103 protein-coding genes, 6 tRNA genes and 1 other RNA gene (1 of these 110 only partly in view) are annotated in these 113094 nt (G+C 64.9%); 39 read left to right on the plus strand and 71 right to left on the minus strand.

Annotated features, from left to right (window positions below; genetic code table 11):
* Positions 1-129: 129 nt before the first annotated feature.
* The 10 genes from POR01S_RS18745 to POR01S_RS18790 form a co-directional block, all read right to left on the minus strand.
* Positions 130-996: an ABC transporter permease gene (locus tag POR01S_RS18745; protein WP_027597761.1), complete on the minus strand. Its 867-nt coding sequence runs from the start codon at positions 994-996 to the stop codon at positions 130-132.
* A 15-nt stretch (positions 997-1011) separates the two neighbouring features.
* Positions 1012-1893: an ABC transporter ATP-binding protein gene (locus tag POR01S_RS18750; protein WP_042137625.1), complete on the minus strand. Its 882-nt coding sequence runs from the start codon at positions 1891-1893 to the stop codon at positions 1012-1014.
* A 14-nt stretch (positions 1894-1907) separates the two neighbouring features.
* Positions 1908-2789: a TauD/TfdA dioxygenase family protein gene (locus tag POR01S_RS18755; protein WP_042137627.1), complete on the minus strand. Its 882-nt coding sequence runs from the start codon at positions 2787-2789 to the stop codon at positions 1908-1910.
* A 26-nt stretch (positions 2790-2815) separates the two neighbouring features.
* Positions 2816-3826, minus strand: a complete 1011-nt coding sequence (locus POR01S_RS18760) for an ABC transporter substrate-binding protein (RefSeq protein ID WP_042137629.1) — start codon at positions 3824-3826, stop codon at positions 2816-2818.
* Positions 3827-3989: 163 nt separating this feature from the next.
* Entirely contained in the window at positions 3990-4673 is a 684-nt protein-coding gene (locus POR01S_RS18765) for a TerC family protein (protein WP_108582022.1), read from the minus strand.
* A gap of 162 nt (positions 4674-4835) precedes the next feature.
* Positions 4836-5573, minus strand: coding sequence for an ABC transporter substrate-binding protein (locus tag POR01S_RS18770; protein ID WP_042137633.1), 738 nt, complete (start codon positions 5571-5573; stop codon positions 4836-4838).
* A 118-nt stretch (positions 5574-5691) separates the two neighbouring features.
* Positions 5692-6408 carry an ABC transporter ATP-binding protein gene (locus tag POR01S_RS18775; RefSeq protein ID WP_042137635.1) on the minus strand — a complete coding sequence of 239 codons (717 nt, stop codon included), beginning with the start codon at positions 6406-6408 and terminating at the stop codon, positions 5692-5694.
* Positions 6408-7214, minus strand: a complete 807-nt coding sequence (locus POR01S_RS18780; RefSeq protein WP_037007561.1) for an ABC transporter permease — start codon at positions 7212-7214, stop codon at positions 6408-6410. Before POR01S_RS18780 ends, POR01S_RS18775 begins: the two co-directional genes overlap by 1 nt.
* 8 nt (positions 7215-7222) lie before the next feature.
* Positions 7223-8221: an aliphatic sulfonate ABC transporter substrate-binding protein gene (locus POR01S_RS18785; protein WP_027601184.1), complete on the minus strand. Its 999-nt coding sequence runs from the start codon at positions 8219-8221 to the stop codon at positions 7223-7225.
* A gap of 17 nt (positions 8222-8238) precedes the next feature.
* A complete protein-coding gene (locus POR01S_RS18790; RefSeq protein ID WP_042137637.1) occupies positions 8239-9222 on the minus strand; it encodes an aliphatic sulfonate ABC transporter substrate-binding protein in 984 nt (327 codons plus the stop codon).
* 259 nt (positions 9223-9481) lie between these two features.
* On the opposite strand from POR01S_RS18790, the gene POR01S_RS18795 reads away from it, so the two are divergent.
* Both POR01S_RS18795 and POR01S_RS18800 read left to right on the plus strand, forming a co-directional pair.
* The gene (locus POR01S_RS18795) at positions 9482-10849 is read left to right on the plus strand and encodes an LLM class flavin-dependent oxidoreductase (RefSeq protein WP_042137639.1); all 1368 of its coding nucleotides are present in this window, start codon (positions 9482-9484) and stop codon (positions 10847-10849) included.
* A 17-nt stretch (positions 10850-10866) separates the two neighbouring features.
* Complete coding sequence (locus tag POR01S_RS18800; RefSeq protein WP_042137641.1) at positions 10867-11652, plus strand: MetQ/NlpA family ABC transporter substrate-binding protein; 786 nt, start codon at positions 10867-10869, stop codon at positions 11650-11652.
* 40 nt (positions 11653-11692) lie between these two features.
* Here the strand turns inward: POR01S_RS18800 and POR01S_RS18805 are convergent, their stop codons facing one another.
* The 15 genes from POR01S_RS18805 to POR01S_RS18875 all read right to left on the minus strand — a co-directional run bounded on the left by POR01S_RS18805 (position 11693) and on the right by POR01S_RS18875 (position 26391).
* Complete coding sequence (locus POR01S_RS18805) at positions 11693-12295, minus strand: class I SAM-dependent methyltransferase (protein WP_042137643.1); 603 nt, start codon at positions 12293-12295, stop codon at positions 11693-11695.
* Positions 12296-12324: 29 nt separating this feature from the next.
* On the minus strand, positions 12325-13071 hold the full coding sequence (locus tag POR01S_RS18810; protein WP_042137645.1) for an ABC transporter ATP-binding protein: 747 nt from the start codon (positions 13069-13071) through the stop codon (positions 12325-12327).
* Between the two features lie 3 nt (positions 13072-13074).
* Positions 13075-14397 carry an ABC transporter substrate-binding protein gene (locus POR01S_RS18815; protein WP_042137648.1) on the minus strand — a complete coding sequence of 441 codons (1323 nt, stop codon included), beginning with the start codon at positions 14395-14397 and terminating at the stop codon, positions 13075-13077.
* Positions 14398-14456: 59 nt separating this feature from the next.
* Positions 14457-15503: a branched-chain amino acid ABC transporter permease gene (locus tag POR01S_RS18820; RefSeq protein ID WP_042137650.1), complete on the minus strand. Its 1047-nt coding sequence runs from the start codon at positions 15501-15503 to the stop codon at positions 14457-14459.
* 10 nt (positions 15504-15513) lie between these two features.
* Positions 15514-16395, minus strand: coding sequence for a branched-chain amino acid ABC transporter permease (locus POR01S_RS18825; protein ID WP_042137652.1), 882 nt, complete (start codon positions 16393-16395; stop codon positions 15514-15516).
* A gap of 170 nt (positions 16396-16565) precedes the next feature.
* A complete protein-coding gene (locus POR01S_RS18830; RefSeq protein WP_042137654.1) occupies positions 16566-17357 on the minus strand; it encodes an ABC transporter ATP-binding protein in 792 nt (263 codons plus the stop codon).
* A 3-nt stretch (positions 17358-17360) separates the two neighbouring features.
* The gene (sfnG, locus tag POR01S_RS18835) at positions 17361-18452 is read right to left on the minus strand and encodes a dimethylsulfone monooxygenase SfnG (protein WP_027601194.1); all 1092 of its coding nucleotides are present in this window, start codon (positions 18450-18452) and stop codon (positions 17361-17363) included.
* Positions 18453-18678: 226 nt separating this feature from the next.
* A complete protein-coding gene (locus tag POR01S_RS18840) occupies positions 18679-19863 on the minus strand; it encodes an ABC transporter substrate-binding protein (RefSeq protein WP_042137656.1) in 1185 nt (394 codons plus the stop codon).
* Complete coding sequence (locus POR01S_RS18845) at positions 19860-20849, minus strand: CobW family GTP-binding protein (RefSeq protein WP_027597743.1); 990 nt, start codon at positions 20847-20849, stop codon at positions 19860-19862. Before POR01S_RS18845 ends, POR01S_RS18840 begins: the two co-directional genes overlap by 4 nt.
* On the minus strand, positions 20846-21145 hold the full coding sequence (locus tag POR01S_RS18850) for a hypothetical protein (RefSeq protein ID WP_027597742.1): 300 nt from the start codon (positions 21143-21145) through the stop codon (positions 20846-20848). Before POR01S_RS18850 ends, POR01S_RS18845 begins: the two co-directional genes overlap by 4 nt.
* Positions 21146-21154: 9 nt before the next feature.
* Positions 21155-21904 (minus strand): SDR family NAD(P)-dependent oxidoreductase, encoded by a 750-nt coding sequence (locus tag POR01S_RS18855; protein WP_042137657.1) that lies wholly within the window; start codon positions 21902-21904, stop codon positions 21155-21157.
* 10 nt (positions 21905-21914) lie between these two features.
* On the minus strand, positions 21915-22685 hold the full coding sequence (locus tag POR01S_RS18860) for an SDR family NAD(P)-dependent oxidoreductase (protein WP_042137659.1): 771 nt from the start codon (positions 22683-22685) through the stop codon (positions 21915-21917).
* An 11-nt stretch (positions 22686-22696) separates the two neighbouring features.
* Positions 22697-24055 (minus strand): MFS transporter, encoded by a 1359-nt coding sequence (locus POR01S_RS18865; RefSeq protein ID WP_027601200.1) that lies wholly within the window; start codon positions 24053-24055, stop codon positions 22697-22699.
* A 25-nt stretch (positions 24056-24080) separates the two neighbouring features.
* On the minus strand, positions 24081-24962 hold the full coding sequence (locus POR01S_RS18870) for a polysaccharide deacetylase family protein (protein WP_027601201.1): 882 nt from the start codon (positions 24960-24962) through the stop codon (positions 24081-24083).
* A gap of 73 nt (positions 24963-25035) precedes the next feature.
* The gene (locus tag POR01S_RS18875) at positions 25036-26391 is read right to left on the minus strand and encodes an amidase (RefSeq protein WP_042137661.1); all 1356 of its coding nucleotides are present in this window, start codon (positions 26389-26391) and stop codon (positions 25036-25038) included.
* Positions 26392-26677: 286 nt separating this feature from the next.
* Between POR01S_RS18875 and POR01S_RS18880 the strand changes: the two genes are divergently transcribed.
* Positions 26678-27691, plus strand: coding sequence for a GntR family transcriptional regulator (locus POR01S_RS18880; RefSeq protein WP_042137663.1), 1014 nt, complete (start codon positions 26678-26680; stop codon positions 27689-27691).
* A 173-nt stretch (positions 27692-27864) separates the two neighbouring features.
* Here POR01S_RS18880 and POR01S_RS18885 read toward each other — a convergent pair whose 3' ends face one another.
* The 7 genes from POR01S_RS18885 to POR01S_RS18915 form a co-directional block, all read right to left on the minus strand.
* Positions 27865-28518, minus strand: a complete 654-nt coding sequence (locus POR01S_RS18885) for a methionine ABC transporter permease (RefSeq protein WP_027597735.1) — start codon at positions 28516-28518, stop codon at positions 27865-27867.
* A complete protein-coding gene (locus POR01S_RS18890; protein WP_042137666.1) occupies positions 28511-29605 on the minus strand; it encodes a methionine ABC transporter ATP-binding protein in 1095 nt (364 codons plus the stop codon). The genes POR01S_RS18885 and POR01S_RS18890 overlap by 8 nt, the downstream gene beginning before the upstream one ends.
* Entirely contained in the window at positions 29602-30444 is an 843-nt protein-coding gene (locus tag POR01S_RS18895; RefSeq protein WP_027597733.1) for a MetQ/NlpA family ABC transporter substrate-binding protein, read from the minus strand. The genes POR01S_RS18890 and POR01S_RS18895 overlap by 4 nt, the downstream gene beginning before the upstream one ends.
* 63 nt (positions 30445-30507) lie before the next feature.
* Complete coding sequence (locus POR01S_RS18900; RefSeq protein WP_042137668.1) at positions 30508-31536, minus strand: ABC transporter substrate-binding protein; 1029 nt, start codon at positions 31534-31536, stop codon at positions 30508-30510.
* Positions 31537-31793: 257 nt separating this feature from the next.
* Positions 31794-32759, minus strand: a complete 966-nt coding sequence (locus POR01S_RS18905) for an ABC transporter substrate-binding protein (protein WP_156045042.1) — start codon at positions 32757-32759, stop codon at positions 31794-31796.
* 5 nt (positions 32760-32764) lie between these two features.
* Positions 32765-33718 (minus strand): ABC transporter substrate-binding protein, encoded by a 954-nt coding sequence (locus POR01S_RS18910; RefSeq protein WP_042137672.1) that lies wholly within the window; start codon positions 33716-33718, stop codon positions 32765-32767.
* Entirely contained in the window at positions 33715-34494 is a 780-nt protein-coding gene (locus tag POR01S_RS18915) for a class II aldolase/adducin family protein (RefSeq protein WP_042137674.1), read from the minus strand. The genes POR01S_RS18910 and POR01S_RS18915 overlap by 4 nt, the downstream gene beginning before the upstream one ends.
* Positions 34495-34745: 251 nt before the next feature.
* Here POR01S_RS18915 and POR01S_RS18920 point away from each other — a divergent pair, with 251 nt between their 5' ends.
* Both POR01S_RS18920 and POR01S_RS18925 read left to right on the plus strand, forming a co-directional pair.
* Positions 34746-35348: a cysteine dioxygenase family protein gene (locus POR01S_RS18920; protein WP_042137675.1), complete on the plus strand. Its 603-nt coding sequence runs from the start codon at positions 34746-34748 to the stop codon at positions 35346-35348.
* Positions 35345-36913 carry a rhodanese-related sulfurtransferase gene (locus POR01S_RS18925; protein WP_042137677.1) on the plus strand — a complete coding sequence of 523 codons (1569 nt, stop codon included), beginning with the start codon at positions 35345-35347 and terminating at the stop codon, positions 36911-36913. Before POR01S_RS18920 ends, POR01S_RS18925 begins: the two co-directional genes overlap by 4 nt.
* Here the strand turns inward: POR01S_RS18925 and POR01S_RS18930 are convergent.
* Positions 36910-37557 carry an alpha/beta family hydrolase gene (locus POR01S_RS18930; protein WP_042137679.1) on the minus strand — a complete coding sequence of 216 codons (648 nt, stop codon included), beginning with the start codon at positions 37555-37557 and terminating at the stop codon, positions 36910-36912. The two genes, POR01S_RS18925 and POR01S_RS18930, sit on opposite strands and share 4 nt — an antisense overlap.
* Before the next feature lie 112 nt (positions 37558-37669).
* Here POR01S_RS18930 and hemN point away from each other — a divergent pair, with 112 nt between their 5' ends.
* Together hemN and fnr are read left to right on the plus strand one after the other, a co-directional pair.
* Positions 37670-39052, plus strand: coding sequence for an oxygen-independent coproporphyrinogen III oxidase (gene hemN / locus POR01S_RS18935; protein WP_027597725.1), 1383 nt, complete (start codon positions 37670-37672; stop codon positions 39050-39052).
* A 63-nt stretch (positions 39053-39115) separates the two neighbouring features.
* Positions 39116-39847 carry a fumarate/nitrate reduction transcriptional regulator Fnr gene (gene fnr, locus POR01S_RS18940; protein WP_007162251.1) on the plus strand — a complete coding sequence of 244 codons (732 nt, stop codon included), beginning with the start codon at positions 39116-39118 and terminating at the stop codon, positions 39845-39847.
* Between the two features lie 38 nt (positions 39848-39885).
* Here fnr and POR01S_RS18945 read toward each other — a convergent pair whose 3' ends face one another.
* The 7 genes from POR01S_RS18945 to POR01S_RS18975 all read right to left on the minus strand — a co-directional run bounded on the left by POR01S_RS18945 (position 39886) and on the right by POR01S_RS18975 (position 47422).
* On the minus strand, positions 39886-42303 hold the full coding sequence (locus POR01S_RS18945; protein WP_042137681.1) for a TonB-dependent siderophore receptor: 2418 nt from the start codon (positions 42301-42303) through the stop codon (positions 39886-39888).
* Between the two features lie 78 nt (positions 42304-42381).
* Positions 42382-43311 carry a DUF4880 domain-containing protein gene (locus POR01S_RS18950; protein ID WP_042137683.1) on the minus strand — a complete coding sequence of 310 codons (930 nt, stop codon included), beginning with the start codon at positions 43309-43311 and terminating at the stop codon, positions 42382-42384.
* Positions 43308-43817: a sigma-70 family RNA polymerase sigma factor gene (locus POR01S_RS18955; RefSeq protein WP_042137685.1), complete on the minus strand. Its 510-nt coding sequence runs from the start codon at positions 43815-43817 to the stop codon at positions 43308-43310. Before POR01S_RS18955 ends, POR01S_RS18950 begins: the two co-directional genes overlap by 4 nt.
* Before the next feature lie 104 nt (positions 43818-43921).
* Positions 43922-44521, minus strand: coding sequence for a recombination mediator RecR (gene recR, locus POR01S_RS18960; protein WP_007162247.1), 600 nt, complete (start codon positions 44519-44521; stop codon positions 43922-43924).
* A 62-nt stretch (positions 44522-44583) separates the two neighbouring features.
* Complete coding sequence (locus POR01S_RS18965; protein ID WP_007162246.1) at positions 44584-44910, minus strand: YbaB/EbfC family nucleoid-associated protein; 327 nt, start codon at positions 44908-44910, stop codon at positions 44584-44586.
* A gap of 33 nt (positions 44911-44943) precedes the next feature.
* Positions 44944-46962: a DNA polymerase III subunit gamma/tau gene (gene dnaX, locus POR01S_RS18970; protein WP_081875241.1), complete on the minus strand. Its 2019-nt coding sequence runs from the start codon at positions 46960-46962 to the stop codon at positions 44944-44946.
* Positions 46963-47140: 178 nt separating this feature from the next.
* Positions 47141-47422, minus strand: coding sequence for a hypothetical protein (locus POR01S_RS18975; protein ID WP_027597719.1), 282 nt, complete (start codon positions 47420-47422; stop codon positions 47141-47143).
* 398 nt (positions 47423-47820) lie between these two features.
* Between POR01S_RS18975 and POR01S_RS18980 the strand changes: the two genes are divergently transcribed.
* The 10 genes from POR01S_RS18980 to POR01S_RS19025 all read left to right on the plus strand — a co-directional run bounded on the left by POR01S_RS18980 (position 47821) and on the right by POR01S_RS19025 (position 57687).
* Positions 47821-49110, plus strand: coding sequence for a site-specific integrase (locus POR01S_RS18980; protein ID WP_042137689.1), 1290 nt, complete (start codon positions 47821-47823; stop codon positions 49108-49110).
* 270 nt (positions 49111-49380) lie between these two features.
* Positions 49381-49569, plus strand: a complete 189-nt coding sequence (locus POR01S_RS18985) for a hypothetical protein (RefSeq protein WP_042137691.1) — start codon at positions 49381-49383, stop codon at positions 49567-49569.
* 129 nt (positions 49570-49698) lie between these two features.
* The gene (locus POR01S_RS18990; protein ID WP_042137693.1) at positions 49699-50268 is read left to right on the plus strand and encodes a recombinase family protein; all 570 of its coding nucleotides are present in this window, start codon (positions 49699-49701) and stop codon (positions 50266-50268) included.
* 1022 nt (positions 50269-51290) lie between these two features.
* Positions 51291-51470, plus strand: coding sequence for a hypothetical protein (locus POR01S_RS23735; RefSeq protein ID WP_156045037.1), 180 nt, complete (start codon positions 51291-51293; stop codon positions 51468-51470).
* Positions 51467-51658, plus strand: a complete 192-nt coding sequence (locus POR01S_RS18995; protein WP_042137695.1) for a hypothetical protein — start codon at positions 51467-51469, stop codon at positions 51656-51658. The genes POR01S_RS23735 and POR01S_RS18995 overlap by 4 nt, the downstream gene beginning before the upstream one ends.
* Before the next feature lie 552 nt (positions 51659-52210).
* Positions 52211-53152, plus strand: coding sequence for a helix-turn-helix domain-containing protein (locus tag POR01S_RS23135; protein WP_156045038.1), 942 nt, complete (start codon positions 52211-52213; stop codon positions 53150-53152).
* 129 nt (positions 53153-53281) lie between these two features.
* Positions 53282-53809 carry a hypothetical protein gene (locus POR01S_RS19005; protein ID WP_042137697.1) on the plus strand — a complete coding sequence of 176 codons (528 nt, stop codon included), beginning with the start codon at positions 53282-53284 and terminating at the stop codon, positions 53807-53809.
* Entirely contained in the window at positions 53809-54234 is a 426-nt protein-coding gene (locus POR01S_RS19010) for a hypothetical protein (RefSeq protein WP_156045039.1), read from the plus strand. The genes POR01S_RS19005 and POR01S_RS19010 overlap by 1 nt, the downstream gene beginning before the upstream one ends.
* A gap of 463 nt (positions 54235-54697) precedes the next feature.
* Positions 54698-56557, plus strand: a complete 1860-nt coding sequence (locus POR01S_RS19020) for a tape measure protein (protein ID WP_156045040.1) — start codon at positions 54698-54700, stop codon at positions 56555-56557.
* Between the two features lie 791 nt (positions 56558-57348).
* Positions 57349-57687, plus strand: a complete 339-nt coding sequence (locus POR01S_RS19025; protein WP_156045041.1) for a hypothetical protein — start codon at positions 57349-57351, stop codon at positions 57685-57687.
* 245 nt (positions 57688-57932) lie between these two features.
* Here POR01S_RS19025 and POR01S_RS23515 read toward each other — a convergent pair whose 3' ends face one another.
* From POR01S_RS23515 to POR01S_RS19055, 7 genes are all read right to left on the minus strand, one after another.
* Entirely contained in the window at positions 57933-58262 is a 330-nt protein-coding gene (locus POR01S_RS23515) for a hypothetical protein (protein WP_081875242.1), read from the minus strand.
* 15 nt (positions 58263-58277) lie between these two features.
* Positions 58278-58886: a hypothetical protein gene (locus tag POR01S_RS23740; RefSeq protein ID WP_042137709.1), complete on the minus strand. Its 609-nt coding sequence runs from the start codon at positions 58884-58886 to the stop codon at positions 58278-58280.
* Positions 58887-59136: 250 nt separating this feature from the next.
* Positions 59137-59233: signal recognition particle sRNA small type (gene ffs / locus POR01S_RS23520), an RNA gene on the minus strand.
* An 88-nt stretch (positions 59234-59321) separates the two neighbouring features.
* On the minus strand, positions 59322-61088 hold the full coding sequence (locus POR01S_RS19040; protein WP_042137711.1) for an ABC transporter ATP-binding protein: 1767 nt from the start codon (positions 61086-61088) through the stop codon (positions 59322-59324).
* Positions 61085-62206, minus strand: coding sequence for a glycoside hydrolase family 1 protein (locus POR01S_RS19045; RefSeq protein ID WP_042137713.1), 1122 nt, complete (start codon positions 62204-62206; stop codon positions 61085-61087). The genes POR01S_RS19040 and POR01S_RS19045 overlap by 4 nt, the downstream gene beginning before the upstream one ends.
* Before the next feature lie 8 nt (positions 62207-62214).
* Positions 62215-63393 carry a UDP-galactopyranose mutase gene (gene glf / locus POR01S_RS19050; RefSeq protein WP_042137715.1) on the minus strand — a complete coding sequence of 393 codons (1179 nt, stop codon included), beginning with the start codon at positions 63391-63393 and terminating at the stop codon, positions 62215-62217.
* Positions 63384-64562 (minus strand): glycosyltransferase family 1 protein, encoded by a 1179-nt coding sequence (locus POR01S_RS19055; protein ID WP_042137716.1) that lies wholly within the window; start codon positions 64560-64562, stop codon positions 63384-63386. The genes glf and POR01S_RS19055 overlap by 10 nt, the downstream gene beginning before the upstream one ends.
* A 359-nt stretch (positions 64563-64921) precedes the next feature.
* Here POR01S_RS19055 and galE point away from each other — a divergent pair, with 359 nt between their 5' ends.
* On the plus strand, positions 64922-66010 hold the full coding sequence (gene galE / locus POR01S_RS19060; RefSeq protein ID WP_042137718.1) for a UDP-glucose 4-epimerase GalE: 1089 nt from the start codon (positions 64922-64924) through the stop codon (positions 66008-66010).
* 214 nt (positions 66011-66224) lie between these two features.
* On the opposite strand, the gene ligA is transcribed toward galE, so the two are convergent.
* From ligA to smc, 3 genes are all read right to left on the minus strand, one after another.
* On the minus strand, positions 66225-68609 hold the full coding sequence (gene ligA, locus POR01S_RS19065; protein ID WP_042137720.1) for an NAD-dependent DNA ligase LigA: 2385 nt from the start codon (positions 68607-68609) through the stop codon (positions 66225-66227).
* 116 nt (positions 68610-68725) lie between these two features.
* On the minus strand, positions 68726-69625 hold the full coding sequence (gene zipA / locus POR01S_RS19070; RefSeq protein WP_007162238.1) for a cell division protein ZipA: 900 nt from the start codon (positions 69623-69625) through the stop codon (positions 68726-68728).
* A gap of 205 nt (positions 69626-69830) precedes the next feature.
* Entirely contained in the window at positions 69831-73316 is a 3486-nt protein-coding gene (gene smc / locus POR01S_RS19075; RefSeq protein ID WP_042137721.1) for a chromosome segregation protein SMC, read from the minus strand.
* Positions 73317-73483: 167 nt separating this feature from the next.
* On the opposite strand from smc, the gene POR01S_RS19080 reads away from it, so the two are divergent.
* Positions 73484-74479: a sulfate ABC transporter substrate-binding protein gene (locus POR01S_RS19080; protein WP_042137723.1), complete on the plus strand. Its 996-nt coding sequence runs from the start codon at positions 73484-73486 to the stop codon at positions 74477-74479.
* 91 nt (positions 74480-74570) lie between these two features.
* On the opposite strand, the gene POR01S_RS19085 is transcribed toward POR01S_RS19080, so the two are convergent.
* From POR01S_RS19085 to POR01S_RS19110, 6 genes are all read right to left on the minus strand, one after another.
* Positions 74571-74646, minus strand: a tRNA-Gly gene (locus POR01S_RS19085).
* 4 nt (positions 74647-74650) lie between these two features.
* A tRNA-Glu gene (locus POR01S_RS19090) sits at positions 74651-74726 on the minus strand.
* Positions 74727-74790: 64 nt separating this feature from the next.
* A tRNA-Gly gene (locus POR01S_RS19095) sits at positions 74791-74866 on the minus strand.
* 4 nt (positions 74867-74870) lie between these two features.
* Positions 74871-74946 (minus strand) — tRNA-Glu (locus tag POR01S_RS19100).
* Between the two features lie 64 nt (positions 74947-75010).
* Positions 75011-75086, minus strand: a tRNA-Gly gene (locus tag POR01S_RS19105).
* 6 nt (positions 75087-75092) lie between these two features.
* Positions 75093-75168: transfer RNA gene (locus POR01S_RS19110), tRNA-Glu, on the minus strand.
* A 171-nt stretch (positions 75169-75339) separates the two neighbouring features.
* On the opposite strand from POR01S_RS19110, the gene POR01S_RS19115 reads away from it, so the two are divergent.
* Positions 75340-76107: a hypothetical protein gene (locus POR01S_RS19115; protein ID WP_231501052.1), complete on the plus strand. Its 768-nt coding sequence runs from the start codon at positions 75340-75342 to the stop codon at positions 76105-76107.
* Positions 76108-76131: 24 nt separating this feature from the next.
* Here POR01S_RS19115 and POR01S_RS19120 read toward each other — a convergent pair whose 3' ends face one another.
* The 4 genes from POR01S_RS19120 to msrB form a co-directional block, all read right to left on the minus strand.
* Entirely contained in the window at positions 76132-76620 is a 489-nt protein-coding gene (locus tag POR01S_RS19120; RefSeq protein ID WP_042137726.1) for a free L-methionine (R)-S-oxide reductase MsrC, read from the minus strand.
* On the minus strand, positions 76617-77504 hold the full coding sequence (locus tag POR01S_RS19125) for an ATP-binding protein (protein ID WP_007162233.1): 888 nt from the start codon (positions 77502-77504) through the stop codon (positions 76617-76619). The genes POR01S_RS19120 and POR01S_RS19125 overlap by 4 nt, the downstream gene beginning before the upstream one ends.
* Before the next feature lie 106 nt (positions 77505-77610).
* Positions 77611-78096: a glutathione peroxidase gene (locus POR01S_RS19130; protein WP_027601225.1), complete on the minus strand. Its 486-nt coding sequence runs from the start codon at positions 78094-78096 to the stop codon at positions 77611-77613.
* Positions 78093-78494, minus strand: a complete 402-nt coding sequence (msrB, locus tag POR01S_RS19135; protein ID WP_007162231.1) for a peptide-methionine (R)-S-oxide reductase MsrB — start codon at positions 78492-78494, stop codon at positions 78093-78095. Before msrB ends, POR01S_RS19130 begins: the two co-directional genes overlap by 4 nt.
* A gap of 155 nt (positions 78495-78649) precedes the next feature.
* Here msrB and POR01S_RS19140 point away from each other — a divergent pair, with 155 nt between their 5' ends.
* Positions 78650-79861 (plus strand): pyridoxal phosphate-dependent aminotransferase, encoded by a 1212-nt coding sequence (locus tag POR01S_RS19140; protein WP_027601227.1) that lies wholly within the window; start codon positions 78650-78652, stop codon positions 79859-79861.
* Positions 79862-80054: 193 nt separating this feature from the next.
* Positions 80055-80933, plus strand: coding sequence for a protease HtpX (htpX, locus tag POR01S_RS19145; RefSeq protein ID WP_042137729.1), 879 nt, complete (start codon positions 80055-80057; stop codon positions 80931-80933).
* A 39-nt stretch (positions 80934-80972) separates the two neighbouring features.
* Here the strand turns inward: htpX and POR01S_RS19150 are convergent, their stop codons facing one another.
* Entirely contained in the window at positions 80973-82148 is a 1176-nt protein-coding gene (locus POR01S_RS19150; protein WP_042137731.1) for a vWA domain-containing protein, read from the minus strand.
* Positions 82149-82155: 7 nt separating this feature from the next.
* Positions 82156-82989, minus strand: coding sequence for an AAA family ATPase (locus POR01S_RS19155; RefSeq protein WP_027597705.1), 834 nt, complete (start codon positions 82987-82989; stop codon positions 82156-82158).
* A 110-nt stretch (positions 82990-83099) separates the two neighbouring features.
* Here POR01S_RS19155 and cysK point away from each other — a divergent pair, with 110 nt between their 5' ends.
* A complete protein-coding gene (gene cysK, locus POR01S_RS19160) occupies positions 83100-84074 on the plus strand; it encodes a cysteine synthase A (protein ID WP_007162226.1) in 975 nt (324 codons plus the stop codon).
* A gap of 99 nt (positions 84075-84173) precedes the next feature.
* Here the strand turns inward: cysK and POR01S_RS19165 are convergent, their stop codons facing one another.
* From POR01S_RS19165 to tig, 5 genes are all read right to left on the minus strand, one after another.
* Positions 84174-86030, minus strand: a complete 1857-nt coding sequence (locus tag POR01S_RS19165; RefSeq protein WP_027597704.1) for a SurA N-terminal domain-containing protein — start codon at positions 86028-86030, stop codon at positions 84174-84176.
* Between the two features lie 174 nt (positions 86031-86204).
* Positions 86205-88601 (minus strand): endopeptidase La, encoded by a 2397-nt coding sequence (gene lon, locus POR01S_RS19170; protein ID WP_042137734.1) that lies wholly within the window; start codon positions 88599-88601, stop codon positions 86205-86207.
* A gap of 126 nt (positions 88602-88727) precedes the next feature.
* Positions 88728-90008, minus strand: coding sequence for an ATP-dependent Clp protease ATP-binding subunit ClpX (gene clpX / locus POR01S_RS19175; protein ID WP_007162223.1), 1281 nt, complete (start codon positions 90006-90008; stop codon positions 88728-88730).
* A gap of 110 nt (positions 90009-90118) precedes the next feature.
* A complete protein-coding gene (gene clpP / locus POR01S_RS19180; RefSeq protein ID WP_007162222.1) occupies positions 90119-90760 on the minus strand; it encodes an ATP-dependent Clp endopeptidase proteolytic subunit ClpP in 642 nt (213 codons plus the stop codon).
* A gap of 90 nt (positions 90761-90850) precedes the next feature.
* Complete coding sequence (gene tig / locus POR01S_RS19185) at positions 90851-92161, minus strand: trigger factor (protein WP_007162221.1); 1311 nt, start codon at positions 92159-92161, stop codon at positions 90851-90853.
* Positions 92162-92440: 279 nt separating this feature from the next.
* Here tig and POR01S_RS19190 point away from each other — a divergent pair, with 279 nt between their 5' ends.
* Both POR01S_RS19190 and POR01S_RS19195 read left to right on the plus strand, forming a co-directional pair.
* The gene (locus tag POR01S_RS19190; protein WP_042137736.1) at positions 92441-93748 is read left to right on the plus strand and encodes an Nramp family divalent metal transporter; all 1308 of its coding nucleotides are present in this window, start codon (positions 92441-92443) and stop codon (positions 93746-93748) included.
* Between the two features lie 55 nt (positions 93749-93803).
* Complete coding sequence (locus POR01S_RS19195) at positions 93804-94754, plus strand: 2-hydroxyacid dehydrogenase (RefSeq protein ID WP_042137738.1); 951 nt, start codon at positions 93804-93806, stop codon at positions 94752-94754.
* A 17-nt stretch (positions 94755-94771) separates the two neighbouring features.
* Here POR01S_RS19195 and POR01S_RS19200 read toward each other — a convergent pair whose 3' ends face one another.
* Positions 94772-95218: a hypothetical protein gene (locus POR01S_RS19200; RefSeq protein ID WP_169742432.1), complete on the minus strand. Its 447-nt coding sequence runs from the start codon at positions 95216-95218 to the stop codon at positions 94772-94774.
* A 98-nt stretch (positions 95219-95316) separates the two neighbouring features.
* A complete protein-coding gene (locus POR01S_RS19205) occupies positions 95317-96273 on the minus strand; it encodes a LysR family transcriptional regulator (RefSeq protein ID WP_042137740.1) in 957 nt (318 codons plus the stop codon).
* A gap of 208 nt (positions 96274-96481) precedes the next feature.
* Between POR01S_RS19205 and POR01S_RS19210 the strand changes: the two genes are divergently transcribed.
* The 7 genes from POR01S_RS19210 (at position 96482) to POR01S_RS19240 (ending at position 104489) form a co-directional block, all read left to right on the plus strand.
* Entirely contained in the window at positions 96482-98215 is a 1734-nt protein-coding gene (locus POR01S_RS19210) for an AMP-binding protein (protein WP_042137743.1), read from the plus strand.
* On the plus strand, positions 98212-99726 hold the full coding sequence (locus tag POR01S_RS19215; protein ID WP_042137744.1) for a CoA-acylating methylmalonate-semialdehyde dehydrogenase: 1515 nt from the start codon (positions 98212-98214) through the stop codon (positions 99724-99726). Before POR01S_RS19210 ends, POR01S_RS19215 begins: the two co-directional genes overlap by 4 nt.
* A gap of 13 nt (positions 99727-99739) precedes the next feature.
* Positions 99740-100636, plus strand: a complete 897-nt coding sequence (mmsB, locus tag POR01S_RS19220; protein ID WP_007162214.1) for a 3-hydroxyisobutyrate dehydrogenase — start codon at positions 99740-99742, stop codon at positions 100634-100636.
* A complete protein-coding gene (locus tag POR01S_RS19225; RefSeq protein WP_042137746.1) occupies positions 100633-101685 on the plus strand; it encodes an enoyl-CoA hydratase/isomerase family protein in 1053 nt (350 codons plus the stop codon). Before mmsB ends, POR01S_RS19225 begins: the two co-directional genes overlap by 4 nt.
* Positions 101686-101696: 11 nt before the next feature.
* Positions 101697-102848 (plus strand): acyl-CoA dehydrogenase family protein, encoded by a 1152-nt coding sequence (locus POR01S_RS19230; protein WP_042137748.1) that lies wholly within the window; start codon positions 101697-101699, stop codon positions 102846-102848.
* Between the two features lie 138 nt (positions 102849-102986).
* A complete protein-coding gene (locus POR01S_RS19235; RefSeq protein WP_007162211.1) occupies positions 102987-103787 on the plus strand; it encodes a universal stress protein in 801 nt (266 codons plus the stop codon).
* A 150-nt stretch (positions 103788-103937) separates the two neighbouring features.
* Complete coding sequence (locus tag POR01S_RS19240; protein WP_007162210.1) at positions 103938-104489, plus strand: ATP-dependent Clp protease proteolytic subunit; 552 nt, start codon at positions 103938-103940, stop codon at positions 104487-104489.
* A gap of 62 nt (positions 104490-104551) precedes the next feature.
* On the opposite strand, the gene POR01S_RS19245 is transcribed toward POR01S_RS19240, so the two are convergent.
* A complete protein-coding gene (locus tag POR01S_RS19245; RefSeq protein WP_042137751.1) occupies positions 104552-106318 on the minus strand; it encodes a glycoside hydrolase family 5 protein in 1767 nt (588 codons plus the stop codon).
* Between the two features lie 398 nt (positions 106319-106716).
* Here POR01S_RS19245 and POR01S_RS19250 point away from each other — a divergent pair, with 398 nt between their 5' ends.
* A complete protein-coding gene (locus POR01S_RS19250) occupies positions 106717-107124 on the plus strand; it encodes a response regulator (RefSeq protein ID WP_007162208.1) in 408 nt (135 codons plus the stop codon).
* Positions 107125-107189: 65 nt separating this feature from the next.
* Positions 107190-107402: a hypothetical protein gene (locus tag POR01S_RS19255; protein ID WP_042137752.1), complete on the plus strand. Its 213-nt coding sequence runs from the start codon at positions 107190-107192 to the stop codon at positions 107400-107402.
* A gap of 14 nt (positions 107403-107416) precedes the next feature.
* On the opposite strand, the gene POR01S_RS19260 is transcribed toward POR01S_RS19255, so the two are convergent.
* Complete coding sequence (locus POR01S_RS19260; RefSeq protein ID WP_027597697.1) at positions 107417-107878, minus strand: Lrp/AsnC family transcriptional regulator; 462 nt, start codon at positions 107876-107878, stop codon at positions 107417-107419.
* A 223-nt stretch (positions 107879-108101) separates the two neighbouring features.
* On the opposite strand from POR01S_RS19260, the gene POR01S_RS19265 reads away from it, so the two are divergent.
* The 5 genes in view from POR01S_RS19265 to POR01S_RS19285 are tightly spaced (at most 4 nt apart) and all read left to right on the plus strand, a layout consistent with a single transcriptional unit that may run on beyond the window.
* Positions 108102-109334 (plus strand): thiamine pyrophosphate-dependent enzyme, encoded by a 1233-nt coding sequence (locus POR01S_RS19265; RefSeq protein ID WP_042137754.1) that lies wholly within the window; start codon positions 108102-108104, stop codon positions 109332-109334.
* 4 nt (positions 109335-109338) lie between these two features.
* Positions 109339-110397, plus strand: coding sequence for an alpha-ketoacid dehydrogenase subunit beta (locus tag POR01S_RS19270; RefSeq protein ID WP_042137756.1), 1059 nt, complete (start codon positions 109339-109341; stop codon positions 110395-110397).
* Between the two features lies 1 nt (position 110398).
* Positions 110399-111685, plus strand: a complete 1287-nt coding sequence (locus tag POR01S_RS19275) for a dihydrolipoamide acetyltransferase family protein (RefSeq protein ID WP_042137758.1) — start codon at positions 110399-110401, stop codon at positions 111683-111685.
* Between the two features lie 2 nt (positions 111686-111687).
* Positions 111688-113070 carry a dihydrolipoyl dehydrogenase gene (lpdA, locus tag POR01S_RS19280; RefSeq protein ID WP_042137760.1) on the plus strand — a complete coding sequence of 461 codons (1383 nt, stop codon included), beginning with the start codon at positions 111688-111690 and terminating at the stop codon, positions 113068-113070.
* Positions 113067-113094: the start of an AraC family transcriptional regulator gene (locus tag POR01S_RS19285; RefSeq protein WP_042137762.1), read on the plus strand. 992 nt of this gene lie beyond the right edge of the window; 28 of the gene's 1020 nt are visible here — the first part of the coding sequence; its start codon is at positions 113067-113069; its stop codon lies beyond the right edge, outside the window. Before lpdA ends, POR01S_RS19285 begins: the two co-directional genes overlap by 4 nt.

Genomic DNA, 113094 nt, shown 5'->3' on the forward strand with positions numbered 1-113094 from the left:
TGCTGCTGATCCCGGGGCAAAGTCGGTGGCCTGTTGGGCTTCGACGATAAGGCCGTCTCAACCCAACCCATGGTGCTATTCCGTAGGTCGGGTTGAGCGCAGCGAAGCCCAACAAAAAGGCGCCAGACCCTACCGCTGCATGCCCCACTTCTTCACCGTCAGCCGTTCCAGGGTGGCGAAGACCAGGCCCTCCACCAGCAGGCCGATGATGATCACCGCGGCGAGGCCGGCGAAGACGCGGTCGGTGTAGAGCTCGTTGCGATTCTGGAAGATGTACCAGCCCAGGCCGCCCTTGCCGCTGGAGGCGCCGAACACCAGCTCGGCGGCGATCAGGGTGCGCCAGGCGAAGGCCCAGCCGATCTTCAGACCCGAGACGATGGCCGGGAGCGCCGCCGGGATGAGGATCAGCCCGACGTACCGCAGGCCCTTGAGACCGTAGTTGCGCCCGGCCATGCGCAGGGTGTCGGAGACGCCGAGAAAACCCGAATAGGTGTTGAGCGCCATGGGCCAGAGCACCGAATGCACCAGCACGAACACCAGGCTGTTCTCGCCGAGGCCGAACCAGAGCAACGCCAGGGGCAGCAGGGCGATGGCCGGCAGCGGATTGAACATCGAGGTCAGGGTGCCGAGCAGGTCGCGACCGAACTGGGTGGAGACGGCCAGGGCGCTCAGCGCCAGGGCCAGGACCACGCCCAGCAGATAGCCCTTGAGCAGGGTGCCGAGGGAGATGGCGACCTTGGCCGGCAACTCGCCGGTCGCCAGGCCATCCCAGAAGGCCGCGGCGGTCTGCAGGAAGCTGGGCAGCAGCAGGTCGTTGCCCTGCCAGCGGGCGGCCACTTCCCAGGCCAGCATCAGGATCGCCAGGATCACCAGCTTGCGCAGCCAGGCCTGGCTCCACAGGCGCGTCGCCAGGGGTAGCTCGACCGCCAGCGGCAAATCGTCGAGGGGCGCGAGGTCCCGTTGGTATTCGGCCCGCACCGGGGGCTGTCGAGTCATGGGTCTACCTCGAAACTAGTAGGAAATGCGGCCCTGGACGATGGCCTGCTGCAGGCGCAGGCGCTCGTCGGCGACCTCCGGTGGCAGGGTCTGGACGTCGTCGGGGAACAGCAGGTTGTGGATGCGCAGTGCGGTGCTCTGGAATTCGGCGCCGCCGAAGTCCTCGAGGCCGAACTGGTGGCAGTTGAGTTCCGCGCGGACCCTGCCCGGATGGGGCGACAGGAGCAGGATGCGATTACCCACCACCAGCGCCTCTTCGATGGAATGGGTGACGAACAGCAGGGTGAAGCGCACCTCGTCCCAGAGCGCCAGCAATTCTTCCTGCATCTTGCGCCGGGTCAGGGCATCCAGGGCGGCGAAGGGTTCGTCCATCAGCAGGATCTTGGGCTGCATGGCCAGGGCGCGCGCGATGGCCACCCGCTGCTTCATGCCGCCGGAAAGATGATGCGGATAGGCATCGACGAAGCGCGCCAGGCCGACCTTGTCCAGGTAGTGCAGCGCCCGCTCGCGCGCCTCGCCACGACTGGCCTGGCGACTGGCGAGCAGCGGGAACATGGTGTTCTCCAGCACCGTCTTCCACGGTGGCAGCTGATCGAATTCCTGGAACACCACGATGCGGTCCGGTCCCGGGCCCTTGATCGGCTGGCCATCCAGGCGGATCTCGCCATGCAGCGGCGGCAGAAAGCCCGCCACCGACTTGAGCAGACTGGACTTGCCGCAGCCGGACGGGCCGAGCAGGACGAAACGGTCGGCGCCATGCACCTCGAAGGACACCTGGTGGGTGGCCCGCACCCGACGCTCGCGGGTGCGGTATTCGAGGTCGAGATCCTGCACCTGCAGCAAGGGCTGGGTCTGCGCCAGGGTCAGGTGCGGGCGGGAAGCGAGAGGAGCGTTCATGGTCGTCTCCTCCCTCAGAAAGGCGCATCGCCCTGGATGGTGGTGCGATACAGCTTGCGCCTCATATGGTTGGGGCAGCCGGCCGCCAGGTGCAGCAGCGAGCGATTGTCCCAGAACACCAGATCATCGGGCTGCCACTGGTGGCGATAGAGGTGCTCGGGCTTGACGCTGTGGGCGTACAGCTCGGCCAGCAGCTCGCGACTCTCGTCTTCCGGCAGGCCGACGATATGGGTGGTGAAGCCCTCGCTGACGAACAGCGCCTTGCGGCCGTTCTCCGGATGGGTGCGCACCACCGGATGCACCACCGCCTTGACCTCGGCCAATTGCGCGGCGGTCAGGGTCGGCCGCCAGTTGCCCTCGAACTTGGGCTTGGCATAGGTGGCGGTGTAGGAATGCTCGGCCTGCAGACCGTCGAGCTGGCGCTTGAGCGCCTCCGGCAGGGTGTCGTAGGCCAGGTGCATGTTGGCGAAGATCGTATCGCCGCCCTCCTCCGGCAACTCCTGGGCATGCAGCATGGAACCCAGGCTCGGCAGCTCCTTGTAGGAGAGATCCGAGTGCCAGAACTTGCCGGCGTCGCCCAGGCCGATCGGCTGACCGTCTTCGACGATGTTGGAGACGATGAGGATCTCCGGGTGGCCGGCCAGGTGGAATTGCTTGAGCACATGGATCTGCAACTCGCCGAAGCGCCGACTGAAGGCGATCTGCTCCTCGGGGGTGATGCGCTGGTCGCGAAACACCACCACATGGTGGTCCAGGTGGGCGCGATGGACGCGGGCGAAGTCGTCGGCATTGAGCGGCCGGGCCAGATCGATGCCGAGGATCTCGGCACCCAGGTTGCCGAAGGGACGGATCTCGAAAGTCTGGCCGGCGGCCGGACGGGGGGATGCGAGAGTCATTGGAGTTTTCTCCTTGGTGGTCCAGCTCAGCTGCCGGGACGCTCGTGGGCTTCGGGGAAGAAGTAGTCCTGCCAGGAGGCAGCCTGGTGTTTCAGCACGCCCAGCTCATGCAGCTTCTGGGCGTAGACGAAGGTGCGCTGTGGTTCGACGGTGAAGTCGATCTCCGGGTCTTCGACGATGCGCTGCACCAGGGCCAGCGGCAGCTTGGAGTTCTCCACGCGGATATAGGCCTCGGCCGCGGCCGCCTTGTTGGCGCGGATGAAGGCCGCGGCTTCCACCAGGGCGTCGTAGAAGGCGCGGTAGGTCTTGGGATTCTCGTCGTGGAATTTCTCGGTGGTGTAGAGCACGTTGAAGGTGCCCGGTCCGCCGAGGACGTCGTAGCTGCTGAGGATGCGGTGGACCCGGGGATTCTCCAGCGCCTGGTACTGGAATGGCGGGCTGGAGAAGTGGGTGGTGATCTCCGCGCCGCCCGCCATCAGGGCGGCACTGGCATCGGGGTGCGGCAGACTCACGCTGATGGCATCGAATTTCCTGAACTGGGCGTCGCCGAAGACCTTGGCCGTTTCGATCTGCAGGGTGCGCGACTGGAAGCCCACGCCCGCCGCCGGCACGGCGATGCGGTCCTGGTCGGTCAGATCCTTGATCGACCTGACCTCGGCGCGATTGCTCAGCAGGTAGTTGGGCATGGCGCCCAGGGCGGCGATGGCCTTGACGTTCTGCCGTCCGCGGGTGCGATCCCAGACGGTCAGCATCGGCGGCACCCCGGCGGAGACCACGTCCAGCGAGCCGGCCAGCAGCGCCTCGTTCATGGCGGTGGCGCCGGAGATGCTGTTCCAGTCCACCTGGATGTCCAGGCCGGCGGCCTTGCCGTGCTTTTCGATCAACTGCCGATCGCGCACCACGTCGAGGATCAGATAGCCGATGCCGAATTGCTGGGCGATGCTGATCCTGCCCTCGGCGGCGGCACCGCCTGCGAAGCCCAGGGCACCCACCACCGCGGCGATCACCGCCAAGCCCTTCCCTACCCTGCTCATCATCCCGCTCCGTGCCGACTGGCCATCCGAAAGCGTTATAGGCTAATGAGCTGTTATAACTTTTGGTAAAGACGGAATTTGACTAACGATATGCAGTGACGGCGCAGCTCAGGTGCGCCGTCACTTGGGAGCTGCCATGGAGCGGGTCCAGGGCAGCTGGCGAAGCTCAAGCCGTGACGGCGCGCCGCGCCAGCAACTGACCCACCGCCAGCACGAAGACCGCGCCGACCGCCCCTGCCACATAGGGTACCCAGTGCACATCGGCAAAGCCCAGCCAGCCCTGCAGCAGTTCGTCGCTGGCGATCAGCTTGCCGGCGATCCAGCCCAGCAGCGCCGCGCCGGCCACCACCAGCCAGCGAAACCTTTCCATGAGCTTCAGGATGAGCTGGCTGCCGAAGATGATGATGGGAATGCTGATGAGCACCCCGGCGATGGCCAGGCCCAGGTGCCCCTGGGCGGCGCCCGCCACGGCGATGACGTTGTCCAGGCTCATCACCACGTCGGCCACCATGATGATCCAGATGGCCTGGCCCAGGGTGGTACCGGCCTTGACGTTGGCCTCGTCCTCTTCGGGCATCAGCAACTTGATGCCGATCCACAGCAGCAGCACGCCTCCGACCACCTTGAGCAGCGGCCAGCCCAGCACATAGCTGGCGACGAACAGCAGCAGGATGCGCAGGATCACGGCGCCGGCGACACCGCCGAGAATGGCCTTGCGTCGTTGCGCATCCGGCAGGCGCCGGCAGGCCAGGGCGATCACCACGGCGTTGTCGCCGCCGAGCAGGATATCGATGATGACGATCTGCAGGAGACCGGTGAGAAAGGCGGGATCGGACAGGGTGGCGAGCAAGATCGACCTCGAAGCTAAGGGTGCTGGGACAGGCATTGGGCAGCAGGAGCCGTCGATGATTTCATCGGGCCCCTGCCGCGGCGCCAAGAATAGCGCCCCAAGCTGTCATCCAGCCGACGAAACGGCGCCGCGGATCGATTCCGCCTGGCGCCGGGCGGCCCTTCAGCCGCCCGTCGAGGGCGCGCCGATCCGCACGTCGCCCTGCCCGCTGGCCGCCAGCGCGCGGGCTACCAGGCCGCTGCGCAGTTGCTCATCGAGAAAGTCCTGCGCGAAGGCCGCTGCGGCGGTGCGCCCCTTGGGTACGGCCATGGCCTGGCGGATCTCGGTGAAGCTGTCGGCCAGCACCCGATAGCCCGGATGAGCCGCGGCATAGGCTTCCAGGGGTTGGCGCACCCCGGCGGCGGCGTCCAGGCGCTGATCGACGAACCAGTCGATGGCCGCTGGCGAGGTGGGCGCTCGCACCAGCTCCGCCTGGGTCAGGGTGCGACTGAGATAGAGGTCATAGGCCGCGCCCTGCCCCACGGCGATGCGGCGCCCGGCCTGGTCCAGCTCGGCCACGCCCTGGGCCGGATCGTCCGCGCGCAGCAGGTAGGTGCCCTCGATGATGACATAGGGTTCGCTGAAGGCGATCTGCGCCGCGCGTACCGGTTCGATGGCGAGAAAAGCCAGGTCCCAGGCGTCTTCCTGCAGCGCGGCAAAGACCTTGCCGGCGGCGTCATGGGTCGTGAACTGCACCGGCACGCCCAGGCGCTCGGCCAGCGCCCGGGCCAAGGCCACCGAGACGCCGGCCGGCTCGCCATCGGCGCCGCGTTGTGCCAGCACCGGATTGCCGTAGTTGATCGCGGTGCGAAGAACGCCCTGGGGGGCCAGTTCGGCCAATACCGCTGCGGATGGGCTCATGGAAGCTCCTTGGAGGGGTCGACTGTCGGGGTGCGGCTGGGGCTCGCCGCGGCCATCCGATACTGCCCGCTCGCGAGCGATTGCGCACGCCTTCGTCGACCCTTCCGTGCTCGTTGCCTCACACCCTGAGCCGCTGCAATTCCCCATAGGCCTCGGCGGCCTGGGCCAGCAAGGCGGGGGCTCGCCTTTCACGCGGATGGGGCGCCGCCACGGCGAAGCGGCGCTGCACGCGGGAGGGCGCGCCGCCCAGGACCAGGACGCGGTCGCCCAGGTAGAAGGCCTCGTCCAGGTCGTGCGTCACCAGCAGCACGCCGATGTGATACCGGGCGACCAGGCGCAGCACCAGGTCCTGCAACTGCCAGCGGGTGAAGGCGTCCACCGCGCTGAACGGCTCGTCGAGCAACAGCAGCCGTGGGCGACCATAGAGTCCGCGGGCGATGGCGACCCGCTGGGCCATGCCGCCGGAGAGTTGCTTGGGCAGCAAGGCGCCCTGCCCCTCCAGCCCGACGTCACTGAGCAACTGCGCCGTCCAGGCACGATCGAAGCGCGCGCCGTCGGCGAAACCGACGTTGGCCGCCACGTCCAGCCAGGGCATCAGCCGCGGCTCCTGGAACACCACGCCGACGCCCTGGCTGGCCGCGGCCAGGTTCATGTGGCCACTGAAGGCGTCGTCCAGCCCGGCGGCGATGCGCAGCAGGGTGCTCTTGCCGCAGCCACTGGCACCCAGCAGGCTGACCACCTCGCCGGCGGCCAGGGTCAGGTCGACGCCTTCCAGCACCCGACGCCCGGCAAAGGCCTTGCCGATGCGTTCGAGAGACAGCAGGGGTTCGCTCATCACTGGCCACCCTGGTAGGTGTCGCGCCAGGCCAGCGCCCGGCGTTCCAGGCGCAGCAGCAGTTCGTCACTGAGCTTGCCGAGCACCGCCAGCACCAGGATGGCGGCGATGACCACGTCCGGTCGCGAGGTCTCCCGACCGTCGCTGAGCAGGTAGCCCAGGCCGGCGGTGGCGGCGATCAATTCGGCGGCCACCAGGAACATCCAGCTCATGCTCAGGGCTCCGCGCAGGCCGGTGAACAGACTGGGCAAGGCGGCCGGCAGCAGGATGCGGCGGATCAGCGCCGGGCGTGACAGGCGATAGAGGCGCCCCACTTCCACCAGGCGGCGATCGACGTCGCGGATGCCGCTGACCAGCGCCAGGTACAGTGGAAAGAAGGCACCCAGGGCGATCAGCACGATCTTGGGCGTTTCATCGATACCCAGCCAGAGCAGCAGCAGGGGCACCCAGGCCAGGCTGGGAATGGCGCGCAGCGCCTGGAACAGCGGATCGAGATAGGCCTCGGCGCGGCGCGACAGTCCGACCCAGGCGCCGATCAGCAGCGCCAGACCCGCGCCCAGGGCGAAGCCACTGGCGACCCGCGCCAGACTGGCCGCCAGGTGCCGCCACAACTCCCCTTCCCCCAGCAGCCACAGGGTCCGCAGCACCTCGCTCGGCGGTGGCATCTGGTAAGCCGGCAGCCAGCCCAGGCGCACCACCGCTTCCAACGTCACCACCAGCCCCAGGGGCAGCACGGCGCCGCGCCAGCGGCCACCCGCGCCGCGGGCGGGTCGGGCGGCCTGGACCAGCGGCGCGGCCTGGGTCAGTTCATCACTCACGGCGCGGTCGCCTTGGCCACGGCGGGTTCGGCCTTGATCACCGCCTGGGCCAGCGCGGGCTGGACCAGGGCATCGACCGCCGCGACAGCGTCCACGCCAGGGCGTACCAGACCTTCCTCAGCCAGCAGCGGCGCGGCGCCCTTGAGCGCGGCGACGAATTGCGGACCGGGCAGCGGCTGGCTGAAATCGGTACGGGCGAGCTGGCGCTGGGCGACTTCCAGCGGCAGGCCGGACGCCTTGGCCAGCAACTCGGCGGTCTCCTGGGGATGGGCCAGGGTCCAGTGGCGCGCGTCCTCATAGGCGCCCAGCACCGCCTTGACCAGCTCCGGCTGGGCCTTGGCGAAGGCCTCGGTGGTGCTCAGCACGCCATAGCTGTTGAAGTCGAGATTGCGATAGAGCAGGCGCGAGCCCGCCTGCAATTCGCTGGCGGCCATGTGCGGATCGAGCCCGGCCCAGGCATCCACCTGGCCGCGCTCCAGGGCGGCGCGACCGTCCGGGTGCTGGAGATGGACGATGTCCACGTCGCCTTTCTTCAAGCCTGCCTCGCGCAGGCTGCGCAGCAGGAACAGATAGGGATCGGTGCCCTTGGTCGCGGCGATCTTCTTGCCCTTGAGATCGGCCAGGGACTTGAGCGGCGAATCCTTGGGCACCACCAGCGCGGTCCATTCCGGGCGACTGGCGAGATAGAGGGTTTCGATCGGGGCGCCATTGGCGCGGCTGAGCAGCGCTGCGAGCCCCGCGGTGGAGGCGAAATCGGTGCTGCCGCTGTTGAGGTATTCCAGCGAGCGATTGCTGCCCTGGCTGAACACCCAGCGCACGGCGATGCCCTGCTCGCCAAGGCGCTTTTCCAGCAGGCCCTGCTCCTTGAGCACCAGGCTGGTGGGGGCGTAGTAGGCGTAGTCCAGGCGGACTTCCTTGGGCGGTGCGGCCTGCGCCAGCAGCGCGCTGCCGAGCAGGGCCAGGCCGGCGGCCCAGCGTAGCGTGGTCTTGTGCATCTCGAGTTCCTTGTCGACTAGCGGGAGGTCAGGGGGGCGCTGGGGGTCCAGAGGTCCACGGCGCTGGCGTCCACGGCGGTGGGTAGCAGCTTGGCCGCATGGAAGGCATCGGCGATGCGCTGCTGCTCGCCGAGGGCGGCGCGGCTGACCGGCTGGACATCGTAGGTGCGGCGGCGGTTGGCCAGCTCGACGGTAGCCTCGTCCAGGCGACCCCACTGCGGACCAAGAATCCGTGCCGCCTCGGCGGGGTGTTGCTTCACCCACTGCCCCGTGCGCTGCAGCTCGGCGAACACCAGGCCCAGCACCTCGGGATGGGCCTGGGCATAGGGCGTGGCGGCCAGGTAATAGCGCTGGTAGCTGGCCAGGCCCTCGCCCGAGGCGAGGATGCGAACGTGCTGCTGGCGCTGGGCGCTGGCGACGAAGGGCTCCCAGGTCACCCAGGCATCCACCCTGCCATTCTCCAGGGCGGCGCGACCGTCCGCCGGGGTGAGATAGGCCGGCTGGATATCGGCGAAGGTCAGCCCGGCCTTCTGCAGGGCGGCGATCAGCAGGTAGTGGCTACCGGCGGCCTTGGTCACGGCGACGCGCTTGCCCTTGAGATCGGCGAGGGTCTGCAGCGGCGAGCCCTCCGGGACCAGGATGGCCTGGGCCTGGGGCGATGGCGTTTCCCGGGCGAAATAGGTGAGCTTGGCACCCGCCGCCTGGGCGAACACCGGCACGGTGTCGGCGACGTCGGCGGAGAGATCCACATTGCCGACGTTGAGAGATTCCAGCAGCGGCAGGCCGCTGGAGAACTCATGCCAGCTGACGGTGATGCCCTTGGCTGCCAAATCCCGCTCCAGGGTGCCTTGCTCCTTGAGCAGCACCAGCAGGGTGGAGGATTTCTGGTAGCCGATACGCAGGCTGGTATCGGCCTGGGCGGCGCAGGCGAGGCCCAGCAGACCCAGGGCGAGCAGCCCGCGGCGGAGACCTGCGCGGAACGAATAGCGGATAGCGGCCATGAATGCCTCAGCGAGCGGCGAATGAATGGCCGCCACGATAAGGAATAAGCAAAGGTCAGATTAATACCGATTTGGAATTTGGTTAGAGGGGACTGCCCTACCAAGACAGCCCTAACGTTATTCCGAAAGGCTATTTAAAGCCTGGTCTATCTGAAAGCTAACGTATAACCACCGGACCACCGGATCTCTCCTTTCGCCTTGAACCCGAGGATCCCATGGCTGTGCTCCGGACTCTTCTCCCCATGGGGGCACCCACCCCATGACCGCTCCCGCCAAGCAGGTGCTGCTCAACGCCTTCAACATGAACACCGTGGGCCATATCAACCATGGCCTCTGGACCCATCCGCGTGACACCTCCAGCCGCTATCACACCCTCGGCTACTGGACCGAGCTGGCCCAGCTGCTGGAGCGCGGCCTGTTCGATGGGCTGTTCATCGCCGACATCCTGGGCGTCTACGACGTCTACGGCGGCAATGTCGACCTGACCCTGCGCGAATCCATCCAGCTGCCGGTCAACGACCCCTTCCTGCTGGTCTCGGCCATGGCCGCCAGCACCCGGCATCTGGGTTTCGGCCTCACCGCCAACCTCACCTACGAGCCGCCCTATCCCTTCGCCCGCCGCCTTTCCACCCTGGATCACCTGAGCGAAGGCCGCGTCGGTTGGAACATCGTCACCGGCTACCTGGACAGCGCCGCCCGCGCCATGGGCCTGGACAAACAGATCGCCCACGACCGCCGCTACGACCAGGCCGACGAATACCTGGAAGTGCTCTACAAGCTGCTCGAAGGCAGCTGGGCCGATGATGCGGTGGTCCGGGATCGTGTCCAGCGGATCTATGCCCGCCCCGAGCGGGTGCGCAAAGTCGCGCACCATGGCGAATTCTTCGATGTCGAGGGCTATCACCTCTGCGAGCCCTCGCGGCAACGCACCCCGGTGCTGTTCCAGGCCGGCTCCTCGGACCGCGGCCTGGCCTTTGCCGGGCGCCATGCCGAATGCGTGTTCATCTCCGGGCAGGACCAGGCCGCCACCCGCGCCCAGGTCGACCGAGTGCGGGGCGCGGCAGTGGCCGCCGGCCGCCGCGCGGATGACGTCAAGCTGTTCATGGGCCTCACGGTCATCGTCGCCCCCACCGCTGCCGAAGCCCGCGACAAGCACGCCGAATACCTGCACTACGCCAGCCCCGAGGCCGGGGTTGCCCACCATTCGGCCTCGGTGGGCATAGACCTCGCCGCCTATGGCCTCGACGAACCCATCCGCCCGCAACGGACCGAGGCCATCGAATCGGCGCTCAAGCGCCTGGTGGCCAAGGACGCCGGCTGGACCCGCCGCAAGCTGCTGGAGCAGCACGCCCTCGGTGGCCGCTACACCGCCCTGGTCGGCGATCCCGGGCAGGTGGCCGATGCCCTGCTCGGCTGGATCGACGAAACCGGGCTGGACGGCTTCAACCTGGCGCGCACCGTCACCCCCGAGTGCTACGGCGACTTCATCGATCTGGTGATCCCGGAGTTGCAGAGCCGGGGTCGCTACAAGACCGCCTATGCCGAGGGCAGCTTCAGACACAAGCTGTTCGGCCGCGGCGACCACCTCGACACCCGCCATTTCGGCAGCCATTTCCGCCAGGCCTGACCCTTCAAGGACGCCCCATGACCCGCCTCAAGCCCCTGCTCTTCGCCCTCGGCCTCTTCAGCACCGCAGCCCTGGCCGCGCCGCTCAAGATAGGCACCACCGCCGCCTTCGCCCCGCCGCTGGAGGTCGCGGTGCAGGAGGCCAAGGCCGCCGGGGTGGACGTGGAGATCGTCGAATTCAGCGACTGGATCGCCCCCAACACCAGCCTCGCCAACCACGACATCGACGCCAACTACTACCAGCACATCCCCTTCCTGGAAAACGCCAAGCGCACCGCCGGCTATGACCTGGTAGCGGTGGCGCCGGGGATCATCAACAACGTCGGGCTCTATTCGAAGAAGTACCGCACCCTGGCCGAGGTCCCCAAGGGCGCGCGGGTGGCCATCGCCAACGATGCCATCAATGGCGGCCGTGGCCTGTTGCTGCTGGAGAAGGCCGGCTTCATCACCCTCAAGCCCGGCGTCGGCTACCACGCCACCCTGGCGGACATCACCGGCAATCCGCGCGACATCCAGATCGTCGAACTGGAAGCCGTGCAGCTGGCCCGCTCGCTGGACGACGTCGACGTGGCCCAGGGCTATCCGCACTACCTGCGCCTGGCCAAGACCATCGACCCCAACCAGGCCCTGCTCTTCGATGGCCTCGACCACCCCGAGTACGTCATCCAGTTCGTCGCCCGCCCGGACAACAAGGACGATCCGCGCCTGGCCAAGCTGATTGATCTCTATCAGCACTCGCCCAAGGTCCGCGCCGCCCTGGACCAGGCCCACGGCACCCTCTACCAGCCGGGCTGGAAGGACTGACTGGCGCCCCATTCTGTTGGCGAGAACGGCACCTGGAGCGTCAGAGCTTCTCCACGACGAAGGCGCAGCGTCCACGGTTGCGCCCGCCGTCGGGCAGGTCCATGAATTCGTCGATGAGGATGCGCACGCCCTGCCCCAGCAGTAGGGCGCGCAGTTCCTCGGGCGGATGGGAGTCATAGAAGAACGGCTGGTCGAACATGGTATCGACGAAGGCATCCGCCGCCGAGCCGCCCGCCGTCAACATCAGCCGCCCCCCTTGCGGAAGCCCGGCGATCACCCGCGCCAGGAGCGTCGCGTGCCAGCGGCGCTCCAGATGGAACAGCGCATCCCACAGCAGCGCGCCCTGGTAGGGTTCGGCGCAGGCATAGGTTTCCAGCCGCGCCTCGATCCAGCGCTGCTTGGGAAATTCCCGCCGCGCATGGGCCAGCATGGCGGCCGCCTGATCGACCCCGAGCACGCGATGCCCCTGGGCGAGGATGGCGGCGGCGACCGGCGTGCCGGTGCCGCAGCCCAGATCGAGCAGGGTGGCGCCGGGTTCGAGCTTTTCCAGGAGCACCTTCAGGTAGCGACGCTCGTCGTCCCTGAGGCTGACGCGGGCCTGGCGAAAGCTGTCGGCGATGGCGTTGTAGGAGGTCTTGTTCATGGCGTGGGCTCCCTGGTCGTTCCGGGAGCTTAGCCCACCCCCAGGTAGGCCGCCTGCACCGTCTCGTGCGTCAGACCCATGCCGGGCACGCCGGACTGCACCACCCGCCCGCTTTCCAGCACGAAAGCCTGGTGGGCGTAGTCGAGGGCGATGGCGCTGTTCTGCTCGGCCATCAGCACGCTCAGGCCCTCCTCGCGGTTGAGCCGGGCGACGCTTGCGAAGATCTCCTCCACCAGCAGCGGCGCCAGGCCCATGGAGGGTTCGTCCAGCAGCAGCAGGCGGGGCCGCGCCATGAGTGCACGACCCAGGGCGATCATCTGCTGCTCGCCGCCCGAGGTCAGACCCGCCAGCTGCCGGCGCTTGCTGGCCAGGCGCGGAAACCAGGCATAGATGCGCTCCAGTTCCGCGCGCTGCGCAGCGCGCCCGAGGCGGCGGACGAAACCGCCGCTGAGCAGATTTTCCTCCACGCTGAGCCGCCCGAAACAGTGGCGCCCTTCCAGCACCTGGACCAGTCCGGCGCGGACCCGGGCATCGGCCGACAGGCCCGCGAGGTCCCGCCCTTCGTAGCGAATGGCGCCGCGGACCAGAGCGCCGCGGGCGGCGCCGAGCAGCCCGGAGAGGGCCTTGAGGGTGGTGCTCTTGCCGGCGCCATTGGCGCCCAGCAAGGCCACGATCTGGCCCTGGCCGACCTCCAGACTGACGCCATCGACGGCGAGGATGGCGCCGTCGTAACGGACTTCGATGGCCTCGACCGCCAACAAGGGGGTGGTCGTCATGGGTCAGCTCTCCTTGCTGCAATCACGGGGGGTTATGCCCTTTTCCTTGGCGTACTGCCGGGCCGAGGCCTCGATGATGGGCCGCAGGAAGGCGCGATCGGCCTGCACCCAGTCGCTCACCAGTTGCCACTGCTCGCCATCCCACTGCTGGATGCGGATGGCGCCGCCGCCTTCGTGGTCGGCGCAGGAGAGCTTGAGCGGCTGCACCAGTCCCTTGGCGCCCAGGGCCTGCAGGCGGGCGTCGTCCAGCTTCAGGTGTTCGAAGCCCCAGCGCACCTGCTCGCCGCTGAGGGGCTTGTCGCCATACTTGGCCTGGGCCAGGCGCAAGGCCTCGACATTGAGGATCCCGTTGACCACGCCGAGGTTGTAGTAGACGGTGCCGAAACGCTTGGGATCGGCCAGGTCGCTCTGCCCCTTGGCCACCACGTCGCGTTCGATGCCCTGCAGCACCGGGAAGGCGGTGCCCGAAGGGTGGGTGGTGATGGCCAGGAAGCCCTTGGCCGCCGCGCCAGCCGGACGCACGTCTTCCTCGGAGTTGCTCCAGATGTTGCCGATGATGTGGTCAACCGGGAAGCCGACTTTCTGCGCGGTCTTGATAGCCACCGGGTTCATCACCCCCCAGCCACGCAGGATCACCCAGTCGGGCTTGAGGCGGCGAATATTGAGCCACTGGGATTGCTGTTCGTTGCCCGGATGGGGCACTTCCAGCAGGGTCAGCTCGAAGCCGTAGCGATCCGCCAGCTTCTGCAGGACCTCGTTGGTTTCCTTGCCATAAGGCGAGCCGTGGTAGAGGGTGACGATCTTCTTGCCCTTGAGGCTGGCCTCGCCACCGCCCTGCTGGCCTATCCAGTTGAGGATGGCCGAGACCTCCGAATAGGGGTTGAGCTGCAGCGGGAAGACATAGGGAAAGACGCTGCCATCGGTGGAGTCGGTGCGACCGTGGTTGATGGTGATCAGCGGCAGGCGGTCGGCGGTGGACCTTTCCAGGGTGGCGTAGGCGATGCCCACCGACAGCGGGTTGGTGGCAGCGGCGGGCGCGCCGTCATGGCCGTTCTTCAGGCGCTCGTAGCACTCCACGCCCTTCTCGACGATGTACTCGGTCTCGCACTCGCTCCACACCAGCTTGACGCCATTCACCCCGCCATTGGCGTTGACGTATTTCATGTAGTCGATGAAGCCGCCGAAGAAGCCGGTGCCGCCCGCCGCATAGGGGCCAACCCGATAGCTCTGCAACGGGAAGTATTGCTCGCCCGCGGCCTGGGCCGGGCCGAAGCTGCTGAGGCCCAGGGCCAGGACGAGGCTGCCGAGCAGATGACGTTTGAACATGGAGACTTTCCTTGTGGGGCTGGAGCGCCGGCGGGCCTTCCCGCCGGCAGGGAGTGAAGTCAGCGGCGCTGCAGGCGTTGCCAGCCACGCGTGGCGAGTCGGGCCAAGCCCTCGGGTTCCTTGATCAGTACCAGGATGATCAGGGCGCCGAAGACCATCTTTTGCAGGTTCTCCAGCTGGCCCGCGGCGATGAAGTCGCCCGGCAGCCAGCCGGCCAGGTTGGAGAGCAGCAGCGGGAACAGCACGATGAAGGCCGCGCCATAGAGGCTGCCGGCCAGGCTGCCCAGGCCGCCGAGGATGACGATGAAGAGGATCTGGAAGGAGCGACTCAGGTCGAAGCCATGGGGCTCCACGGTGCCCAGGTAGGTAAAGGCCCAGAGCGCCCCGGCGATGCCGAGGTAGAAGCCGCTCAGGGCGAAGGCCAGCAGCTTGGCCCGCACCACCGACAGGCCCATCACCGCAGCGGCGGTTTCCCGGTCGCGCACCGCCATCCAGGTACGGCCGAGTTCGCCGTGCACCAGTCGCGCGGCGAAGGCGAACAGCACCAGGACCACTAGCAGGGTGGCCAGGTAGCGATCCAGCGGCCCGCCGAAATCCTGGCCCAGCAGCACCAGCGGCGGCGCACTGATCACCCCCGAGGCGCTGCCATGGGAAAACCAGTCGAAGCGGGTCAGGGCCCAGAGGACGAAGAACTGCGCCGCCAGGCTGGAGACGATCAGGTAGAAGCCACGGATCCTCAGGCTGGGCAGGCCGAACAGCAGGGACACCAGGGCCGCCAGCAGGCCGCCGGCGAACAGGCACAGCGGCAGGGGCCAGCCCATGCGTACCTGCAGGTTGTAGGTGGCGAAGGCGCCGACCGCCATGAAGGCGGCCGAACCCAGCGACAGCTGCCCGGCATAGCCGGTGAGCAGGTTCAGTCCTAGCCCGGCCAGGGCCAGTACCAGGAAGGGAATCAGCAGGGCATTGAACAGATAGTCGCTGCCGACCCAGGGCAGCACGCCAAAAGCCAGCATCAGGAAGGCGGCCAACGCCAGGCGCGCGGGTCGCACAGCGGGTGCACGGGAGGCCAGCGGACGCGCCGTCAGGGCGTCGAGGGAAGTGCTCATGGAAGGTCCTCTAGACGCGCTCGACCACGGGTTCGCCGAACAGGCCAACCGGTCGAATCAGCAGGAATACCAGGGCGAAGGCATAGGGAAACCAGTTCTCCAGACCACCGCCGATTAGAGGGCCGAGATAGACCTCGGCGAGTTTTTCGCTGGCGCCGATCAGCAGGCCGCCGACGATGGCCCCGGTGACCGAGGAGAAGCCGCCGATGATCAACACCGGCAGCGCCTTGAGCACGATCAGCGACAGCGAGAACTGCACCCCCAGCCGTGCGCCCCAGAGCATGCCCGCCACCAGGCCGACGCAACCGGCCACCGCCCAGACCAGCGCCCAGATGCGCGGCAGACGGATACCCACCGCCTGGGCCGCCAGGGGATCATCGGCCACGGCGCGCAGCGAGATGCCCAGGCGGGTGCGCTCGAACAGCAGCGACAGTCCGATCACCAGCACCGCCGCCACCGCCGCGGCAAACAGGTCGAAGCTCGACAGCAGCAGCTCGCCCAGCTCCAGCGGACGGTCCTCGATACCCAGGTCCAGGCCGTGCACCTGGGCGCCCCACAGCGCCTGGGCGGCGCCCTCGATGAAATAGGCCAGGCCCAGGGTGGCCATGAACAGCACCAGCGGCGAGCGATTCACCAGCGGCCGCAGCACCGTGCGCTCCACCACCACCGCCAGCAGGATCATGACGCCCAGCGTGACCAGCAGCGCCAGCCAGCCGGGCAGGCCGCGCTCCACCAGGCTGACGTAGGTCAGGGCGGCGAACAGCAGCATGGCGCCCTGGGCGAAATTGAAGACGCCCGAAGCGCGGTAGATGAGCACGAAGCCCAGCGCCACCAGGGCATACATCACCCCGGCGAGCAGGCCGCCGAGCAAGACTTCCAAGAAAAACGCCATGGTTTTCTCCCTGAGGCGTTCAGTGTCCTTAGAAGCTGTTTACGATCTCGCGAGCTAGAGCCAAACAAGGCGGAAAGGCCTGAGGAAGCGGAGTTTACGAGTGGTAAATGAGCATTCCGAAGGTCTTTCCAACGCCGGTTGGCCGACGCGCAGCAGATCGTCAACAACTTCTAGTGACGGGTCCCGAGATAGGCGGCGATCACCGCCGGGTCGTTGCGCACCGCGGCGGGTGCGCCATCGGCGATGAGCCGGCCGTAGTCCAGTACCACTACGTGATCCGCCAGCTGCATCACCACCTGGATGTCGTGCTCGATCAGCACCACGGTCACTCCGCGCTCGCGGTTGATGGCCCGGATGTAGCCGCTCAGCTCGCGCTTCTCCGCGGCGTTCATCCCGGCCATGGGTTCGTCCAGCAGCAGCAGCCGCGGCTCGGCCGCCAGTGCCCGGGCCAGCTCCACGCGCTTCTGCAGCCCATAGGGCAGGCTGCCCACCGGGACGTCGCGCCAGGGACCCAGGTGCAGGAAGTCCAGCGCCCACTCGGCCACCGCCCGCTGCACCCGCTCTTCGGCCGGCGCGCGGCCCAGGCCCAGCGTCTGTTCCAGCCAGGAGGCGCGCCGATGGCGGCCGCGCCCGGTGAGCACGTTGTCCAGCACGCTCATGCCCTTGAACAAGGCCAGGTTTTGGAAGGTACGCGCGACCCCGGCCCGCGCCGCCGCCTGCGGGCGGCGCAGCGCCGCGCTGCTGCCGGCCAATTGCACCCTGCCCCGCTGCGGTCGGTAGAGGCCGTTGATCACGTTGAGCAAGGAACTCTTGCCGGCGCCATTGGGCCCGATCAGGGCGCAGATCTCGCCTGCGCGAACCTGGAAGCCGACCTCGGCGAAGGCCGTGACCCCGCCAAAGGCCAGCGCCAGGTCGCTGACCTCCAGCAGCACCGGCGATGGCTTGGCCAGAGCCGCATCCATGGCCTAGGCCGCCGCCTGGGCCGCGGCCCGGGCTTCGAGTTCGCGCACCAGCGGCAGCACCCGCTTGCCGAAGTACTCCACCTCTTCCTGGAAGTGCAGGAAACCGGCCAGCACCAGGTCCACGCCCACCGCCTTGAGGGCGACGATGCGCTCGGCGATCTGCTCGGGGGTGCCGATCAGGTTGGTCTTGAAGCCGTCGTTGTACTGCACCAGATCCTCGAAGCTGGACTTGGCCCAGTTGCCCTCGCCCTCCGGACTGGCCGCGCCGGCATTGCGCGCCTCGTGGCCGAAGGCCTGGACCGCCTCCGGGTTGGCCTTGGCGATGATCTCGTCGAGCACCGCGCGGGCCTCGGCCTCGGTGTCCCGGGCGATGACGAAGGCGTTGACGCCGACCTTGATCGCGTGGCCGTTCGCCGCGGCCTTGGCGCGTAGGTCCTCGACCTGGGCGCGGATGCCCTCGGGGGTGTTGCCGTTGGTGAAGTACCAGTCGGAGACCCGTGCCGCCATGTCCCGCGCGGCCCGGGAGCTGCCGCCCTGGAAGATCTCCGGGTGCGGCTGCTGCAGCGGCTTGGGTTTCAGGGTGTAGTTGCGGAAGCGATAGAAGTCACCGGCGAAGCTGAAGTTGTCCTGGGTCCAGATGCCCTTGAGGGCGCGGATGAACTCCTCGGAACGCCGATAGCGCTCGTCGTGGTCGAGCCAGGGCTCGCCGATGCCATGGAATTCGCCCTTGAACCAGCCGGACACCAGGTTGATGGCGACGCGGCCATTGGTGAGCTGGTCGATGGTCGCCAGCTGCTTGGCCGCCAGCGCCGGATTCCAGGGGCCGGGCAGGATGGCGGCGATCACCTTGAGACGCTCGGTGGCGGCCAGTAGCGCATGGCTGAAGGCCACCGATTCATGCTGGTATTCGGCGCCGTAGCCGGCGGTGAAGCGGATCTGCGTCAGGGCGTAATCGAAGCCGGCCTGCTCGGCGAGCTGGGCCAGCTTGCGGTTGTAGTCGATGCCCCAGTGGGTGCGCTGCTCGATGGTGCTGACCACCAGGCCGCCGCTGACGTTGGGGACCCAATAGGCGAATTTGACGGGGTTCTGCGACATGCAAAGGCTCTCCGGGTTGGGCTCGCCGCGAGGGCGAGCGAAACAGTGACCCTGAGCCTTCAATCAAGAACCGAACCAAGTCTAAAAAGCGTTTTCAATCAATGAGTTGTGATAAAACGTAAGACGATTTCCGTTGTAGCGCCAAGGGCAGCTGTCCAGTCGCTGTTCCCTGGGCAACAGCGCAGCGAGGCGTCTGGCACGCCCTTCTCGCCTGGAAACCGTCGCCTCAGGCCGCCGTGGTGCGCAGGAATTCGCTCCAGCGCCGCACCAGGTAGTTGTGCTCGTCCATCACCGAATTCCACACGCCGATATGGCCCATGCGCTGGGCATAGGAACCCCCTTCGCGCCGCTGACCCACCTCGATCAGCGGCAGGCCGTCGCTGCCGGCGAGTTCTTCCCGGGCCGGCAGGCCGCCGTACCAGAAGTCCCATTCGGCGGCGCTGAGGTGATCCCGCGCCCGCACCGGATTGGCGATATAGAAGCCCTGGCGCGCCATCACCGCGCCGGGCCAGCCGGCCAGCCACCAGTTGAGGTAGGCATAGGCGGCGTCGCGCACCCGGCCCTCCGCGCAGCGCGACAGCGACAGACCGCCGAACCAGGCGCGATAGCCCTCGCGCGGGACCGCCACCCGGTAATCCACCCCCGCCCGGTGCAGCGCCATGAGCATGGGCGACCAGAGACTCTGGATGTCCACCCCGGCGGCCAGGGTCAGCTCGCCGGCGCTGCGGTCGTCGGACCAGAACGCCGCGAAGTGCCGATGACGCTGACGCTCCACCAGCACCTCGGCGAGGCGGTCGATTTCCTCCAGGCGCAGGTTGCCGATGTCGTCGAACCGGGCGAGGCCGGCGGCCTGGATCGCCAGAGCGGCGTCCAGCGCGCCGATGGCGGCGTCGCTCTGCAGGGCGCTGTGGCCGCACCAGCCTTCGTCGATCAGCCAGGCCCAGCTCTCCTGCTGACCCGCCAGGGCGGCAGGCAGGCTTTCCGGGCGATAGGCGAAGCTGTCGGCGTTGTGGGTCAGCGGCAGCATGCTGATGCGCTCGCTGGGCTGGCCGCCGAGGCTGCCGTCGTGCTGCACATAGAGGCGATCGCACGGCCGGCAGCCGGGCGCCAGGCGATCCGTGGCATGCAGCCGGCCGCGCTTGGGCAGGTCGTTGATCTCCTCCCAGAGCGCGATGCGGCGGATGTCGATGGGCTGGATCGCCCGCGCCGGCCAGACGAAGTCGACGTTGTGGAACCACTGGTCATAGAGGTCGTAGCTGCCCGGCTCCAGCACCGCGATGCGCTGGGCGGTCTGGACGTCGTGGATCTGGTAGACCAGGCGAATGCCCAGTTCCGCCTCCGCCCGCTGGCGGATGGGTTCGAGCAGGGTCACCGAGGTGCCCAGCACCCGCAGGGTCAGCGGCGTGCTCATGCGGCCCGTCCCAGGCCGCCCATGAAGGCGGCGAAGGAGCGTCTAAGCAGCGCGGTGTCCAGCTCGCGGACGATGAACACCAGCCGCGAGCGGCGTTCGCCCGCCGGCCAGGCCGGCAGGTGCACCGGCGGATGCAGGCTGTGCTGCACGCCGTGGATGACGATGGGTTGGCTGGCGTCGATCACATCGAGGATGCCCTTGACTCGCAGGATGCGTTGCCCGTGGCATCTTAGCAGCATCGACAGCCACACCCCGAAGGCCATCCAGTCCAGGGGACGGTCGAACTCCAGGCAGCAGACCTCGGCGCTGCCGTGGCGGCCTTCGGCGACCGCGGCGAACAGGCGCCAGCGACCGACCTCGGCCGCCGGATCGGCGGCGCGCAGGCCCTCGCCCAGCAACAGGTCATCGCCGCTGGCCACCGCCGCCGCCAGGGCGCGGGTGGCGGTGGGATTGAGCTGGGCCAGATGCCGATCCAGCCGCTCCAGCACGGCAGGCGCGACCCGGTCAGCCTTGCTCAGCAACAGCCGGTCGGCTGCGGTGACCTGGTTGAGCCACTCCGGGTGCAGCCCTTCCTGCAAGGCGGCGTGCTCGGCGTCCACCACGGTCACCAGCAAGCCCAAGTGGAAGCGTCCGCGCAACTGGGGATCGAGATTGAGGGTGGCCAGGATCGGCCCCGGATCGGCCAGGCCGGTGGTCTCCAGCAGTACCCGGCGAAAGGCCGGTATTTCGCCGCGACTGCGCCGCCCGTGCAGGGTCAGCAGCGCCGCCTTCAGATCGCCGCGCACCGAGCAGCAGACGCAGCCGCTGGGCAGCAGCACGGTGTCCGGGGCCACCTCTTCCACCAGCAGGTGGTCGATGCCGACCTCGCCGAATTCGTTGATCAGCAGCGCCGTCTCGCCCAGGGCCTCCTGGGCCAGCAAGCGGCGCAGCAGGGTGGTCTTGCCGCTGCCGAGAAAACCGGTGATGACATTGATGGCGAGGCTCAAGACACTCCCTCCAGCGGCGCCAGCACCCGCGGATCCAGGGGATCGAGCGGTCGTCCCAGCACCGCTTCGGCCTGGCGCCAGAGGTCGTCCAGCCCTTCGGCCAGGGCCTGGCGCCCGGTCGGTCCCTGGATCAGGTAGGAGGCGCCCTGGACGTCGCTCACCGTCAGCCGGAACGGCGCCACCACCCGGTTGATGGCGGCGACCCGGCGCAGGCGCTCGCGCCGCCGGGGCAGGTCGTCGCCCAGCGGATCGCTCCAGTGGAGATCCGGCCCGAGCAGGCCGCACAGTCCGCACATGGCTACCTCCTAGGGCATGACGTCGCCGGAATTGGGGCCCAGGGTCTGGCCGACGAAGAGGTTGCCCCCCGGATCGCTGGCCAGCAGCAGCGCCACCGGCGCCACCTCCTCCGCCCGGCCGAAGCGGCCCAGCGGCAATTCGCGGGCCTTGGCCGCCTTCCAGTCGGCGCTGATGCCGTCCACCAGTGGGGTCTCGATGGGTCCGGGGGCGATGGCGTTGACCAGCACGTTGTCGCGGCCCACTTCCAGCGCCAGCGACTTGGTGAAGCCGATCACCCCGGCCTTGGCCGCGGCATAGTGGCAGAGTTCGGCGCCGCCCTTGATGCCGAGCTGGGAAGCGACGTTGATGATGCGTCCCCAGCGCTGCGCCTGCATGAACGGCAGGGCGCGCTGGCTGGCGAGAAAGACACTGGTGAGGTCGACGCGCAGCATGTCGTTCCACTGCGCCAGGGTCAGGTCGACGCAGGGCGCCTGGGTCAGCATCCCGGCATTGTTGACCAGGATGTCGATGCCGCCATGGGCCGCCACGCAGGCGTCCACTCCGGCCCAGGCACCCTCCGGCTCGCCGACGTCGGCGACGGTCTCGGTCACCACGGCCCCCAGGGCGCGGCATTCCGCGGCCACCTGCGCCAGGCGCTCGCTGTCGCGGTCGGCCAGCACCAGGCGCGCCCCCGCAGCGGCATAGCTGCGGGCGATGGCGGCGCCGATGCCGCTGGCCGCGCCGGTCACCAGGGCGCAGCGGTCTGTCAGCTCGAACATCTTCTGCTCCTCAATCGGGCCAGCGGACAGTGAGACCGCCATCGACGATCAGACTCTGGCCGGTGATGTAGCTGGCCTCGGGGCTGGTCAGGAAACGCACCAGCGCCGCCACCTCCTCGGGTTTGCCGACCCGCCCCAGGGGAATGCTGCGGGCGGCCTTGGCCAGGCCCTCCGGGCCCAGGGAATTCTTGGCGTCCAGCGACTGGGGCGTCTCGATCAAACCGGGGATCACCGCGTTGCAGCGGATGCCCCGCGGCGCCAGTTCGACGGCCAGCGAGCGGCACAGCCCGGGCACCCCGGCCTTGGCCGCGGCGTAGTGGGCATGGTCCTGCCAGCCGTAGACGCCGCCGGCGATGGAGGAGATGGCCACCAGGGCCCCGCCCTCCCCCAGGTGCCGCGCGGCGGCGCGAAAGGTGCGCATGACCCCGGTGAGGTCGACGTCGAGCATTTCCTGCCAGCGCGCGTCGCTCATTTCCAGCAGCGGCGCGGCGCGCAGGAGACCGGCATTGGCCACGGCGTAGTCGAGGCGGCCGAAGTGCGCCAGGGCGGCATCGGCAAGCGCGTCCACCGAGGCGCTGTCGCGGACGTCCAGGGGTTCGAGCAGGCAGTCGCCCCCCGCTGCAATCACCTTCTGGCGAGTCTCTTCCGGGTCATGGGGATCGCCGGGATAGTAGCCACCGACCACCCGCACGCCCCGCTGGGCATAGGCCACGGCCAGGGCCTGGCCGATGCCGCTGGCGGCACCGGTGATCAGGGCGACGGGAGAGGTATGAGCTGTCATGGAGGCTCCTGTCATTTGAGACTGGTGGGTTCGACGTGGCGCGCGGCCCACATCACCAGGCCGGAGAGAAAGCACGGCAGCGCCCCGAACCAGAGCGCGGCGCTGTGCCACTGGCCACCGCTGCCGAGCACGCTGGTGATGCCGAGGCCGGCGAGGATGGCGCCGAGCGGCCCCATGGCGTGGACGATGGCGCCACCGGTGGCGCGGATGCTGGTGGGGAAGCTTTCGCCCATGAAGAACAACATGGCCGAATAGGGTCCGGTGAGAAAGAACAGTCCCAGGCTGTAGAGCGCCACCACCGGTACCAGCTGGCTGGGCGCCTGCAGCATGGCGAAGAAGGCCAGGCCGCCACACATCCAGCCGAGGGCCACGGTGTTGCGCCGACCGATGCGATCGCCCAGCCAGCCATGGAACAGGTAGCCGATGAAGCCGACGGCGTTGGACAGCACCAGGATCCACAGCGAATTCTCGAAGCTGAGCTTGTGCACGCTGACGATCACCGAGGTCCCCAGCACGCTGAACACCTGGATCGCCGACCAGTTGAGCAGGATGGCCAGGCTCAGCACCAGGGTCGGTCGCAGGGCCTGGCCCTTGAAGGCCATGGCCACGCCGGCCTTGGCGTGCTCTTCGTAGTCCACGCCGTATTCCCGCGCCAGGCTGCGGGCGTCCTGCTCCTGGCCTTCGCGGCGCAGGCGCTGGATCCGGGCATGCACCTGGAATTGCGGGCTTTCCTTAAGCTTGCGCGCCAGCACGGCGATGACGAAGGCCGGCACGGCGGCGAACACGAAGCAGCCCTGCCAGCCGATATGTGGCAGCAGCAAGGCGGTGAGGCCGGCCGCGATCAGCGCGCCGATCGGCCAGCCACTCTGCACCAGGCTGTAGATGAAGCCGCGGCGGCGGATCAGCCGCGGATCGTCCGAGGCGGCATAGACCTCGGTCAGGTAGGTGGCGTTGACCCCCTCCTCCGCATAGCCCAGGCCGGCCACCGAACGCACCAGCACCAGCGGCACCTTGCCCATGCCGGCGCACAGCGCGGTCAGTGCCGAGCACAGGGCCGTGCCGCCGATGGTGACGATGATGCCGCCGCGGCGACCGATCCGGTCCACCAGCGGGCCGATGGCGAAGGCGATGATGGCCCCGCCCAGGGCTACCCAGGTGGCGAGTTCGGCCTGCTCGGCTTCGCTCCAGTTGAAGTGCCCACCCATCACCGGCAGCAGGGTGCCGAACAGGATGAAGTCGTAGACGGCGAACACCCAGGCGAAGAAGGCGATCCAGGTGGCGTAGCGGACATCAGCGGAAGACAGCGGCTGCGGTTTCCAGGCAGCCGTGGGGGTTTCCGGGTGGAGCGAGCTGGCGGCAGGGAGGGTCATGGTCCTGTACCTGTGGGCTGGGCGCTTAGCGCTGGCGCGGCTGGCGCCGCAGGAAGTCGTCGGCGATCTCGTCCATGGTGGCGAAGCGCACCCCGGCGTGACCCTGGATATGCTCGATCAGGCGTTCGAGCATCAGCAGCACCTGCGGCCGCCCCGAGACATCGGGGTGGATGGTGATGGGGAAGACGGCGTAGTCCAGCTCGCGATAGACCCAGTCGAACTGGTCGCGCCACATCTCTTCCAGATGGCGCGGATTGACGAAGCCGTGGCTGTTGGGCGCCTTCTTGATGAACATCATCGGCGGCAGGTCGTCGAGGTACCAGTTGGCCGGAATCTCCACCAGATCGGTTTCCTGGCCGCGCACCAGCGGCTTCATCCAGCTCTCGGGCTGCTGGCTGTAGTCGATCTTGGTCCAGTTGTCGCCGACCCTCACGTAGTAGGGCGAGAAGTCGTTGTGCATCAGGCTGTGGTCGTACTTGATGCCCTTCTTCAGCAGCAGCTCGTTGGTCACCCTGCTGAATTCCCACCAGGGCGCGACATAGCCGGTGGGCCGCTTGCCGGCCAGGGCGGTGATCAGCTCGATGGATCGATCCAGCACCGCCTCCTCCTGCTCGGGGGTCATGGCGATGGGATTCTCGTGGCTGTAGCCATGGATGCCGATCTCGTGGCCCGCCGCGGCCACTGCCTGCATCTGCTCGGGGAAGGTCTCCACCGAATGGCCCGGAATGAACCAGGTGGTCTTGAGGCCGTAGCGCTCGAACAGCTTGAGCAGCCGGGGCGACCCCACCTCGCCGGCGAACAGGCCGCGGGAGATGTCATCGGGCGAATCCTCGCCGCCGTAGGAACCGAGCCAGCCCGCAACCGCGTCGACGTCGACGCCGATGGAAACGAAGATTTCTTTGGCCATCGTTGCACTCTCCAGTACCCGGAAGAAAGCCAGGTCGATGGCGGAGCCGGGCCCCCGCCACCGCCGCTTGAATTCAGGCGCTGACCAGGGCTTCCACGGCCGTGGCGGCATCGAGCAGGCGTTCGTCCGCGGCGGCCGGGGCCACCAGCAACAGCCCGGTGGGCAGGCCCTGGGCATCGCGACCGCTGGGTAGCGAGACACCCGGCGCGCCGAGCAGGCTGCCGGCCATGGTCAGGCGCAGCAGCTCCAGATTGGTGGCGGCGAAGAGGTCGGCGTCGGCGTCCAGAGGGGCCAGCGGCGGCGCCACCCGGCCGACCGTTGGCACCAGCAGCAGCGCCTCGGCGAATTCGGCGGCAAAGGCTGCCCGCAATCGGTCGCGGCGTTCATGCAGGACCGCCAGGTGACCGTCGGGCAAGGCCCGCGCTCGCTCCAGGCGCTGCCGCACCCGCGGATCCAGGCGTTCGGCCGCGGGACCGTCGAGCACTTCGCGGTGCAGGGCGAAGGCTTCCAGGGCCCCTGGCCAACCTTCTGCGGCGAGAACGTCCAGGGCCTCGGCAAAGACCGTGCGGGCGCGGCGCTCCACGTTCACTCCGCCGCGGGCCAGCCGCTCGGTAGCGGCCAGCAGATTGGCCCGCACCGCCGGCTCCACCCGGGCGTCGTCCAGCACGCTGAGGTCCAGCACCACCCGCAGTTCCGTTGGCGCCGGCAACGGGCGGGCAGCCGCGCCCGTCAGCAGGCGATCCAGGCACTGCACATCGCGCAGGCTGCGCGCCAGCGGACCCGGTACGTCATAGGACGCGGCCAGTGGAAAGATCCCGGTCGCCGGATAGCGCCCCAGGCTGGGCCGATACCCCACCAGTCCATTGAGGGCGGCCGGCAGGCGCACCGAACCGGCGGTGTCGGTACCGAACGCCAGGGGCACGATGTCGGCGGCGACGGCCACCGCCGAACCCGAGGAAGAGCCCCCCGGTATGCGCACCTCGCCCTGCGCCCGGGGATTGGCGGGCGTGCCGAAATGGGGATTCGACCCGACGCCGGAATAGGCGAATTCGCTGAGATTGACCTTGCCCAGACTGACCAGGCCGGCCTGGCTCAGGCGCTGCACCAGCACGGCATCGGTGGTGGCCGGTGGCGCCAGGCGGCGCAGTTCGGCGCCGCAGGTGGTGACCTCGCCCTGCAGGTCGAAGAGGTCCTTCCAGGCCAGCGGCACCCCATCCAGCGGCGACCGCGGCTGCCCGGCCTGCCAGCGCTCGCGCGCCGCCAGGGCTTCGGCGCGTCCGCGCTCGGCGGTCAGGGTGATGAATACGGCCGAGGATGCCTGGGCGCGCGCCAGTGCCGCCTCGAAGACCGCGACCGGATCGAGGGTGCCGGCGGCATAGGCCTCGCCAAGCGCGACGGCATCCAGGGACAGGGCGTGGGCGGGTTCCATCGGCGCTCCTTAAACGTACATTTTATAATTTGGTACGTTTAACAGAGCAGGCTTTGTGCCAGCTTGAAAAAACAGGACGCCGCAGACTCGAAACGCTGACCTCTAGCGGTCGCCTGGGCCTTTTCCCGGTATCACCCTATAAAATGTACTTAAATTAAATAGATCCATTTCTGTGCAGAACCGTAACGCCTGCCCCGTTACCGTGCGTGCACCTGGCCCAGCCGGTAACGCGCGAAAGGCCGTAGGCCTGTGCCACAATTCTCATCTCGTTTCCGGAAGGTCCCCGATGTCGGCAGCAGTCCCCGCCCCCCTCGATGACAGTCGTACCGCCGCGCGCTACGCGATGATCCGCAGTGCGCTGCGCGAAGCCATCCTGGCCGGTCGCGCGGCGCCAGGGCTGGTGCTGGTCGAGGCGCCGCTGGCGCAACTGTTCGGCACCAGCCGGGTGCCGGTGCGCCAGGCGCTGACGCTGTTGCAGGAGGAAGGCCTGATCCGCCGCTTCGAGGGGCGCGGCTATCTGATCGATCCGGCCGGCACCGCGGGCGAGCCGCAGCGCCAGCCACTGACCCGCCAATTGCTCGGGCTGGACAGCAGCGATGACCTGATCGATACGCGCTCCCTGGGCGAGCGCGTCGGCGACGAGATCGCCGCCTGTGTCAGCCACGCCCTGCTCTTTGGCCATTTCCGGCTGGACGAGCAACGGGCGGCCGACCACCTGGGCGTCAGCCGCGCCGTGGTGCGCGAAGCCCTGATGCGCCTGCGTGACCGCGGCCTGGTGGAAAAGGAACCCTATGGCCAGTGGCTGGCCGGTCCGCTCACCGCCCAGGCCATCCGCGACGACTACGAGATCCGCGCCCTGCTGGAACCCGAGGCGCTGTTACAGACCGCGCCGGGTCTGGCGCGTAGCGAGCTGCTGGCGATGCTGGAACGGCTGGAGCAACTGGCCGCCCACCCTGCCCCCACCTCCTGGGCGGCGGTGGAGCGCATCGAGGCGGATCTGCATGAGCGGTGCCTGGCCGGCCTGCGCAATCGCAAGCTGGCCCAGCTGATCGCCCACAGCCAGAGTCCACTGAACGTCTCGCGCATCTTCCACCAGTCGCTCGGCACGCCGCTGGACGAGGCGGTGCTGGTGGAGCATCGCCTGGTGCTGGAATCCCTGCTGGTAGGCAGTCCGGACTCGGCGGCCAGCCAGTTGCGCAATCACCTCCTGCGCGGCCGCGATCGCACCCTGCAGCGGCTCAAGGTGCTCTCGGTATTGCCCGACCCGGAATTGCCGGCCTACCTGGAGCGCCTCAGCTAGTGTGGTGTTTCAGACGTTATCTGCACAATTTTGGCGGCGCTTTTTAGGCCCCGGCGGCGTTCCCACTCCTCGCCATAGCCCTGCTATGACTCGTCGCGGCGCCTAGCCAGCTCGGAACGCCGAACCGCCAAAAATCACTCGCCAACTCTTGCGCGAACGTCTGAAACACCACACTAGCGTGCCCGCAGGTGCCGCACGTAGCGGTCGCCGATGAACTGGATGCCGCACACCAGCACCACCAGGATGACGATCACCACGGCCATCACCTGGGTGTCGTAGCGCTGGTAGCCATAGCGGATCGCCAGGTCGCCGAGACCCCCTGCGCCTATGGCACCGGCCATGGCCGAGGCGCCGATCATGGCCACCAGGGTCACGGTGAAGCCGCCGATGATGCCGGGTAGCGCCTCCGGCAGGAGCACGTTGAAGACGATGTGGCGCCGCTCGCAGCCCAGCGCCTGGGCCGCTTCTATCACCCCACCGCCGACCTCGCGCAGGCTGACCTCGGCGATCCGGGCAAAGAACGGCGTGGCGCTGAGGGTGATGGGTACCACCGCCGCCCAGACGCCGATGGTGGTCCCGGTGATCAGCCGCGTCAGCGGGATCAGGGCCACCAGCAGGATGATGAAGGGCGTGGCGCGAAAGGCGTTGATCAGGGTGCCCAGCACCCGGTTGAGGGTGGGCGCGGCAAAGATGGCGCCGCGCCCGGTGGTGACCAGCACCACTGCCAGGGCGATGCCGGCGAACCAGACGATGGCCGCCGACACGCTGACCATGGTCAGGGTATCGAGAAAGGCCTTCCACAGCGCCTTGAGCATGAAGTCAGACATAGCCCAGCACCTCCGCCCGGGCGAACAACCCGGTCTGGGTCAGGAAGCCTGCCAGCCGCCGCTCCGGCGCCGCGGTCGCCACCAGCAGGCGGCCCAGGGCATGGCCCTGGATACGGTCGATACCGCCATGCAGCAGTTCGACCGGTGCGCCGAGGGCCTGGCCCAGCGCCTGGAAGTCGGGCTCCACGCCCTGGCCGTCGTAGCTGAGTTCCAGCACCGCGCGGGCACCCGGTTGCCGGGTGGCACCGAGCCGCCTGGCCAGATCCGCCGGCAGCTGCGCCGCCAGGGGTGCCAGCAGCGCCCGGGTGGCTTCGGCCTGGGGCGCGCCGAACAGCTGCCACACCGGGCCCTGTTCGACGATGCGGCCGTGTTCCAGCACCACCACCCGGTCGCAGATCTGGCGGATCACCGCCATCTCGTGGGTGATGAGCACGATGGTCAGTCCCAGGCGGCGATTGATGTCCTGCAACAGCGCCAGGATCGACTGGGTGGTCTCCGGATCCAGCGCCGAGGTGGCCTCGTCGCAGAGCAGCAGCTCGGGCCTCAGCATCAGCGCGCGGGCGATGCCCACCCGCTGCTTCTGGCCCCCGGACAGCCGCGAGGGATAGACCTGTTCCTTGCCCTGCAACCCGACCAGCTCGAGCAGTTCCCGCGCCCGGGCTTCGATCTCGTCGCGGCGAAAGCCGGCGGCCTTCAGCGGCAAGGCCAGATTCTCCAGCACCGTCTGCGAGGCCAGCAGATTGAAGTGCTGGAAGATCATGCCGATGCGCCGCCGCAGCGCCACCAGGCGATCCCCCTTCAGGGTGCCGATGTCGACGCCGTCGACCAGGACCTGACCGGCGCTGACGTCTTCCAGGCGATTGAGGGTGCGAATCAGACTGGACTTGCCGGCGCCACTGCGACCGATGATGCCGAAGATCTCGCCACGGGCGATGCTGAGGTCGATGTCCGCCAGGGCGGTCACCGGCAGCGCGCCGCCGGTGTAGATCTTTTGCACGCCGCTCAGGCGTAGATGCTCGCGCGCGGGAGCGGCCTGGGGTTCGGCGGGCGGCGGCGCCGGTGCGGTTCTGAGTAGTGCATTGCTCATCGGGCGGCCTCCTGCCGGTTCAGCCAGGCCAGGCTGTACAGCTGCGGATTGCCATAGGCCTGGGCGATGGCCTCGCGCACCCGCGGATCGTTCTGGAACACCTGGATGAAGGTGCGGATCGCCGGGTCATCGGCCTTGTCCGGCTTGGTCACGAATCTCAGGGCATAGAGGTGACCGCTGGCCTCGTCGTCGCTGAACAGCAGGGCGCTGTTGGGATCCGTGGTGCCGGCGGCGAGGATGTGCGAGGGATAGCTTTGCGCCAGGGTCACGTCGTCCAGCACCCGCGCCAGTTGCGGACCGGGCAGTTCGATGAATTTCAGGTGGCGCGGATTGGCGACGATGTCCTGCAGGCTGGCCTTGGGCCCGGTACCGGGCTTGAGCTGGATCAGGCCGGCCCGGGCATAGAGGTGCAGCCCGCGGCCCTGGTTGACCGGATCGTCGGCCACCGCCACGGTGGCGCCGTCCGGCACCTCGGCGAAGCTCTTCACCCGTTTGGAATAGAGACCGACCTTGTTTTCCACGCCATAGGCGATGGGCACCAGGCCGTAGCCGTTCTGGGCGTTGGCGTTTTCCAGGAAGGGTTGATGCTGGAAGTAGTTGACGTCGATGTCGCCGTGGGCGAGCGCCAGATTCGGCGTGTTCCAGTCACTGAAGGCGACGATTTCCACCTCCACACCCCGCTCCCGCGCCACCTCGGCGGCGCGCTCCAGGGCGGCGTTCTGCGGACTGTCGTTGATGCCGAGGCGGATCTTCTGCGGCTCGGCGGCCTGGGCGGACAGCGCCAGGGTGGTGCTCGCCAGGAGCAGCCCGAGGCGCTGGAAAAGTGGAGGAATAGCCATGGGAGACCTCGAGATGTCGAGGGCTCGTCCGGTGGTCCGGTGGAACCCGTAAGGGAAAGGGGATCAGCTGCCCTTCTGGTCGGGCGTGTCGACGAAGAAATAGTCCTGCCAGCTGCCGGGCTGGTTGCGGATGGCCCCGATGCGGTACATGAATTCCGCCAGCTTCAGGGTGTTCTGCGGCGCCGTGTCGAAGTTGACCTCGGGGCTTTCGATGATCTGCTGGATCAGCGCCGGATCGAGGCGCGAATTCTCGACCTTCACATAGGTACGGGCGGCGGCGGCCTTGTCCTTCTCGATGATCTGTCCGGCCTCGACCAGCGCCTCGCGGAAGGCCTTGTAGGTCTTGGGATTGTCCCGGCGGAATTTCTCGGTGACGAACACCAGGTTGGGCGAGACGGCCCCACCCAGCACGTCATAGGAACTGAGCACCTTGTGCACCTTGCCGCTGGCCAGTTCCTGCTCCTGGAACGGCGGATTGGCGAAGTGGCTGTTGATCTCGGTACCACCGGAGATCACCGCCGCGGTGGCGTCCGGATGCGGCACCGCCACGGTCAGGGGATCCAGGCGATTCCAGTTCTTCTCGCCAAAGGCCTGGGCGGCGGCGTACTGCAGGAAGCGCGACTGCACCGAGACGTTGACCGCCGGCACGGCGATGCGGTCCTTGGCGGTGAAGTCGGCCAGGGTCTTCACCTGCGGATTGTTGGTGACCAGGTAGTTGGGAAAGGCCCCCAGGCTGGCCACGGCCTTGACGTTCTGCCGACCATGGGTGCGGTCCCAGAGCGTGAACAGCGGCCCGAGCCCGGCGGAGCCGACGTCCACCGCCCCCGACAGCACCGCCTCGTTGACGGCCGCGCCACCGGACAGCTTTATCCAGTCGACCTTGATGTCGACGCCCTCTTGCTTGCCGTGCTTTTCGATCAGGTGCTGGTCACGCAGCACATGCAGGATCACATAGGACACGCCGAATTGTTCGGAGATGCGCAGGGTGCCTTCGGCCTGGGCTGCCTGGGGTGCGGCGACCAGTCCGGTGAACAGGCTGGCGGCGAGCCCCAGGGTCAGGGGACGACGGGTGAAGAGAAGACGTGGGGGCATCGGGGTGCGCTCATCCTTGGTAGGGCTTATAGCCTACTCAAGCTGTTCAGAGTTTTTGAAATAAGGATGGGTTATATGAATAGGTCGAGGGGCAGTGTGGCTTTTCCCTCACCCCAACCCTCTCCCAAGGGAGAGGGGGTGCCCAAGGTGCGTAAGTTGGCGCTGGGCCCCTATGGAGGCCTGCTCCCACTACCTGGCACCCGGTCCGTAGGTTGGCGCTGAGCGGAGCGAAGCCCAACACCATCCTGCATCCCACCCTACTCCCGCGCGGCCTGCCGCGGCGCGTCCGGCTTGCTCACCCGGAATCCCTCGGCGAAGGTCGCCCGGGCCTCCAGGCGCTGCGGAATCAGGCCGCTGCGGTGGTAGAAGTCCGCCGCAGCCTGCTGGTCCGCCACCACCTGCGGGTCGATGGGCTCCCAGTGCAGCTGGCGGCGCTCGAATTGCAACCGGGCCACCGCCTCGGGAAAGCCGATGATCTGCGCCAGGGTCCTGGCATAGCCATCGAGGTGGGCGTAGCCCCAGCGTTGAGCAGCGGCCAGACGGTCGAGATAGTCCTGCAGCGCCGTGCGCCGGGCCGGATCGGCCAGGGCCGTGTCGGTGGCGGCCAGGAAGCTGTTGCCCGCCCAGAGTCCGCGACCACTGACCAGCACCCGGGCGCCGTCGACCTGCTCGGCCTGGGCGGTGTAGGGCTCCCAGGTCGCCCAGGCGTCCACCGAGCCATTGGCCAGGGCCATCTTGGCGTCCACCGGGCCGAGGAAGCGAAAGCTCACGTCCTGAGCGGTCAGGCCCACCGAGTCCAGCGCCTTGAGGGCGATGTAATGGCCGATGGAGCCACGCCCGGTGGCGATGCGCTTGCCCTTGAGATCGGCCGCCGTCCGCAGCGGCGAGTCGCGCGGCACGATCACCGCCGTGCCATAGGGATCGGACTTGTCCACGGCGATGGCCTTGACCGGCGCGCCAGCGGCCAGGGCGAACAGCAGCGGGCCATCGCCGATGATGCCGGCGTCCACCGCGCCGGCATTGAGCGCCTCGGCCAGGGGCGCGGCGGCGGGAAATTCCGCCCACTGGATGCGATAACCCGGCAGGTCGCGCAGGCCATCGGCGGCCTCCAGCTGGGCGCGCATGTTGCCCTTCTGGTCGGCGATACGCAGGGTCAGGGGCTCGGCGGCCAGGGCTGCGGTGGCGGCGAGCAGCAGCGGTAGCGCCAGCAGGGTACGGCGGATAAGGGTCATGGTTTGGCTTCCTGGGTAAAGACGGAGGCATCGGCCAGGGCGGCCACGTCGACCGGTTTGGGCAGCACCTGGAGTTCGCTGAACAGATCGGCCACCTGCTGCACCGCGGCGACGTCCGCCGGCTGCACCGGGCGCAGGCCACGGGAGGTGCGGGTGGAAATGGCTACCGCAGCGCCTTCCGGCAGCCGCGTCAGCTCGGCATAGACCCGCGCATAGTCCTGCGGATGGGCGACCGCCCAGGCCCGTGCCTGGGCCAGGCGCCCGGCGAAATCGGCGATGGCGGCGCGCTTGGCCGGGTCCTCCAGCGACGCCGGGGTGGCGGTGAGAAAGCCCAGGGCGGTGGTCAGCCCCTGGCCATCGCGCAGCAGCCGGGCGCCGTGTTGCTCGGCGATGCCGAGATAGGGATCGAAGGTCGCCCAGGCGTCGATCTGCCCGGCATTGAAGGCGGCACTGGCGTCGGTGGGCAGCACGAACTTGACCGTGACGTCCTCACGCTTGAGCCCGGCCTCTTCCAGGGCGGCATAGAGCAGGTGCTGGGAGATGCTGCCCTTGGCCGAGGACACCACCACGGTGCGCCCCTTGAGATCCTTGACCGAATGGATAGGTGAATCCTTCTGTACCAGCAGGCCGTTGGCCTGGGGGTAGCCGACATTGGTGGCGATGAGCTTGAGCGGCACGCCGCCGGACGCGGCCATCAGCACCGGCAGGTCACCGGCATAGGAGGTATCCACCGCGCCGACGCGCTGCGCCTCGAACAGTGGCGCGGCGCCCTGGAAGTTGGCCCAGCGATAGTTGTAGGGCGCGCCTTCGAGGGTGCCGGCGGCTTCCATCATGGCGCGCAGACCGCGGGCCTGGTCGCCCAGCACCAGGGTCACGCCGGAGAGATCCGGCGCCGCCTGGGCCTGCCCCAGCAGCAAGGCCAGGCCCAGCGTGGCGAGCAGTCGCTTCATTGCGCGTACTCCCGGCCTTCGTGACGCTCCAGTTGACGTACCGCCGCCTCCCAGTGACGGACATGGGCGCCGCGCGCCAGATTGCCGGGGATGAGGTCGCTGACCTTCTGCGCGACGGCGTCCGCAGCGATAACCAGCTCGGCGCCGCCGCTCTGGGCCGCCAGTTGCGCGGCGCAGGAGCGCTCCAGGTAATAGAGGTGCCAGAAGGCTTCTTCCAGACTTGCGCCCACGGTGAGCAGGCCGTGATTGCAGAGGATCATCGCCGGGTGCGCCCCGAGGTCGGCCACCAGCCGACTCTGCTCGTCCAGATCCAGGGCCACGCCCTCGTAGCCGTGATAGGCCAGGCGGCCAAAGAACCTCATGGCGTGTTGGGAAAGCATCAGCAGCCCGCCGCGCTGGGCGGAGACACCGATGCCCGCGGCCGTGTGGGTGTGCAGCACCGCATGGAGTTCCGGCTGGGCTCGGTGGATGGCGCTGTGGATCACGTAGCCGGCCGGGTTGATACCCAGTCCGGTGGGGTCGAGGACGATCTCGCCGTCGATGTCCACCTTCACCAGCGAAGAGGCGGTGATCTCGTCGAAGGTCTGGCCGAAGGGATTGATCAGGAAGTGCGCCTCCGGGCCCGGCACCCGCAGCGAGAAGTGGGTGTAGATATGGTCGGTCCAGCGTTCGCGGGCGGCCAGGCGATAGGCGGCGGCGAGTTTGACCCGCGCCTCCCATTCGGCGGCGGACACCTGGGCGCGGACGCTGGCGAGGGCATTGTGGAAGGCGGTCATGCAGCGGCTCCAGAAGCAGAAGAGGCGCCAGGGCGACGGGCGTTGCCCTGGTCTGCTTAGAACCTAACGTTGGGAGTTGCCGAGACGGAAATATCGATTGCGCATAACCTAATATGCACAGCACGGATAACCTATATTGCAAATTATGTGAATTATAGTTTTCAGCACAGAACCAATCGATCTAAGGTGCTGGGCGCCGGCCTTGCTTTAATGGCCGTCATCGCCCACCCGGCTTACTCGTGGAGCCCTCCATGACCCTTAGGCTCGACCGCCTGCGCCTGTTCCTGCATGACCTCGCCACCCTGGTCGACGAACACCCTGCCGAGCCGCAGCTGCTGCAGCGCGGCGCCGCCCTGCTCGGCGAACTGGTCCGCCATGACGACTGGCTGCCCGAGGACTGCGCCCTGCCCCGCCCCGAGCGCTATAGCCAGTACCTGCTCTATGCCGATGCCCGTCAGCGCTTCTCGGTGGTGAGCTTCGTCTGGGGGCCGGGCCAGGCCACGCCGGTGCATGACCACCGCACCTGGGGCCTGATCGGCATGCTGCGCGGCGCCGAGACCGCTCAGGGCTTCGCCCGCGATCCCGCCGGCCGCCTGCAGCCGGAAGGCGCTCCCGTGCGCCTGGAGCCGGGCCAGGTGGAAGCGGTCTCGCCGCGGGTGGGCGACATCCACCAGGTCAGCAACGCCTATGCCGACCGCACCTCCATCAGCATCCACGTCTATGGCGGCAACATCGGCGCCGTGCGCCGCGCCGTCTATGCCGCCGATGGCCAGGAAAAGCCCTTCATCTCCGGCTACACCAATCGCCAGCTGCCCAACCTGTGGGACCTGTCCCAGGAGACCGCCACACCATGACCGCCATCCGCACCGCCGAGGACATCCGCCAGGCGCTCTTCGCCGGCACCGAAGTCGCCCTGCTCGACGTCCGCGAGGAGGACCCCTTCGCTGCCGGCCACCCGCTGTGGGCTGCCAATCTGCCGCTGTCGCGCCTGGAACTGGAGGCCTGGTCGCGGCTGCCGCGGCGCGATGTGGCCATCACCCTCTATGACAATGGCGAAGGCCTGGCGGAACGCGCGGCCGAACGCCTGCACGCCCTGGGCTACACCGACGTGGCCCTGCTCGAGGGCGGCCTGGCGGGCTGGCGCGCCAGCGGCGGCGAGCTCTTCATCGACGTCAACGTGCCGAGCAAGGCCTTCGGCGAGCTGGTGGAAGCCCGGCGCCATACCCCCTCGCTGCCCGCCGAGGAGGTCCAGGCGCTGCTGGATCAGGACGCCGACCTGGTGATCCTCGATGCGCGCCGCTTCGAGGAATACCAGACCATGAGCATTCCCGGCGGGGTCAGCGTGCCGGGCGCCGAACTGGTGCTGCGGGTCGCCGAGCTGGCACCCGATCCGCGGACCCGGGTCATCGTCAACTGCGCCGGCCGGACCCGCAGCCTGATCGGCGCCCAGTCGCTGATCAACGCCGGCATTCCCAATCCGGTGGCCGCCCTGCGCAACGGCACCATCGGCTGGACGCTGGCCGGCCAGACCCTGGAGCACGGCCAGCAACGCCGCTTCGGTGCGGTGAGTCCGGCGACCCAAGCGATCGCCGCGACCCGCGCGCGTCAGGTCGCCGATCGCGCCGGTGTCGCCCGGCTGGCCTTCGGCGAACTGGCGGCCTGGCGCACCGAGGCGCGGCGGACGAACTACCTGATCGATGTGCGCACCCCCGAGGAATTCGCCACCGGCCACCTGCCCGGCGCCCGCTCGACGCCGGGTGGCCAGCTGGTCCAGGAGACCGATCACAGCGCCCCGGTACGCGGTGCCCGCCTGGCCCTGGTGGACGACGACGGCGTGCGCGCCAACATGAGCGCCTCCTGGCTGGCGCAGATGGGCTGGGAGGTGGCGGTGGTCGACGCCATCCCAGCCAACGCCCTGAGCGCCACCGGTCCCTGGCAGCCGCCCGCCCCCGTCCCCGGGCCGGTGGAGCGCATCTCGGTGACGCGCCTGCAGGAATTGCTGGCGGAGCCCGGCACCCTGGTGGTGGATGTCACCGCCAGCGCCAACTATGTCCAGAGACACATCCCGGGCGCCGCCTGGGTGCTGCGCGCCGATCTGCCGGCAGCGCTGCCACCGGCCGAGCGCTATGTCTTCACCTGCGGCAGTGGCCAACTGGCCGCCTTCGCCGCCGTCGATGTCCAGGCCGTTACAAACCGGCCGGTCCTGCTGCTGGAGGGCGGTACCGCGGCCTGGTTGGCTGCCGGTCTGCCGGTGGAAGGCGGCGAAACACGGCTGCTGTCGACCCGGCGCGATCGCTACCGGCGCCCCTATGAAGGCACCGATGCCCCGCGCGCGGCCATGCAGGCCTACCTGGACTGGGAATTCGGCCTGGTCGAGCAGTTGCGGCGCGATGGCACCAGTGGCTTCCGGGTGATCTAGCCGCTGCTCCGCACGAAGGCCGCCACCCAGGCCGCCGTTTCCACCAGCGCCTGGGTCTGGCTCAGGCCGCTGCTCTTGAGCGGCTTGAGATCGTGGTCGGCGGTGGCGATCCACTGCACCTCGAGCGTGGGCGCCAGGGCATAGCCGGCCACCTCCGTACGGGTGCCCAGGGCATCCCGCTCGCCCTGGACGATCAGCGTCGGCGTGGCCAGGGTCGCCAGATGCTCGGTACGCAGCCGCTCGGGCTTGCCGGCCGGATGGAAGGGATAGCCCAGGCACACGAGGCCCGTCGCGCCCAGTTCGTCGGCCAGCAGACTGGCCATCCGCCCGCCCATGGACTTGCCCGCCAGCCACAACGGACCGCTTTCTGCCGCGCGCCAGGTGGCGACCATGGCCCGCCAGTGCTCCAGCAGGACCGGCGCCGGATTCGGCGGGCGGCGCCGGCCTTCGGCGCGGGCCCGCGCCATGTAGGGAAAGTCGAATCTCAGGGTGCGGATGTCGCGCCGCGCCAGTGCCTCGGCCAGCTGCTCCATGAAGGAGCTGTCCATCCCCGCCCCCGCCCCATGGGCCAGCAACAGGGTCGCCAGCGGCGGACCCGCGGGTCGGCATTCGCGAAAGCTGTCGAGGTACAACTCGTCTGCCATGGGCTACTCCTCGTCCAAACGCCAAAGCTTAACCGGCTATCCATTGATCTGGATCAATAAAGCGCAGGCCGCGCCCCTCACACTGGGCACCTCGAAACCATTGGAGCCCGGCATGACAGCCGCTCTCGTCTGGGACGCCGACCTCATCGCCCGCTACGATCGCGCCGGCCCCCGCTACACCTCCTATCCCACGGCCGTGCAATTCCACGACGGCATCGGTCCCTTCGACCTGCTCGGCGCCCTGCGCCTGAGTCGCCAGGCCGGACGCCCGCTGTCGCTCTACCTGCACGTGCCCTTCTGCGCCAACATCTGCTACTACTGCGCCTGCAACAAGGTCATCACCAAGGACCGCAGCCGCAGCGTCGCCTACCTCCAGGCCCTGCGTCAGGAGATGGCCCTCACCAGCCGGCACCTGGACGGCGGGCAGCGGGTGGAGCAGCTGCACCTCGGCGGTGGCACCCCGACCTTTCTCAACCCCATGCAGCTGCGCGAGCTGATGGCCGACCTGCGCCGGCACTTCACCCTGGCCGACGGCGACCGGGGCGACTACTCCATCGAGATCGATCCGCGCGAAGCCGACTGGAGCACCATGGGGCTGCTCCGCGAGCTGGGTTTCAACCGCGTCAGCTTCGGCGTCCAGGACCTCGACCTGCAGGTGCAGCTGGCGATCAATCGCCTGCAGCCCTTCGACGACACCCGTACCCTGGTGGAGGCCGCCCGCGCCCTCGACTATCGCTCCATCAACCTGGACCTCATCTACGGCTTGCCGCGGCAGACCCCGGCCAGCTTCGCCCACACCGTGGAGCGGGTGCTGGAATTGCAGCCGCATCGCCTGTCGGTGTTCAACTACGCCCACCTGCCGCAGCGCTTTCCGCCGCAGCGGCGCATCGAAGCCAGCGAACTGCCGGACCCCGCGGCCAAGCTGGAGATGCTGCAGCGAACCGTGGAACAGCTGCTGGCCGCCGGCTATCGCTACATCGGCATGGATCACTTCGCCCTGCCCGACGACGACCTGGCCATCGCCCAGGAAGACGGCACCCTGCAGCGCAACTTCCAGGGCTACACCACCCACGGCCACTGCGACCTGCTGGGCCTCGGGGTCTCCGCCATCAGCCAGGTCGGAGAGGTGCTCTGCCAGAACACCCCCGATCTCGCCCGCTACCAGGACCGCCTGGGCCAGGGCGAACTGGCAGTGGCCCGCGGCCTGCGCCGTTCGCGGGACGACCGCATCCGCGGCGCGGTGATCGCCCAGCTGATCTGCCATTTCCAGCTGGATTTCGCCGCCATCGAGCGCAGCTGCGAGCTGGATTTCCGCCAGTACTTCGCCGACGCCTGGCCGCACCTCGAGGCCATGGCCGCCGACGGCCTGATCCGCCTCGATGCGCGCGGCCTGCAGGTGCTGGCGCCGGGCCGCCTGCTGATCCGCGCCCTGTGCATGCTGTTCGACCGCTATCTGCCGGGCCACGACAACCAGCGCTTTTCCCGGGTGATATGACCCATGCCTGCCACGACTGCTAAAGTTAGACTTTTGGAACCAGACGAGAAGCGATCTTCCCCCATGACCGAGCCCCTCAAGCTGCGCAACGCCCAGGCCCATTGCAAGGATTGCAGCCTCGCCTCGCTGTGCCTGCCGCTGTCGCTCGATCTGAAAGACCTGGACGCCCTCGACCAGATCGTCAAGCGCGGCCGGCCGCTGGCCAAGGGTGACCACCTGTTCCGCCAGGGCGATACCTTCGGCTCGGTCTACGCGGTGCGTTCCGGCGCCCTGCGCACCAGCAGCCTGAGCGATGCCGGCGAGGAGCAGATCACCGGTTTCCACCTGCCCAGCGAACTGGTCGGCCTGTCGGGCATGGACACCGAGCGCTATCCGGTCTCGGCCCGGGCGCTGGAGACCACCACCGTCTGCGAGATCCCCTTCGAGCGCCTGGACGAACTCTCCGAGCAGCTGCCGCAACTGCGCCGCCAGCTGCTGCGGGTGATGAGCCGGGAGATCCGCGATGACCAGCAGATGATGGTGCTCTTGTCGAAGAAGAGTGCCGACGAGCGCATCGCCACCTTCCTGGTCAATCTCTCCGCCCGCTTCCATGCCCGCGGCTTTTCCGCCCAGCAATTCCGCCTGAGCATGTCGCGCAACGAGATCGGCAACTTCCTCGGCCTGGCGGTGGAAACCGTGTCCCGGGTGTTCACCCGCTTCCAGCAGAGCGGGGTGCTGGCGGCCGAAGGCAAGGAGGTGCGCATCCTCGATTCCGCCCGCCTCTGCGCCCTGGCCGGCGGTCAGCTGGAGGGCTGAGGCCAGGGGTCCTGCCTGAGCGGCAGGACCCCGAGCCCCTAGAAGCTGTAGCTGACCGTCGCGGTCACGTTGCGCTCCTCGCCGAAGTAGCAGAAATCCAGGCTGTAGCAGGACGCCACGTAGTCCTTGCCCAGCACGTTGTTGGCATTGACCCGCGCCGTGAGTCCCGGCAGTCCCAGGCGGGTGAAGTCATAGGCGAGCATGGCGTCCACCAGGGTGTAGGCCGGTACCTTGCGCGTGTTGGCCTTGTCCGCCCAGCTGGTGCCCACGTAGCGGGCGCCGGCGCCGACGCTGAAGCCCGCCAGGGGCCCCGCCAGCTCGTATTGCCCCCACAGCGAGGCCTGGTGCCGCGGCGCCTGATTCGGCGTATTGCCCTGGGTGCCGTCCAGCGCCTGGGTGTACTCGATATCGGTGAAGGTGTAGCTGCCCAGCAGCTTGAGCCGCTCGGCCAGTTGCAGATGGCCCTCCAGCTCCAGGCCCCGGGAGCGGATCTCGCCCACCGAGGAATAGAAGTCTTCCTGGGGCAGCTTGGTCGCCACGTTTTCCTGGGTGATGTGGAACAGCGAGGCGGTGTAGAAGCTGGCGCTGCCCGGCGGCTGGTATTTCAGGCCCAGCTCCCACTGCTTGCCCTCGGTAGGCTCCAGCGGATTGCCCGCGGCATCGTTGTAGGCATTGGGATTGAAGGAGGTGGAATAGCTCAGGTAGGGCGCCAGGCCGTTGTCGAACAGATAGAGCGCCCCGGCGCGCCCGCTGGCCTGGCCGCGGCGCGCGCTGCTGCGGGTCCCCGCCTGGCGATCCTCGATGCCGATCTCCACCCAGTCCTGGCGCAGGCCGAGCGAAAAGCGCCAGCGATCCAGTTCGATCAGATCCTGCAGGTAAACACCGGTCTGCTCCAGTTCGCGGCGGTATTCGCTGCCCGGGTAGACGGTCACCTGGCCACCGTAGCTGGGCTCGAAGGCGTCCAGCGGATCCGCCGTGCCACTGGGCCAGTCGACGTGGGTCCAGCGGCGCTGGTAGTCCAGGCCGGCCAGCAAGGTATGGCGACTGCCCGCCCAGTCGAAGTCCGCCTGCACCAGGTTGTCCAGGGTATAGGCGTGCAGATTCTCGCGGCCGCCGGAGTAGTAGCGATTGAGCAGGTCGCTGCTGCCGACATAGCCGTAGCCATAGACCTGCTCCAGCTCGACCCGCGACTTGGCATAGCGGAAATTCTGCCGCGCGCTCCAGACGTCGTTGAATCTGTGCTCGAACTGATAGCCGACCATCTGCTGGGTCCGCTCGAACTTGTCGTGATCGGGCTCGCCGTCGAAGAAGTGGTTGCTGATGTAGCGGCCATTGCGGCGATAGAGGCTGCCTTCGGCGGGGACGCCACTGTGGTAGCCGCCATCCGGATCCTTTTGCAGATAGGCCTGCAGGGTCAGGGTGGTGTCGTCGCTCAGGTCGATGGCCAGACTGGGCGCCAGCGCATAGCGCTCTTCCTCCACGTGATCGAACTGGGTGTCGCTGTGCTGGGCCAGCCCCACCAGGCGATAGGCGATATGCCCCTCCTCGTCCAGCGGTCCGCCGAAATCGAAACCGGCGCCGCGCTGGCCGAGATTGCCCAGGGTGGCCTGGACCTGGTGGTAGGGCTGGTACAGCGGCTTCTTGCTGGTCAGGGCCACCAGGCCGCCCGGCAGGCTGCGGCCATAGAGCACCGAGGCCGGTCCCTTCACCACGTCGATGCGTTCGAGGAAATAGGGATCGACCTGCAGCGAGCTGAAGGTGCCGCTGTCGCCCATGGTCTTGAGGCCGTCGAGAAAGACGTTGTCGACGCTGTTGTCGGCGAAGCCGCGCATCACCACGTAGTCGTAGCGATTGGAGGCGCCGATCTGGCCGGTGAAGATCCCCGGGGTGTACCTCATGGCCTGCTGCACGGTCTTGGCGCCCTGGTCATCGATCTGTTCGCGGGTCACCACCGAGACCGACTGGGAGGTTTCCAGCAGTCCCTTGCTGGTCTTGGTGGCCACGTCGCTGTGGGTCGCCAGGTAGCCATCGGTCTCGCCCAGGGCATTGCCCAGGGCGAAGCCGGTCACCGTGGTCTCGCTGAGGGAGGTCACACCGCTCGCGGGTATGGCTTCTAGGCGATAGCTGTCATCCGCCAGGCGCACCGCCTGCAGGCCACTGCCCTGGAGGATCTGCTGGAAGCCCTCGGCCGGCGTGTAGCGACCCTGCAGGCCCGGACTGCGCCGACCTTCCAACCCCTGGGCGGGCGCCGACAGCAGTACACCGCTCTGGGCGGCGAAGGTGCTCACCACCGTGGCCAGACTGCCCGCCTCGATGCGGTATTCCTGCGCCAGGGGCACCGCCTGGGCCAGGCCCTGGGACGTGGCCAGGCCGGTGATGCCCAGTGGCATGGCCAAGGCGAAGACGCGCAGGGCGCGGCGCAACGGATGCAGGGTGAAACGGGTTTGGCGATGCATGAGGGGCCTCGAAGCGGAGATCGTTTCCCCCAAGCCCCGCGAGCGCGCCAAAGGGGAACCGCTCGCCGCAAATTTTTTTCAGGCGGGCACGATCTGCACCCACCAGGGCAGGCGTCGCTCCACCCGCACCGGCAGGCTGTCGGCCAGTGCGGCCAGGGCGCGGTCGGTGTCAGCCAGGGGATAGCTGCCCACCACCCGCAATTGCGCGACCGTGGCGGTGCAGGTCAGCAGGCCTGGGCGATAGCGCCCCAGCTCCGCCACCAGCGCCGCCAGCGACCAGTCGTCCACCACCAGCCGCCCCTGGCGCCAGAGTTGCCGCCCCGGATCGACCGGCCCCAGTGGCCGCACGGCAGTCGCGGTCATGAGGGCCCGGTGGCCCCGGGTCAGGACCTGAGCACGGGCCTGGAGTGGCGCCAGCTGCAGGGCGCCGGCATAGGCCGCGACCTCCAGCCCGTCGTCACGCAACCGCACTGCGCAGCAGCCCGGACCGGGTCTTACCTGGCCGAACGCCGTGTCCAGTCGCAGCGGCGCCGCCCCGTTACGGCCTTCCAGCAGCACCTCGCCGCGCAGCAGCCGCCAGCGGTCTGCGGCCTCCTGCGCCAACCGGCTGTCGGTGTTGAGCCAGACGCGCACCCCGGCGGTCAGGTCGAAGGCACGGATCTCGCCGACCGCCGTGCTCAGGGTGGCGCCCTCCCCCAACCGCCAGTCGTCCGGCCGCGCCCAGCCCAGGGCCAGTCCGCCCACCGCCAGACCCAGCACCTTGAGCGCCCGCCGCCGGCCCAGGGACTCGCGCCGCGCCAGGGCCAGGCGCCCGGACGGCGGCAGACCGGTGAAGCGCGCACTGATTTCCTCCACCCGCGCCCAGGCCACCGCGTGGCGGCTATCCGCCTGTAGCCAGCGCTCCCAGGCCCGCTCGGTGGCCGGATCCACCTCGTCGGCAGCCAGTTCGGCGAACCAGTCCGCCGCTTCCGCCAGAGGTCCGCCACCGCCAGGCGTCAGCGCACTCAAGACACCAGTTCCAGGCAGTGCAGCATGGCCTGGGCCATGTACTTCTTGACCATCCGCTCCGACACGCCCAGGCGCTCGGCGATGACGGCATAGGTGAGGCCATCCAGTTGCGCCAGCAGAAAGGCCTGGCGCACCCGAGCAGGCAGGCGGTCGAGCAGCGCATCGAGTTCGGTCAGGGTTTCCAGGATCAGCGCCTGGGCTTCCGGTGAGGGCTGCACGGCCTGCGGTCGGGCCGCGAGCGCGTCGAGATAGGCGCGCTCCACGGCCTGGCGCCGCCAGTGGTTGGCCAGTAGGCCCTGGGCGACGGTCGCGAGAAAGGCGCGGGGTTCGCGCAGGCGCTCCAGCTCCCCTTCCCGGGCCAGCAGCCGCACGAAGGTGTCCTGGGCCAGATCGGCCGCCTGCCCCAGGCAACCCAGCCGCCGCTGCAGCCGCTCGCGCAGCCAGCCGTGATGATCCTGGTAGAGGGTCCGGATGTGTCCATACCGGTCGGACTCGAGCGTCTGCATCACCATCCTCGGAAGCCGCTGATTTCCGATAATGATAATGCTTCTCGATCACAAGATACAGCCGTGTCGTGCGCCCGAGGTGCGCAGACGGCCAAGGTAGAGCGCTAGAGACTGATCGGCTTGCGCCCGGCGAAGGCGTGGGTCAGGGTGCCGCCATCGACCAGGTCCAGTTCGCCACCCAGGGGCACGCCATGGGCGATACGCGAGATGGTCAGGCCCTTGGGCGCCAGCAGCTGGGCGATGTAATAGGCGGTCGCCTCGCCTTCCACCGTGGGGTTGGTGGCGATGATCATTTCGGTGAAGCCGCCCTCGCTGACGCGCCGCTCGAGTTCGGGTACGCCGATGGCGTCCGGACCCAGGCCGTCGATGGGCGACAGGTGTCCCTTGAGCACGAAGTAGCGCCCGCGATAGCCGGTCTGTTCGACGGCGAAGACGTCCATGGGCCCCTCCACCACGCAGAGCAGGCTGTCGTCACGCCGGGTGTCGGCGCAGAAGCCGCAGATCTGGTCTTCGCTGAGGGTGCGGCAGCGCTGGCAGTAACCGACCCCTTCCATGGCGGCGCTGAGGGCAGAGGCCAGGCGCTGGCCACCCTGGCGTTCGCGCTCGAGCAGTTGCAGGGCCATGCGCTGGGCGGACTTCTGGCCGACACCGGGCAGGACCCGGAGCGCATCGATCAATTGGCGAATCAGGGGACTGAAGCTCATGGACTACCGTACTGGAAGGCGGGAGAGACGGGTGCCCGATGGACACCCGCAGCTGGAACAACCTAGAAAGGCATCTTGAAGCCGGGCGGGAGCTGCATCCCGGAGGTCATGCCGGACATCTTGTCCTGGCTGTTCTGCTCGATCTTGCGCACGGCGTCGTTCACCGCGGCGGCGATCAGGTCTTCGAGGATTTCCTTGTCTTCCTGCATCAGGCTGTCGTCCAGGCTGACGCGCTTGACGTCGTGTCGGCCGGTCATGACGACGCTGACCAGGCCGGCGCCGGATTGACCGGTCACTTCGGCGTTCGCCAGCTCTTCCTGCATCTTCTGCATCTTTTCCTGCATCTGCTGGGCCTGCTTCATCAGGCCGGCCATGCCACCTTTCATCATGTCTGCTACCTCGAACTATGAATGGAAAACCGGTCAGGCTTGGGTGTCGACCGGCTCGATGGTACCCGCGCGCACCGTGGCGGCGAACTGTTGCATCATCTGGCGGATCAACGGATCGTCCTGGATGGACTGCTCCGCCTGCCGCTGACGCTCCGCCCGGCGCCGGGCGGCGGCCTGGGCGGGCGTCTCCTGCTCGGGGGTCTGGATGGTGACCTCGAGCGTGATGGGACGTCCCTGCTGCTGGTTCAGCGCATCGTTAAGCCGGCGCTGCTGGTTGGCGTTGAACAGGGCGCTCTGCGCCGGATCCAGGTGCAGGTGCCAGCGATCGCCGTCCACCGCCACCAGGGTGCAGTTGGCCGCGATGCTGGCGGTCAACCCGCCCAGCTTGAGGTCGGGGAACAGGGTCTGCCAATCGGCTGCCAGACCGGTCGCCGGTTGCACCGCCGGCGCCGGCGCCGCGGTCACCGCTTCGGCAGCCGGCTCACCCAGGCTGTCGAGATAGTCGTCCAGCCCGACCTCGTAGTAATCCTCGGCCGGCGGCGGCTCTTCGTCACCGTCCAGATCGTCACCGGAGGTGTCCGCCGGCAATTCGGCGATCACCGTGGCCTCAGGGGTCGCCTCGACCTGGGGAGTCGGTAGCGCCCTGGGGGCGACCGGCGCACCAGCCGCTTCGACCGGAGTCTGAGCCGGAGTCGGAGTCGGAGCTGCAGCCGGAGCCGGAGCCGGAGCCGCCTTGACCGCCACGGGCGCAGGATCCTCCCAGGGGAGATCCACCGGCTCTTCTACAGGGGTGGTATTACTGGAGACAGGCGTTGCCGGCACCGTCGCAGGTGCTGCCTCGCGTGGCGACGGGCGCGCAGGCGCAGCCGCTGCCGGAACCGCCGCGGCCACCGGACGGGGGTTGGAGTCAGCCGTGGCCGGGCTGGCTCCCGTCGTCTTTAGTGCCGGTCGCTCGGCAACCACCGCACCGGCGGGCCGGAAGGCCAGCATGCGCAGCAGGACCATCTCGAAGCCGTGGCGCGGATCCGGTGCCAGCGGCAGATCGCGCCGCCCGACCAGACCCAGCTGATAGTAGTACTGGACATCTTCCGCCGGCAGCGTCTGCGCCAAACTCAGCACCCGCTCGCGATCACCCTGGCCATTGTCCACGGCATCGGGCAGCACCTGGGCGATGGCCACGCGGTGCAGCACATTGAGCAGCTCGGCCAGCACGCCGCCCCAGTCGGGGCCCTGCTCGGCCAGATGGCGAACCGCGTCCAGCACCGCGCGACCGTCACCGTCCAGCAAGGCCTGGAGTACATCGTAGACCTGGCCATGATCGAGGGTCCCGAGCATGGCGCGCACATCGGCGGCCAGTACCTTGCCCTCGCCAAAGGCGATCGCCTGGTCGGTCAGGCTCATGGCATCGCGCATGGAGCCATCGGCCGCACGACCCAGCAGCCAGAGGGCATCGTCCTCGAAGGGAATGCTTTCCGCGGCGAGCACCTGCTGCAGGTGGGAGACGACCCGCTCCGGCGGCATGTTCTTCAGCGAGAACTGCAGGCAGCGCGAGAGGATGGTGACCGGCAGCTTCTGCGGATCGGTGGTGGCGAGCAGGAACTTGACGTGGGGCGGTGGCTCTTCCAGCGTCTTGAGCAGGGCATTGAAGCTGTGGGTGGAAAGCATGTGCACCTCGTCGATGAGGTACACCTTGTAGCGACCGCGGGAGGGCGCGTACTGCACGTTCTCCAGCAGCTCGCGGGTGTCTTCCACCTTGGTACGGCTGGCGGCGTCCACTTCGATGAGATCGACGAAGCGGCCTTCGTCGATCTCGCGGCACACCGAGCAGCTGCCACAGGGCGTGGAGCTGATGCCGGTCTCGCAATTCAGGCACTTGGCCAGGATCCGCGCGATGGTGGTCTTGCCCACCCCGCGGGTACCGGTGAACAGATAGGCGTGGTGCAGCCGCTCGTTGTCCAGCGCATTGATCAGCGCCTTGAGCACATGGGTCTGGCCGACCATTTCGCGGAATGACCGCGGGCGCCATTTGCGCGCAAGAACCTGGTAACTCATCGAGACCTGATCAGGAGAAGACGTGGGGGGCGCCCATGCTAACGAAGAGGGGCCGCGAATGCATCCCGCGGCGTGGCATCGGGGCGACGCCGGGCGGGCTGTGGCTACCTCCCTAGATGGAGGCGGCCTGGCGGATTTTCAAGCGATTAGGAGGGAAAACGGCGGGTAAAAAGCCGCTTCAGGCACGCCGGCAGTGGTCCTCACCGTCGGCCAGGACCACGCTTGCGACATAGGCTGCCAGGGCATCCAGCTGGCTGCGCAGGCGGGTCACGGTGGCGTTCATCTTGAAGGGATTGATCGCCTCTTCGTTGGTCAGGTCGATCCTGATCAGCAGCAGGGGCTCGCTGGGGTGGTAGATCTGCGCGACCAGCGTCGTCTCGGTGTCGCGTCGGCAGTCGACACGATAGGGATGGAGGCCATTGCTCAGGGCGCGTCCTGCGCATTCGAGTCCGTTCTTCACAAGAGATCCTTGGACATCTGTCCAGTGGTGAGGGTACGGCGCGCATGATGGCACAGAGCCATGAACCAAAACAGTGCATTTCGTCACGAAAGCCCTGTGGCGTGGTCGCGGAGCGCTGGGAGACGAGGCGGAAAAAGAGGAGGGAAACGCGGAAGAGGAAAAGCGCGGGGCAGAAATGGAGGTGGCCCCGCCAGCCACACCCCGGCACACGACATCACCGCTGCGGCTGCTCCCTTCCGGGCCTGACCGGGTATTGTGCAAGCACACTGGTTGATCGCTGAACCGCTCTAGTCAGCAGGTTATGGGGAGTTTGGGGTTGTACCTCCTTTCGATGCTCAACACATGATTCTTGAGGTGGCGGCTTTGTCACACATCGGTGTCACACAGGCCTGTCACACATGTACGTTATTCGCAGAGGCTCGACCTACTACCTCAACGTCCGTATCGGCAATCAGCACTTACGAATCAGCCTAGGGATACAGGAGCGACGAGCAGCGATCTTCAAGGCCACGGCGATAGCTCAAAGGGTCGATGAGCATCGGTTTAAGCACCCACAAGCCACCTACAGCGAGCTACACGCACTATGCAGGACATTGGTGCTGACGGAGAGACTCGAACGTCTGCCCTCCTCGTCTCCTCGTGCTCAGACGGTTACTCCACTACCAGTTAGAGCAAACGGGCCGCTGCTGAGCAGGCTTGCTAAGGAGTACGTAGCTGAAGGAAAGCAAGGAGCCTGGAGGCAAGGACAGATAGCTGACGTTGAACGCACCATCCATGACTTCTTTGCCTTGATGGGTGATATGCAAGCGGAAGTTTTTGACCAGCAACAGGCTAGGACCCTAAAGGAGAGGTTATCCCGATGCCCTAGCTACTATGGTTTGCGTCCTGAGTTCAAAGGCAAGACGCTGCTGGAGATTGTGGAGTCAGGCCATCAGTACGAGACCATAACGCCAGTTACCATCAACAACCGGCTACGAAAGCTCACCTCATGGATGAACTGGTGCGTTTCGAACGGATACCTTGAGACAAACCCTCTAAGCGGAATGAAGGTGATGGAAGCGTCAGCTAAGGACGCACGCCTACCCTTTGATCAACAAGACACTACCACCCTCCTCAACCATGGCTCTCTAACAAAGGAGGCTAAGAAGAACCCCTGGAGGTACTGGCTACCTTTGCTGGCACGAGCTACGGGAGCACGGTTGGAGGAGTTATCTCAGCTCTACCTTGAAGACATTGTGCAAGAACAAGGCATTACCTGTATCAAGATCGATGACGCTAGGCCAGACCAGAAGCTCAAGAACCCTTCCAGCCGACGAATCATCCCGCTGCATCCTGACCTGCTGGACATGGGGCTACGTGACCACCTGGGGGATTTGAAGCAGGCAGGGCAGGAAAGGTTGTGGCCTGAGTTGAAGGCTGTCCGAGGCAAATACGGATACGCCGTATCAAAGTGGTTTGGCGTTTACAGGCATAAGCAAGGGATCACCGATCCTCGTAAGACCTTCCATAGCTTCAGGCACTCGTTCATCGATGACATGAGAGAGGCCGGGATTGCCGATAGCCTACTGAAGGACATGGTAGGTCATGGGGACACAGCAGTGACATTTGCGGTGTATGGAAAGCGACGTTTCATTGAGCAGATGCTTACAGCAGTGAGCCAGATAAAACTGACCATAAATCCATTATAAACGTCACATTATAACAAAAAGACACAAGGGCCACTCCGACACTCCCCAGCAACCATGCACCTTGTAGCACGTCTGTGGCCCGATTATTGTTCCCCTCCCCCTCCGTTTGCTAAGCACAGGCGTTGCTTTCTCTGCAAAAGATTTGCACGCTAATAGTTATTGATAGCCTGCATCTATCAAGCTTTACATTGTGATTACAATTTCCCTACGAACTAGATTTCAAACGACTGTCTGATTACGTGACCCTAACTGAGCCATCAGGAGAGACGTATGAAAGGCTATAAACCATGCGACGTCACCGTGAGCACCAGTCTGTTAGAGAAAGAGCTGTCGGCAAGGAAGGCACGGCTTGAGAGGGCGAAATCGGATCTACACCACCGCTTTGAGATTTACGCCAAGGAACAGGCATGCGTTGCGAGCCTGGAGAAGGCGTTGGCTAAGGCGCACGGCCTCTACTAGCAGCATCATCAATCGACCGTTAAACGATACCGCTCATCCGATAGGCCAACTGGTATCAACAAATAGGCCAAACGACTATTTGATACGCTGATAAAATGATCCCACCTTAATTGATACCGAGGGATCGAGATGAGCCGTACGTTCCTATATGCCCGCGTCTCCACTGCCGACCAAACCACTGACAATCAGCTACTCGAAGTAAAGCAAGCAGGTTTTGCTGTAGATGCTCGTAGGGTTGTCACTGAGACGGTGTCCGGCTCTATCCAGGCTAGTGAGCGTAAAGGCTTCCAGAAGCTTCTAGAGCGCATGGAGCACGGAGACACGCTGATCGTTACCAAGCTCGACCGACTGGGCCGTAACGCTATGGACGTACGCAGCACCATAGAGAAGCTGTCAGAGGAAGGGATCCGGGTTCACTGTCTAGCTCTGGGCGGAGTAGACCTCACAAGTGCAGCAGGCAAGATGACCATGCAGGTGCTATGTGCTGTAGCCGAGTTCGAACGTGACTTGCTCATCGAGCGTACCCATGCTGGCCTGGAACGAGCAAAGGCAGAGGGCAAGAAGCTGGGAAGGCCTGAAGCTGTGGACACTACTGAGAAGGTACAGAAGGCCAAGGTACGCGGATTGACTCAGAGCCAAGCAGCCAAAGAACTAGGCGTTGGCATCGCTACCATCAAGCGCCACTGGAACAAAGTCTGAACCTTCCACCGTTATCGCAATCATAGTAGGTATGAGTGCTCCAACTCTCATAGACCTTAGCCCCACCTTAGAGTGGGGTTTCTTTTGTCTGCTACTCAGCTACACCCTGCACCCGAACGTCTCACCAAGAGGCCCGTAGGTGGCGTAGCGTCGATATTTTAAACTCTTAAGGGAATCTATTGCTTAGGCCAGGGCTTTTGACTTAACGCTATTACTTTATCGACGATATTTCCCTTAGATGTGCATATCGCCTGTCAGATAACAAAAGGTCGATATTTCGGCAGAGGTGGTGAAACAACTAAAATAGCACTACCGTTCGTCGGATGGCTATGCGGAGATAAATGGTTCAAACCCTTGCTATTACTGGATTCTTATATAAATCATAGTTTAGCACTATGCAACTAACTATAGGCAAACCAAGAAATCCGGGGTATAATATTGTTATAGGGACAGAGAAAGTCAAAGCGAAAATAAAGTTTAGCACTATGCAATATATTAGTTGCAGAATAGCAACTTTGGCAGTATAATAGAGTGAAGGAAAAGCGATATATTTCAAGCTCTCTAATATATAGCTAAATGCTTACATTCAGTTAAGCTATATGCAGTATTCAAGATTGACCCTCCTGCCTTATACTTAAAGAATAGACAACACGAATAGAACATCCTTAATTGGGTGTTTTGCTGTGCCCGCCATCCTGATATCTGATACTCCTCCGCTCTGAACAAGAGCCTTGGCATCTACAGTGTCCTCTCCTGGGTGCCCTTTTATTAATACCCCTGTCGGATGACTCAATCGGCGGGATTCGTTCGTTCAAAATAAATAATTTCTCGCTTGAGGATTCAATAATGACAATAAAAACCACACGTCACTGCTTGTGGTGCAAAGCGACAATGGAGTGTTCTTCAGCAGGTAAGCTGATCTGTAGTAAGAGTTGCCACGGCAAGATGCACCGGCACCGGATCAAGCTGGGGATAACCAACAAGGAAATGATTAAACAACTAAAACAAGAGGAACGTACAAAATGAAAAATGAAACCTTTAGTGATCATCTCCGTAAACGTGGACTCAAGCGGTGTGGTATCTGGCTGAGTCCGGAAGACTGGAAGACGTTGAATGATTTGATGAAAGACTTCCATCAGCACCCAGGCGACTTAGTGTCTGACTTGATCAAAGAACATTCTAAGAAGCGAGGAAAGGCATGAAGACCTTAGCTCGAAAACATAACAAACAATCCCAGCTACAGATGAATGCTTCACTTACCAAGGGGCATGTGGACTACGTCCTGACCTTAGCACAAGAAAAGAAGATTTCATTTAGTCAGGCGCTGAACCTGATTATTGATGAGAGGCTGAATGCGGAGCTGTATGACCTGTTGAGTAGGGCTGAGTAGGCCCGTAGCTCTCGTAGATACTCCCCGTGGGTCTGGCAGACACTCGGGCGTAGGTCTCACAGACCCCGTAGTAATAATGATATAGAGATAATGAATATAAAAACAAAGAATAAAAGAAAAGAAAAATTAATTTTACGACTTAGACACTTAAAAGCTTAGCCCTTCTTAGCTTGGTCTTCGACCTGCGCACGAAGGCCTAATAGAGCAAGAGCAGAAAAACAATATTCTTTTTAATCTTATTATCTATCCGTGCTAATGCAGGCTTGTGTGCTTGCTGTGGTATTGGGGTTTTTAGTCCTTATACATTTGTTGTTTGGTGCAGAGATCGAAGATCGATAGAGAAATAGATTCCCCGAGTGTCTGCCAGACCCACGGGATTAACCAAAGAGGAAATAGAAATGGAAAATACAGTGCGTATAAGGCTTGGTGAGCAAGCCACTCAAAACCTGTTCGAGATTATGAAGCTTTTGAACAAAGACAGTGCTACCCATACAGCTAACATTATTATCAATCAATACCTAAATCAACTACGTGCTCAAGAGGGCCTAAAAAATGAAAACACAACTATTCGCTAAGTCAGAAAAAGAGCTATCCCCCTACTTTGCTGTTTACCGTGAGTTCCTGACTGCTACTGGCTGGAAAGGATGGGAACAAGTGAAGGTAAAGAATCCTGAAGGTAAGATGGTTGCTACCGGAGAAGTGAAGGAGGTTGTATATCCTTTCACGAGTGAAGAGAAAATGCTGTGGTCTTGGATGCTAGATCGGTATCAGTTCTTTAAGGCCAACAACAATGTCTGGTTCGACAACCAGGACGAGATCGCCGCCTACACTGGTTTCAGTGTCTCCACTGTCAAACGATTCATCAAGAAGCTAAGTGTATCTGGTGTGCTAGTCATCGCCACTAAGAACATGGGTGGGGCTCGCGTGAGCAACTCTTATGTGATCACTAAAGACCTACAGTTGGTGCAGCGTGAGAACGTCGCTCAGAAGCCCTCTATTAGCTCCGTAGTTGAACGATCAGAACAAACCAACACGAATGCTCAGACTGAGGTATACGTTGAATTTGAAGCCGCTGGAGAGGCTTGGGTAAATGAACCCCTACCGCCGGAAGATTATGAGGGCATTGAGTTTTCTGTCGAAAATGAATTCAGCAGTTATCAGGAGTGGGAAACAATCCCTTCTGAGGTAGTGCAACAGAAGCCAGTAAATGCTTGTCCGTTTGCCACTGCGCCCACTAAACGCTTTAAACCTAACGGATCAGTTAGCGAAGAGATGGAATTTTGGTGCAACAAGAACCAAGTGGTTATTACCAACGTAGATGGCCAAACCGTATTCAAACATAAGGCGAAGCGATTCGTTATTGAGGCCGGTGCATTCGTAGAATACAAAGCTACAACGTATAAATCATCAGCACCAAAGACCTTAGCTGAAGCTGCTGGGATGGAATGGATGCTGAACAAGCTGGATGAGAGCGAAGGAAGCATTCCGTTTTAACGTTTAACCTCCGCTCCACTTTTACGCTTTAACTAACTAATCATCAATAAATTCAGTCCTAATCAGACTAATGGCCTGAGGCTGCCTTATTGCCTCAATAACTTAAATTAATATATCGGAGTTAAAATTATGACCACTAACTACACTACCCGCGATCAGTTCAAAGCCGACTACAGCTTTCCTCTGAAGACAGAATCTTACAAGTTCAACTCTGCTGAGCTTAAGACTCTCGTTGATCGAGCTTACGACCTTTATTCCCAGCCCGGCTTGAACTACAACAAAATCTTCGTGAGTGCGGGACATTTCGAGTCGGCGATTAACGCAGTGATCGAACTATCAAAAGACGGGTTCACCTATCCTGAAAAGCGGAAGCCTCTTCACTCAGGTCCGAACTACGCCTTCTATCTTGAGAAACCGCTAACCCTCCAGAACGAGGATAAGGAATTCATTAAAGATATGGTAATGGCCAACTATATCGCGGCTGTAGAGCAAAATGAGAAGGCTTACAAAGTCCGGCTCAAACAACAGATGATCAATGAAGCTCAGGCTGCTGAGGCTAAGAAGCTGGCGGAAGCAGAAGCCAAGAAACAAGCCAAGTTTGAACAAGAAGCTGAAAAAGCTTTTCAACAAGTTCTCGAACAAGAAGGTATTCAATAATGCTTAAGTCAAAACTCTTTCCTAAAGACTCCGAACGTTCACGGGCCGACAAACTTCTCTCTAATAATCGTATCGAGCATTTGGTCCTTAAGACCAAACCAACCAAGGATCTTGAACTTAGGTCAAATCCTGAGACATTGGCCAAGACTAAAAAGCTGATGGAACAAGCCGAAATTACCAAAGCTAAGGCTATGTCCCCGATGGTTGATGCCTTTCTTGTTGCAGCAGATGGTCGCGTAACCACCACCAAAATCTCAATGGACGTTTCGACCATTCTTAAAAGTGTAGGTGTAACTCTGCTGCAAGCGGACGGCCTAACGATGTTGAGTTACAAGCTTGCTCAGCAATATGGGGGCGAAGCTGTCACCTTGGAGCAGATGCTCAAAGACAAAAACTTCAAAGCTGCCTATCAGGCTGCTAAGTAAATACCAAATTCGGGCAGGGAAGCCCTTTAGTCAAAGCGACTACAGAATCCCGCTATAAATGAAAGCACCATAACTCCCATCCCTGCAACTCCCGCTGTAAGTTCAAAGCCCCAATTTAGAGTCGAGCTTACCATTAGAGCAAGATAACTAGATGAGACGGCTACGATACACGAGTAAAACGCCATAGGCTTTAGCCGCTCTTCATATGAGAAACCCTGCATGTTTCCCAGATACGTGAAAAGTATCGCCAAGAATGTCAAAGGCGAACTGAAGGCGATAATCATGAAAACCGCCTTCCATCCGTCTAGCTCTTTAAATATATCCAAGAAAAAGTACATTGCATAAGATGTACCGGGCGCTATTTGGGCCATAACAAAAATCAAATAAAACGCAGCATCCGAAACTTTCGTATTCTTCAAGTCTTCAAAAAAACTCATTACCACCTCAAGACAGAGCATATTTTATGTCAGAAACAAAGATAGCGAGCTTTTACAGTGAGCTAAATATTAAAGTCAACAAGGCTCAGCTTCGTCAAGCAGAACAGGCATTCCAGCGTCTAGAAGCAATGATGCTTAAGCTTAAGGAGCAGTTTGGCAAAAGCCTCGTAGTGATGCCAAAGGTTCAGTTCAACAGCCTTCAATTTCAAAAGCAGATCCAGAAATCCTTGAACCAGGTTAGCCGGCTGACTGAGTTCAGAATGGAAAAATTTACCATCGACAATGTGAAGCTCAACCGGAGCCTTGCCTCTGCGATCAGGCGTGCTGAGTGGTCAGCACAGTCGCTGAAGATCAAGACGGTTATCGAACGTAGCCCCGTCAGTCAGGCAGTTCGCCAGGTGGCGCGTAGTGCTCACGCTGCTGGGATGCAGCCTGTTGAAGGTAATGGCGCTGCTGGCGGTGCTGTATTGGCCGCTGTCCCTCGATGGCTTGCCCCGGCTGCACTCGGCTATGGCGCCTATCGCGGAACCACTGCTCTATTCAACGCCAATGCTCAACAGCTCAGTAACCGCAATCTGATTGCCAACGTGGTAGGTACATCCCCTAGCGCCAAGATCAATCAGAAGCGTGCAGAGAACGCCAACGAGTACGTGTGGAACGAGAGCAATCGCCTAGGCCTACGTGCTACGGACCAGGTACAAGGCTACGCCTCTATGCTCGCTGGTGGTCACGCTGCCGGGCTGAAGTACGCCCAATCACAGGATGCCTGGACACAGCTCAACGAACACGCCGTGACTTTGCACCTCACCAATGAGCGTATGAAGGGCTTGAGCACTGCCGTAATTCAGATGATCAGCAAGGGCAAGGTCCAGTCTGAGGAGCTTTTCGGCCAAGCAGCAGAGCACGATCCCACCTTCCCCGCCCTGGTAGCTCAAGCCAACGCTGAGATCCGTAAAAGCGGGAAGACGGGCCAGGCTGCGATGATCCAGCTACGTGCTGACATGAAGGCAGGCATCGTAGGAACCGACGTTGTACTAAAGGCACTACAGATTGGCAGCAGGAACGCCCAGGCCGCCTTGGAGCGTAGCACCAGCACCTCTCAGGCTGAGCTGAACCGTACTCTGAACACCCGAGATCGGACGATTGACGAAGCCAGTCAGCAGGGCTTGGAAGAAGGTTTCCAGCGTGCTCTGAACGCGATTAACACCTTTGCTCAAGACCTACAACCAGCAGCCCTAAGCCTCGTCAAAAGCTTCGGTGAGGCTTACAAATCAACGTCTGAATTCGCTCTGTGGATGCGGGGAATCGCCAAAGGCAACATCACACCAGAGAAGGCTCTAGCGACGGTGAGGGAGAAGCTACCCGACGCTGCTAAGAACTATGCTGACTATCATCCTGGGATTCAAGGGATCAACTGGCTCTTTGAGAATCACCCTAGCCTGAAGTTTGCAAAGGACACATTCGAGAGTCTTTACGAGCGGATCAAAGGGCCAGAGTGGGGCGACGTCGGTAATCGGATTGTTCCTGACTTCCTGCCCTACCAGCAATCAAAGCTCAATTATCGGACGCCTTACAGTGAACTCCAGATGCCTGCAATGTTGCCTCCTGCAATGCCTCCTCAATTCGGTAGTAGTCCGCTTCAACATTACCAACAGAATAATGATGCAGTTCAACAACTGATGAATCAGAGCTACACCAATACCGACAGTCGCACCTACGACAATAGGATTGTCTTTGAGCCTGGGGCGTTTCAAATTGATGCAACGTCTATGGATATTAACCAGCTTGGTAGTGAACTTGAGAGCCGGATGATGGACGCCGCTCGTAGAGTTCAAGACAACTCTCTCTCTGATGCTCGAATCCAGTATCCATCTATCGGACGTTAACGCTCACCAATACACCACAGCCCCTTCACTGGGGCTTTTTAATATCTGAGACGTAAAAACAATGAATTATTTTATTTTACATCGAGGGTCAAACCTCGTTGCCGGTATTCTATCGGCTTCAATTCCCCCAGCACGCAGTAACGAATACAAGTTTGTCGCTGCATCAGACAAGACTCTAAGCGCTTATCTAAAGTGGGTACAGAAACACAAGGATGTCTGTCCAGACTTCGGAGAGTTGATTGCCAAATCAAACCATCTGAAAGACAAGCTAAACCCACAGGGCCATACCCTACTCCCTACTATTCCAAGAGAGGCACGAGAGGTCACGCCTACCAGCCGTGAGGCTGTTATCTGTAGCTGGCTCACCCTTCACCCTACTGCCACAGAGCACGATCTACACGAGCAATTCGGGTGTGGTGTGGTAGCCGCCAGGGCCTACTTAGACAAGTGGCTATAACGCCACAGAATGCGGCTTACAGGGCGTTAAAAGTGGTAGGTAATACTAAGGTACTGGGTAGCACTTTTTATACCTCTACAGCCCCTATAAACACTGTATTTAACACATCAAAATCATCATATCTGAGGTATCAAATGCGCGTATTCGCAAACTATTGCTTTAAAGGTCATCGTAGCTCAATCGAGCTTCCAGAAAAGCTTGTTCAACTCTTCAACCAGAAGCACCCTAATCAAAGTATCGGCCCATTTCTTACTAAACTGCTAAAGGCTGAGAAAGCTAACCGTATCGGCTCAAGCCTTGTCATTAGTCGTCTTGTGGAGGAGCTACTATGAGCATGGACAAGTTCAACAAGTTTATGGCAATCCCACAAGTGATTCTCTGCTGCTTGGTAATTGCGCAGCTTCATCAGAACCAGGGTATACGCTCCGAGATTCTTGGTCAGTTTGAAGAGCTACAGACCAAGACAAATCGTGCCATCTTCAGCCTACAGAGTCAGATTGAAACTAAGTTCAACTCTCTTCGTGAGATGCAGGACCAGAATCAGATTAACAATGAACGTGCGTTGCGGAATCTGAACGAGCGTGTGAAGAATCTTGAACAAAAGCCGGTGGTGATTTTCAACGGCCAGAACGGCTACCGCACCAGCGGACAGAACCAAATCAACAATCAATAGGAAAATAAGAATGTTAGACGATCTAAAGAATCAACTCGCTATCACCATCCGTGCCTTTCAAGACGAAGGTAAACCAGTACCTGACGAGCTATGGCAGCAAGGATGCCTCTTGTTCATGGCAGAACAGGCAGTAAAGGAGGGAGATGAGGAGAGGTTTCTATTCGCTCTAAATGAGCTTTGTGGCGGGGATATAGCTACAACGTTCACAGCTTAAGATGAGGGAGGCTCATCACCTCCCTTTAGCTTCACTTACGGACCAACCAACCCTTTAGAGTATAGAATGCTTTCCCACTCGGAGCGAGAAATGTTACCGCGTACTCATTCTCTTGGAAAACTTGTATCTTCATCCCTGAACTAACCCGGCACTTTCCATTCTCTATCATTCGGTTAGCGCCTGCGTTATCTCCATCCTGGGCGAACCCGCCAAACTCATCAAGGTTTCCTTGGCTGGTGCAGTAGATATAGTCTTTCTTCAGGAAAGCATTATATTCAACGTCCTTCCATTGGGCATTTGCTGCCGCTGAAATTACCAAACCAGCCACCGCAAGAATGCTTATTACAAATTTCTTTATCATTGCCGTATTCCCTTACTAAATATGATTCCAAGTTGCAGAAATGTAGGCGAATTCAGCATCCACCATACCCACATAACGGTCAATCCCTTTCTGGTCCAAGCTATTCACATGAAGCTTTGCTCGCCTTACGTCGAGAACAGCGACTTTTGTGTCGCACGAGGTCATAGGACCGACTGTCTTAGCCATCAGAGCGTTAACAATAGAGATATAGAGCTTACTCAGCTTCTCATCTTTGAAGTATAACTTTATTAGATGGGGCTCTCCATTAATCAGCACCCCAATCTCAGGGTTAACATGGACCTCAACGTCAAGATAGGTATACATAAAGGACGTTGTAGAATTCCAAATAGGATTAGCACCCTTGCACCAGCGCTGATAGCCTTTAAGCACCTTTGGATAGTTAGAAATCTTATTCTTATCAGTGAGCCCGTTAAGAAGAAGAGACAGCGATTCGCTACTTTTGCCTTCCTTGTGCATTTTCACGATTGCGGAACGAAGGGGTTTATAGAAATCAGTTTGAGGGGAATAAGGCTTTTTGTTCTTTATTTTCGAGATGTTATTTCTCTTGGGGTCACCTGACTTAGAGATAACATCAACGACTTCAGCAAGACTGAGGCGGGGCATAGCTTTACCATCCGTAGTGAGATATCCATCACATCGGCTAGGTTAGCAGGAGCTTGAGTCGTAGCATGACCATCCAGCGGGGACGAACGGCTGAATAGGAAGACTTTTTGCTTGGAGGGAGGTAGAGAAGATAGGATCAGCATCACGCACTCACCCTGTCACACAGGAGCGTGCTAAACGGCTGTCACACAAAGGAATCTAGAGCGGAGAATGTCTAAGTAAAACAATTACTTAGCAGAAATGGAGGTGGCCCCGCCAGCCACACCCCGGCACACGACATCACCGCTGCGGCTGCTCCCTTCCGGGCCTGACCGGGTTCACGGTTGATCGTTGCGGGGGGACCGACAGAGCCACCATAACGCCTCACCCTGAGGTGAGGTGCGTCATTCTACGCGGTTGGGGCGAAGTTGCAAGCCATACAAGGACTTAGGTTCGCTAGGGTGCTGCCTGCAGGTCCCAGAGCGCAGCGAAACTGCCCTCCCCCTCGCGCAGCCGCTGCGGCGGGCCGTCCTCGACGATGACGCCCTGCTCCAGCACCAGGATGCGGTCGAAGCCGGACAGGGTGGAGAGCCGATGGGCCACCGCCACCACGGTACGGCCTTCCATCAACTCCAGCAGGGCCCGCTGGATGACCGTCTCGGAATGGCTGTCCAGCGCCGAGGTGGCTTCGTCGAGGATGAGAATGGGCGCATCCTTGAGAAAGGCCCGGGCGATGCCCAGACGCTGGCGCTGACCACCGGAAAGCAGCACGCCGCGCTCGCCCACCGGAGTATCGTAGCCCAGCGGCAACTCGCGGATGAAGTCGTCGCAATAGGCGTGACGGGCCGCCGCCTCCACCTCGGCGTCGCTGGCTTCCGGCCGGCCATAGCGGATGTTCTCGCGAATGCTGCGATTGAACAGCGCGGTCTCCTTGGGCACCACGGCGATGCGCTGGCGCAGGCTGTCCTGACTGACCGTGCGAATGTCCTCGCCATCGATGCAGATCCTCCCCCGCTGGATATCGTCGAGGCGCTGCAACAGGCCGATCAGGGTCGATTTGCCGGCGCCCGACGGCCCCACCAGCCCGATCTTCTGGCCGGCCGGCACCTCCAGATCGAAACCCTGGAACACCTGCCGACCATCGGGATAGCGATAGTGCACGCCGGTAAAGCTCAGGGCGCCGCGCGCCTGGGTCAGGGGCCGTTCGACGTCGCTCTGGCCGTGGGGCTGGATAAGGATGCGCAGGGTCTCGCCGATGGCGCCCAGTTGCTGAGTGGTGTCCACCAGCGCCAGGGCCAGGTCACGGGAGCCGTGCAGGATGCGAAAGGTCAGGGCACTGACCATGACCACGTCGCCGGCGGTGATGCTGCCGCGGCTCCACAGTGCGATGGCCCAGGCCAGCATGCCGCCGGCCATCAGCGACAGGCAGGTGTCGTGGAGTACCCGGGCCTGCTCCAGATGCATCCAGCTGCTGCGCTGGGCACGCGCCTCTACGCCGATGGCCTGGGCCAGTCGCTGCACCTCGCGCTCCCGGGAGGAAAAGGCCTTGATGGTCCAGACGTTCTGCACCAGGTCCACCAGCTCGCCGCCGACATGGGCCGACTGAGCGGCGAAGCGCTGGTGCCGCGCCCGCCCGCGAATGCCGAAGGCGGTGATCACCAGCGCCACGATCAGCACGAAGGCCACCAGCGCCCCGGCCATGCGCAGGTCCACGGTGCAGAGCACCACCACCGCGCCGATGAAGTCGACGCAGGGCGGCATGATCTTCCAGGTCAGGCCGCCGTAGATGGCCCCCGCGGCCGCTCCGGTGGCGGAGATGCGATTGCCCAGGGCCCCGGCGAAATGCTGGGAGAAGTAGTGCATCGGATGGCCGGTGAGATAGCGGAACAGATCGACGCGCAGATCGGCGCAGCTGGCCACCACCGTGCGGCAACCCAGCCAGCCACCGCTACGCCAGAACAGGTTCTCCAGCACGATCAGCGAGATGAACAGCCAGAACGGCCCCCACACCGCCGCCCGGCGTGCCGGATCGGCCATGGCATCGACCAGCAGCTTCATGCCGTATTGCACTGCCACCGCACAGGTCGCCGCGCCGACCACCAGCAACAGCAGGCCGCCGAAGTGCCAGGGTCGCAGGCGGACATAGCGCCAGAGAAAGGCGCCGACCCGTTCCGGCAGGGGCCATTCGGCGCGCCGCCGCTCGCGTCGCCGAGCTGCGCTCATCGCCCCTCTCCGCCGGCCCAGAGCTGGCGTTGGCGCTGCAGGACCTCGGCCAGAGGCTCGTGCAGCGCCCGGCGCCCTGCCTCGTCGGCCACGCCGAACAGCCCCGTGGGACAGAGGCGGTCATCGTCCCAGCCGGGATAATCGAGTACCGGATACAGGCAGATGCCCTGCACCGGCACGCCCTGGCGCAGCGCCCGCCCGACCTGATCGGCCACGTGTTCCAGCCAGGCGGCGCGCGCCGGCCCCTCGGCCCCAGTCTCGGCGATCAGCAACGGCCGGCCATAGCGCTGGTGGACTTCGGCCAGCATGCCCTGCAAGGGTCGATAGGCCGGATCCTCCGCCGCCAGGGTGCCGCCGTCCAGATACCACTGGTTGTCGGAGTAGTAGTTCAGACCCAGGATGTCCAGGTAATCGGGGCGCCCGCCCAGCCCTGGCCACTGGCGCCCGCTGAGCAGGTCCCAGGCCTCGAACTGGGCCTGGCGATAGGCCTCCGCGGCCTCGCGCTGTTCGGGGCGGCGCGCGACCACATGAATCAGCGGATCGATGGCCAGGAAGCGCGCCGCGGGCAACTCGGCCCGAATCGCCTCGATGGCGGCGATGCTGGCGCGCACCAGTTGATGCTTGAGCTCCTGACCGCGGCCGCGGGCGCCGGGATTGAACAGACCCTGATCGCCGCCGGCCCAGGCCCAGTAGGAGATCTCGTTGATCGGCGCCAGGCACGGACGGGTCTCGCCCTCCTCCCGCAAAAGGCGGGCAAAGGCGGCGGCATAACGGGCGAAGGCATCGACGAAGGCCGGCCGCCAGATATCCAGGTGATCGGGCCAGCCATAGTGGCAGAGGTCCCAGATCACCTGGACGCCGGCCGCCCGCGCGGCTCGCACCTGCGGCAGGACACTCGACCAGTCATGGTGCCCGGCCTGGGCCTCCACCCGGTGCCAGCGGACGCCATCGCGCACGGTGCGCAGGCCCTGGGCGGCCACCGCGCCATAGTCTTCCGCGGCCCAGCGGTCATGGCCGGTGCTGGCGAGCAGATCCAGGCGTCGGCCATCGGCGCGTCTGTGGCTGGAGCATTCGAAGCCGGCCATGAAGAAACTCTGGAAGGGCGAGCCTTCGGCCATCACGTCTCTCATGGGGCCTGCCTTGCCAGGCTTTCGTGGTGTTCGGCGCTCTCCCCCGCCGCCGGCCCGAGCTCCGCCTCCTCGATGCGCTTGTAGGCGGCCAGCGCCTGGCCCACCACCTGGTCCATGTTGTAGTAGCGATAGGTCCCCAGACGGCCGATGAAGATGACCTTGGGGGTCGCCTCGGCCAGGTGCTGGTAGCGCCGGTACAGCTCGGCGTTTTCCGGGCGTGGAATCGGATAATAGGGCTCGCCGTCCGCGCTGGGATATTCGTAGGTCAGGCTGGTGCGCTCGTGGGTCTGGCCGGTGAGGTGCTTGTACTCGGTGATGCGGGTGTAGGGCACCGCTTCGCTGGGATAGTTGACCACCGCCACCGGCTGGAAGCGCGGCGTATCGCGCGTCTCGTGCTTGAAGGTCAGGGAACGATACGGCAGGCGGCCGAAGCGATAGTCGAAGAATTCGTCGATGGGTCCGCTGTAGACCAGGTGCTCATGGGGGATCAGTTCGCGGATCTCGCGGTAGTCGGTATTGACCATCACCTTGATGTTGGGGTGATCCAGCATCCGCTCGAACATCCGGCTGAAGCCATGCAGGGGCATCTGCTGGAAGGTGTCGCCGAAGTAGCGGTCGTCGGTGGTGGTCCGGGTCGGCACCCGCGCCGTCACCGAGCGGTCCAGTTGCGACGGATCCAGTCCCCACTGCTTGCGGGTATAGCCGCGAAAGAAGGTCTCGTAGAGTTCGCGCCCGACCTGGTTGATCACCACGTCCTCGGAGGTGCGGATGTCTTCGACCGGCTCGGCGCGGGCGGCGAGAAAGGCTTCGGCGCCCTGCTCGTCCAGCTCCAGGCCATAGAGGCGATTGAGGGTGGTCAGGTTGATCGGGATGGGCACCTGCTGACCCGCGACGTCGGCCAGGACCCGGTGCTCGTAGGGCCGCCACTCGGTGAAGCGCGAGAGGTAGTCGACGATGCGCTGGGAATTGGTGTGGAAGATGTGCGGACCATAGCGGTGCACCAGCACCCCGGCATCGTCATAGTGATCAAAGGCATTGCCGCCAATGTGCGGGCGCCGATCCACCACCAGCACGCGCTTGCCCAGCCCCGCGGCCAGCCGTTCCGCCAGCACGCTGCCGGCGAAACCGGCCCCCACGATCAGATAGTCGAAACGCTCAAGCGCCGTTACCGCCATTGGATCTTCTCCCGCATCAGGTCACAGGTGCTGTCCCAGGACATCCCGGTCAGCAGGGCATCGGCGCGCGCCAGAAAGGCTTCGCGCTGATCTTGACTGGCCAGGGCCGCCTCGCAGGCAGCGACAAAGGCCTCGGCGCCTTCGGCGATCCAGACCACGCCGCTGTCGCCGTAGGTGCGCACCACATCGGTGATGGGCGTCGACACCACCGGACAGCCGCCGGCCAGGTATTCGGGCGTCTTGGTTGGGCTGATGAAACGCGTCGCCTCGTTGAGGGCAAAGGGCATCAGGGCCACGTCCCAGCCCGCCAGATAGGCCGGCAACTCGTCATAGGTCTTGCCGCCCAGGTAATGCAGATTGGGCAGCTGCGGCAGGCTGGCCGGATCGATCTTGACCACCGGGCCCAGGATCACCCACTGCCACTGGGGACGCAGCCGCGCCACCGCGGCCAGCAGGTCGAGATCCAGGCGCTCGTCGATCACGCCATAGAAGCCCAGCCGCGGCCGCGCCAGAGCGGCCTGGTCTGCAGGCTCCGGCAGGGCCGCGCGAGCCTGACCGAAGTGCGCCACGTCCACGCTGCTGGGAAAGGGAAAGACCCGCGGATGGCGGTCACGCTTGGCCTCGTAGAGGCTGTAGCCCCCGGTAAACACCAGGTCGGCGCGCTGCAGCAATTCCCGCTCCCGCTGCAGCAGGGCCGGGGGCGCGCCGCGAAAGGCCGAGAGTTCGTCCATGCAGTCGTAGACCAGGGTCTGCGCCGGGATCTCGCCGGCATAGTCCAGCGCCATGGGCGTGAAATACCAGGCCACCGCCACCGGTTGCCGCAACTCCTGCAGATAGGTCTGCAGCAGTTCCTGCTGGGCGCAGGCTCGGGCTTCCGCGGACAGGCAGCGAGGCAGATGAGGCACCAGTACCCGCACGCCGTTCTCTTCCACACGCACCTCGAGGTGCGACCGGCCATCCGTGGCATCCAGCGGCTCTTCGCAATAGAGCACGTTGTAGTGCTCGGCGAAGCGCACCATCTCGTGCTGCGGACGCTGGTAGACGAAGCTCCAGCGCAAATGGGCCAGGCATAGCAGCAGCGGCCTGGCGGGATCCAGGGGGCGCTCCGCAACGCGCGCGGGCTGTTTGGTCTTGCCGATCGTTTCGGTATGGGGGCCGGCCCAACTCATGGTGTGCTCCTGTGAGATCGAACGCCTGGCCAAGGGCGGCAAAACAGCCGCGCCTCGGCCGGCGCCTTGGCAACTTGCAAAACGTCCAGAGACCGTCCCGAAGGTATCGGCAGTCTGACTGCGCGATATCGAGCAACGTTATCGACTTATCCAATTGGCAAGGGTTCATAACTTTATCGATGAACTTCCGCTTCGCTAGAACCAATATCCTCATTCAACTTCAGAACAACGTCTGCTCGATGAATTGGCACAACTAACGCTTCGCTCGAAAATAATTAAAGCGAAGCGTTAGTTGCACTCGAGTCTGCACGAAACAGTTATTTCGAATTAATGGCTACAGGCTTGGTGAGGACGGTTGCATGTTGATGATCACGGGCGGCGCAGGCTACATAGGTTCCCATACGACGCTGGAGCTGCTCCGTGCGGGCCACGAAGTGGTGATACTGGACAACCTGGTCAACAGCCGGGTGGAGGCCGTGCAGCGCCTTACCACGCTCGCCGGGCGGGCGCCTGTCTTCGTGCGCGGGGACGTCCGGGATCGCGCCCTCCTGGATCGGCTGTTTCTAGAGCTGCCGATCACCGGGGTCCTGCATTTCGCCGGACTCAAGGCGGTCGGCGAGAGCGTGCAGCACCCCCTGCGCTATTTCGACAACAACGTCGGCGGCACCCTGGTGCTCTGCCAGGCCATGGCCGCCGCCGGGGTGCACCAGCTGGTCTTCAGCTCTTCCGCCACCGTCTACGGTCACTGCATTCCACCCATCAGCGAAAGCTGCCCGACTGCCGAGCCGACCAACCCCTATGGCCAGTCGAAACTCATGGCCGAGCAGGTGCTGCGCGGGCTGGCCGGGGCCGATCCGCGCTGGTCCATCGCCGTGCTGCGCTACTTCAATCCCATCGGCGCCCATCCCTCCGGACTGATCGGCGAAGACCCCCAGGGCACGCCCAACAACCTGGTGCCCTATCTGCTGCAGGTGGCCAATGGTCGCCGGCCCTGGCTGGATGTCTACGGCGACAACTACCCGACGCCGGACGGCACCGGCGTGCGCGACTACATCCATGTCCAGGACCTGGCCCGCGGTCATCTGGCGGCGCTGAACGCCCTGGCCGAGCGCCCCGGGGTTTCGACTTGGAACCTGGGCACCGGACGCGGACATTCGGTCAAGGAGGTGGTGGCGACCCTGGAACAGCAACTGGGCCGCGACATCCCCTGTCACTTCGCCCCGCGACGCGCGGGCGACGTGGCCCAGTGCTGGGCCGATCCGGAAAAGGCTTGGCAGGAACTGGGTTGGCGCGCCGAACGCAGCCTCGCCACCATGCTAGAAGATGCCTGGCGCTGGCAGTCGCTCAATCCCCATGGCTATCGCCAGACGGCCAAGGCGGCTATCGCCGTGGAAGAAGTTCTCGAAAAAGAACAACGTGCGAGCGAACCCGCCACGCGTTCCGCTTGAACCTGGAAATTATTATGGCCGATAAATAAGGCTTCGCTTAAACCAAACGAAGCCTTATTTTTTCAGTTATTGCCTTGGCACTGCCTTAAAGCAGTTTTTAAACGAAGCGACAACTATGGGTACGTCTTTATTACCGCTTCGTTATAACCAACAACGCCTGCAGTTATTGGCAGAACGAGTGAAGATCAGACCCTTGCGGGCCTGATCCCTGGCGCTAGCGGACGCCTTGCGCCTCGAGGATCTGCAGGAAGGCATCCTCGTCCAGCACCTTGACCCCCAGTTCGTTCGCCTTGGTCAGCTTGGAACCCGCCCCTGGCCCTGCGACCACCACGGCGGTCTTGGCCGACACCGACCCCGACACCTTGGCGCCCAGGGCTTCCAGGCGCTCCTTGGCCTCGTCGCGACTCATGGCCTCCAGGGTTCCGGTAAGCACCCAGGTCTGGCCGGCGAACGGCAAACCCTGCACCGCCTGCCGGGTACTTTCCCAATGCATGCCGAAGGCCTTGAGCTGCGCCTCGATGGCCAGCGCCTGGGCAACGTGGTCCGCCTCGGCGAAGTACTCGCGCAGCCCCTGCTTGGCTCGCTCGTTGAGGCCGGACAGGGTCTTGAAGGTCAGCCAGTCCTGCGAGCCTTCGATCAGGGCCGCCAGGCTGGGAAAGGCCGCGGCCAGGGTCTTGGCCCCGGTCTTGCCCAGGTAGGGAATGTGCAACTGGTCGAGGAAATCGGCAAAGGCCGCGTAGCCGGAAAATTCGGCATGCACCTCCCCCTCGTCGGCCAGCTCGATGCCGTTGGCCAGCAGCGCCTCCAGCACGTCGCGGTTGTGCGCGGACTGGAAGAAGTTGTGAATCTCGAAGGCCACCTCGGGCCCGATGTCCGGCAGATAGACCAGCACCTCCGGCAGGGCCTCGCGGATTCGCTGCAGACTGCCCAGGGCGCGTGCCAGGCGCTTGGCGGTCTCCTCCCCCACCTCGGGGATGCCCAGGGCGAAGATGAAGCGCGCCAGCGCTGGCCGGCGGCTGGCCTCGATGGCGGCCAGCAGATTGCGACTGGACACCTCGGCGAAGCCTTCCAGCTCGACCACCTGCTCGTAGGTCAGGGTGTAGAGATCCGCCGGCGACTTCACCAGCGCGCGATCCACCAGTTGCTCGACGATACGATCGCCCAGGCCGTCGATGTCCATGGCCCGCCGCGAGGCGAAATGGATGATCGCCTGCTTGAGTTGCGCCTGGCAGGCCAGCCGGCCGACGCAGCGATAGACCGCGCCCTCGCTCACCGACTCCTTGCCCTTGCCGCGCTTGATCAGCTGGGTACGCTCCACCGCCGACCCGCACACCGGACAGTGGGTGGGGATCTCCACCGGGCGCGCATTCGCCGGCCGCCGTTCCGGCACCACCTGCATGATCTGCGGAATGACGTCCCCGGCGCGACGCACGATGACGCTGTCGCCGATCATCACGCCCAGCCGGGCGATCTCGTCCATGTTGTGCAGGGTGGCATTGGTCACGGTGACGCCGGCCACCTGTACCGGCTTGAGGCGGGCTACCGGGGTGATGGCACCGGTGCGCCCCACCTGGAATTCGACGTTGAGCAATTCGGTCAGCTCTTCGCGCGCCGGAAACTTGTGCGCCAGGGCCCAGCGCGGCTCGCGGGCGCGGAAACCCAGCTCGCCCTGCCAGTCCAGGCGGTTGACCTTGTAGACCACGCCGTCGATTTCGTAGGCCAGGGTATCGCGGCGCTGGCCGATGTCCTGGTAGTAGGCGCGGCAGCCTTCCGCGCCCTGTACCTTGCGCAACTCGCGACTGATGGGAATGCCCCAGTCACGCAGCCGCTGCAGGATGTCGTACTGGGTCTCCGGCAGTGTCCCGCCCTCGACCCGCCCGAAACCGTAGCAGCAGAACTCCAGCGGCCGCTGGGCGGTGATCCGCGAATCCAGCTGACGCAGGCTGCCAGCTGCGGCGTTGCGCGGATTGGCGAAGGTCTTGCCGCCGCTCTCCATGGCCCGGGCATTGAGCGCCTCGAAGCCGGCGCGGGACATGAACACTTCGCCGCGCACCTCCAGCACCGTCGGCCAGCCCTCGCCCTGCAGGCGCAGCGGGATGTTGCGGATGGTGCGCACATTGGCGGTGATGTCCTCCCCGGTGGTGCCGTCGCCGCGGGTGGCGCCGCGGGTCAGCACCCCTGCCTCGTACAGCAGGCTGACCGCCAGGCCATCGAGCTTGGGCTCGCAGGTGTACTCGACACCGGAATCCGGCCCGGCGAAGTCGGTCTCGCCGAACTCCTCGCGCAGGCGCTTGCCGACGCTGCGGTCGAAGTCCTGCAGATTCTCGTCGGCGAAGGCATTGCCCAGGCTGAGCATGGGCACCTCGTGGCGGATGGTGCCAAAGGCGGCCAGGGCCGAGCCGCTGACCCTCTGGGTGGGCGAGTCGGGCGTCACCAGCTCGGGATGCTCGGCCTCCAGCGTCTTGAGTTCGCCGAACAGCCGGTCGTACTCGGCATCGGGCACGCTCGGCTCGTCCAGCACATAGTAGCGGTAGTTGTGGGCGTCGATCTCGCTGCGCAGGGCGGCGATGCGGGTGACAGCATCTTGGGCGTCGGTCATGGCGGTCTCTCACTGTCGCCACCCCAGGGGGTGGCCCTGACGGCACCAGCGGCGCCGCGGCAAAACTTACAAACAAAAAGAGCAGCCGAGGCTGCTCTTGGTTCGCTCCGGCGCGATCAACGCTTGAGCATCAGGCTCTTGCGTTCGAAGTCGACGATGCGCTGGCGGTAGTGTTCGATGGTCTGGGCGGTCATCACGCTGCGCTGCTCGTCCTTCAGCTCGCCATTGAGCTCCGAGGACAGCTTGCGCGCCGCGGCGACCATGAGGTCGAAGGCCTGCTTGGGATGACGCGGACCGGGCAGACCCAGGAAGAAGCTCACCGCCGGGGTGTGGAAGTCGTCGATGGCATCCAGGTCGAAGGTGCCCGGACGCACGGCGTTGGCCATGGAGAACAGCACCTCGCCATTGCCCGACATGCTCTCGTGGCGATGGAAGATGTCCATGTCGCCGAATCGCAGCCCGCTTTCGAGGATGTTCTGCAGCAGTGCCGGACCGGAGAAGCCCTTTTCGTCGCGGGAGATGACATTGATCACCAGCACCTCGTCCACCGGCGCCATGGCAGCCTGACTGCTGCCGCTGCCGACGGGCTCGCTGACGGGCTCGCGCTCGGGCGCCTTGCTGCTCAGCGGCTTTTCCTTGCGCGGCTTGTCGCGACCCCGGGTCGCCACCTCGTCGGAATCGACGGCCAGGCCCGCCAGACCTTCATCGCCCGCGGACAGATCGAAGCTGTCGGCACTGGGTTCTTCACGCCGTTCTTCGCGACGCTTGCGCTGGGTGGAGCGTGGCGGTGTCGGCTCGCCCGGATCGTCCAGCGACGGCTCCTTGGGCTCTACCACCCGCGTCGGACCGACGATTTCCGGATCCTCGTCCTCGTGATCCGGATGATTGCTCAGCGACTGGTCAAGCTTGAACTTGAGCTTGCCCTTGCCGCTCATGCGACGCCAACCATCGAACAGAATACCGGCGATGACGATGACGCCGATGATGATCAGCCACTCGCGCAGACCCATATCCATGAAAAAGACATACCCCTGTGAAAATAATGGACCGACAGCCGTCGGGAAACTTTGGAAAGTCGACGCTTGCGAGGTCTTTCCAAAACCTCCGAAACCTACGCCAAGTCAGTGTTCTTCTTAGCTTTTTCCACTTACCGCTAGCGCGGCCATAAGCTAGCACGACTGCTGCCAACTTTACACCGCCAAGCCACGAGGCTGTGGGGTACTAGGCATCGACCATGGCCACCGCCTCTTCCACATCCACCGCCACCAGCCGCGAACAGCCCGGTTCGTGCATGGTCACACCCAGCAACTGATCGGCCATCTCCATGGCGATCTTGTTGTGCGTGATGTAAATGAATTGCACCTTCTCCGACATGCTCTTGACCAAGCGGGCATAACGGCCGACGTTGGCGTCATCGAGAGGAGCATCCACTTCATCGAGCATGCAGAACGGCGCCGGATTCAACTGGAAGATGGCAAATACCAGCGCCAGTGCCGTCAGGGCCTTTTCGCCGCCCGACAGCAAATGGATGGTGCTGTTCTTCTTGCCCGGCGGGCGCGCCATGATCGCAACCCCGGTATCGAGTAAATCTTCTCCAGTAAGTTCCAGGTAGGCGCTGCCGCCACCGAAAACTTTTGGGAACAGCGCCTGCAGGCCGTGATTGATCTGGTCGAAGGTGTCCTTGAAGCGATTGCGGGTTTCCCGATCGATCTTGCGGATGACGCTTTCCAGCGTCTCCAGCGCCTCCACCAGATCGGCGTTCTGGGCATCCAGATAGGTCTTGCGCTCGGCCTGCTGCTGATATTCGTCGATGGCCGCCAGGTTGATCGGTCCGAGTCGCGCGATCCGCGCCGCGACCGCTTCCAGCTGCTCTTCCCAGGCGACTTCGCTGGCCTCGGCGGGCAGGGTCGCGATCACCGTCGGCAGGTCGTAGCCATCGGCCGCCAGCTGCTCGGCGAAGCCGCTGCGCCGCGTCGCCAGCCCCTGCCATTCCAGGCGATGCTGCTCCAGCTGACCGCGCAGCAGGGTCCCCTGCTGCTCCGCCTGCAGACGCCGCCGCTCGAAATCGCGCAATTCCCGATCGGCGTCTTCCAGGGCCAGGCGCGCCGTGCGCATCTCCTCGTCCACCTGCAGGCGCCGCTCCAGCAACTCCTCCAGACGCAGCCGCACCTCGTCGAGGGGCTCGCCGCCCTCTTCCAGGTTGAGCGAGAGCTGCTCGCAACGCTCGCCGAGGCGCGCGGTCTGCAATTCCAGTCGTTCCAGGGCCTGGAGGGTCGACTGGCGCTGGGCTCTCAGGGTGGTCAGCCGCACCGTCAGCTGATGGAGTTGTTCTTGGGCCTGGCGCTGACGCTGCCGCGCCGAATCCACCGCCTGGCGATGCCGGTCGCGCTGCTCCTGCAGCTGCGCGCGCTGCTCGGTATCCACCGCCATGGCATCGAGAGCGTCCTGCAGCCGCAACCGGCATTCGCCCAACTCTTCCTGCTCACGCGCCACCTGTTGCTCGACATCCCTGAGCTCCGCCTCCAGCTGCCGGCGACGAATGCTCAACTGCTCGGCCCGCGCCTGCTGCGCGGACAGCTGGGCGCGGGATTCGGCCAGGCGCAGCTGCTCCTGCTGCTGGCGCCGCCGCGCCTCTTCGCGTTCGCTTTCCAACCGCTGCTGGGCAGCGCGACGGTCCTCCAGTCGCTCTTCCTGCATGGCGAGCGCCTCGCCGAGTTCCAGGCGGCGTGCCTGCAATTCCTCCAGTTCACGCCCACGCGCCAGCACACTGCCCTCGGCCGCCTGGGCGCGGCGCACGCGCAAGAAGTGCCGGGAGAGCCAGTAGCCTTCCGGGGTGATGAGACTCTGGCCCGGTGCGAGGGCCGCCCGGCGCGCCAGGGCCTCGTCGTAGCTGTGGGCGATCAGCACCTGACCCAGCCAGGGTGACAGGTCGCGCGGGGCCTGCACCTGCTCGAGCAGGCTGCCCGCGGCGACCGGCACCGCGCCGGGCAGTGCCAGATTCAGGGCGCCACTGGCGAAGCTGTCGAGACGCAGGGCCTCCAGATCATCCAGACAAACCGCCTGCAGGTCGCTGCCGAGGACGGTTTCCACCGCCAGCTCCCAGCCGGGAGTGACCTGGACCTCGTCCGCCAGCTGCGGCGCCGCGGCGAGCCCCTCGGCTTCGAGCCACTGAGCCGCGCCGGTATCGGGGGCCAGCGCCGCCTGCTGCAGGGCCTCCAGCGAGGCGATGCGGCCTTCCAGCCGCTGCAATTCGCCCTGACGCTGACTCTGCTCATTGGCCAGTCCCAGCAATTCTTCCCGCAGTCGCTGCAAGCCCTCGGCGACCTGCAATTCCTGCTCGGCCAGGCCTTCCAGCAGCAATTCGTCTTCGGCGATCTGCTCTTCCAGCATGACCAGCCGCTCGGAGGGACCATCCTCGCCCAGCAGGGTGCGCTCGTCGCGCAGCCGGCGCTGCCGCTCCATGCCCCGCTCCAGGCTCTGCTCTAGGGAGCGAATGCGCGCCTGCTGCACATCGGCCTCCCGTTGCGGCTCGACGCTGGCGGCGCTGAGCGTTTCCCAGCGTTGCTGCCAGTCCGCCAGCGCCAGCTCCGCCTCTTCCAGCGCGGCGCTGCCCTCCTCGCCCAGCTCCCGAGCCGCCTCTTCTTCCGGTTCGAGCATCGCCAGCTCTTCTTCGAAGGTGGCGAGCAGCACCCGGTCGTGCTCCAGGTGGGACTCGGCTTCGCTGAGGGCCTGTTCGGCTTCGCGCAGATCGTCCTGCAACTGGCGCTGACGCTGCTGACCATGCTGGATGGTCTGCTCCAGGCGGGCGATGTCACCCCCCAGGGAGTAGAAGCGCCCCTGCACCAGGTTGAAGGCTTCGCTCAGCTCATGATGACCGTCGCGCAGCCGCTCGATGCCGGCGTCCGCCTGGCGCTGCTCGGCGGTCAGGGCTTCGAGAGCGGTCTCCTGGTCGCGGATCACCTTTTCGCGCTGCTCGACACGGCCATCCAGCTCGCGCCAGCGCACCGCCTGCAATTGCGCCTTGAGCTGCCGCTCTTCCTGCTTGAACGCCTGGAAGCGTTCGGCCGATTGCGCCTGGCGGTGCAGCCGTTCCAACTGGCGCTCCAGCTCTTCGCGCAGGTCGGTCAGGCGGGCGAGATTCTCCTGGGTGCGGCGGATGCGATTCTCGGTCTCGCGCCGCCGCTCCTTGTACTTGGAGATGCCGGCGGCTTCCTCGATGTAGTGCCGCAGGTCCTCGGGCCGCGCCTCGATCAGCTTGGAGATCATTCCCTGCTCGATGATCGAATAGCTGCGCGGCCCCAGGCCGGTGCCGAGGAAGATGTCGGTGATGTCGCGCCGGCGGCACTTGGTGCCGTTGAGGAAATAGGTGTTCTGACCTTCGCGGGTCACCCGCCGGCGGATGGAGATTTCCGCGTAGCTGGCGTATTCGCCCACCAGGGTGTGGTCGGAGTTGTCGAAGATCAGTTCGATGGAGGCCTGGGACACCGGCTTGCGGCTGTTGGAGCCGTTGAAGATGACGTCGGTCATCGACTCGCCGCGCAGATTCTTGGCCGAGCTCTCGCCCATCACCCAGCGCACGGCGTCGATGATGTTCGACTTGCCGCAACCGTTGGGGCCGACCACCGCTGCCATGTTGCTCGGGAAATTCACCGTCGTCGGATCGACGAAGGATTTGAATCCCGCCAGCTTGATCGACCTCAACCGCATATCAGGAGCCCTTGTTCACCGCGCCGTGCCCAACCGCAGGCGAAAGGGCGAAAGTCTACCATTGGCGGCCCGCCTGCCGTTGCCGCGCATGAGCTTATTTCCAGGCGTTCTGCACGCCACCGGGGCGACAGGCTATAGTCCTGCACCCCCACTCGCAGGATGCCCCCATGAAGATCCTTCGCTTCACCCTGCTCGCCGCCGCCCTGGCGGCCAGCGCCAAGGTCCTGGCCGCGCCGCCGCTGCTCAACGTGTCCTATGACGTCATGCGCGACTTCTACAAGGACTACAACCCGGCCTTCCAGGCGCACTGGAAAGCCGAGCACGGCGACACCCCAGTGATCCAGATGTCCCATGGCGGCTCCAGCAAGCAGGCGCGTGCGGTCATCGACGGCCTGCAGGCCGACGTCATCACCATGAACCAGGCCACCGACATCCAGGCCCTGGCCGATCGCGGCCTGGTGCCCAAGGACTGGGAAACCCGCCTGCCCGATCGCAGCGCGCCCTTCACCTCGGCCACGGTGCTCATCGTCCGCCAGGGAAACCCCAAGGGCATCCATGACTGGTCCGATCTGCTCAAGGACGGCGTCCAGGTGATCGTGCCCAACCCCAAGACCTCCGGGAACGGTCGCTACACCTACCTCTCCGCCTGGACCTATGCGCTGCGCCAACCGGGCGGGGACGAACAGAAGGCCCGCACCTTCGTCGCCGACCTGTTCAAGCACGTGCCCATCCTGGACACCGGCGGTCGCGCCGCCACCACCACCTTCATGAAGAACCAGCAGGGCGATGTCCTGGTGACCTTCGAGAACGAAGCCGAGATGATCGCCCGGGAATTCGGTCGCGGCGGCTTCGAGGTGGTCTATCCGAGCATCTCGGTGCAGGCCGAGCCGCCGGTGAGCGTGGTCGACAGCGTCGTCGACAAGAAGAGCACCCGCGCCGAGGCCGAGGAATACCTCAAGTATCTCTGGTCCGACCAGGGCCAGAAGATCGCCGCGGACAACTTCCTGCGCCCGCGCAACGCCCAGATCCTGGCACAGTACGCCGATCGCTTTCCCAAGCTGGAACTGATCGATGCGCAGAAGGAATTCGGCCCCTGGAGCGGCATCCAGAAGACCCACTTCGCCGATGGCGGGGTCTTCGACCAGATCTATACGCCCCAGTGACAGGCTCGCGCCCGGCCAGGTGCCGGGCGTCCGGCGGGCATGAATGACGCGCACACAAAAACACCGCCCGGAGGCGGTGTCTTTGTTTATTTGGAGCGGGAAACGAGACTCGAACTCGCGACCCCGACCTTGGCAAGGTCGTGCTCTACCAACTGAGCTATTCCCGCAATGTGGCGTCCCCTAGGGGACTCGAACCCCTGTTACCGCCGTGAAAGGGCGGTGTCCTAGGCCACTAGACGAAGGGGACGAAACCTCTTTCCGCAAGGCCTTTCACCTTGCATCCCACTGTCATGAAACCGTGAGATTGTGTTTGGAGCGGGAAACGAGACTCGAACTCGCGACCCCGACCTTGGCAAGGTCGTGCTCTACCAACTGAGCTATTCCCGCAATATGGCGTCCCCTAGGGGACTCGAACCCCTGTTACCGCCGTGAAAGGGCGGTGTCCTAGGCCACTAGACGAAGGGGACGAAACCTCTTTCCGCAAGGCCTTTCACCTTGCATCCGCCTGCCCTGAGGCAACCGGACTGTATTTGGAGCGGGAAACGAGACTCGAACTCGCGACCCCGACCTTGGCAAGGTCGTGCTCTACCAACTGAGCTATTCCCGCAATTTTTGGCGTCCCCTAGGGGACTCGAACCCCTGTTACCGCCGTGAAAGGGCGGTGTCCTAGGCCACTAGACGAAGGGGACCAGGTAGAATCCCTGAGGACTCCGGCCTACCACTCGGCTGACGCTTGCCGCCGTTGGGAGTGCGCGCATTCTAGGGAGCCTTACCCTGGGCGTCAATAGCTGATTAAATACTTTTCAAATCAACGACTTCGCTCGTACGACAAACGGCGGGCAAGCACCATGGAGAAGGTCATGTCCTCAACGATGATTGCAGCGGTAGTGGGGCTTGGCATCCTCCTGTTGATCATGATCGCCTTCGTCAACCAGAAGCTCGAAGCGGGACGCCTGGAAAAGCAGCGCCTGGTCGCCGACCTCACCGACCGCATCAAGCGCTGTGCCCAACTGGGCGGCAGCCTGCCCGGGCAGCTGATGACCCCGGCGCTCAAGCAGCTGTTCCATCGCATCGAACTGGGGCTGATCGCCCGCCTCGCCGCCCTGCAGGCCCCTTCCGCCAGTCTCACCGCGCGCAAGACCGAACTGGAAGAAGTCCTGGCCAAGGGCGATGACATCGAAGTCGCCAACGCGGCCCGGCCGGTGCATACCGAGGCGCGGGTCAAGGAAGTCCGCGGCTACATGGAGATGCTCCATGCACTCGTCGCCCATGCCAACCAGATCGGCATTCTCGACGGCCAGGAGGCGCAGCGCTGGGTCGGCGAGATGCGCTATCTGCTCACGGCGACCTATGTGGAGTTCTTCCGCTACCAGGCCGAACAGCAGATCAAGAGCGAGCACTACATCCAGGCGCGTCAGTCCTACGAGCGGGCGATCATGCAAATTCGCAAGCAGCAGCAACCCGAGCGCTATACCGAGTTGCTAGCCCATCTGGAGGAGCAGATCGCCCAGGTGAAACGCCAGCAGAGCGAACTGGCCGAGCAGGCCAGCAGCAGCGCCAACGAGCTGTCGGACAGCGTGGATACGCTCAAGGACGACAGCTGGCGCAAGAAGAACGACTACGAGTGAGGGCTTCCCTGCCCTCCCCGTCGATCAGCAATCGGTCGCGGCCAGAAAGGCCTCTACCAGGGCTTCGATACCGGCCTGATCCGCGGCGCTGAAGCGCGCCGGATGCGGACTGTCCAGATCCAGCACGCCGATCAGGCGACCGCCCTGGACCAGCGGCACCACCAGTTCGCTGCGCGACGCGGCGTCACAGGCGATATGCCCGGGAAAGGCATGGACGTCCTCGACGCGCTGGGTACGCCACTCGCGGGCCGCCGCGCCGCACACGCCCTTGCTGAAGGGAATGCGCATGCAGGCCACCTTGCCCTGGAAGGGGCCGAGCAGCAGCTGGTCGTCACCCTCGACGAAATAGAAACCGGCCCAGTTCAGGTCCGGTACTTCCTGATAGATGAAGGCCGACAGCTGGGCGGCATTGGCCACCAGATTGCGCTCGCCGGCCAGCAGGGCTTCGACCTGGGCGGCCAGCATGGCATAGCCCTCGAGTCCGGCCCCTACGCCCGTCAGTTCTACGGTCATGCTTTCTCCAAGAGTTTAAGCCCGACCCACTGCCGGGCGAATTGATAGGCGCAGCGACCGTTGCGGTTGCCGCGACCGGACGCCCAGCGGATGGCCTCGCGATCCGCTTCTTCCGACCACTCCAGCTGCAGGCCGGACTTGCCGGCCAGGGCCGCGCACCAGTGGCGCACCACGGCCAGATAGTGATCCTGGGTAAAGGGATAGAAGGACAGCCAGAGGCCGAAACGATCCGACAGGGCGATCTTGTCTTCGGCCGCTTCGCTGGGGTGCAGTTCGCCGTCGACGTGCTCCCAGTTGGCATTGTCGCTCTGCCGCTCGGCCACCAGGTGGCGGCGGTTGGAGGTGGCATAGAGCACCACGTTGTCCGGCGCCTGCTCCAGGGAACCGTCCAGCACGCTCTTGAGCACCCGGTAGTCGTCGCTGCCGGAATCGAAGGAGAGGTCATCGCAGAACACCACGAAGCGCTGCGGCTGACCGGCGAGTTGCTCAACGGCGCGCGGCAGATCGGCGAGATCGTCGCGTTCGATTTCGATCAGCCGCAGACCCTCGCCGGCATATTCCGCCAGCAGCGCCCGGATCAGCGACGACTTGCCGGTGCCCCGGGCGCCCCACAGCAGCGTGTGATTGGCCGGCAGTCCGGCCACGAACTGACGGGTGTTGCGGGCGAGTTGATCGCGTTGGCGATCGATACCCAGCAGATCGGCCAGGCGCAGTTCCAGATTGACCTCGAGCGGCTGCAGATAGCCGCCATGGCCTTCCCGACGCCAGCGCGCCGCATAGCAGTGCTGCCAGTCCAGCGGTTCGCGACGATGGGGCAACAGGGGTTCGAGGCGCTCCAGCACCTGCCGGGCGTGGAGCAGAAAGTCTTCTAGGGAGGCATTCACGGGGATGATCCTTGACGACGAAAAGAGAAAGCGGGTCAGCCGCCCTTCAGGCCGGGCATTATCGTATGACTTTTACCATCCAGACAAAGCCCGGCTGGAGGGCCCCCTAGGAGGCCAGCGCCTGGCGGACATGCTTTTCCAGCTGAGACGGACGGGTGATGGGCGCGAAGCGCTGCACACGCCCCTGCGCCGGCGTGACGAGAAACTTGGTGAAGTTCCAGCGGATCGCGCCACCCAACAGCCCTGGCGCTCTCTTTTTCAGCGCGACGAACAGCGGATGGGCACCGTCACCATTGACGTCGAGCTTGGCCATCACCGGAAAGCTGACGTTGAAGCGGGTCAGGCAGAAGGTCTGGATCTCGGCATTGCTGCCCGGCTCCTGGCCGCCGAACTGATTGCAGGGAAAGACGATCACCCGCAGTCCTTCGGCCAGATAGCGCTGCTGCAGCGCCTCGAGGCCGTCGTACTGGCGGGTGAAGCCGCAACGGCTGGCGGTGTTGACCACCAGATAGGCCCGCGCCGGCCAGTCGGCCAGGCAGGCCCGCTGGCCATCGGCGGTCTCGAACGGCAGGCTGAGGAGGTCCCTGATCACGCGGAGGCCCTGGGTTGCAGCTGCAGCGCCACCGAGTTGATGCAGTAGCGCAGGCCGGTCGGCGGCGGACCGTCGGGGAAGACGTGGCCCAGATGGGCGTCGCAGCGGGCGCAGAGCACCTCGACGCGGTGCATGCCGTGGCTGAAGTCTTCCTTTTCCCGCACCGCCTCGCCATCGATGGGTGCGTAATAGCTGGGCCAGCCGCAGCCGGAATCGAACTTGGTGCTGGAGTCGAACAGCGCCAGCTCGCAGCAGGCGCAGTGATAGACGCCGGGCGTCTTGGTGTTGCAGTAGGCACCGGTATAGGGTCTTTCGGTGGCGGCCAGGCGACAGACGCGAAACTGATCGTCGGTCAGGCGCTCACGCCAGTCTTCCGGGCTACGCTGTACTTTTTCCATGATGACCTCTCTGGATGCCGGCGCATCTTTTGTAACAGGCGATGCGGCCGTATGATTCCCGCTCAGTCTGGCATCCGCCCCCGGATGCTGCCAAGCGCCGGTCGGCGTCCGTCCCCGCCGAGTCTTTCTCGCCCTTTTCCAGGATTCATTTCCCCATGCAGGTCTCCAAGTCGAACAAGCTCGCCAATGTCTGCTACGACATCCGCGGCCCGGTCCTCAAGCATGCCAAGCGCCTCGAAGAAGAAGGCCACCGCATCCTGAAGCTCAACATCGGCAATCCGGCGCCCTTCGGCTTCGAGGCGCCCGAGGAGATCCTGCAGGACGTCATCCGCAATCTGCCGACCGCCCAGGGCTACAGCGACTCCAAGGGCCTGTTCAGCGCGCGCAAGGCGGTGATGCAGTATTGCCAGCAGAAGCGCATCGAGGGTGTCGGCATCGAAGACATCTACCTGGGCAATGGCGTCTCCGAGCTGATCGTCATGGCCATGCAGGCGCTGCTCAACAACAACGACGAGGTGCTGATCCCGGCACCGGACTATCCGCTGTGGACCGCCGCGGTCAGCCTGGCCGGCGGAAAGCCGGTGCACTACCTGTGCGACGAACAGGCCGGCTGGTTCCCCGATCTGGCCGACATGGAAGCCAAGATCACCAGCAACACCAAGGCGCTGGTGCTGATCAATCCGAACAACCCCACCGGTGCGGTCTACTCCAAGGCGGTGCTGGAAGGCATCGTCGAGCTGGCGCGGCGGCACAACCTGGTGCTGTTCTCCGACGAGATCTACGACAAGATCCTCTACGACGAGGCCCAGCACATCTCCACCGCTTCCCTGGCGCCGGACGTGCTGTGCCTGACCTTCAACGGCCTGTCCAAGTCCTATCGCGTCGCCGGCTTCCGGTCGGGCTGGCTGATCGTCTCGGGGCCCAAGCACCGCGCCCACAGCTATATCGAAGGCCTCGACATCCTCGCCAACATGCGCCTGTGCGCCAACGTGCCGGCGCAGCACGCGATCCAGACCGCGCTGGGCGGCTACCAGAGCATCAACGACCTGGTCCTGCCGCCCGGGCGCCTGCTGGAACAGCGCAATCGCACCTGGGAGTTGCTCAACGACATCCCCGGGGTCAGCTGCGTGAAGCCGATGGGCGCGCTCTATGCCTTCCCGCGGATCGATCCCAAGGTCTGCCCCATCCACAACGACGAGAAATTCGTCCTCGACCTGCTGCTGTCGGAAAAGCTGCTGGTGGTCCAGGGCACCGCCTTCAACTGGCCCTGGCCCGACCACTTCCGTGTCGTCACCCTGCCCCGCGTCGATGACCTTGAGCAGGCGATCGGCCGCATCGGCAACTTCCTCGGCGGCTACGCCCAGTAGCGGCAAAGCATTTCCGGGTCTTTCACCGGTTGGCGCCCCCGGCGGCGTCAACCGGCGCTGGCACTCGCGCGCTGGCCGCCGCCAGCCCAATCGGCCGGCAGACGACACAGTTTGCAATAGTGGAAACGTTGAACGGACCGGGACGGAACCTTATATAGCCGGCAGATAAACCTGTGAGGAGCTGTACCCCACCATGATGCGCATTCTGTTGTTTCTGGCTACCAACCTGGCGGTGCTGATCGTTGCCAGCATCACCTTGAAGGTGCTTGGCGTGGATCGCTACACCGGTCAGAACTATGGCAGTCTGCTGGTGTTCTGTGCCGTGTTCGGTTTCGCCGGCTCGCTGGTCTCGCTGTTCATCTCCAAGTGGATGGCGAAGATGAGCACCCGCACCGAGGTCATCAGCCAGCCGCGTACCCGCCATGAGCAGTGGCTGCTGCAGACCGTCGAAGAGCTGTCCCGCGAAGCCGGCATCAAGACGCCCGAGGTCGGCATCTTCCCGGCCTACGAGGCCAACGCCTTCGCCACCGGCTGGAACCGCAACGACGCCCTCGTCGCGGTCAGCCAGGGCCTGCTCGAGCGTTTCTCGCCCGAAGAGGTGCGTGCGGTGCTGGCCCACGAGATCGGCCACGTCGCCAACGGCGACATGGTGACCCTGGCGCTGATCCAGGGCGTGGTGAACACCTTCGTGATGTTCTTCGCGCGGATCTTCGGCAACTTCGTCGACAAGGCCATCTTCAAGAACGAGGAAGGCCACGGTATCGCCTACTTCGTGACCACCATCGTCGCCGAACTGGTCCTGGGCATCCTGGCCAGCATCATCGTCATGTGGTTCTCGCGCAAACGCGAATTCCGCGCCGACGAAGCCGGTGCGCGCCTGGCCGGCCCCAATGCCATGATCGGCGCCCTGCAGCGCCTGCGTGCCGAACAGGGTATCCCGGTGCAGATGCCCGACACCCTGAACGCCTTCGGCATCAATGGCTCGCTGAAGAACGGCCTGGCCGGTCTGCTGATGAGCCACCCGCCGCTGGAAGACCGCATCGAAGCCCTGCGCCGCTACGGCCAGCGCTGAGTTCGAGCGATGAAAAAACCCGGCCAAGGCCGGGTTTTTTCATGGGCGGGTCAAGCTGCGGATGGCTTCGCCCAGGCCTTCGCCGGTCAGGGGGAACATGCGCTGCCCCATCAGCTCGCGCAACAGGCCGATGGAGGTGCTGAAATCCCAGCCATCGCGTGGATAGGGATTGAGCCAGGCAGCCCGCGGAAAGTGCTGGCACAGCCGCTGGATCCAGAGCGCGCCGGGCTCTTCGTTCCAGTGTTCGACGCTACCCCCCGGGTGGGTGAGCTCATAGGGCCCCATGCTGGCATCGCCGACGATCACCAGGCGGTAGTCCGCGCCATAGCGGCGCAGGAGCTCGCCGGTCGCCAGCCCCTCCTCGTGGCGCCGGGCATTGTCCCGCCAGACGCGTTCGTAGACGCAGTTGTGGAAGTAGTAGTACTCCAGGTGGCGGAACTCCAGGCGGCAGGCGCTGAACAGCTCGCTGCACAGCTGTACATGCAGGTCCATGGAGCCGCCGACATCGAGCAGCAGGAGCACCTTGGTCGCATTGTGCCGCTCCGGGCGATAGCGCACGTCCAGCAACCCGCCCTCGCGCGCCGTGGCCGCGATGGTCTCCTCCAGATCGAATTCCGCCGCCGCGCCCTGGCGAGCGAAGCGCCTGAGCCGGCGCAGGGCCAGTTGCAGGTTGCGGCGATCCAGGGGCGCGCGGTCATCCAGATTGCGGAAGTCGCGCTGCTCCCAGACCTTGGCCGCCCGCCCCTGGCGGGTACCGGCTTCGCCCACGCGCACACCGAAGGGATTGTAGCCACCGCTGCCGAAGGGACTGGTACCGCCCGTGCCGACCCATTTGTTGCCGCCGGCGTGCCGCTCGCGCTGTTCGGCGAGACGCTGCCGCAGGGTCTCGAGCAGCTCATCGAGGCCACCCAGGGCCTGCAACCGCTGGCGATCCTCCTCCGACAGCCGCCGCTGCAGCTCCAGCCGCAGCCAGTCCGGGGGAATCGCCTGCGCATCCGGCGCACGCTCCGACCTGGCCAGCTCGCCGGCATAGACCTGGTCGAAACGGTCGAAGAAGCGCTCGTCCTTGACCAGCACGGCGCGCGCCAGCAGATAAAAGGCCTCGGGATCGGCCACCGCCAGGCCGGCATCCAGGGCAGCGTGCAGATCCAGCAGTTCGCCCAGGGACACCGGGATGCCCGCGACCCTGAGTCGAGTGAAGAAATCGAGGAACATGCCGCGCTCAGCTCCGCCGCCGGCGCATGAAGGCCTGGCGTTCGAGCAACTGCAGATCCTGTTCGTTCTTTACCAGGGCACCTGCCAGGGGCGGCAGACCGCCCTCGCCGTGCAGCGCCCGCTGCGCCGCCTCATCGCCCAGCAACAGCGCCAGCCAGTCCACCAGCTCCGAGGTGGACGGCTTCTTCTTCAGCCCCGGCACGCTGCGCAGGTCGAGGAAGAGATCCAGCGCCTCCTTGACCAGGCGCCCCTGGAGATCGGGATAGTGCACCTGGACGATACGTTCGAGGGTGTCGCGCTCGGGAAAGCGGATGAAGTGAAAGAAGCAGCGGCGCAGAAAGGCGTCCGGCAGTTCCTTTTCGTTGTTGGAGGTGATGATGATGACGGGTCGCCGCTGGGCACGAATGGTCTCGCCGGTCTCGTAGACATGGAACTCCATGCGATCGAGTTCCAGCAGCAGGTCGTTGGGAAACTCGATGTCGGCCTTGTCGATCTCGTCGATCAGCAGCACCACCGGATCCTCGGCGGTGAAGGCGTCCCACAGCTTGCCCGGCTTGATGTAGTTCGCCACCTCCTGCACCCGGGGATCCCCCAGCTGGGAATCGCGCAGGCGACTCACAGCGTCGTACTCATAGAGCCCTTGCTGCGCCTTGGTGGTGGACTTGACGTGCCAGGTGATCAGCCGCGCCCCCTGGCTCTCAGCCACCTGCTCGGCCAGCAGCGTCTTGCCGGTGCCCGGCTCGCCCTTCACCAGCAGCGGACGCCCCAGCTGGATGGCGGCATTGACCGCCAGACTGAGTTCGGCCGTGGCCACATAACGCTCGGTACCCTGAAAGGCCATCACTGATCCTCGGCAGCTGTTTCGCCTGACGATAGCACGCCGCACCTGGGCTGGACGCCATCGGACGCAAGGCCTAGGCTGCGAGTTTTCCGCGCCGTACAGGATCCGCCATGAGCCGCATCTTCGCTGACAACGCCCAGTCCATCGGCAACACGCCGCTGGTCTACATCAATCGCCTCGGCCCCAAGGGCGTCACCCTGCTCGCCAAGATCGAGGGACGCAATCCGGGCTATTCGGTCAAATGCCGTATCGGTGCCAACCTGATCTGGGACGCCGAAGCCAAGGGGCTGCTCAAGCCCGGAATGAGCCTGGTGGAGCCCACCTCGGGTAATACCGGCATCGGCCTGGCCTATGTCGCCGCCGCCCGTGGCTACCGCCTGGTGCTGACCATGCCGGCCTCCATGAGCCTGGAGCGGCGCAAGGTGCTCAAGGCGCTGGGCGCGGAGCTGGTGCTGACCGAGCCGGCCAAGGGCATGAAGGGCGCCATCGAGAAGGCGCGGGAGATCGCCGAGAGCGAGCCCGATCGCTATTTCATGCCGCAGCAATTCGACAACCCGGCCAACCCGGCCATCCATGAAAAAACCACCGGCCCCGAGATCTGGAACGACACCGATGGCGCCATCGATGTGCTGGTGGCCGGCGTCGGTACCGGCGGTACCCTGACCGGCATCTCGCGCTTCATCAAGAACACCAAGGGCAAGCCGATCCTCTCGGTCGCCGTGGAGCCGGAAACCTCGCCGGTCATCAGCCAGACCCTGGCCGGTGCCGAGGTGAAGCCCAACCCGCACAAGATCCAGGGCATCGGCGCCGGTTTCGTACCCGGCAACCTGGACCTCGCCATGGTCGATCGCGTCGAGCAGGTGAGCGATGAGCAGGCCAAGTTGATGGCCCAGCGCCTGATGCGCGAGGAAGGCATTCTCTGTGGCATCTCCTGCGGCGCCGCCATGGCGGCCGCGGTCCGGCTGGCCGAGACGCCGGAGATGCAGGGCAAGACCATCGTGGTCATCCTGCCGGATTCCGGTGAGCGCTATCTGTCGACGATGCTCTTCGATGGCCTGTTCGACGAGCAGGAACTGGTTCAGTAACGCCCGCAGCCCCGCTCTCCCCTGAGGGCGCCACCGGAGAGGCCTGGACCGCGTTACCACCGCCCAAGAAAAAGCCCGGTTTCCCGGGCTTTTTTCGTATCAGAGATGCTTGATCTCGGCCTTGGCATCCAGGGCCCGACGGTAGGCCGCGAAATCGACCTGGCCGGCGCGCGAGGCGAGGTAGCGACGATACAACGCCTTATCCTCGGCACTCAGGGCTTCCTTGGGCACCCCGACACCCTGCAGCCGGATCAGGACGAAGTCACCGTTCTGCAGGCTGACACCGGCATAGGACGGCTTGTCGCCTTCCGGCTTGGCCATGCGGAAGGCCGCCTGCAACACCTGAGGATCGATACCCTCCTGGTTGCGGGTGGCGGCTTCGACGGTACGCCAGTCGCCCGCCACGGCCTTGCCGCCGTCGCGCAGGGTCTTGAGCTGCTGCTCACCCGTCTGCTTGGCCACGGCTGCGGCCTTTTCCTGGGTCAGGCGGGTCACGATCTCATTTCTGACCGCATCCAGAGGTTGCAGCTGCGGCGTACGGTGCTCCTTGTCACGAATCACCACCAGGGTCTCCGGATCCAGTTGCAGCGCGGTGCTGTTGGCCCCGTTGCGCAGGACGTCTTCGCTGAAGGCCGCCTCGATCACCTGGCGGTTGGCGGTCAACCCCTCGCCGCCTTCACGACCGAAGGGCGCGCTGGTCTTGACCTGCAGGCCCAGCTCCTGGGCCGGCTGGCCCAGGTCGGAGGACTCATAGGCGGAGCTTTCCAGCTTGCGGCCCGCTTCCACGAACAGGCGATCGGCATCTTCCGCCTTGAGCTGCTGTTCCAGACGCGGCCGGACGCTGGCCAGGGTGGGCACTTCCGGTGCCTGTACGCCCTGCAGCTTGATCAGGTGCCAGCCAAAGCTGGTGCGCACCGGAGCCGACACCTGCTGCGGTGCCAGCGCATAGAGCGCCTCTTCGAAGGCCGGATCATAGACGCCGCGACCGGCAAAGCCGAGGTCACCGCCATTGGCCGCCGAGCCCGGGTCCTGGGAGAACTCCTTGGCCAGCTTGGCGAAGTCCTCGCCCTTCTTCAGGCGTTCCTGGATCTGCTGGATCTTAGCCTTGGCCTGCTCGTCGTTCTGCTTGTCATTGACCTCGATGAGGATATGGGCGGCGTCACGCTGCTCCGACAGATTGGCGATCTCGGATTTGTAGGCGGCCTGCAGGCGGCTTTCGTCGACCTTGGCCTTGGCCAGGAAGGCATCCTTCTTCAGCTCGACGTACTCGATGACCACCTGCTCGGGGGTCATGAAGGCGTTCTTGTGGCTGTCGTAGTAGGCCTGGATCTCGTCCTGGGTCGGCGTGATGCCGGCCGGCGAGGCCTTGACGGTACGCAGGGCGAAGTCACGGGTCTGCCGTTCGAGGGCCGCAAAGGCCTCGATATCGGCATCGGTGACGAAGTTGCTGCCGACGATGCCGGCGCGCAGCTGACCGATCAGCATCTCGTCGCGCAGGAGATCGCGGAATTGCAGGCGGTTGTAGTTCATCTGTCGAACGGCCTGATCGAAGCGCTGCGGATCGAAACGCCCTTCGGTCTGGAATTCGGGGGTATTGAGGATCAGCTGATCCAGTGCCTGCTCGGAGAAGGCGAAGCGATCGGCCTTGGCGCTCTGCAGCAGCAGTTGCTTGTCGATCAGTGCCTTGAGCGCGGATTCGCGCAGCAGACGGTCATCCAAGGTGGACGGATCGAACCCCTGCCCCAGTTGCTGCTGCAGCTGGCGACGCTGCATTTCCACGGCCTGCGCCAGCTCCGTCTGCTTGATCTCGTCGCCATTGACCAGCGCGACGGCGCCCTGGTGACCCGTGGCGCGGATGATCGCTTCGAAGCCGGTCAGTGCCATCAGCAGGATGATGAATCCGATGATGACTTTGGCAATCCATCCCTGCGAACGGTCCCTGATGTTTTGTAGCATGTTCCCCCCACGAGCTGTGGCCGGACCGGCCATGGCGAAATCGTCGAATAGCAAATAGCGAAAAGGCGCATCTCGAGATGCGCCTTTTCGTCGATCAAGGACCTTGCATCCAGCAGGACGGCGGAACACCAGCAGCTTCAGCTGGGGGCCCGCCCATCAAGCCCAGGGGCGCCGTCAGTGGGTACTGACGCGCTCCTTGCCTTCCTGATCCCGCTTCTCGTCCTTGCTGACGAGCTCCGGACCATCGTCCGGAAGCGGCTCCGGCGTGTATTGCAGCGCAACCTCCAAGACCTCGTCAATCCATTTGACCGGCTTGATCTGCAAGTCGGCCTTGATGTTGTCCGGAATGTCCCGCAGATCCCGGACGTTTTCTTCCGGAATGATCACGGTACGGATGCCGCCGCGGTGGGCTGCGAGCAGCTTTTCCTTGAGGCCGCCGATGGCCAGCACCTGACCACGCAGGGTGATCTCGCCGGTCATGGCCACGTCGGCGCGTACCGGAATGCGGGTGGCCGCCGACACCAGCGCCGTGCACATGCCGATACCGGCACTCGGACCGTCCTTGGGCGTGGCGCCTTCGGGGACGTGGATATGGATGTCGTGCTTCTCGTGGAAGTCCCTGGGGATACCCAGGCTGCGACCACGGCTGCGGACCACGGTCAGGGCCGCGGTGATGGACTCGGCCATCACGTCGCCCAGCGAACCGGTCTTGATCATCTGACCCTTGCCGGGGACCACGGCGGACTCGATGGTCAGCAGTTCACCGCCCACCTGGGTCCAGGCCAGGCCGGTGACCTGACCGATCTGATCCTGCTGCTCGGCCAGACCGTAGCGGAACTTGCGGACGCCCAGCCAGTGCTCCAGGGTGTCCACGGTGACGCTGGCGGTACGCTCCTTGCTCAGGGCGTGCTGCTTGACCACCTTGCGGCAGACCTTGGCCACCTGACGCTCCAGACTGCGCACGCCCGCTTCACGGGTGTAGTAGCGGATGATGTCGCGCAGGGCGGCTTCATCGAATTCCACCTCGCCCTTCTTCAGGCCGTTAGCCTTGACCTGCTTGGGAATCAGGTAGCGGGTGGCGATGTTGACCTTCTCGTCTTCGGTGTAGCCGGGCAGCCGAATCACTTCCATGCGGTCCAGCAGCGGCGCCGGAATGTTCATGGAGTTGGCGGTGCAGACGAACATCACGTCGGAGAGGTCGTAGTCCACCTCGAGGTAATGGTCGTTGAAGGTGTGGTTCTGCTCCGGATCCAGGACCTCGAGCAATGCGGAGGCGGGATCGCCGCGCATGTCGTTGCCCATCTTGTCGATTTCGTCGAGCAGGAACAACGGGTTGCGCACCCCGACCTTGGTCATCTTCTGGATCAGACGACCCGGCATGGAGCCGATGTAGGTGCGGCGGTGACCACGGATCTCGGCTTCGTCACGCACGCCACCCAGGGCCATGCGCACGAACTTTCGACCGGTGGAGCGGGCGATGGACTCGGCCAGCGAGGTCTTGCCCACGCCGGGCGGACCGACCAGGCACAGCACCGGGCCCCGCACCTTCTTCACGCGCTTCTGCACGGCGAGGTATTCGAGAATGCGCTCTTTCACTTCCTCGAGACCGTAGTGGTCCTTGTCGAGGACTTCCTCGGCGCGGCCCAGGTCCAGACGGACCTTGCTCTCGGCCTGCCACGGCACGTTCACCAGCCAGTCGATGTAGGAGCGCACCACGGTGGCTTCGGCCGACATGGGCGACATCTGCTTGAGCTTGTTCAGCTCGGCATTGGCCTTGGCGAGGGCATCCTTGGGCAGACCGGCGGCCTCGATGCGACGCTTGAGGTCGTCGACCTCGTTGTGCCCTTCATCGATGTCGCCCAGTTCCTTCTGGATGGCCTTCATCTGTTCGTTGAGGTAGTACTCGCGCTGGCTGCGCTCCATCTGCTTCTTGACGCGGCCACGGATGCGCTTTTCCACCTGCAGCAGGTCGATTTCCGCATCCAGCAGGGCCAGCACGTGCTCGACGCGGGCGCCCAGCTCGGTGATCTCGAGGATCTCCTGCTTCTGCTCGATCTTCAGCGCCATGTGCGCGGCCATGGTATCGACCAGGCGGCTGGGGTCTTCGATGCTGTTGAGGGAAGACAGCACCTCGGCGGGGACCTTCTTGCCGAGTTGCACGTATTGCTCGAACTGGCTCATCAGGCTGCGCGAGAACACCTCGGATTCGCGATCCGGGGCTTCGCTGTCCTCGATCAGGGTGACCAGGGCACGGGCATAGGCCTGGTTCTCGACGAAGGACTCGATACGGCCACGCTGCTCGCCCTCGACCAGGACCTTGACGGTGCCGTCGGGCAACTTGAGCAGCTGGAGAACGGTGGCGACCGTACCCATGTGATACATGTCATCCGCGGCGGGATCGTCGTCGCCGGGATTCTTCTGCGCGACCAGCAGGATCTGCTTGTCGCCAGCCATGGCGGCCTCGAGGGCCTCGACGGACTTTTCCCTTCCGACGAACAATGGGATGACCATGTGGGGATAGACCACTACGTCACGTAGGGGCAGCAGGGGAAGTTCTATCGTCGTAGTCATGGGATACGGGTCTCGGCAAATAATCGGCCGCAGATGCGGTTAAGGCCTCGGTTTTCTCTAACATGAGGTTGGGCGCCGCAAAATACAACCGTCGCTGAAATGAAAAAGGGGCCGAAGCCCCTTTTGTCACGCGTCTGGCGCCGCCTTGGCGGGCTCGCTGTTCTCGTAGATGAGCAGCGGCTGGGAACTCCCGTCGATGACGCTCTCGTCGATGACCACCTTGCTGACTTCCTTCTGCGAAGGAATCTCGTACATGGTCTCGAGCAGGATGCCTTCGAGGATGGATCTCAGGCCCCGGGCACCGGTCTTGCGCTCCAGCGCCTTGCGGGCAACCGCCTTGAGCGCGTCGGGACGGAATTCCAGATCCACGTCTTCCATCTCGAACAGCTTGGCGTACTGCTTGGTCAGGGCGTTCTTCGGCTCGGTCAGGATCTGCATGAGTGCAGGTTCATCCAGCTCGTCCAGGGTCGCGATGACCGGCAGACGACCGACGAACTCGGGGATCAGACCGAACTTGACCAGATCCTCGGGCTCGGCGTCACGCAGGGATTCGCCGATCTTCTTGCCCAGTTCCTGGCTGCGCACCTCGGCATTGAAGCCGATGCCGCCGCCCTTGGTGGAACGGTTCTGGATGACCTTTTCCAGGCCGGCGAAGGCGCCGCCACAGATGAACAGGATGTTGCGCGTATCGACCTGCAGGAATTCCTGCTGGGGATGCTTGCGGCCACCCTGGGGCGGAACCGACGCCACGGTACCTTCGATCAGCTTCAGCAGCGCCTGCTGCACGCCCTCGCCCGAGACGTCACGGGTGATGGAGGGGTTGTCGGACTTGCGCGAGATCTTGTCGATCTCGTCGATATAGACGATGCCCATCTGGGCCTTTTCCACATCATAATCGCACTTCTGCAACAGCTTCTGAATGATGTTCTCGACGTCTTCACCCACGTAACCGGCTTCGGTCAGAGTGGTAGCATCGGCGATGGTGAAAGGTACGTTGAGCAGGCGCGCCAGCGTTTCCGCCAGCAGGGTCTTGCCCGAACCGGTCGGACCGATGAGCAGGATGTTGCTTTTGCCCAGTTCGACGTCGTCTTTCTTCTCGCGCTGATTCAGACGCTTGTAATGGTTGTAGACGGCAACGGCGAGGACCCGCTTGGCACGCTGCTGACCAATGACATACTGGTCGAGGATGGCGCTGATTTCCTTCGGCGCTGGCAGCTTGTGCGCATTGCTTTCGGCCTGAGCTTCCTGGACTTCCTCGCGGATGATGTCATTGCACAGGTCGACGCATTCGTCGCAGATGAAGACGGAGGGTCCAGCGATCAATTTACGTACTTCGTGCTGACTCTTGCCGCAGAAGGAGCAGTAAAGCAGCTTGCCGTTATCGTCGCTATTGCGCGTATCTGTCATTCGATCGATCCAATGGAATGTGCTTACATCAACAAGATGGAGCCTATTGCACGGTTTTTCAAGCCTACCTGCCCAAACGACCGGCGTCTGGGCAGGTGGTCGAGGCGGGGTCAGGCGGGGATGTTGCGCTTCTCGAGGACCTTGTCGATCAGGCCGTAGGCGACGGCTTCGGGGCCACTCATGAAGTTGTCACGGTCGGTATCGCGGGCGATCACGTCCATCGGCTGACCGGTGTGATGCGCCAGCACCTTATTCAGACGCTCGCGGATGGTCAGAATTTCACGGGCGTGAATTTCGATGTCCGAAGCCTGACCCTGGAAACCGCCCAGGGGCTGGTGAATCATCATCCGCGAGTGCGGCAGGCAGAAACGCTTCTCGGCGGCGCCGCCTGCCAGCAGCAGGGCGCCCATGCTGCAGGCCTGGCCGATGCAGATGGTGGAAACGTCGGGCTTGATGAACTGCATGGTGTCGTAGATCGACATGCCGGCGGTCACCGAACCACCCGGGCTGTTGATATAGAGGTGGATGTCCTTGTCAGGATTCTCCGCTTCCAGGAACAGCAGCTGGGCGACGACCAGGTTGGCCATGTAGTCCTCGACCTGGCCGACCAGGAAGATGACCCGCTCCTTGAGCAGCCGGGAGTAGATGTCGTAAGCGCGCTCGCCCCGGGCGGATTGCTCCACCACCATGGGTACCAGACCGCCAGCGGCTTGAATATCGGGCATGGATTGCATGTATGAATTGCGGGACATGTCCTGCACTAGCTCCCTATCTGGATGACCTGTCAAAAACACATAAGCCAGCACGAGGCTGGCTTAGGTGAACTAGCAACTGGAGGCAGATCAGGCTGCTTGCGGAGCCTCGGCCGGTTTGACCGCGTCCTCGTAGGAGACCTGCTTGTCGGTGACTTTTGCCTGCTTGAGGACAGTATCCACGACTTGTTCTTCCAGTACAACCGAACGCACTTCGTTCAGCTGCTGCTCGTTCTGGTAGTACCACTTCACTACCTGCTCGGGCTCCTGGTAGGCCGCCGCCATCTCTTCGATCAGCTCGCGAACGCGGGCGTCATCGGGCTTGAGCTCGAACTGCTTGACCATCTCGGCGATGATCAGACCCAGCAGCACGCGGCGCTTGGCCTGCTCGCTGAACAGCTCGGCCGGCAGCTGCTCGGGCTGGATGTTGCCGCCGAACTGCTGGACGGCCTGGACGCGCAGACGATCCACTTCGTTGCTGATCAGGGCAGCCGGGACGTCGATCTGGTTGGCAGCCAGCAGACCGTCCATGACCTGGTTCTTGACCTTGGTCTTGAGGGCCTGGCGCAGCTCGCGCTCCATGTTCTTGCGTACTTCGGCGCGGAAACCTTCGACGGTGGTCTCTTCCACACCGAACTGCTTGAAGAAGGCTTCGTTCAGCTCGGGCAGCTCGGGCGCGGCCACTTCCTTGACGGTGACCTTGAACTGGGCGGCCTTGCCGGCCAGATCCAGGTTCTGGTAGTCCTCGGGGAAGGTCAGGTCGAGCACGCGCTCGTCACCGGCCTTGGCGCCGACCAGACCGTCTTCGAAACCGGGGATCATGCGGCCCGAACCCAGCACCAGCTTGGTGCCTTCGGCGGAACCGCCAGCGAAGGCTTCGCCGTCCTGGGTGCCGACGAAGTCGATGGTGACCTGGTCGTCGTTGGCGGCAGCGCGGTCAACGGCTTCGTAGCGGGTGCCCTGCTTGCGCAGCACGTCGAGCATCTTGTCGATGTCGGCGTCTTCGACGCTTGCGTCCTGACGCTCGATCTCGATGCCGTCCAGGCCCTTCACTTCGAACTCGGGGAAGACTTCGAAGGTGGCGACGTATTCCAGGTCCTTGCCCTTTTCGAACACCTTGGGTTCGACGGCGGGTGCGCCGGCCGGGTTGAGCTTCTGCTCGACAACGGCTTCGTAGAAGGTTTCCTGAATGAGATCACCCAAGGCTTCCTGACGAGCCGAGGCTTCGTAGCGCTGGCGGATGACGCTCATGGGTACCTTGCCCGGGCGGAAACCGGGAACCTTGGCACGCCGTGCAGTCTGCTGCAGACGCTTGTTCACTTCGGTTTCAATACGCTCGGCCGGCACGCCAATGGTCATGCGACGCTCGAGAGCAGAGGTGTTTTCAACGGAAACTTGCATGGATATTCCTCGTGGCACAAGAACAGGCCGGCACTCCGACCCCCCAGAATCAAGGGCGACCATTCTAGAGACAGTCTCAGGCGAAGTCACCTGGCTTGATCCAGCGGTGCGTACGGGTGCCACCGAAGCGAGCCCGGCCGAGCCCGAGGAAGGCAACATTTTGTCGTCCGCTTAAAGTTGTACGACGTCGTATGTAGTGCTAAACCCAGAGGGCAAGCTAACGAAAAGGCCGCCTGCGGCCCATTCACAACAACAACAATCGTTAGGAGAGCCGCCCCCATGGAGCGATCCGGTTCCGTCGAAAAATCCGTAACCCTGAACAAGGCGCAAGGCTCCGGCCTGCGCCGCCTGGCGAAGCTGCTGGGCCCCGGCATCATCGCGGTGCTGTCCTGGCTGGGCGCCGGGGACCTCATCACCTCCTCGGTGGCGGGCGCCAACTACGGCTACGCCATGATGTGGGTGCTGGCGGTGTCCCTGCTGCTGCGCTTTCTCATCGTCAACATCATTGCCCGCTTCCAGCTGTGCAATAACCGCGGCATGTCGATCCTGGAAGGCTATGCCCAGCTGCACCCGGCGTTCGCCTGGTTCATGCTCGGCTACGCGCTGCTCATGGGGCACCTGACCAATGCCTATATGCTCAAGGGCGCGGGCGAAGCCCTGGCCACCCTGCTCCACCTCGACCAGCCGCTGCTCTGCTCGGCGGCGGTGGTGATCGCGGTCTGGCTGCTGGTGGGCCGCAATTTCTATGCGCTGATCGAGGGCGTGATGAAACTGCTGCTGGCGGTCATGACGCTGGCGTTCATCACCCTGGCGGTGATGTCGGGTCCGGACCTGGGCGGCATCCTGCGCGGCACCATCGGCTTCAGCATCCCGCCGGACGAAGGCGTGCACGGCGCCCTGCTGGTCGCCGTATCGGTGATCGGCGCCGTGGCCGGCTCCATCGCCAACTTCGTGCATCCCTATGTGATGAAGGAAAAGGGCTGGACCGGCCCGGAACACAAGCGCATCCAGCGCAACGACCTGCTCTTCGCGGTGGTGGTCGGCATCGTCATCAACCTGGCGATCTGGGTGGTCGGGGTGGAGATCCTCAGACCCAATGGGTTGCAGGTGAACACCCTGAGTGACCTGGGCGCGGCCCTGGAGCTGTTCTTTGGCGCCGGCGGCTGGGTGATCTTCTTCACCGGGGTCTTCGCCACCCTGTTCGCCAGCGTGGTGGGCAAGACCACCGCCTTTCCCATGCTGATCACCGACGCCCTGCAACACATCCGTCCGGAGCGCCGCGAACGCTATGGCAAGACCTTTCACAAGGACCCGGCGCACAAGTGGTTCCTGCTCTTCATCCTGGTGACGCCGCTGGTGTGGTCGCTGCCGGGCATGCCCGACTTCGTGACCCTGACCATCGGCGTGAATGCCCTCAACATCGTCGGCCTGCCGGTGATCTCCCTGGGTCTGCTGATCATGTCCAACCAGAAGTCGCTGCTGGGCGACAGGTACCGCAACAACTGGTTCGAGAACCTGGCGCTGGGCTTCGCCACCCTGCTGGCGATCTGGGTCGCGATCCAGCTCGGCCTGCAGCTGCTGGGCTAGGCCCTCCCCCTTCAGGGGCGGATTCGCCGCCCCTGCCTCTTCAAGGAGTCTAGATATGCCTGAACAGAACGAACGTCCGCTGCTGCTGCAGGTAGGTCCGCTGTTGCCTGCCCTGCAGGACGCCCTGAATTCACGCCATGAGGTGCTGCGGCTCTGGGAAGCACCCGATCAGGCCGCCCTGCTCGCCGCGCGTGGGCGGGACGTGGTGGCCCTGGTCACCTCCGGCGTGCACGGTGCGACACGCGAGTTGATGAGCGCCCTGCCCGGCCTGCAGGCGGTGTTCAGCTTCGGGGTGGGCTACGACAGCATCGACATCGCCGCGGCACGGGATCTGGGCGTGGTGGTGAGCAACACGCCTGGCGTGCTGGACGACTGCGTCGCCGATACCGCCTTCGCCCTGCTGATCGACGTGGCACGGGGCATCAGCGCCGCGGATCGTTTCGTGCGCCGCGGCGATTGGCGGCAGGGCAAGTTTCCGTTGACCTCGCGCCTGGCCGGCAAGACCTGCGGCATCGTCGGCCTGGGCAACATCGGCAAGAGCATCGCCCGGCGGGCAGAAGCTTTCGGCATGGAGGTGGCCTATCACGGACGCCAACCGCAGCCGGACGTCCCCTATCGTTATCACGCCGAGCTGGAAGACTTGGCGGAGGCGGCGGATTTCCTCGTCCTGTCGCTGCCCGGCGGACCGGCCACCGACAAGCTGGTCGACGCCCGGATCCTCGACGCCCTGGGACCACACGGCTATCTCATCAATATCGCCCGCGGCAGCGTGGTCGACGAGCCCGCCCTGGTGGCCGCCTTGCAAGCGGGCAGCCTGGGTGGCGCCGGCCTGGATGTCTTCGCCGAGGAGCCCGAAGTGCCCGCGGCCCTGCTGGCGCTGGACAACGTGGTGCTCACCCCGCACCTCGGCAGCGGCACCCACGAGACCCGCCAGGCCATGGCCGACCTGGTGCTGGCCAACGTGGAGCGCTATTTCGCCGAGGGGCGCTTGGTCACGCCGGTCTGACGGATGCGAACCGCGGGTTACTCGATGGCCGGCAGGGTCTTGCCGCGGATGCGGCGCGCCAGGGAGTCGTAGATCTCGCGGCAGCCTTCGGCCCAGAAGCGGTCGGGATCGTCCTGGGGTTCGAGGGCGACGGAGAATTCGCCCTCGCGCTCCTTCAGCACGAAGTGGTCGTTGGTATAGAAGAAGGACAGGCCGATGGCGAAGGTCTGGGGCGTGCCGGCGAGGTCATCGACGATCACCGTGAGGTCATAGCGGGCATAGACCTCCAGTTCGCGCACGATATTGCCATCCACGCGCTTTTCCAGGCCCAGCCCGGCATCCACCTGATCGGCCGGGGTGAGGCCCAGGTAGCGGGTGAAGCAGTCCGGCAATTCATGCAGGCGGCGCTCCAGTCCCTGCCAATAGGCTTCTTCCCGCTCGGCCGCCTTGCTCAGCGCCTGACTCAATGCCTGATATCGTTCCATTGCCGTTCCCATCTGTTCACTGGAGGCCGTCGACGGACGACCGACAGCTCTGAGACCCCAGCCGGATCCCGGGGTGCCGCACCGATCGGCAACGGGCTTCAGGGCGTCGGCCAGCCCAGCACTGGCATGCGGGTTTCACCCAGCAGGAAGTCGCGATTGGCGTCGGTGCAGGCGCGCAGGTAGTCGGTCACCAGGGTGATGCGCCGCAGGCGGCGCAGGTCTTCGCGGTAATAGAGCCAGAATTGCCGGGTGATCTGGATCTGCTCTGGCAGCAGCGCCACCAGCCGCGGATCGGGCTCGGCGACAAAGCACGGCAGGATGGCCAGGGCGTGCCCGCACAGGGCCGCCTGGTACTGGGCGATCACGCTGGTGCTGCGCAGGCCGCTGCTGGCCTCGGGCAGGATCCGCTCCAGATAGAGCAGCTCGGGGCTGAAGGCGAGATCGTCGACGTAGGTGATGAATCTATGGCGCTGCAGATCGGCCAGCTGCGCGATGGGCGGATGGCTGGCCAGGTAGTCGGCGGTGGCATAGAGCCGCAGGCGGTAGTCGCACAGCTTGCGACAGACGTAGGGCCCGCGCTCGGGCCGCTCCAGGGTGATGGCGATGTCGGCTTCGCGGCGCGAGAGATTGACGAAGTGCGGCACCGGCAGCACCTCCAGGGTGATGCCCGGATAGCGATCCTGGAAGAAACTCAGCTGGGGCGCGACGAAGTAGCTGCCGAAGCCTTCGGTGGCGCCGATGCGCACCTGGCCGGAAGGCGCCAGCCGGGTATCGGAGATCTGCTCGCAGGCGGTCTGCAGGGTGCTCTCCAGGGTTTCCGCGTGCACCAGCAGGCGCTGGCCTTCCATGGTGAGGCTGAAGCCGGTGCTGCGCGACTTCTCGAACAGCAGCGCGCCCAGCGCCTTTTCCAGGGCGGCGATCCGCCGCGACACGGTGGTGTAGTCGACCCCCAGGCGCCGGGCGGCCGCGCTGGCCTTCTGGGTGCGCGCCACTTCGAGGAAGAATCTGAGGTCGTCCCAGTCGAGACGCGCAGCCGGGTTATTGGATTTTTGCATATCGGTCGGGCGTTTTTGTCGGAAGCCAGGAGACTTTTGCCGGAACTATACTGCTTACCAGGTCGCGTCACGAGCGGTGATGGCGCGAACCTCTGCTAGCCAACAACAATAACGAGCAGGCCACCATGACCCACCCTTACGCCCCATCCCGGCGCCAGGCCGGACGCTGCCCTTCCCTCCCGCCCCTGCAGGCCGCGGGGTATCGCCCATGACGGCCGGCGACGCCTTTCGCGAAGCGCGGGACTTCCTGCTGCGCCATCGCACCGACTACGCCACCGCCGTCCGCGATTTCCGCTGGCCGCAACTGGAACAGTTCAACTGGGCGCTGGACCATTTCGATCGCCTTGCAGAGGAGCATGCCGGTCCGGCGCTGTGGCGCCTCGACGCCGAGGGCCGGGAAGAGCGCTACAGCTTCGCCGAGTTGCGCCAGGCGTCGAATCGCACCGCCAATTTCCTGCGCGCCCAGGGTGTGCGCCGCGGCGAACGCATCCTGGTGATGCTGGGCAACGAGGTGGCGCTGTGGGAGACGCTGCTCGGCGCCTTCAAGCTGGGCGCCGTGGTGGTGCCCGCCACCACTCTGCTCAGCGACGCCGATCTGCAGGATCGGGTGCAGCGCGGGCGCATCGCCCACCTGGTGGTGGGCAGCGCCCACACGGAGCGTTGCGCCAGTCTGGATGCCGGCCTCACCCGCATCTGCGTCGGGGCGCCGGTGCCCGGCTGGCAGTCCTATGCGCCGGCCGCCTGTGCCAGCGACTTCCTGCCGGATGGCCCGACCCTCGCCACGGATCCGCTGCTGCTCTACTTCACCTCGGGGACCACCTCGCGGCCCAAGCTGGTGCTGCACAGTCACAGCAGCTATCCGGTCGGGCACCTGTCCACCCTGTATTGGATCGGTCTGCAACCGGGCGATGTGCACCTCAACATCTCGTCCCCCGGTTGGGCCAAGCATGCCTGGAGTTGCGTCTTCGCGCCCTGGAACGCCGGCGCTTGCGTGTTCATCCATGACGTGCCGCGCTTCAAGCCCCAGGCGCTGCTGGAGGTGCTGGCGCGCTATCCGGTCACCAGCCTCTGCGCGCCGCCCACGGTGTGGCGGATGCTGATCCAGGAGGATCTCGCCGCCTACCGCGAGCGCCTGCAGCTCCGCGAGCTGGTCGGCGCGGGCGAACCGCTCAATCCCGAGATCATCGACAGCCTGCAGGCGGCCTGGGGGCTGACCCTGAGAGATGGGTTCGGCCAGTCGGAAACCACCGCCCTGGTGGGCAACACCCCCGGACAGCCGCTCAAGCCGGGCTCCATGGGGCGCCCGCTGCCCGGGTGTCACATCGCGCTGCTGGATGCCGATGGCCGGCCGGGCGACGATGGCGAGGTGGCCCTGGCCCTGCAGCCACGGCCGGCCGGGCTGATGCTGGGCTACGAAGACAGCCCGGAAAAGACCGCCGAGGTGATGCGCGACGGCCATTACCGCACCGGCGATACCGCGGTGCGTGACGTCGAGGGCTATATCACCTTCGTCGGCCGCGCCGATGACGTCTTCAAGTCGGCGGACTACCGCATCAGCCCCTTCGAACTGGAGAGCGCCTTGATCGAGCACCCGGCGGTGATGGAGGTGGCGGTGGTGCCCAGCCCCGACCCCCTGCGCCTCAATGTGCCCAAGGCCTTCGTCATCCTGGCCGCCGGCCACGCGCCTTCGCCTGAACTCGCGCAAGAGCTGCTCGGCTTCGCCCGCGGCTGCCTGTCGCCCTACAAGCGGGTGCGCCGCCTGCAATTCGTCAGCGAATTGCCCAAGACGCTGTCCGGCAAGATCCGCCGCATCGAGTTGCGCCTCGGCGAGGCCCAACGCCGCGCCAGCGGCAGCGCCGATCTCCACGACTACGCCGAAGAAGACTTCGCCGCCCACCCTGCCCCGGCCACCCCGGCTACCGCTCAGGAATCCCTGTCATGATCCAGACCGCCATCAAAGACGTGCCGCTGCTGATCGACGGCCAGTTCGTCTCCTCCACCAGCCGCGAAAGCCGCGAGGTGATCAATCCGGCGACCCAGGAGGTGCTGGCGCGGGTGCCCTTCGCCACCGCCGAGGAGGTGCAGCGCGCCGTGGCCAGTGCCAAGGCGGCCTTCGCCACCTGGCGCAAGACGCCCATCGGCGCCCGGGCGCGCATCTTCCTGCGCTATCAGCAGCTGATCCGCGAGCACATGAGCGAACTGGCCGCGCTGCTCACCGCCGAACAGGGCAAGACCCTGGCCGACGCCGAGGGCGATGTCTTCCGCGGCCTGGAGGTGGTGGAGCACGCGGCGGCCATCGGCAACTTGCAGCTGGGCGAACTGGCCAACAATGTCGCCAGCGGGGTGGACACCTACACCCTGCTGCAACCCCTGGGCGTGTGCGCCGGCATCACCCCCTTCAACTTCCCGGCGATGATTCCGCTGTGGATGTTTCCCATGGCCATTGCCTGCGGCAACACCTTTGTCCTCAAGCCGTCGGAGCAGGATCCGCTGGTGACCATGCGCCTGGCCGAATTGGCACTGGAAGCCGGGGTGCCGCCCGGGGTGCTCAACGTGGTCCATGGCGGACCGGCGGTGGTGGACGCCCTCTGCGATCATCCGGACATCAAGGCGCTGTCCTTTGTCGGCTCCACCCGCGTGGGCACCCACGTCTATCGCCGCGCCAGCGAAGCCGGCAAGCGCGTCCAGTGCATGATGGGCGCCAAGAATCACGCGGTGGTGATGCCCGACGCGCCCCGCGAGCAGACGCTGGCCAACCTGGTGGGCGCCGCCTTCGGCGCGGCCGGTCAGCGCTGCATGGCGGTCTCGGTGGTGGTGCTGGTGGGCGAAGCCAATAGCTGGGTGCCGGACCTGGTGGCCAAGGCGCGCAGCCTCAACGTGGGTGCGGGTCACGAGCACGGCACCGACGTCGGCCCGCTGATCTCCTGCCAGGCGCTGGACCGGGTCAGCGGCCTGATCGAGCGCGGCGTGAGCGAAGGCGCGACCCTGGAGCTGGACGGTCGCAACATCCAGGTCGAGCGCTACGAGAAGGGCAACTTCGTTGGCCCGACGCTGTTCTCTGGGGTGACCACCGACATGACCCTGTATCGCGAAGAGCTGTTCGGACCGGTGCTCTGCGTGATGCACGCGGCCACCCTCGACGAGGCCATCGCCCTGATCAACGCCAACCCCAATGGCAACGGCGTCGCCCTCTTCACGCGCTCCGGCGCCGCGGCGCGGCGCTTCCAGGAAGACATCGACGTCGGCCAGGTCGGCATCAACGTGCCCATCCCGGTGCCGGTGCCGCTGTTCTCCTTCAGCGGTTCGCGCGCCTCCAAGCTGGGCGACCTGGGGCCCTATGGCAAGCAGGCGGTGCTCTTCTATACCCAGACCAAGACCATCACCACGCGCTGGCCCGACGAGCAGGACGTCGGCAGCGCCGGGGTCGTCAACACCACCATCACCCTCAAGTAAGGGAGACGCCAGCATGCATCTGGGATTTCTGGGACTGGGCAACATGGGCGCGCCCATGGCCCGCAACCTGCTCAAGGCCGGCCATCAGCTGACCGTCTATGACCTTTCCACCGCCGCCCTCGAAGCGCTGCGCGCCGAAGGCGCCGAGGTCGCCGCCTCGCCCACCGCCGTCGCCGAGAGCGGCGCGGAAGTGATCATCACCATGCTGCCCGCGGCTGCCCATGTGAAGACGGTTTATCTGGGCGACGACGGGCTGATCGCTCGGGCCCGACCGGGCACCCTGCTGATCGATTCCTCCACCATCGATCCGCTCAGCGCCCGGGCGGTGGCCAGCGCCGCCGCCGAGCGCGGTCTGGAATTGCTGGACGCACCGGTCTCCGGCGGCACCGGCGGCGCCGCGGCGGGCACCCTCACCTTCATGGTCGGCGGCAGCGAAGCCGGCTTCCAGCGCGCCCAGCCACTATTGGCCGCCATGGGCCGCAACCTGGTGCACTGCGGCGCCAGCGGCAACGGCCAGGTGGCCAAGGTGGCCAACAACCTGCTGCTGGGCATCTCCATGATCGGGGTGGCCGAGGCCATGGCCCTGGGCACCCGCCTGGGCATGGACGCCAAGACCCTGGCCGGAGTGATCAATACCAGCAGCGGGCGCTGCTGGAGTTCGGAGGTCAACAACCCCTATCCGGACGTACTGCCCCAGGCGCCGGCCTCGCGCGGCTACCAGGGCGGCTTCGCCGCCGACCTCATGCTCAAGGACCTGGGCCTCGCCACCGAGGCGGCGCGCGCCGTGCAGCAGCCGGTGATCCTCGGCGCAGTGGCGCAACAGCTCTACCAGAGATTCAGCCGCGCGGGTGGCGGCGGGCTGGATTTCTCGGCCATCATCCAGGACTACCTGGACGAGGACGGTGCATGAGCGACGCCAAGGTGCTGTTGGAAAGACGCGGCGGGGTCGGCTACCTGACCCTTGATCGCCCGGCCGGGCTCAATGCCCTGGATCTGGACATGGTGCGCGCCCTGCATGGGGCGCTGCGCGAGTGGGAGCAGGACCCGGGCGTGCGGGTGATCGTGCTCCGCGGCAACGGGCCCAAGGCCTTCTGCGCCGGCGGCGATGTGCGGGCCCTGTACGACAGCTACCAGCGCGGCGATGACCTGCACCTGACCTTCTTCACCGAGGAATACGCCCTCGACCTGGCGCTGCACCGCTATCCCAAGCCGGTGCTGGCCCTGGCCCAGGGGCTGGTGCTGGGCGGCGGCATGGGCCTGGTGCAGGCGGCGCGGCTGCGGATCGTCAGCGAGCGCACCCGCATGGCCATGCCGGAAACCGCCATTGGCTATTTCCCCGATGTCGGCGCCAGCCATTTCCTGCCGCGCCTGCCCGACCACCTGGGTCTCTATCTGGGGCTGACCGGCGTGCAGATCGGTCCGGCCGATGCCCTGGCCGCCGGCCTGGCCGATGTCTTCATTCCCGAAGCGGCCAACGCCGACCTGCTGCAGCGCCTGGAGGCAGCCACTGCCCAGGGCCCCACCGACCTGGCCGCCCTGCTGCAGGAATTCGCCGCGGCGCCGGCCGAAGCCGCGCGCCTGACCGATCTGCGCCCGGCCATCGCCGAGCACTTCGCGGCGGCCACCGTCGAGGAGCTGCGCGCCAGCCTGGAGGCGGAGCAGCGCCCCGCCTATCTCGACTGGGCGCAGGAGACCCTCGCCACCCTGGACGCCCGTTCGCCGCTGGCGGTCGCCACCGCCCTGGAGTTGCTGCGCCAGGGCGGCGGGCTGTCGCTGGAACAGTGCTTCGCCCTGGAGCTGCACCTGGATCGCCGCTGGTTCGAAAAGGGCGAGATCGTCGAGGGGGTGCGCGCCATGCTGGTGGACAAGGACCGCACGCCGCACTGGAATCCGGCCCGCTGGCAGGACCTGGATCCACGCCGCGTCGCTGCCTTTTTCGCCGATTTTCGCCATTCCTGAGGGAGGCTCCCATGCACGACATCGAACTCACCGAAGAACAACGCATGATCCGCGACCTGGCGCGTGACTTCGCCCGCCGCGAGGTCGCGCCCCACGCCCGCGCCTGGGAAAAGGCCGAGTGGATCGACGACGCCGTGGTCGCCCAGCTGGGTGAGCTGGGCCTGCTGGGCATGGTGGTGCCCGAGCAATGGGGCGGCACCTACCTGGATTACGTCGCCTATGCCCTGGCGGTGGAAGAGATCTCCGCCGGCGACGGCAGCCTCGGCGCCCTGATGAGCATCCACAGCTCGGTGGGCTGCGGCCCGCTGCTGCGCTACGGCAACGCCGCACAGCAGGACCGCTGGCTACCCGACCTGGCGGCCGGCAAGGTCATCGGCTGCTTCTGCCTGACCGAACCCCAGGCCGGCTCCGAGGCGCACAATCTGCGCACCCGGGCGGTACTCGACGGCGACAGCTGGGTGCTCAATGGCAGCAAGCAATTCGTCAGCAACGGTCGCCGCGCGGGGCTGGCCATCGTCTTCGCGGTGACCGATCCGGAGCTGGGCAAGAAGGGCCTGTCGGCCTTTCTGGTGCCTACCGACACCCCCGGCTTTCGCGTCGAGCGCACCGAGCACAAGATGGGCCTGCGCGCCTCCGACACCTGCGCGGTCACCCTGGACAACTGCCGCATCCCGGCGGCCAACCTGCTGGGCGAGCGCGGCAAGGGGCTGGCCATCGCCCTGTCCAACCTGGAAGGCGGCCGCATCGGCATCGCCGCCCAGGCGCTGGGGATCGCCCGCGCGGCCTTCGAGGCGGCGCTGGGCTATGCCCGCGAACGCATCCAGTTCGACAAGGCGATCATCCAGCACCAGAGCATCGCCAACATGCTGGCGGACATGCATACGCGCCTCAATGCCGCGCGGCTGCTGATCCTGCATGCGGCGCGGCTGCGCACGGCGGGCCAGCCCTGCCTGAGCGAAGCCTCCCAGGCCAAGCTGTTCGCCACCGAGACGGGCGAATGGGTGTGCTCCAAGGCCATCCAGATTCATGGCGGCTACGGCTACCTGGAGGACTACCCGGTGGAGCAGTACTACCGCGACATCCGCATCACCCAGATCTACGAAGGCTCCAGTGAAATCCAGCGCCTGCTGATCACCCGGGAACTCGATCGCTACGAAATGTGAGGGCGTCCGGGATGACGGCCGTGACCTGCCCAGCAAAAGCCGAAGATGACACCCAGGCGTCATCTGGACAGCACTGGGCGGGTGCTACGCTCCTGACAGGGATCGTGTCTGGTCCCGGTCTTGCCAAGGAATACCGTTATGGCCTCCCTGCTCGCCTGCATCGATGGATCTCCCCACGCCGAAAGCGTCTGCGACCACACCGCCTGGTTGTCGCGACGACTGGACGCGCCCGTCACCCTGCTGCACGTGCAGGAGTCGGCCAGCAGCGGCAAGAAGGTCGCCAACGGCGCCCCGGTCTATCTGGACGATGACGTCGGCGCCGGCATGGCCAAGGCGCTGCTGCTCAATGCCCGCCAACGCCTGCTGCAGCAGGGCCTGACCTCGGCGCCGCAGATCCTGCGCCGCCCCGAGGGGCTGGTGGATACCCTCAAGACCCTGGAAGCCGACACCCGCCTGCTGGTGATCGGCAAGCGCGGCGAGCGCTCCGGGGACAGCGGCATCGGCAGCCAGCTGGAGGCCGTGGTCCGCGCCGTGCACCGGCCGATCCTGATCTGTTCGGGGCCGTTCAAGCCGCCGCGGCAATTCACCATCGCCTATGACGGCCGGGAAGCCACCCACCAGGGCATCCTGGCGCTGGCGCGCAGTCCGCTGCTGGCCGGCATGAGCGGCACCCTGCTGCGCGTCGGCGAAGACGATCCGATCCTGCGCAAGCGCCTGGATGACCTGGCCCTGCTGCTGCGCAGCGCCGGTTGCCGGGTCGACACCACCGTCGCCCATGGCGACGTGGAGCGCATCGTCCCCCGCCACCTCGACGAACGCCGGGCCGACCTGCTGATCATGGGCGCCTACAGTCACTCCTCGGTCTGGCGCTTCCTGCGCGGCAGTCGCACCACCCAGCTGCTGCACAAGACCGAAGTACCGATGCTGCTGCTGCGCTGAGACCGCGCCTCTACCCGGGCACAGCCCATCCGCTCGGGACGCGTTTCGTCGGCCAGCCGACGCCAGCGCTCAAGCCCACCCGAAAATCGCCGAAGCAGAAGACATAGAGCCCTGCCCTCTGTCGGGCTCCCCGGCGCGTCGGTAGGCCCCATGAGCACCCATGTCATCCATTTCACCGGTCCCATCAATTCCACCAGCTGCGGCCAGCTGATCGCCCAGTGCTCCCAGGCCGTGCAGCAGGACGCCTCGCGCATCCTGCTCAAGATCGCCACCATGGGCGGCGATTGCAGCTACGGCTTCACGATGTACAACTTCCTGCTGTCCCTGCCGCTGCCGGTGCATACCCACAACCTGGGCACCGTCGAGTCCATGGGCAACATCCTCTTCCTGGCCGGCGAACACCGCACCGCCAGTCGTCACAGCAAATTCCTCTACCACTCCTTCTACTGGAATCTGAACAACTCGGTGGACCATGCGCGCATGGCCGAATACGCCATGTGCCTGGACTACGACCTGGATCTCTATGCCCGCATCGTCGCCGAGCGCACCGCCGGTGCCGCCGAGGCCCTGGACATCCACAGCTGCCTCAAGGCCAACGCCCGGCTGCTGAGTCCGGAAGCGGCCCTGACCACCGGGGTGATCCATGCCGTCGACGAATGCCGCGTGCAGCCGGGTGAGGTCACCACCTTCATCCATCTCTGAGCAGGCAAGAAAAAACCCGGTGACCTTTGGCCACCGGGTTTTTTATTGCCCGACCCCGGGGATCAGCGGCTGAAGGACACCAGGGTGTTGGGGTAGCCGACGCTGGCATCCAGGCGGCTGGCGTCGAAGAACACCCCCAGGTTGTTGGCGCCATCCTGCACATAGCTGATCTTGAGGATCTGGCCATTGACCAGGCGCACCGAGCCACCCAGCTTGAAGGCCGAGCGATTGGCCGCGGTGGCCGGGATGGAGATGGCCGCGGCGCGACGGTAGACGCCGCGATTCCAGTCGGCATTGGTGAAGTCGTTGATGGCGCTGCTGACGCTGGCGGCGCTGGTCACCCCGGTGGGCGACACGGTCACGGTCTTGGGATAGCCCACGGCGTTGCCGTTGAAGGGCGTGCCTTCGGTGAAGACCCCCAGGCTGTTGCCGGCCTGCACCGAGGAGATCCGCCGCACCTGGCCATCCGCGGTGGTCAGGTAGGCACCGGCCTTGAAGGCGGCGCGATTCACCGCGGTCCCGGGTACCGAGACGGCGGCCTTCTTGAGGAACACCCCCTTGTGCCAGTCCGAGTTGGTGAAGTCGTTGATCACCGAGGTAACCGTGCCTGCGGTCGCGCCATTGCTCGGCGGCACCTGAACGCCTGCATTACTGCCTACGTTTCCGGTGTTGCCGGCGCTGCTGCCGCTGCCGGAATTGCCCACGGCGCCGGCGCTACCGCCAGCCGAACCGCTGTTGCCGGCCGTGCCACCACCGTTGGCCGGGGTGGTGCTGCCGCTGGCGACCGGGCCGATGGCGGTGCAGCTGCTGTCGTCCAGGTACTTGCGCAGGGTCGGCCACTGCGGCCGCTCCTGGCCATTGATCGGCTCCACCGACATGAAGTAGCTGCCCCAGCCCGGACCCGCGGCCCAGTAGGAGGCCGGGATGCAGTTCTGCTTGAGGTAGGCCAGCATGTTGTCCATCAGCAGGTTCCAGCGCGGATTGTTGTCCGGTACGCCGAATTCACCGATATAGCCGCGCTTGCCGTTCTTCTTCAGCCAGTCGACGAAGGGCTTCACCCGGGTCACGCCATAGTTGGCGTCGAGCTTGTTGACGTCGGTCTTGTCGTAGCTGCCGCCAGCGTTCTCGTCGAAGTAGGAATGCGCCGAGAAGATGATGTTGTTGGCCGGATCCTTCAGCCCCAGCAGGGCATCGTTGAACTCGGCCCAGCGGGTGGCGCTCGACCAGCCGTTGCCTTCGACGATGACCGGACGGGTGCTGTCCACCGCGCGCACGCCATTGATGCCGTACTGGGCCGCGGTCGGCCAGTAGGCCATGGCATCGTGGGGCTCGTTCATGATGTCGTAGGCGTACAGCGAGGACTGGCCGCTCCACTGCCGCGCAATGTGGGTCATGATCTCCTGATAGCGGGCATAGGGGACGCCGCTGGTGCCGATCACCTGACCGCGATAGCGGGCATAGTTGTGCAGGTCGAGGATGATCTTGATGCCGTGCTTTTGCGCATAGCCGAAGGTCTGGTTCACCAGGGCGACGTAGGCACTGTCCAGTGGGCCGCCCAGCTTGGGTTGCAGGCGCTCCCAGATGATGGGGAAACGGATCAGTTTGACGCCCCGCGCGCTCCACTGCTGGAAGTAGGCCTCCACCGGAAAGATGTAGTTGGTGCCATTGATGCCGGGCAGCACCTGGGGCGCGAAGCCCGCACCCGACAGATTCAGACCGACCAGGCTGACAGGCTCGGCCTGGGCAACGCCAGCGGACAGCGCGAGAACGGTAGCGGCCGCGGCGAGCGGACGACGAAGGGCGGTAGCGAGGGAGCGGATAGGCGTCATGGACAGATACTGCTTTGGGAGGCGTGGCGTCGATGTCCTTTGTGTACGAGCAAAGCCTGGGTTTAGGTAAGGCCACTGGGACGTGACAAGAAAAGCACTCTGCGTCCTGCAGTTGCCTTACCCAATACAAGTCATATGCCAGGTCGCTGAAACCTTTCACCGCGGCGGTGGTCATGCACGACCGCAGGGTGTCGCAAAGCACCGCTCTAGAGCCTTTGCAGGAAACGTAACCAAATATGCGTGGCATGGCGTCGCAGCGTGCGAAAGCTGCGCGCGACAAAATAATCACGGCACGAAGACAGAAATCTGACGCCAAATTCAGTGGCACATGGCCTGGGGAATTTTCCCGGGTCGCCGCTATCCAAGGCTCAGCAACGTCTTGTATATAAGGTCCAGTCATGCGCGCAGAACAGCCGGGAACCCCTGTCTTCCGACCCACCATCCTGGTGGTGGACGACGAGCCACTGGTCGCGGATTTCGTTACCGAGATCCTCGAACCCGAAGGCTTCAATATCATCGCCGCTGACTCCGCCGATGCTGCCTTGTCACTGTTGGAGAAAGAGGACGCCAATATCGACATCCTGTTGACGGACATTCGCATGCCCGGCTCCATGGATGGCGCTCAACTGGCCAATCTGGTGTGCCAACGCTGGGCAGATATGCCCATTATTGTCATGTCCGGCTACGAAACGCCGTCTACCGCCAGCATCAAGTGCAAGGTGCGCTTCCTGCCCAAGCCCTGGTCGATCGGTCAATTGATCGATGCCGTGAATGGCGTCGCCTATTCTGTTACGCCCAGTGCCTGAAGATCGAGGAACCCTGGCGATGTGAATGGTGTCACATCGCCACCTCGGTACTTCGGACAACAACAATGCTTGCCCTCACCCACCAGTTCGTCGCCCAGCTGCCCAACATCGACTGCCTGTTCGGCCCCCTGACCCCGGATGGCGGTCTGCCGGTGCAAGTCTGTCGTCCCGCCAGCGAACATCGCCTGACCCTGATGCTGGATACCGCCCGCCTGCGCGACCGCGCCTATTGCGCAACCCAGGCGCAGCAGGTCCGCACTTCCCTCGGTATCCGCTAGTCGTTGCACGCGCCTCATAGCGGCGGCGCCGGTCGCAACAGCACGGCCTTGAGCGAGAAGGCCGAGGTCACGCTGGCCACCCCGGGAATGCAGGTCAGGGTCTCGGCGAGAAAGTGCTGATAGGCTGCGAGATCCTGCACCACCACCCGCAATACGTAGTCCGCATCCCCGGTCATCTGGAAACAGCTCATCACCTGGGGCGCCTTGACGATCTCCCGCTCGAAGGCGCGCAGGTAGTCGGTGGACTGCTTTTCCAGGCGCACCGACACGAAGACGCTGACACTGCCGGCCAGCCGGGTTTCATCGAGCTGGGCGTGATAGCCCTGGATGTAACGCTCCTCCTCCAGTCGCTTGACCCGCCGTAGCGTCGGGGTCAGCGACAGCCCGATCTTTTGCGCCAGATCGCGCCAGCTCAGGCGGCCATCGGCGGACAGGGCGTTGAGGATGCGCAGGTCGATACGGTCCAGACCAGCCATGGTGCAAAACCTCTACTGTTGTTCTTGTACGGAGTTCAATAGCACCAAAAGGCCGGGCTGCCCACCCCGAAATTGCGGCAAAACGGCTAGCCATGCCGGCCTATACTCAGGCGACCAATAACAAGAATGCCGAGGCCTCCACCATGTGGCACCCTGCATCGCATCCGGACGGCCAACCCGTCCTGCGACCCGCCCGCACCCTCTTCCACCAGGAGGGGCGGCCATGAGCGACTACCCACCCCTGCGCTTGCACGTTCCAGAACCCAGCGGCCGCCCGGGACGCCCCACCGACTTCAGCTACCTGCAACTCTGCCCCGCCGGCCGTGCGGAAAAGCCGCCCATCGACGTGGCACCGGTGGATACCCGCGAACTCGCGACCCAGCTGATCCGCATCCTTGACGAAGAGGGTCGCGCCGTCGGCCCCTGGGCCACCGAAGAAGCGCCCGAATTGCTGCTGCAGGGCCTCAGGGCCATGCTCAAGACTCGGCTGTTCGATGCGCGGATGCTCAAGGCCCAGCGGCAGAAGAAGCTCTCCTTCTATATGCAGTGCCTGGGCGAGGAAGCCATCGCCGTCGGCCAGACCCTGGCCTTGCGCCCGGACGACATGCATTTCCCCACCTATCGCCAGCAGGGCATCCTCATCGCCCGCGAGGCGCCGCTGGACGAGATGATCTGCCAGCTGCTGTCCAACGCCCGGGATCCGCTCAAGGGTCGCCAGCTGCCGGTGATGTACTCCTACCGCGACCTCGGCTTCTTTTCCATCTCCGGCAACCTGGGCACCCAGTACATCCAGGCGGTGGGCTGGGCCATGGCCTCGGCGATCAAGGGCGACACCCGCATCGCCGCGGGCTGGATCGGCGACGGCGCCACCGCCGAAGGCGATTTCCACGCCGCCCTCACCTTCGCCCACGTCTATCGGGCGCCGGTGATCCTCAACATCGTCAATAACCAGTGGGCCATTTCCACCTTCCAGGCCATCGCCGGCGGCGAGGGCATCACCCTGGCCACCCGCGGCCTCGGCTATGGCATCGCCGCCCTGCGGGTGGATGGCAATGACTTCCTGGCCGTGCTGGCCGCCTCGCGCTGGGCCGCCGAGCGCGCCCGGCGCAACCTGGGGCCGACCCTGATCGAGTGGGTGACCTATCGCGCCGGCCCCCACTCCACCTCGGACGACCCGTCCAAATACCGTCCCGCCGATGACTGGACGCACTTCCCCCTGGGCGATCCCATCGACCGGCTCAAGGCGCACCTGATCGGTCGTGGCCTCTGGTCGGAGGAACAACACCAGGCGCTGAGCGCCGAGCTGGAAGCCGAGGTGGCCGCTGCCCAGAAGGCCGCCGAAGCCCACGGCACCTTCGCCAGCGATCTCGTCCCCAGCGCCGCCGACATGTTCGAGGAGGTCTATCAGGACCTGCCGCCGCACCTGCGCCGCCAACGCCAACAGCTCGGGAAGTGACGCCATGACCGTACAACAGGAAACCGACCTGCCGACCCAGGCCGGCAGCCGCAGCACCCTGACCATGATCCAGGCCATCCGCTCGGCCATGGACGTGATGCTCGAACGCGACAGCAACGTGGTGGTGTTCGGCGAGGACGTCGGCTATTTCGGCGGCGTCTTTCGCTGCACCGAGGGCCTGCAGGCCAAGTATGGCGCCTCGCGGGTATTCGACGCGCCCATCTCGGAGAACGGTATCGCCGGCGCCGCGGTGGGCATGGGCGCCTACGGCCTGCGACCGGTGGCGGAGATCCAGTTCGCCGACTACGTGTACCCGGCCATCGACCAGATCGTCTCCGAGGCGGCGCGGCTGCGCTATCGCTCGGTGGGCCAGTTCACCTCGCCGCTGGTGTTCCGCATGCCCTGCGGTGGCGGCATCTATGGCGGCCAGACCCACAGCCAGAGTCCCGAGGCCATGTTCACCCAGGTCTGCGGCCTGCGCACCGTGATGCCCTCCAATCCCTATGACGCCAAGGGCCTGCTGATTGCTTCCATCGAGAGCGACGATCCGGTGATCTTTCTCGAACCCAAGCGCCTCTACAACGGCCCCTTCGACGGCCATCACGACCGCCCGGTGACGCCCTGGTCCGGCCATCCGGCCAGCGCCGTGCCGGACGGCTACTACCGGGTCGAGCTGGAACGCGCCGCGGTGGTCCGTCCCGGCAAGCAGGTCACGGTGCTGACCTATGGCACCACCGTCTGGGTCGCCCTGGCGGCGGCTGCCGAGACCAGCATCGACGCCGAGGTGATCGACATTCGCAGCCTTTGGCCGCTGGACCTGCAGACCCTCACCGATTCGGTGAACAAGACCGGCCGCTGCGTGGTGGTCCACGAAGCCACCCGCACCTGCGGCTATGGCGCCGAGCTGGTGTCCCTCATGCAGGAGCACTGCTTCCATCGCCTGGAGGCGCCCATCGAGCGGGTGACCGGCTGGGATACCCCCTATCCCCACGCCCAGGAATGGGACTACTTCCCGGGTCCGTCCCGGGTCGGCGCCGCGCTCAAGCGCGTGATGGAGGTCTGAGATGGGTACCCATGTCATCAAGATGCCCGACATCGGCGAAGGCATCGCCGAGGTGGAACTGGTCAAGTGGTACGTGGCGGTGGGCGACGAGGTCAGCGAAGACCAGACCCTGGCCGACGTCATGACCGACAAGGCCATGGTGGAAATTCCTTCGCCGGTGGTGGGCCGGGTGGTCGCCCTGGGCGGCGAACCTGGCCAGGTAATGGCCGTAGGCGCCGAGCTGATCCGCCTGGAGGTGGCCGGCGACGGCAATCTGCGCGAGGCCAGTCGCCCCGCGCCGGTGGCAGCCACTGCGGCGCCAGCCCCCAAGGCGGAAGCGCCCAAGCCCGAGGCGGCTCCAGCCCCGCGTCGCGCGGAAGCGGAGGTCCCGCGCGACGACGACCGACCAGCTTCCCGCCCGGCCCCCGGCAGTCCGCCGCTGGCGTCTCCCGCGGTGCGCCAGCACGCCTGGGACCTGGGCATCGAACTCCGCTTCGTCACCGGCAGCGGTCACGGCGGGCGCATCCTGCATGGCGATCTGGAGGCCTATGTGCAGCAACGCGACGCCGGCTTGCCGCCCGCCACTGGCGGCGGTGGCCTGGCGAAACGCATTGGCGAGGAGCGCATCCCGCTGATCGGCCTGAGACGCAAGATCGCCGAGAAGATGCAGGCCGCCAAACGGCATATCCCCCACTTCACCTATGTGGAAGAGGTGGATGTCACCGAGCTGGAAGCCCTGCGCGCCACCCTCAATCAGCGCTGGCAGGGTCGTCGTGCCCACCTCACCCTGCTGCCCTTTCTGGCGCGAGCCCTGGTGGTGGCGGTACGGGACTTTCCGCAGATGAATGCGCGCTTCGACGAAGAGAGCAGCACCGTGACGCGCTATGGCGCGGTGCACCTGGGCATCGCCACCCAGGGCGAACAGGGGCTCGCGGTGCCGGTGGTCCGCCACGCCGAGGCGCTGGATCTCTGGGGCTGCGCCCAGGAGGTGGCCCGGCTGGCCACCGCGGTGCGCGGCGGCAAGGCCGGTCGCGACGAACTCTCCGGCTCGACCCTGACCATCAGCAGCCTGGGTCCGCTGGGGGGCATCGCCTCCACGCCCATCATCAACCATCCCGAGGTGGCCATCATCGGCGTCAATCGCATCGTCGAGCGCCCGGCCTTCCGCCATGGGCTGGTGGTGCCACGCAAGCTGATGAATCTCTCCGCTTCCTTCGACCACCGGCTGATCGATGGCCAGGACGCCGCCAGCTTCATCCAGGCCGTGCGCCAGCTGCTCGAACAACCCGCCACCCTCTTCCTGGAGTAGCCATGGACACCCGACTCCTCATCATCGGCGGCGGCCCCGGCGGTTATGTCGCCGCCCTGCGCGCCGCTCAGCTGGGCATCGCCACCACCCTGGTGGAGGGCGCCGCCCTTGGCGGTACCTGCCTCAACGTTGGCTGCATCCCCTCCAAGGCGATGATCCATGTCGCCGAGGAATTCCATCGCGCCTGCGGTCGCGCCGACCAGGGCGCCCTCGGTATCCGCCATGGCCGCCCGGAACTGGACCTCGACCAGGCCGTGGCCTGGAAGAACGGCATCGTCGATCGCCTCACCACCGGCGTCGCCGCCCTGCTCAGGAAGCAGGGGGTGACGGTGGTCGAGGGCTGGGCCGAGATCCTCGACGGCAAGACCGTCGAGGTGCAGCGCGCCGGTGGCGAACGGTTGCGCATCCGTACCGAACACCTGGTGCTGGCCATGGGCTCCACCTCGGTGGAATTGCCCAGCCTGCCCTTCGGCGGCCCGGTGATCTCGGCCACCGAGGCCTTGTCGCCCACGGCAATCCCCGAGGATCTGGTGGTGGTGGGCGCCGGCTATATCGGCCTGGAGCTGGGCATCGCCTATCGCAAGCTGGGCGCCCGGGTCGCAGTGGTGGAGGCTCAGTCGCGGCTGCTGCCAGGCTACGACGCCGAACTTACCGCCCCGCTGCGCCACCGCCTGGAACGGCTGGGTATCGAGCTGCACCTGGGCTGCACCGTCGCCGGGCTGGCCGCGGACGGCGCTGGCCTGCGGATGACCCGCGGTGACGGCGAGGAGCAGATCCTGCCGGCCCAGCGCATTCTGGTGGCGGCCGGTCGCCGTCCCCGCACCGAAGGCCTGGAGCGCCTGCCGCTGGACTACGACGGCCGCTATATCCGCGTCGACGACGGCTGCCGTACCAGCATGACCGACGTCTGGGCCATCGGTGATCTCACCGGCGAACCCCTGCTGGCCCATCGCGCCATGGCCCAGGGCGAGGTGGTCGCCGAGCTGATCGCCGGCAAGCGGCGGCGCTTCGCGCCGGTCGCCATCCCGGCGGTCTGCTACACAGATCCGGAAATCGTGGTGGTCGGCCTGACCCCGGAGCAGGCCAAGGCCCAGGGGCTGGAGACCAAGGTCGCCAGCTTCCCCTTCGCCGCCAATGGCCGTGCCCTCACCTTGGAGGCGCCGGAAGGCTTCGTGCGGGTGGTGGCTCGTGCGGACGACCATCGCATCCTTGGCTGGCAGGCCACCGGGCAGCAGGTGGCGGAACTGGCCACGGCCTTTTCCCACAGCCTGGAAATGGGCATGCAACTGGAAGACGTCGCCGCCACCCTGCACCCCCACCCCACCCTGGGCGAAGCGGTGCAGGAAGCGGCGCTGCGCGCCCTGGGCCGGGCCCTGCATCTGTGACCGACCTGCCGCGCGACAGCCTGG

It is taken from the genome of Pseudomonas oryzihabitans NBRC 102199, assembly GCF_000730625.1.
GTDB classification, from domain to species: Bacteria; Pseudomonadota; Gammaproteobacteria; order Pseudomonadales; family Pseudomonadaceae; genus Chryseomonas; species Chryseomonas oryzihabitans.

Excerpts from the sequence above, each read along its gene's own strand:
- POR01S_RS18815 (WP_042137648.1), bottom strand. The coding sequence starts at position 14,397 with ATGTTCAAACGTCATCTGCTCGGCAGCCTCGTCCTGGCCCTGGGCCTC.
- POR01S_RS18865 (WP_027601200.1), bottom strand. The coding sequence starts at position 24,055 with ATGACCCTCCCTGCCGCCAGCTCGCTCCACCCGGAAACCCCCACGGCT.
- POR01S_RS19225 (WP_042137746.1), top strand. The coding sequence starts at position 100,633 with ATGAGCGACGCCAAGGTGCTGTTGGAAAGACGCGGCGGGGTCGGCTAC.
- POR01S_RS19255 (WP_042137752.1), top strand. The coding sequence starts at position 107,190 with ATGCTTGCCCTCACCCACCAGTTCGTCGCCCAGCTGCCCAACATCGAC.
- POR01S_RS19020 (WP_156045040.1), top strand. The coding sequence starts at position 54,698 with ATGTCAGAAACAAAGATAGCGAGCTTTTACAGTGAGCTAAATATTAAA.
- hemN (WP_027597725.1), top strand. The coding sequence starts at position 37,670 with ATGACAGCCGCTCTCGTCTGGGACGCCGACCTCATCGCCCGCTACGAT.
- galE (WP_042137718.1), top strand. The coding sequence starts at position 64,922 with ATGTTGATGATCACGGGCGGCGCAGGCTACATAGGTTCCCATACGACG.
- POR01S_RS18770 (WP_042137633.1), bottom strand. The coding sequence starts at position 5,573 with ATGAGCCCATCCGCAGCGGTATTGGCCGAACTGGCCCCCCAGGGCGTT.
- ligA (WP_042137720.1), bottom strand. The coding sequence starts at position 68,609 with ATGACCGACGCCCAAGATGCTGTCACCCGCATCGCCGCCCTGCGCAGC.
- POR01S_RS19270 (WP_042137756.1), top strand. The coding sequence starts at position 109,339 with ATGACCGTACAACAGGAAACCGACCTGCCGACCCAGGCCGGCAGCCGC.
- POR01S_RS18785 (WP_027601184.1), bottom strand. The coding sequence starts at position 8,221 with ATGCACAAGACCACGCTACGCTGGGCCGCCGGCCTGGCCCTGCTCGGC.
- POR01S_RS18750 (WP_042137625.1), bottom strand. The coding sequence starts at position 1,893 with ATGAACGCTCCTCTCGCTTCCCGCCCGCACCTGACCCTGGCGCAGACC.
- POR01S_RS18810 (WP_042137645.1), bottom strand. The coding sequence starts at position 13,071 with ATGACGACCACCCCCTTGTTGGCGGTCGAGGCCATCGAAGTCCGTTAC.
- POR01S_RS18920 (WP_042137675.1), top strand. The coding sequence starts at position 34,746 with ATGACCCTTAGGCTCGACCGCCTGCGCCTGTTCCTGCATGACCTCGCC.
- POR01S_RS18825 (WP_042137652.1), bottom strand. The coding sequence starts at position 16,395 with ATGGCGTTTTTCTTGGAAGTCTTGCTCGGCGGCCTGCTCGCCGGGGTG.
- POR01S_RS18850 (WP_027597742.1), bottom strand. The coding sequence starts at position 21,145 with ATGTGCGGACTGTGCGGCCTGCTCGGGCCGGATCTCCACTGGAGCGAT.
- POR01S_RS19055 (WP_042137716.1), bottom strand. The coding sequence starts at position 64,562 with ATGAGTTGGGCCGGCCCCCATACCGAAACGATCGGCAAGACCAAACAG.
- lpdA (WP_042137760.1), top strand. The coding sequence starts at position 111,688 with ATGGACACCCGACTCCTCATCATCGGCGGCGGCCCCGGCGGTTATGTC.
- POR01S_RS23515 (WP_081875242.1), bottom strand. The coding sequence starts at position 58,262 with ATGATAAAGAAATTTGTAATAAGCATTCTTGCGGTGGCTGGTTTGGTA.
- POR01S_RS18980 (WP_042137689.1), top strand. The coding sequence starts at position 47,821 with ATGTACGTTATTCGCAGAGGCTCGACCTACTACCTCAACGTCCGTATC.
- POR01S_RS19250 (WP_007162208.1), top strand. The coding sequence starts at position 106,717 with ATGCGCGCAGAACAGCCGGGAACCCCTGTCTTCCGACCCACCATCCTG.
- POR01S_RS18945 (WP_042137681.1), bottom strand. The coding sequence starts at position 42,303 with ATGCATCGCCAAACCCGTTTCACCCTGCATCCGTTGCGCCGCGCCCTG.
- POR01S_RS18775 (WP_042137635.1), bottom strand. The coding sequence starts at position 6,408 with ATGAGCGAACCCCTGCTGTCTCTCGAACGCATCGGCAAGGCCTTTGCC.
- POR01S_RS19210 (WP_042137743.1), top strand. The coding sequence starts at position 96,482 with ATGACGGCCGGCGACGCCTTTCGCGAAGCGCGGGACTTCCTGCTGCGC.
- POR01S_RS18990 (WP_042137693.1), top strand. The coding sequence starts at position 49,699 with ATGAGCCGTACGTTCCTATATGCCCGCGTCTCCACTGCCGACCAAACC.
- POR01S_RS19150 (WP_042137731.1), bottom strand. The coding sequence starts at position 82,148 with ATGTTCCTCGATTTCTTCACTCGACTCAGGGTCGCGGGCATCCCGGTG.
- POR01S_RS19010 (WP_156045039.1), top strand. The coding sequence starts at position 53,809 with ATGCTTAAGTCAAAACTCTTTCCTAAAGACTCCGAACGTTCACGGGCC.
- POR01S_RS18870 (WP_027601201.1), bottom strand. The coding sequence starts at position 24,962 with ATGGCCAAAGAAATCTTCGTTTCCATCGGCGTCGACGTCGACGCGGTT.
- POR01S_RS18790 (WP_042137637.1), bottom strand. The coding sequence starts at position 9,222 with ATGGCCGCTATCCGCTATTCGTTCCGCGCAGGTCTCCGCCGCGGGCTG.
- POR01S_RS18755 (WP_042137627.1), bottom strand. The coding sequence starts at position 2,789 with ATGACTCTCGCATCCCCCCGTCCGGCCGCCGGCCAGACTTTCGAGATC.
- POR01S_RS19260 (WP_027597697.1), bottom strand. The coding sequence starts at position 107,878 with ATGGCTGGTCTGGACCGTATCGACCTGCGCATCCTCAACGCCCTGTCC.
- POR01S_RS19245 (WP_042137751.1), bottom strand. The coding sequence starts at position 106,318 with ATGACGCCTATCCGCTCCCTCGCTACCGCCCTTCGTCGTCCGCTCGCC.
- POR01S_RS18885 (WP_027597735.1), bottom strand. The coding sequence starts at position 28,518 with ATGTCTGACTTCATGCTCAAGGCGCTGTGGAAGGCCTTTCTCGATACC.
- POR01S_RS19275 (WP_042137758.1), top strand. The coding sequence starts at position 110,399 with ATGGGTACCCATGTCATCAAGATGCCCGACATCGGCGAAGGCATCGCC.
- POR01S_RS18800 (WP_042137641.1), top strand. The coding sequence starts at position 10,867 with ATGACCCGCCTCAAGCCCCTGCTCTTCGCCCTCGGCCTCTTCAGCACC.
- POR01S_RS19120 (WP_042137726.1), bottom strand. The coding sequence starts at position 76,620 with ATGACCGTAGAACTGACGGGCGTAGGGGCCGGACTCGAGGGCTATGCC.
- POR01S_RS18910 (WP_042137672.1), bottom strand. The coding sequence starts at position 33,718 with ATGAAGCGACTGCTCGCCACGCTGGGCCTGGCCTTGCTGCTGGGGCAG.
- htpX (WP_042137729.1), top strand. The coding sequence starts at position 80,055 with ATGATGCGCATTCTGTTGTTTCTGGCTACCAACCTGGCGGTGCTGATC.
- POR01S_RS18875 (WP_042137661.1), bottom strand. The coding sequence starts at position 26,391 with ATGGAACCCGCCCACGCCCTGTCCCTGGATGCCGTCGCGCTTGGCGAG.
- tig (WP_007162221.1), bottom strand. The coding sequence starts at position 92,161 with ATGCAAGTTTCCGTTGAAAACACCTCTGCTCTCGAGCGTCGCATGACC.
- clpP (WP_007162222.1), bottom strand. The coding sequence starts at position 90,760 with ATGTCCCGCAATTCATACATGCAATCCATGCCCGATATTCAAGCCGCT.
- POR01S_RS18915 (WP_042137674.1), bottom strand. The coding sequence starts at position 34,494 with ATGACCGCCTTCCACAATGCCCTCGCCAGCGTCCGCGCCCAGGTGTCC.
- smc (WP_042137721.1), bottom strand. The coding sequence starts at position 73,316 with ATGCGGTTGAGGTCGATCAAGCTGGCGGGATTCAAATCCTTCGTCGAT.
- POR01S_RS19025 (WP_156045041.1), top strand. The coding sequence starts at position 57,349 with ATGGACAAGTTCAACAAGTTTATGGCAATCCCACAAGTGATTCTCTGC.
- POR01S_RS18925 (WP_042137677.1), top strand. The coding sequence starts at position 35,345 with ATGACCGCCATCCGCACCGCCGAGGACATCCGCCAGGCGCTCTTCGCC.
- POR01S_RS18805 (WP_042137643.1), bottom strand. The coding sequence starts at position 12,295 with ATGAACAAGACCTCCTACAACGCCATCGCCGACAGCTTTCGCCAGGCC.
- POR01S_RS19195 (WP_042137738.1), top strand. The coding sequence starts at position 93,804 with ATGCCTGAACAGAACGAACGTCCGCTGCTGCTGCAGGTAGGTCCGCTG.
- POR01S_RS19115 (WP_231501052.1), top strand. The coding sequence starts at position 75,340 with ATGTCCTCAACGATGATTGCAGCGGTAGTGGGGCTTGGCATCCTCCTG.
- POR01S_RS18965 (WP_007162246.1), bottom strand. The coding sequence starts at position 44,910 with ATGATGAAAGGTGGCATGGCCGGCCTGATGAAGCAGGCCCAGCAGATG.
- POR01S_RS19045 (WP_042137713.1), bottom strand. The coding sequence starts at position 62,206 with ATGGCCGAAGGCTCGCCCTTCCAGAGTTTCTTCATGGCCGGCTTCGAA.
- POR01S_RS19190 (WP_042137736.1), top strand. The coding sequence starts at position 92,441 with ATGGAGCGATCCGGTTCCGTCGAAAAATCCGTAACCCTGAACAAGGCG.
- POR01S_RS18795 (WP_042137639.1), top strand. The coding sequence starts at position 9,482 with ATGACCGCTCCCGCCAAGCAGGTGCTGCTCAACGCCTTCAACATGAAC.
- POR01S_RS19235 (WP_007162211.1), top strand. The coding sequence starts at position 102,987 with ATGGCCTCCCTGCTCGCCTGCATCGATGGATCTCCCCACGCCGAAAGC.
- POR01S_RS18985 (WP_042137691.1), top strand. The coding sequence starts at position 49,381 with ATGAAAGGCTATAAACCATGCGACGTCACCGTGAGCACCAGTCTGTTA.
- dnaX (WP_081875241.1), bottom strand. The coding sequence starts at position 46,962 with ATGAGTTACCAGGTTCTTGCGCGCAAATGGCGCCCGCGGTCATTCCGC.
- POR01S_RS18820 (WP_042137650.1), bottom strand. The coding sequence starts at position 15,503 with ATGAGCACTTCCCTCGACGCCCTGACGGCGCGTCCGCTGGCCTCCCGT.
- POR01S_RS18860 (WP_042137659.1), bottom strand. The coding sequence starts at position 22,685 with ATGACAGCTCATACCTCTCCCGTCGCCCTGATCACCGGTGCCGCCAGC.
- POR01S_RS19200 (WP_169742432.1), bottom strand. The coding sequence starts at position 95,218 with ATGGAACGATATCAGGCATTGAGTCAGGCGCTGAGCAAGGCGGCCGAG.
- POR01S_RS19140 (WP_027601227.1), top strand. The coding sequence starts at position 78,650 with ATGCAGGTCTCCAAGTCGAACAAGCTCGCCAATGTCTGCTACGACATC.
- POR01S_RS23740 (WP_042137709.1), bottom strand. The coding sequence starts at position 58,886 with ATGCCCCGCCTCAGTCTTGCTGAAGTCGTTGATGTTATCTCTAAGTCA.
- POR01S_RS18855 (WP_042137657.1), bottom strand. The coding sequence starts at position 21,904 with ATGTTCGAGCTGACAGACCGCTGCGCCCTGGTGACCGGCGCGGCCAGC.
- POR01S_RS23735 (WP_156045037.1), top strand. The coding sequence starts at position 51,291 with ATGAAAAATGAAACCTTTAGTGATCATCTCCGTAAACGTGGACTCAAG.
- clpX (WP_007162223.1), bottom strand. The coding sequence starts at position 90,008 with ATGACAGATACGCGCAATAGCGACGATAACGGCAAGCTGCTTTACTGC.
- POR01S_RS18895 (WP_027597733.1), bottom strand. The coding sequence starts at position 30,444 with ATGGCTATTCCTCCACTTTTCCAGCGCCTCGGGCTGCTCCTGGCGAGC.
- POR01S_RS18840 (WP_042137656.1), bottom strand. The coding sequence starts at position 19,863 with ATGAGCACGCCGCTGACCCTGCGGGTGCTGGGCACCTCGGTGACCCTG.
- POR01S_RS18745 (WP_027597761.1), bottom strand. The coding sequence starts at position 996 with ATGACTCGACAGCCCCCGGTGCGGGCCGAATACCAACGGGACCTCGCG.
- POR01S_RS18830 (WP_042137654.1), bottom strand. The coding sequence starts at position 17,357 with ATGGATGCGGCTCTGGCCAAGCCATCGCCGGTGCTGCTGGAGGTCAGC.
- POR01S_RS18930 (WP_042137679.1), bottom strand. The coding sequence starts at position 37,557 with ATGGCAGACGAGTTGTACCTCGACAGCTTTCGCGAATGCCGACCCGCG.
- POR01S_RS19205 (WP_042137740.1), bottom strand. The coding sequence starts at position 96,273 with ATGCAAAAATCCAATAACCCGGCTGCGCGTCTCGACTGGGACGACCTC.
- lon (WP_042137734.1), bottom strand. The coding sequence starts at position 88,601 with ATGACTACGACGATAGAACTTCCCCTGCTGCCCCTACGTGACGTAGTG.
- POR01S_RS23135 (WP_156045038.1), top strand. The coding sequence starts at position 52,211 with ATGAAAACACAACTATTCGCTAAGTCAGAAAAAGAGCTATCCCCCTAC.
- msrB (WP_007162231.1), bottom strand. The coding sequence starts at position 78,494 with ATGGAAAAAGTACAGCGTAGCCCGGAAGACTGGCGTGAGCGCCTGACC.
- sfnG (WP_027601194.1), bottom strand. The coding sequence starts at position 18,452 with ATGTCGCAGAACCCCGTCAAATTCGCCTATTGGGTCCCCAACGTCAGC.
- recR (WP_007162247.1), bottom strand. The coding sequence starts at position 44,521 with ATGAGCTTCAGTCCCCTGATTCGCCAATTGATCGATGCGCTCCGGGTC.
- POR01S_RS19240 (WP_007162210.1), top strand. The coding sequence starts at position 103,938 with ATGAGCACCCATGTCATCCATTTCACCGGTCCCATCAATTCCACCAGC.
- fnr (WP_007162251.1), top strand. The coding sequence starts at position 39,116 with ATGACCGAGCCCCTCAAGCTGCGCAACGCCCAGGCCCATTGCAAGGAT.
- POR01S_RS19230 (WP_042137748.1), top strand. The coding sequence starts at position 101,697 with ATGCACGACATCGAACTCACCGAAGAACAACGCATGATCCGCGACCTG.
- POR01S_RS19040 (WP_042137711.1), bottom strand. The coding sequence starts at position 61,088 with ATGAGCGCAGCTCGGCGACGCGAGCGGCGGCGCGCCGAATGGCCCCTG.
- cysK (WP_007162226.1), top strand. The coding sequence starts at position 83,100 with ATGAGCCGCATCTTCGCTGACAACGCCCAGTCCATCGGCAACACGCCG.
- zipA (WP_007162238.1), bottom strand. The coding sequence starts at position 69,625 with ATGGATATGGGTCTGCGCGAGTGGCTGATCATCATCGGCGTCATCGTC.
- POR01S_RS18955 (WP_042137685.1), bottom strand. The coding sequence starts at position 43,817 with ATGCAGACGCTCGAGTCCGACCGGTATGGACACATCCGGACCCTCTAC.
- POR01S_RS18900 (WP_042137668.1), bottom strand. The coding sequence starts at position 31,536 with ATGCCCCCACGTCTTCTCTTCACCCGTCGTCCCCTGACCCTGGGGCTC.
- POR01S_RS18890 (WP_042137666.1), bottom strand. The coding sequence starts at position 29,605 with ATGAGCAATGCACTACTCAGAACCGCACCGGCGCCGCCGCCCGCCGAA.
- POR01S_RS18995 (WP_042137695.1), top strand. The coding sequence starts at position 51,467 with ATGAAGACCTTAGCTCGAAAACATAACAAACAATCCCAGCTACAGATG.
- POR01S_RS19165 (WP_027597704.1), bottom strand. The coding sequence starts at position 86,030 with ATGCTACAAAACATCAGGGACCGTTCGCAGGGATGGATTGCCAAAGTC.
- POR01S_RS19265 (WP_042137754.1), top strand. The coding sequence starts at position 108,102 with ATGAGCGACTACCCACCCCTGCGCTTGCACGTTCCAGAACCCAGCGGC.
- POR01S_RS18760 (WP_042137629.1), bottom strand. The coding sequence starts at position 3,826 with ATGATGAGCAGGGTAGGGAAGGGCTTGGCGGTGATCGCCGCGGTGGTG.
- POR01S_RS19005 (WP_042137697.1), top strand. The coding sequence starts at position 53,282 with ATGACCACTAACTACACTACCCGCGATCAGTTCAAAGCCGACTACAGC.
- POR01S_RS19215 (WP_042137744.1), top strand. The coding sequence starts at position 98,212 with ATGATCCAGACCGCCATCAAAGACGTGCCGCTGCTGATCGACGGCCAG.
- POR01S_RS18880 (WP_042137663.1), top strand. The coding sequence starts at position 26,678 with ATGTCGGCAGCAGTCCCCGCCCCCCTCGATGACAGTCGTACCGCCGCG.
- POR01S_RS19080 (WP_042137723.1), top strand. The coding sequence starts at position 73,484 with ATGAAGATCCTTCGCTTCACCCTGCTCGCCGCCGCCCTGGCGGCCAGC.
- mmsB (WP_007162214.1), top strand. The coding sequence starts at position 99,740 with ATGCATCTGGGATTTCTGGGACTGGGCAACATGGGCGCGCCCATGGCC.
- POR01S_RS19155 (WP_027597705.1), bottom strand. The coding sequence starts at position 82,989 with ATGGCCTTTCAGGGTACCGAGCGTTATGTGGCCACGGCCGAACTCAGT.
- glf (WP_042137715.1), bottom strand. The coding sequence starts at position 63,393 with ATGGCGGTAACGGCGCTTGAGCGTTTCGACTATCTGATCGTGGGGGCC.